Source organism: Pseudomonas sp. 910_23, assembly GCF_052850795.1.
Window position 1 is genome coordinate 114,451 of sequence record NZ_VXCZ01000002.1, and the last position, 115,343, is coordinate 229,793.

At 61.4% G+C, this 115,343-nt stretch carries 92 protein-coding genes and 3 pseudogenes (1 of these 95 running past the window's edge); 38 read left to right on the plus strand and 57 right to left on the minus strand.

Going from position 1 to position 115,343, the window contains the following annotated elements; genetic code table 11:
- Positions 1–283, plus strand: the end of a protein-coding gene (locus FW800_RS02700) for an amino acid ABC transporter ATP-binding protein (protein ID WP_032878328.1). Its footprint begins 452 nt before the window's first position; the window shows 283 of its 735 coding nt (coding positions 453–735); the start codon falls outside the window, past its left edge; the stop codon is at positions 281–283.
- A 4-nt stretch (positions 284–287) separates the two neighbouring features.
- Here the strand turns inward: FW800_RS02700 and FW800_RS02705 are convergent, their stop codons facing one another.
- From FW800_RS02705 to ubiE, 12 genes and pseudogenes are all read right to left on the minus strand, one after another.
- Positions 288–2,195, minus strand: coding sequence for a methyl-accepting chemotaxis protein (locus FW800_RS02705; RefSeq protein WP_103733947.1), 1,908 nt, complete (start codon positions 2,193–2,195; stop codon positions 288–290).
- A gap of 178 nt (positions 2,196–2,373) precedes the next feature.
- Complete coding sequence (locus FW800_RS02710; protein ID WP_372804085.1) at positions 2,374–3,246, minus strand: methyl-accepting chemotaxis protein; 873 nt, start codon at positions 3,244–3,246, stop codon at positions 2,374–2,376.
- A gap of 33 nt (positions 3,247–3,279) precedes the next feature.
- A pseudogene (locus tag FW800_RS02715) lies at positions 3,280–4,290 on the minus strand (methyl-accepting chemotaxis protein); the annotation flags it as partial.
- A gap of 204 nt (positions 4,291–4,494) precedes the next feature.
- The gene (locus FW800_RS02720) at positions 4,495–5,202 is read right to left on the minus strand and encodes a 16S rRNA (uracil(1498)-N(3))-methyltransferase (RefSeq protein WP_005783988.1); all 708 of its coding nucleotides are present in this window, start codon (positions 5,200–5,202) and stop codon (positions 4,495–4,497) included.
- Positions 5,199–5,990 carry a twin-arginine translocase subunit TatC gene (gene tatC / locus FW800_RS02725; protein WP_248128476.1) on the minus strand — a complete coding sequence of 264 codons (792 nt, stop codon included), beginning with the start codon at positions 5,988–5,990 and terminating at the stop codon, positions 5,199–5,201. The genes FW800_RS02720 and tatC overlap by 4 nt, the downstream gene beginning before the upstream one ends.
- Positions 5,987–6,385 (minus strand): Sec-independent protein translocase protein TatB, encoded by a 399-nt coding sequence (tatB, locus tag FW800_RS02730; protein ID WP_446436918.1) that lies wholly within the window; start codon positions 6,383–6,385, stop codon positions 5,987–5,989. Before tatB ends, tatC begins: the two co-directional genes overlap by 4 nt.
- A gap of 10 nt (positions 6,386–6,395) precedes the next feature.
- On the minus strand, positions 6,396–6,674 hold the full coding sequence (locus tag FW800_RS02735) for a twin-arginine translocase TatA/TatE family subunit (RefSeq protein WP_005783993.1): 279 nt from the start codon (positions 6,672–6,674) through the stop codon (positions 6,396–6,398).
- A 26-nt stretch (positions 6,675–6,700) separates the two neighbouring features.
- A complete protein-coding gene (locus FW800_RS02740; protein ID WP_003187881.1) occupies positions 6,701–7,033 on the minus strand; it encodes a phosphoribosyl-ATP diphosphatase in 333 nt (110 codons plus the stop codon).
- 2 nt (positions 7,034–7,035) lie between these two features.
- Positions 7,036–7,428, minus strand: a complete 393-nt coding sequence (gene hisI / locus FW800_RS02745; RefSeq protein ID WP_446436919.1) for a phosphoribosyl-AMP cyclohydrolase — start codon at positions 7,426–7,428, stop codon at positions 7,036–7,038.
- Positions 7,429–7,469: 41 nt separating this feature from the next.
- Positions 7,470–9,074 carry a ubiquinone biosynthesis regulatory protein kinase UbiB gene (gene ubiB / locus FW800_RS02750; protein WP_005783998.1) on the minus strand — a complete coding sequence of 535 codons (1,605 nt, stop codon included), beginning with the start codon at positions 9,072–9,074 and terminating at the stop codon, positions 7,470–7,472.
- A complete protein-coding gene (locus tag FW800_RS02755; RefSeq protein WP_005784000.1) occupies positions 9,071–9,694 on the minus strand; it encodes a ubiquinone biosynthesis accessory factor UbiJ in 624 nt (207 codons plus the stop codon). Before FW800_RS02755 ends, ubiB begins: the two co-directional genes overlap by 4 nt.
- A complete protein-coding gene (gene ubiE / locus FW800_RS02760) occupies positions 9,694–10,464 on the minus strand; it encodes a bifunctional demethylmenaquinone methyltransferase/2-methoxy-6-polyprenyl-1,4-benzoquinol methylase UbiE (protein WP_003171186.1) in 771 nt (256 codons plus the stop codon). Before ubiE ends, FW800_RS02755 begins: the two co-directional genes overlap by 1 nt.
- Positions 10,465–10,609: 145 nt before the next feature.
- Here ubiE and FW800_RS02765 point away from each other — a divergent pair, with 145 nt between their 5' ends.
- The 3 genes from FW800_RS02765 (at position 10,610) to FW800_RS02775 (ending at position 12,361) form a co-directional block, all read left to right on the plus strand.
- A complete protein-coding gene (locus FW800_RS02765; RefSeq protein WP_005784005.1) occupies positions 10,610–10,885 on the plus strand; it encodes a polyhydroxyalkanoic acid system family protein in 276 nt (91 codons plus the stop codon).
- Positions 10,886–10,978: 93 nt separating this feature from the next.
- Positions 10,979–11,401 carry a phasin family protein gene (locus FW800_RS02770; protein WP_122732485.1) on the plus strand — a complete coding sequence of 141 codons (423 nt, stop codon included), beginning with the start codon at positions 10,979–10,981 and terminating at the stop codon, positions 11,399–11,401.
- Positions 11,402–11,413: 12 nt separating this feature from the next.
- Complete coding sequence (locus tag FW800_RS02775; RefSeq protein ID WP_194439889.1) at positions 11,414–12,361, plus strand: phasin family protein; 948 nt, start codon at positions 11,414–11,416, stop codon at positions 12,359–12,361.
- Between the two features lie 173 nt (positions 12,362–12,534).
- Here the strand turns inward: FW800_RS02775 and FW800_RS02780 are convergent, their stop codons facing one another.
- The 10 genes from FW800_RS02780 to FW800_RS02825 form a co-directional block, all read right to left on the minus strand.
- Positions 12,535–13,155 (minus strand): TetR/AcrR family transcriptional regulator, encoded by a 621-nt coding sequence (locus tag FW800_RS02780; protein ID WP_005784011.1) that lies wholly within the window; start codon positions 13,153–13,155, stop codon positions 12,535–12,537.
- A 27-nt stretch (positions 13,156–13,182) separates the two neighbouring features.
- A complete protein-coding gene (gene phaC, locus FW800_RS02785) occupies positions 13,183–14,865 on the minus strand; it encodes a class II poly(R)-hydroxyalkanoic acid synthase (protein WP_446436920.1) in 1,683 nt (560 codons plus the stop codon).
- A gap of 90 nt (positions 14,866–14,955) precedes the next feature.
- Complete coding sequence (gene phaZ, locus FW800_RS02790; protein ID WP_005784015.1) at positions 14,956–15,801, minus strand: poly(3-hydroxyalkanoate) depolymerase; 846 nt, start codon at positions 15,799–15,801, stop codon at positions 14,956–14,958.
- Positions 15,802–15,966: 165 nt separating this feature from the next.
- Positions 15,967–17,646, minus strand: coding sequence for a class II poly(R)-hydroxyalkanoic acid synthase (phaC, locus tag FW800_RS02795; RefSeq protein ID WP_005784017.1), 1,680 nt, complete (start codon positions 17,644–17,646; stop codon positions 15,967–15,969).
- A 249-nt stretch (positions 17,647–17,895) separates the two neighbouring features.
- Positions 17,896–18,273 (minus strand): gamma-butyrobetaine hydroxylase-like domain-containing protein, encoded by a 378-nt coding sequence (locus tag FW800_RS02800; protein ID WP_078820086.1) that lies wholly within the window; start codon positions 18,271–18,273, stop codon positions 17,896–17,898.
- Between the two features lie 149 nt (positions 18,274–18,422).
- Positions 18,423–19,760 (minus strand): ATP-dependent protease ATPase subunit HslU, encoded by a 1,338-nt coding sequence (gene hslU / locus FW800_RS02805; RefSeq protein WP_003171208.1) that lies wholly within the window; start codon positions 19,758–19,760, stop codon positions 18,423–18,425.
- Positions 19,761–19,797: 37 nt separating this feature from the next.
- Entirely contained in the window at positions 19,798–20,328 is a 531-nt protein-coding gene (gene hslV, locus FW800_RS02810; protein ID WP_003171209.1) for an ATP-dependent protease subunit HslV, read from the minus strand.
- A 258-nt stretch (positions 20,329–20,586) separates the two neighbouring features.
- The gene (locus FW800_RS02815) at positions 20,587–21,288 is read right to left on the minus strand and encodes an SPOR domain-containing protein (RefSeq protein ID WP_005784023.1); all 702 of its coding nucleotides are present in this window, start codon (positions 21,286–21,288) and stop codon (positions 20,587–20,589) included.
- 1 nt (position 21,289) lies between these two features.
- Complete coding sequence (gene argS / locus FW800_RS02820; RefSeq protein ID WP_446436921.1) at positions 21,290–23,026, minus strand: arginine--tRNA ligase; 1,737 nt, start codon at positions 23,024–23,026, stop codon at positions 21,290–21,292.
- A gap of 187 nt (positions 23,027–23,213) precedes the next feature.
- On the minus strand, positions 23,214–25,433 hold the full coding sequence (locus FW800_RS02825; RefSeq protein ID WP_446436922.1) for a primosomal protein N': 2,220 nt from the start codon (positions 25,431–25,433) through the stop codon (positions 23,214–23,216).
- Positions 25,434–25,648: 215 nt separating this feature from the next.
- On the opposite strand from FW800_RS02825, the gene rpmE reads away from it, so the two are divergent.
- The 3 genes from rpmE to FW800_RS02840 all read left to right on the plus strand — a co-directional run bounded on the left by rpmE (position 25,649) and on the right by FW800_RS02840 (position 28,154).
- Entirely contained in the window at positions 25,649–25,882 is a 234-nt protein-coding gene (gene rpmE, locus FW800_RS02830; protein WP_005784030.1) for a 50S ribosomal protein L31, read from the plus strand.
- Between the two features lie 14 nt (positions 25,883–25,896).
- Positions 25,897–26,703 (plus strand): thermonuclease family protein, encoded by an 807-nt coding sequence (locus FW800_RS02835; protein ID WP_446436923.1) that lies wholly within the window; start codon positions 25,897–25,899, stop codon positions 26,701–26,703.
- 182 nt (positions 26,704–26,885) lie between these two features.
- Positions 26,886–28,154 (plus strand): malic enzyme-like NAD(P)-binding protein, encoded by a 1,269-nt coding sequence (locus tag FW800_RS02840; protein WP_005784034.1) that lies wholly within the window; start codon positions 26,886–26,888, stop codon positions 28,152–28,154.
- Between the two features lie 207 nt (positions 28,155–28,361).
- Here the strand turns inward: FW800_RS02840 and FW800_RS02845 are convergent, their stop codons facing one another.
- Positions 28,362–30,824: a penicillin-binding protein 1A gene (locus FW800_RS02845; RefSeq protein ID WP_446437009.1), complete on the minus strand. Its 2,463-nt coding sequence runs from the start codon at positions 30,822–30,824 to the stop codon at positions 28,362–28,364.
- 233 nt (positions 30,825–31,057) lie between these two features.
- On the opposite strand from FW800_RS02845, the gene pilM reads away from it, so the two are divergent.
- The 10 genes and pseudogenes from pilM (at position 31,058) to hemE (ending at position 45,531) form a co-directional block, all read left to right on the plus strand.
- Positions 31,058–31,714 (plus strand): type IV pilus assembly protein PilM, encoded by a 657-nt coding sequence (gene pilM, locus FW800_RS02850; protein WP_446436924.1) that lies wholly within the window; start codon positions 31,058–31,060, stop codon positions 31,712–31,714.
- Positions 31,711–32,265: a PilN domain-containing protein gene (locus tag FW800_RS02855; RefSeq protein WP_446436925.1), complete on the plus strand. Its 555-nt coding sequence runs from the start codon at positions 31,711–31,713 to the stop codon at positions 32,263–32,265. The genes pilM and FW800_RS02855 overlap by 4 nt, the downstream gene beginning before the upstream one ends.
- A complete protein-coding gene (locus FW800_RS02860) occupies positions 32,262–33,233 on the plus strand; it encodes a pilus assembly protein PilP (RefSeq protein WP_446436926.1) in 972 nt (323 codons plus the stop codon). Before FW800_RS02855 ends, FW800_RS02860 begins: the two co-directional genes overlap by 4 nt.
- 138 nt (positions 33,234–33,371) lie before the next feature.
- A pseudogene (locus FW800_RS02865) lies at positions 33,372–34,628 on the plus strand (type IV pilus secretin PilQ); the annotation flags it as partial.
- Positions 34,629–34,632: 4 nt separating this feature from the next.
- Complete coding sequence (gene aroK, locus FW800_RS02870) at positions 34,633–35,151, plus strand: shikimate kinase AroK (RefSeq protein WP_005784043.1); 519 nt, start codon at positions 34,633–34,635, stop codon at positions 35,149–35,151.
- Positions 35,152–35,276: 125 nt separating this feature from the next.
- Positions 35,277–36,377, plus strand: coding sequence for a 3-dehydroquinate synthase (gene aroB, locus FW800_RS02875; protein WP_446436927.1), 1,101 nt, complete (start codon positions 35,277–35,279; stop codon positions 36,375–36,377).
- Positions 36,378–36,387: 10 nt separating this feature from the next.
- Complete coding sequence (locus FW800_RS02880; RefSeq protein ID WP_005784047.1) at positions 36,388–37,959, plus strand: SPOR domain-containing protein; 1,572 nt, start codon at positions 36,388–36,390, stop codon at positions 37,957–37,959.
- Between the two features lie 355 nt (positions 37,960–38,314).
- Positions 38,315–42,760, plus strand: a complete 4,446-nt coding sequence (gltB, locus tag FW800_RS02885; RefSeq protein ID WP_032878304.1) for a glutamate synthase large subunit — start codon at positions 38,315–38,317, stop codon at positions 42,758–42,760.
- Positions 42,761–42,792: 32 nt separating this feature from the next.
- Positions 42,793–44,211 (plus strand): FAD-dependent oxidoreductase, encoded by a 1,419-nt coding sequence (locus FW800_RS02890; protein ID WP_446436928.1) that lies wholly within the window; start codon positions 42,793–42,795, stop codon positions 44,209–44,211.
- A 252-nt stretch (positions 44,212–44,463) separates the two neighbouring features.
- On the plus strand, positions 44,464–45,531 hold the full coding sequence (hemE, locus tag FW800_RS02895) for a uroporphyrinogen decarboxylase (RefSeq protein WP_046070564.1): 1,068 nt from the start codon (positions 44,464–44,466) through the stop codon (positions 45,529–45,531).
- 60 nt (positions 45,532–45,591) lie between these two features.
- Here the strand turns inward: hemE and FW800_RS02900 are convergent, their stop codons facing one another.
- Positions 45,592–46,803, minus strand: coding sequence for an MFS transporter (locus tag FW800_RS02900; protein ID WP_446437010.1), 1,212 nt, complete (start codon positions 46,801–46,803; stop codon positions 45,592–45,594).
- Between the two features lie 181 nt (positions 46,804–46,984).
- On the opposite strand from FW800_RS02900, the gene FW800_RS02905 reads away from it, so the two are divergent.
- Positions 46,985–47,878: a LysR family transcriptional regulator gene (locus tag FW800_RS02905; protein ID WP_216090630.1), complete on the plus strand. Its 894-nt coding sequence runs from the start codon at positions 46,985–46,987 to the stop codon at positions 47,876–47,878.
- Between the two features lie 122 nt (positions 47,879–48,000).
- On the opposite strand, the gene FW800_RS02910 is transcribed toward FW800_RS02905, so the two are convergent.
- From FW800_RS02910 to FW800_RS03005, 20 genes are read right to left on the minus strand one after another with little or no spacing between them, the layout of a single operon-like run.
- Complete coding sequence (locus FW800_RS02910) at positions 48,001–48,396, minus strand: hypothetical protein (RefSeq protein ID WP_078820097.1); 396 nt, start codon at positions 48,394–48,396, stop codon at positions 48,001–48,003.
- A 26-nt stretch (positions 48,397–48,422) separates the two neighbouring features.
- On the minus strand, positions 48,423–49,649 hold the full coding sequence (locus FW800_RS02915) for a beta-ketoacyl-ACP synthase (protein WP_446436929.1): 1,227 nt from the start codon (positions 49,647–49,649) through the stop codon (positions 48,423–48,425).
- Positions 49,649–50,377: a 3-oxoacyl-ACP reductase FabG gene (fabG, locus tag FW800_RS02920; protein WP_032878297.1), complete on the minus strand. Its 729-nt coding sequence runs from the start codon at positions 50,375–50,377 to the stop codon at positions 49,649–49,651. Before fabG ends, FW800_RS02915 begins: the two co-directional genes overlap by 1 nt.
- Positions 50,374–50,835 (minus strand): ApeP family dehydratase, encoded by a 462-nt coding sequence (locus tag FW800_RS02925; protein WP_446436930.1) that lies wholly within the window; start codon positions 50,833–50,835, stop codon positions 50,374–50,376. The genes fabG and FW800_RS02925 overlap by 4 nt, the downstream gene beginning before the upstream one ends.
- Entirely contained in the window at positions 50,832–51,998 is a 1,167-nt protein-coding gene (locus FW800_RS02930) for a beta-ketoacyl-[acyl-carrier-protein] synthase family protein (RefSeq protein ID WP_223017968.1), read from the minus strand. Before FW800_RS02930 ends, FW800_RS02925 begins: the two co-directional genes overlap by 4 nt.
- A complete protein-coding gene (locus tag FW800_RS02935; RefSeq protein WP_446436931.1) occupies positions 51,995–52,477 on the minus strand; it encodes a hypothetical protein in 483 nt (160 codons plus the stop codon). Before FW800_RS02935 ends, FW800_RS02930 begins: the two co-directional genes overlap by 4 nt.
- On the minus strand, positions 52,474–53,223 hold the full coding sequence (locus FW800_RS02940; RefSeq protein ID WP_078820101.1) for a class I SAM-dependent methyltransferase: 750 nt from the start codon (positions 53,221–53,223) through the stop codon (positions 52,474–52,476). The genes FW800_RS02935 and FW800_RS02940 overlap by 4 nt, the downstream gene beginning before the upstream one ends.
- Entirely contained in the window at positions 53,220–54,467 is a 1,248-nt protein-coding gene (locus tag FW800_RS02945; RefSeq protein WP_446436932.1) for an NAD(P)/FAD-dependent oxidoreductase, read from the minus strand. The genes FW800_RS02940 and FW800_RS02945 overlap by 4 nt, the downstream gene beginning before the upstream one ends.
- A gap of 33 nt (positions 54,468–54,500) precedes the next feature.
- Positions 54,501–56,831 (minus strand): MMPL family transporter, encoded by a 2,331-nt coding sequence (locus FW800_RS02950; RefSeq protein ID WP_248090461.1) that lies wholly within the window; start codon positions 56,829–56,831, stop codon positions 54,501–54,503.
- Positions 56,803–57,498 carry an outer membrane lipoprotein carrier protein LolA gene (locus FW800_RS02955; RefSeq protein WP_446436933.1) on the minus strand — a complete coding sequence of 232 codons (696 nt, stop codon included), beginning with the start codon at positions 57,496–57,498 and terminating at the stop codon, positions 56,803–56,805. Before FW800_RS02955 ends, FW800_RS02950 begins: the two co-directional genes overlap by 29 nt.
- The gene (locus FW800_RS02960) at positions 57,492–57,920 is read right to left on the minus strand and encodes an acyl-CoA thioesterase (protein ID WP_194439917.1); all 429 of its coding nucleotides are present in this window, start codon (positions 57,918–57,920) and stop codon (positions 57,492–57,494) included. Before FW800_RS02960 ends, FW800_RS02955 begins: the two co-directional genes overlap by 7 nt.
- On the minus strand, positions 57,913–59,454 hold the full coding sequence (locus FW800_RS02965) for an HAL/PAL/TAL family ammonia-lyase (RefSeq protein ID WP_446436934.1): 1,542 nt from the start codon (positions 59,452–59,454) through the stop codon (positions 57,913–57,915). Before FW800_RS02965 ends, FW800_RS02960 begins: the two co-directional genes overlap by 8 nt.
- On the minus strand, positions 59,438–60,373 hold the full coding sequence (locus FW800_RS02970; protein WP_446436935.1) for an LpxL/LpxP family acyltransferase: 936 nt from the start codon (positions 60,371–60,373) through the stop codon (positions 59,438–59,440). The genes FW800_RS02965 and FW800_RS02970 overlap by 17 nt, the downstream gene beginning before the upstream one ends.
- The gene (locus FW800_RS02975; RefSeq protein WP_122732447.1) at positions 60,370–61,104 is read right to left on the minus strand and encodes a glycosyltransferase family 2 protein; all 735 of its coding nucleotides are present in this window, start codon (positions 61,102–61,104) and stop codon (positions 60,370–60,372) included. Before FW800_RS02975 ends, FW800_RS02970 begins: the two co-directional genes overlap by 4 nt.
- Complete coding sequence (locus tag FW800_RS02980; protein WP_446436936.1) at positions 61,097–62,767, minus strand: ApeI family dehydratase; 1,671 nt, start codon at positions 62,765–62,767, stop codon at positions 61,097–61,099. Before FW800_RS02980 ends, FW800_RS02975 begins: the two co-directional genes overlap by 8 nt.
- Positions 62,764–63,309 carry a COG4648 family protein gene (locus FW800_RS02985; RefSeq protein ID WP_078820107.1) on the minus strand — a complete coding sequence of 182 codons (546 nt, stop codon included), beginning with the start codon at positions 63,307–63,309 and terminating at the stop codon, positions 62,764–62,766. The genes FW800_RS02980 and FW800_RS02985 overlap by 4 nt, the downstream gene beginning before the upstream one ends.
- Positions 63,306–63,560, minus strand: coding sequence for an acyl carrier protein (locus FW800_RS02990; protein ID WP_003187949.1), 255 nt, complete (start codon positions 63,558–63,560; stop codon positions 63,306–63,308). The genes FW800_RS02985 and FW800_RS02990 overlap by 4 nt, the downstream gene beginning before the upstream one ends.
- A 9-nt stretch (positions 63,561–63,569) precedes the next feature.
- Positions 63,570–63,839, minus strand: a complete 270-nt coding sequence (locus tag FW800_RS02995) for a phosphopantetheine-binding protein (RefSeq protein ID WP_005784090.1) — start codon at positions 63,837–63,839, stop codon at positions 63,570–63,572.
- Positions 63,817–64,629, minus strand: coding sequence for a lysophospholipid acyltransferase family protein (locus FW800_RS03000; RefSeq protein WP_446436937.1), 813 nt, complete (start codon positions 64,627–64,629; stop codon positions 63,817–63,819). The genes FW800_RS02995 and FW800_RS03000 overlap by 23 nt, the downstream gene beginning before the upstream one ends.
- Positions 64,605–65,327: a beta-ketoacyl synthase chain length factor gene (locus FW800_RS03005; RefSeq protein WP_078820110.1), complete on the minus strand. Its 723-nt coding sequence runs from the start codon at positions 65,325–65,327 to the stop codon at positions 64,605–64,607. The genes FW800_RS03000 and FW800_RS03005 overlap by 25 nt, the downstream gene beginning before the upstream one ends.
- 315 nt (positions 65,328–65,642) lie before the next feature.
- Here FW800_RS03005 and FW800_RS03010 point away from each other — a divergent pair, with 315 nt between their 5' ends.
- Together FW800_RS03010 and FW800_RS03015 are read left to right on the plus strand one after the other, a co-directional pair.
- Positions 65,643–66,413, plus strand: coding sequence for a ParA family protein (locus tag FW800_RS03010; protein ID WP_032878281.1), 771 nt, complete (start codon positions 65,643–65,645; stop codon positions 66,411–66,413).
- Between the two features lie 480 nt (positions 66,414–66,893).
- The gene (locus FW800_RS03015; RefSeq protein ID WP_216090636.1) at positions 66,894–67,118 is read left to right on the plus strand and encodes a DUF6124 family protein; all 225 of its coding nucleotides are present in this window, start codon (positions 66,894–66,896) and stop codon (positions 67,116–67,118) included.
- 130 nt (positions 67,119–67,248) lie between these two features.
- Here the strand turns inward: FW800_RS03015 and trxC are convergent, their stop codons facing one another.
- The 6 genes and pseudogenes from trxC to FW800_RS03045 all read right to left on the minus strand — a co-directional run.
- The gene (gene trxC / locus FW800_RS03020) at positions 67,249–67,683 is read right to left on the minus strand and encodes a thioredoxin TrxC (protein ID WP_032878279.1); all 435 of its coding nucleotides are present in this window, start codon (positions 67,681–67,683) and stop codon (positions 67,249–67,251) included.
- Between the two features lie 36 nt (positions 67,684–67,719).
- Entirely contained in the window at positions 67,720–69,183 is a 1,464-nt protein-coding gene (gene selO, locus FW800_RS03025) for a protein adenylyltransferase SelO (RefSeq protein ID WP_446436938.1), read from the minus strand.
- A 48-nt stretch (positions 69,184–69,231) separates the two neighbouring features.
- Positions 69,232–72,615, minus strand: a complete 3,384-nt coding sequence (gene mscK / locus FW800_RS03030; protein ID WP_103733925.1) for a mechanosensitive channel MscK — start codon at positions 72,613–72,615, stop codon at positions 69,232–69,234.
- A gap of 49 nt (positions 72,616–72,664) precedes the next feature.
- Positions 72,665–74,407, minus strand: coding sequence for a potassium/proton antiporter (locus tag FW800_RS03035; RefSeq protein WP_005784108.1), 1,743 nt, complete (start codon positions 74,405–74,407; stop codon positions 72,665–72,667).
- Between the two features lie 229 nt (positions 74,408–74,636).
- Positions 74,637–75,509 (minus strand): methyl-accepting chemotaxis protein, encoded by an 873-nt coding sequence (locus tag FW800_RS03040; protein WP_372804090.1) that lies wholly within the window; start codon positions 75,507–75,509, stop codon positions 74,637–74,639.
- Between the two features lie 30 nt (positions 75,510–75,539).
- Positions 75,540–76,262: pseudogene (locus FW800_RS03045) on the minus strand (MCP four helix bundle domain-containing protein); the annotation flags it as partial.
- A gap of 277 nt (positions 76,263–76,539) precedes the next feature.
- Between FW800_RS03045 and FW800_RS03050 the strand changes: the two are divergent.
- Both FW800_RS03050 and FW800_RS03055 read left to right on the plus strand, forming a co-directional pair.
- The gene (locus FW800_RS03050; RefSeq protein WP_003187970.1) at positions 76,540–76,770 is read left to right on the plus strand and encodes a hypothetical protein; all 231 of its coding nucleotides are present in this window, start codon (positions 76,540–76,542) and stop codon (positions 76,768–76,770) included.
- Complete coding sequence (locus tag FW800_RS03055; RefSeq protein WP_032878275.1) at positions 76,767–77,057, plus strand: cell division protein ZapA; 291 nt, start codon at positions 76,767–76,769, stop codon at positions 77,055–77,057. Before FW800_RS03050 ends, FW800_RS03055 begins: the two co-directional genes overlap by 4 nt.
- On the opposite strand, the gene FW800_RS03060 is transcribed toward FW800_RS03055, so the two are convergent.
- A complete protein-coding gene (locus FW800_RS03060) occupies positions 77,054–78,856 on the minus strand; it encodes an acyl-CoA dehydrogenase (protein ID WP_446436939.1) in 1,803 nt (600 codons plus the stop codon). The genes FW800_RS03055 and FW800_RS03060 overlap by 4 nt on opposite strands.
- A gap of 211 nt (positions 78,857–79,067) precedes the next feature.
- Complete coding sequence (gene putA / locus FW800_RS03065) at positions 79,068–83,021, minus strand: trifunctional transcriptional regulator/proline dehydrogenase/L-glutamate gamma-semialdehyde dehydrogenase (protein ID WP_032878273.1); 3,954 nt, start codon at positions 83,019–83,021, stop codon at positions 79,068–79,070.
- A 461-nt stretch (positions 83,022–83,482) separates the two neighbouring features.
- On the opposite strand from putA, the gene putP reads away from it, so the two are divergent.
- The 4 genes from putP (at position 83,483) to FW800_RS03085 (ending at position 88,862) form a co-directional block, all read left to right on the plus strand.
- Positions 83,483–84,967 (plus strand): sodium/proline symporter PutP, encoded by a 1,485-nt coding sequence (gene putP / locus FW800_RS03070; protein ID WP_446436940.1) that lies wholly within the window; start codon positions 83,483–83,485, stop codon positions 84,965–84,967.
- Between the two features lie 214 nt (positions 84,968–85,181).
- Entirely contained in the window at positions 85,182–87,203 is a 2,022-nt protein-coding gene (locus FW800_RS03075; protein ID WP_446436941.1) for a type VI secretion system Vgr family protein, read from the plus strand.
- Positions 87,203–87,928 carry a DUF4123 domain-containing protein gene (locus tag FW800_RS03080; protein WP_446436942.1) on the plus strand — a complete coding sequence of 242 codons (726 nt, stop codon included), beginning with the start codon at positions 87,203–87,205 and terminating at the stop codon, positions 87,926–87,928. Before FW800_RS03075 ends, FW800_RS03080 begins: the two co-directional genes overlap by 1 nt.
- Positions 87,929–88,025: 97 nt before the next feature.
- Positions 88,026–88,862, plus strand: a complete 837-nt coding sequence (locus tag FW800_RS03085) for a 23S rRNA (adenine(2030)-N(6))-methyltransferase RlmJ (protein WP_446436943.1) — start codon at positions 88,026–88,028, stop codon at positions 88,860–88,862.
- Positions 88,863–89,935: 1,073 nt separating this feature from the next.
- Here the strand turns inward: FW800_RS03085 and msrA are convergent.
- The 4 genes from msrA to aceE all read right to left on the minus strand — a co-directional run bounded on the left by msrA (position 89,936) and on the right by aceE (position 97,932).
- Complete coding sequence (msrA, locus tag FW800_RS03090) at positions 89,936–90,583, minus strand: peptide-methionine (S)-S-oxide reductase MsrA (RefSeq protein ID WP_446436944.1); 648 nt, start codon at positions 90,581–90,583, stop codon at positions 89,936–89,938.
- A gap of 72 nt (positions 90,584–90,655) precedes the next feature.
- The gene (locus FW800_RS03095) at positions 90,656–93,349 is read right to left on the minus strand and encodes a putative bifunctional diguanylate cyclase/phosphodiesterase (RefSeq protein WP_032878268.1); all 2,694 of its coding nucleotides are present in this window, start codon (positions 93,347–93,349) and stop codon (positions 90,656–90,658) included.
- A gap of 303 nt (positions 93,350–93,652) precedes the next feature.
- Positions 93,653–95,275: a dihydrolipoyllysine-residue acetyltransferase gene (gene aceF, locus FW800_RS03100; RefSeq protein WP_446436945.1), complete on the minus strand. Its 1,623-nt coding sequence runs from the start codon at positions 95,273–95,275 to the stop codon at positions 93,653–93,655.
- 11 nt (positions 95,276–95,286) lie between these two features.
- The gene (gene aceE / locus FW800_RS03105; protein ID WP_003187985.1) at positions 95,287–97,932 is read right to left on the minus strand and encodes a pyruvate dehydrogenase (acetyl-transferring), homodimeric type; all 2,646 of its coding nucleotides are present in this window, start codon (positions 97,930–97,932) and stop codon (positions 95,287–95,289) included.
- Positions 97,933–98,315: 383 nt separating this feature from the next.
- On the opposite strand from aceE, the gene glnE reads away from it, so the two are divergent.
- The 8 genes from glnE to FW800_RS03145 all read left to right on the plus strand — a co-directional run bounded on the left by glnE (position 98,316) and on the right by FW800_RS03145 (position 108,430).
- Positions 98,316–101,255: a bifunctional [glutamate--ammonia ligase]-adenylyl-L-tyrosine phosphorylase/[glutamate--ammonia-ligase] adenylyltransferase gene (glnE, locus tag FW800_RS03110; RefSeq protein WP_446436946.1), complete on the plus strand. Its 2,940-nt coding sequence runs from the start codon at positions 98,316–98,318 to the stop codon at positions 101,253–101,255.
- Positions 101,256–101,477: 222 nt separating this feature from the next.
- Positions 101,478–102,512: a lipopolysaccharide heptosyltransferase II gene (waaF, locus tag FW800_RS03115; RefSeq protein ID WP_032878265.1), complete on the plus strand. Its 1,035-nt coding sequence runs from the start codon at positions 101,478–101,480 to the stop codon at positions 102,510–102,512.
- Position 102,513: 1 nt separating this feature from the next.
- Positions 102,514–103,575 (plus strand): lipopolysaccharide heptosyltransferase I, encoded by a 1,062-nt coding sequence (gene waaC, locus FW800_RS03120; RefSeq protein WP_078820124.1) that lies wholly within the window; start codon positions 102,514–102,516, stop codon positions 103,573–103,575.
- Entirely contained in the window at positions 103,575–104,699 is a 1,125-nt protein-coding gene (locus tag FW800_RS03125) for a glycosyltransferase family 4 protein (RefSeq protein WP_005784135.1), read from the plus strand. The genes waaC and FW800_RS03125 overlap by 1 nt, the downstream gene beginning before the upstream one ends.
- Complete coding sequence (gene rfaP, locus FW800_RS03130) at positions 104,696–105,502, plus strand: lipopolysaccharide core heptose(I) kinase RfaP (protein WP_005784137.1); 807 nt, start codon at positions 104,696–104,698, stop codon at positions 105,500–105,502. The genes FW800_RS03125 and rfaP overlap by 4 nt, the downstream gene beginning before the upstream one ends.
- Positions 105,502–106,236 (plus strand): lipopolysaccharide kinase InaA family protein, encoded by a 735-nt coding sequence (locus tag FW800_RS03135; RefSeq protein WP_446436947.1) that lies wholly within the window; start codon positions 105,502–105,504, stop codon positions 106,234–106,236. Before rfaP ends, FW800_RS03135 begins: the two co-directional genes overlap by 1 nt.
- On the plus strand, positions 106,233–106,985 hold the full coding sequence (locus FW800_RS03140; protein WP_446436948.1) for a lipopolysaccharide kinase InaA family protein: 753 nt from the start codon (positions 106,233–106,235) through the stop codon (positions 106,983–106,985). The genes FW800_RS03135 and FW800_RS03140 overlap by 4 nt, the downstream gene beginning before the upstream one ends.
- A complete protein-coding gene (locus tag FW800_RS03145; protein ID WP_446436949.1) occupies positions 106,985–108,430 on the plus strand; it encodes a lipopolysaccharide kinase InaA family protein in 1,446 nt (481 codons plus the stop codon). Before FW800_RS03140 ends, FW800_RS03145 begins: the two co-directional genes overlap by 1 nt.
- Positions 108,431–108,478: 48 nt before the next feature.
- Here FW800_RS03145 and FW800_RS03150 read toward each other — a convergent pair whose 3' ends face one another.
- A complete protein-coding gene (locus FW800_RS03150; protein WP_446436950.1) occupies positions 108,479–110,557 on the minus strand; it encodes a TonB-dependent receptor family protein in 2,079 nt (692 codons plus the stop codon).
- A gap of 206 nt (positions 110,558–110,763) precedes the next feature.
- Between FW800_RS03150 and FW800_RS03155 the strand changes: the two genes are divergently transcribed.
- From FW800_RS03155 to FW800_RS03170, 4 genes are all read left to right on the plus strand, one after another.
- The gene (locus FW800_RS03155; RefSeq protein WP_032878260.1) at positions 110,764–111,099 is read left to right on the plus strand and encodes a YceK/YidQ family lipoprotein; all 336 of its coding nucleotides are present in this window, start codon (positions 110,764–110,766) and stop codon (positions 111,097–111,099) included.
- Between the two features lie 119 nt (positions 111,100–111,218).
- Entirely contained in the window at positions 111,219–112,976 is a 1,758-nt protein-coding gene (locus tag FW800_RS03160; RefSeq protein ID WP_003187998.1) for a carbamoyltransferase family protein, read from the plus strand.
- On the plus strand, positions 112,977–113,873 hold the full coding sequence (locus tag FW800_RS03165; RefSeq protein WP_078820129.1) for a GNAT family N-acetyltransferase: 897 nt from the start codon (positions 112,977–112,979) through the stop codon (positions 113,871–113,873).
- The gene (locus FW800_RS03170) at positions 113,870–115,276 is read left to right on the plus strand and encodes a PIG-L family deacetylase (RefSeq protein ID WP_446436951.1); all 1,407 of its coding nucleotides are present in this window, start codon (positions 113,870–113,872) and stop codon (positions 115,274–115,276) included. Before FW800_RS03165 ends, FW800_RS03170 begins: the two co-directional genes overlap by 4 nt.
- Positions 115,277–115,343: the final 67 nt, after the last annotated feature.

The window sequence follows — 115,343 nt, forward strand, 5'->3', positions numbered from 1 at the left end:
TGCCCGAGCGCTGGCCATGGAGCCCAAGGTGATGCTGTTTGACGAGCCCACCTCGGCGCTCGACCCGGAAATGGTTGGCGAAGTCCTCGACGTCATGAAGACCCTGGCCCTGGAAGGCATGACCATGGTCTGCGTGACCCACGAGATGGGCTTTGCCCGCGAAGTGGCGGACCGGGTGCTGTTCTTCGACCATGGCAAACTGCTCGAAGATGCCGCGCCCGCAGCCTTCTTTGCAGCCCCCCAGGACCCGCGGGCTCAAGCCTTCCTGCGCCAGGTGTTGTAACTGCTCAGACCTTGAACCGGCCTACCGAGCGCGCCAGGTCTGTGCCCAGGCGCGCCAGCTCGATGCTGGCCGCCGCCGTCTGCTCACTGGCGGTCGAGGTTTGTTCCGACGCATCCTTGACCTTCAGTACGCTGCGGTTGATCTCTTCGGCCACCGCGCTTTGCTCCTCGGCTGCTGCGGCAATCTGTGGGTTCATCTCCTGAATCACCGATACCGTACGGGTGATGTTGGCAAGGGCTGCGCCTGCGCGGCGCGTCAGCTCCACGCTGTTGTCGGTCAGGCTGAGACTGTTGTCCAGGATATCGGCGGTGTGTTGCGTGCCACGCTGCAAACCCTCGATCAACATCTCGATTTCCTCGGCTGATTGCTGGGTGCGCTGGGCCAGGGTGCGTACTTCGTCGGCCACTACAGCGAAACCGCGACCGGCTTCACCCGCGCGTGCCGCTTCGATAGCGGCGTTAAGGGCCAGCAGGTTGGTTTGCTCGGACACCGATTTGATCACCTCCAGCACGCTGCCGATCTTCTGGCTTTCCTGTTGCAAGCCTTGCATCGCCAGGCTCGAGCGGTTCATCTGCTCGGCCAGATGTTCGATATGGGTAATTGCTTCGGCCACCACCTGGTCGCCCACACCTGCTTGTTGATCAGCCTCAGTGGCGGCAATCGAGGCTTGCTCTGCATGACGAGCGACCTCTTGGGAGGTAGCGAGCATTTCGTTCATGGCGGTGGCGACTTGCTCGGTTTCCAGTTTCTGGCCATTGACCCCGGCGCGGGTTTGCTCGGTGACGGCGGACAGTTGCTCGGCGGCGCTTGCGATCTGGCGGGCGCTGTCGTTGATACCGCCGATCAGGGCGCGCAGGTTGAGCGTCATCTGGCCGATGCTGCGTTGCAATTGGCCCAGTTCGTCGCGCCGCGAGGTAGTGATATCGTGGCTCAGGTCGCCCTCGGCGATGCGGTTGGCTGTCAGCAGCGCCTGGCGCAACGGCCGCACGATCTGGCCGGCGATCAGCCAGGCAGCGAGGGCCCCGAGCAGCAGCGCTGCGCCTGTCACGTAGAGCAACATCAGGCGAGCCAAGTCTGCTTCTTTGTCGCGTTGCAGGGTCTGTTCCTCGCTCAGGCGGTCGCTTTGCGAGAGTAACTGGTCCAGCCACTGCTCCAGTTGATTCTGGGTGTTTTCAACAGTGACCTGCGCGTCCTTGACGCGGTTGAGTTGGGCGCGATAGTCGAGCAGGGCGCTGTTCAGAGCGGTGCTGTCGACCGGTAAAGCCGTCACGGCAGACTGAGCACCGTCGAGGGCCTTGAGCGCGTCGTCCACGCCTTGGGTGTAAATCTGCAGTGTGTCTGCGGCCCATGCCGGTGCCTTGGCGCGGTCTTCGGCTTTTTCCAAGGCCAGGCGCAGGTTTTCCACGCTATCCAAGGCTTTCTCATCGTTCTGGTCGGGCAAGTCACTGGAAAATTGTCCAAGGGTGTCGCTGGCCGCCACAGAACTGCTGGTGAGCCCCTTCTGCGCTTGCTCACGTTGTTGCATCAAGGTGGGTAGCCCGCCCAGTGCGGTCTTGAAGCGCGCGCTGAGGCGACTGGAGTCTTGGACTTGCTGCAGATGTGCCTGGATTTTCAGGCGATCCGCCAACTCGACCAGGTAACCGTCGATTTTTTCCATGTGCCGGCCGATCTTGTCGAAGTTCGTCGGTTCATTGAGGGTGCGGTACAAAATCCGTTCGGCGCGTAGTTCTTCACCGGTCACGGCCAATCGAGAAAGAGTGGTCAAGGTTTGTGCACGAAAGAGCGAGTCGTTCAGTGCCTGCCATCCCGTCAGGGCGACAGCAATGCACAGTGCCAGCACCAGGCCGAAGCCAAGGATAAGCTTGAGGGTGACGCTGGTATTGCCCAATACGCGGGTCAGTGGTCGAAACATGATGCACCTCCATCAGCAAAGAGAAAGCGTCTCGCAGTCCGACTGACGCAGGTCAGGAGGAGTGGGAACGCTAAATCTTTTCGGCAAGGGGCGCGTAAGAATTGACCTGAAAGACGTGTAGGAAATTTCACAAGTTGCAGGGAGGACCCCGCACGGGCCACTCCCTGGTGTGAGCGTGTCAGACCCTGAAGCGGCCGACCAATGCTTGCAGATGAATGCCCAGGCGCGCCAGTTCTGCACTCGACGCAGCGGTTTCTTCGCTGGCCGAGGATGTCTGTTCGGATACGTCACGCACATTCAACACGCTGCGGTTGATCTCTTCGGCTACGGCGCTCTGTTGCTCGGCGGCGGTGGCGATTTGTGAGTTCATCGCCTGGATGGTTGAAACCGTGCGGGTGATATTCGCCAATGCGCTGCCGGCGCGACGCGTCAGTTCAACGCTGCTGTCGGTCAGCCCGCGGCTGTTGTCCATGATGGAGGCCACCTGCTGGGTACCGTTTTGCAAGCCGACGATCAGCTCTTCAATCTCTTCGGTGGACTTCTGTGTGCGCTGGGCCAGGCTGCGCACTTCATCGGCCACCACCGCGAAGCCACGCCCGGCCTCCCCGGCACGCGCCGCTTCAATGGCCGCATTCAGCGCCAGCAGGTTGGTTTGCTGGGCGACGGATTTGATCACGTCAAGCACGCTGCCGATCTTGTCGCTTTCGCGCTTCAGGTCGCCCATGGCGAGGGTGGAGTTGCCGACTTCAGTCGCCAGGCGTTCGATCTGGGCGATGGCTTCGCCGACCACCTTGTCACCTTCACGGGCCTGTTGGTCTGCGGCTACAGCAGCTTCCGAGGCTTGCTCGGCATTGCGTGCAACTTCCTGCACGGTGGCGGCCATTTCGTTCATGGCGGTGGCGACCTGATCGGTCTCGACCTTTTGGCTGTTGACCCCCGCGCTGGTCTGTTCAGTCACGGCCGACAACTGCTCGGCCGCGCTGGCGATCTGGGTGACGCCGTCGCTGATACCACCGATCAACGCGCGCAGGCCCACGGTCATGCTCTGCATGGCGCGTTGCAACTGGCCCAGTTCGTCCTGGCGGCCAGAGTCCAGGTTGTGGCTCAGGTCGCCGGAGGCCACGCGCTCGGCGACCTTGAGGGTCTGGTTTAGCGGGATGACGATCTGGCGGGTGATGGCCCAGGCTGCGAACAGGCCGAAGACCATCGCCAGTACGGTGGCGAGCAGCAACAGATACTTGGCCTGGGCCACATCGTGGTCGCGCACTGCGGTTTGCGACGTGGTGAGTTTCTCGCTATGGCCCAACAGAATATCGCCCTGGGCGCTCATGATTTTAAGGGCGGCGGCACTGGCCACTTGGGAGTCGCGATATTGGCTGACGGCGGCGCGATAGGCTTGCAGTGAGACACCAGCCTCTTGCAGGTTGGCCTGGTAGGGCGCTGGCAGTTGGCTTTGCAGTTCGGTGATTTTTTTCAGGGCATTGTCGATGGCATCAAGGGCCGGTTGCTCGGCCTCGACTTTGCCGCTGTAGGTGTAACCGCGTACCTGGAAGCGCGCTTGCTGGATCAGCTTGCTCAGGTCAACCACGCTGTTGAACTGGGTGACGCTGTCGCCTTGCAGGAGGCTTTTTTCAATCTCGTTGGTTTTGGCCACGGCATTGTCGGCGGTGTCGCCGAGCTTGCTGCGCGCGCCCTCACGCTTGAGACCCGCCTGGACCATGGCCGCGAAGGCTTTTTTGTATTGGCTCAACGCTTCCTGTTGTTGTTCGACTAGGGCCTTGTCATTGGGCTGTTCGATTAACTGCGCGGCGGTTTCAAGGCCATTGTCCAACTGAGTAATCAGGCCGGTGACCGCGTCGGTGCCTTGTTCGCCGCGGCGCATATCAAAGTCCAGGCGCGCCAGGCGCAGGTCTTTGGTCAGGCCATTGAGGCTGGAGATAAAACCCAGCTTATCGCCGCGATTGATTACGTCGCCCAGGCCGGTCCAGCCGGTAAAGGTGATCAACAGCGTCAGGATCAACACCAGGCCAAAGCCGACGCTCAGCTTGCGGTTGACGCTTACATTCCCCAGTTTCTCGGCTAACCAACGATACATGCTGCGAACTCCCCTGGAACAAGGCTTGGACTTATTCAGAGGCTATCGGCATGGGCATAGGATTCTGTAGCGCCACAGATCCAATGTGAGAGGGGGCTTGCTCCCGATGGCGGCGGGCCAGCTAAAGGTAGGTTGACTGACATACCGCTATCGGGAGCAAGCCCCCTCCCACATTAGGACTGCGGTGATGTCGGAGTTTTGATATCAGAACAAGCGGGCGAGCAGGGCGGTGACCGCGGTCTCTACTCGCAGGATACGCGCACCCAGTTGCACCGGTTGCAAACCGGCCTTGGTCAGCAGCTCGACTTCATAGGGAATCCAGCCGCCTTCCGGGCCAATTGCCAGTGTTACCGGCTCATCCAGCCCACGGGGGCAGGCCGGGTAATCGCCGGGATGACCGATCAGGCCCAGGGTGCCGGCAGTCATGGCCGGCAGGCGATCTTCGACAAACGGTTTGAAGCGCTTTTCGATAATGATCTCGGGCAGCACCGTGTCCCGCGCCTGTTCCAGACCGAGGATCAGTTGCTCGCGAACCGCTTCAGGTTCCAGGAATGGGGTCTGCCAGAAGCTTTTTTCCACGCGGTAGCTGTTGACCAGCACGACCTTGGGCACGCCCATGGCCGCCACGGTTTGCAGCACCCGGCGCAGCATCTTCGGGCGGGGCAGGGCCAGCAGCAGTGTCAGGGGCAGCTTTGGCGGCGGCGGTTGGTCGAAGCTGACTTGCAGCTCGGCTTCGCCTGCGTCCAGGCGCAGCAGTTGGGCATTGCCCATCAGCCCACCAATGCGGCCCACACGCAGGTTGTCGCCTACGGCGGCGCGGTGGACTTCCTGCATATGCACCAGGCGCCGATCACGCAGCACCACGCGGTCGGCCGCGATGAAGTCGGCGTCTTCCAGCAGCAGCAGGTTCACGGCTGGGTCGCTGGCGGCTGGTCGTCGTCGGCAGCCTGGTCATCCGGGTGTTCGCCGCGCTTGCTGATCAAGCCGCTGAACAGGATGCCCACTTCGAACAGCATCCACATCGGCACGGCCAGCAAGGTCTGGGAGAAGATGTCCGGCGGCGTGAGGATCATGCCGACCACAAAGCAGCCGATGATCACGTACGGGCGGATCTTCTTCAGATATTTGACGTCGACCACTCCGATCCACACCAGCAACACCACCGCCACCGGGATTTCGAAGGCCACGCCAAAGGCGAAGAACAGCGTCATCACGAAGTCGAGGTAGCTGGTGATATCGGTCATCATCTCCACGCCGGCCGGGGTGGCGGCGGCGAAGAACTTGAAGATCAGCGGGAACACCAGGAAGTAGGCGAAGGCCATGCCGGTATAGAACAGCAGGATGCTCGACACCAGCAACGGCACGGCGATGCGCTTCTCGTGCTTGTACAGGCCCGGCGCAATAAAGCCCCAGATCTGATGCAGGATCACCGGGATCGCCAGAAACAGCGAAACCATCATGGTCAGCTTCAATGGCGTCAGGAACGGCGACGACACGTCGGTGGCAATCATCGTCGCACCGACAGGCAGGTACTGGCGCAACGGTGTGGAAACGAAGGTGTAGATCTGCTGGGTGAAGGCAAACAGCCCGGCAAAGATGATGAAGATGGCCGCTACGCAACGCAGCAGGCGGGTACGCAACTCGGTGAGGTGCGAGACCAGCGGCATGTGCTGGTCGTTTTCCGGTTTATCAGCGCTCATGGGGCTCGCGGCGGCAGTGTAGGGTCATGGGGCGCGGGCGACGCAACGGGCGTCGGCGCAGGCGTTATCGGGGCGGGAACGGCTTCGGCAGGGGACACCGGCGCGATGCTCCGCTCGGCCACCGGAGTGACCGGCTTGGCCGGCTCCTGCACAGGGGAAAGAATCTTGCGCGCCTCCTGCTCCAACGACAGGATATGTTCGTTGTGCAATTGCCGGCGGATCTCGTCGGCACCGATTTCACGTTCAACTTCCTGTTTGATCGCGTTGAAACTGCGTTTCAGGCGCCCGATCCACAGGCCGGCGGTGCGTGCGGCACCGGGCAGGCGTTCCGGCCCCAGTACCAGCAGGGCCACCAGGCCGACGAGTAGCAGTTCAGAGAAGCTGATACCAAACATTAGTCAGTGCTCACGAGTCTTTGCGGGTCGGCTCTTGGACTTTTTCAGCCTGCACGTCGAAGGTACGACGCTCGGTGATCGGCTGAGCGGCCTGCGGGTGCACAGGCTGTGCCGGTGGCACCGGGTTTGCGCTTGGCTCGGCGGGTTTCTCGTCGTCGTTCATGGCTTTACGAAAGCCCTTGATCGACTCGCCGACGTCGGTGCCGAGGTTTTTCAGTTTCTTGGTGCCGAACACCAGAACAACCACCACCAGAATGACGATCCAGTGTTTCCAGTCAAAAATGCCCATGCTGCAAATCCTCAAGTCTTGGTTAATCAGGCGGACGGGCGCGAGGCCTTTTCGGCGTGCCCGGACAAGCCGAAGCGACGGTCCAGTTCATCCAGCACGGCCTGTGGATGCTGCCCCAGTTGGGCAAGCATGACCAGGCTATGGAACCACAAGTCGGCGGTCTCATAGATTACATCGCTGTAATCACCGCTGATTTGCGCGTCCTTGGCCGCAATGATGGTCTCGACGGATTCTTCGCCGAGTTTTTCCAGAATCTTGTTCAGACCCTTGTGGTAAAGGCTAGCGACATAGGAGCTGTCGGCATCCGCGCCTTTGCGGTCTTCCAGCACCTGGGCCACACGGTTCAGGGTATCGCTCATGTTCAGTGTCCTGCCGAATAAATGGCGTGCGGGTCTTTAAGCACTGGGTCCACTGTTTTCCATTCGCCGTCTTCGAAGACGCGATAGAAACAGCTGTGGCGCCCGGTATGGCAGGCGATGTCGCCGATCTGGTCGACCATCAGGATCACCACGTCGGCGTCGCAGTCCAGGCGCATTTCATGCAGCACCTGCACGTGCCCGGATTCTTCGCCCTTGCGCCACAGTCTGCCACGCGAACGTGACCAGTAGATGGCGCGCTGCTCAGTGGCAGTAAGGCTCAGCGCTTCGTGGTTCATCCAGGCCATCATCAATACGCGCCCGGTCTTGTAGTCCTGGGCAATGGCCGGCACCAGGCCGTCACTGTCCCACTTGATCTCGTCCAGCCAGTTTTTCATGTTCGGCTCCGGCAATTTGCGACAGTGTATAACCGGATTGGCTATCGACGCACGATCAGATAAACACCCACCGCCACCATGATTCCGGCTGGCCAGTGACCGAGTTGATTCAGCGGCCCGCCGATCACCAGCATCACACCGCCCACCAGGTGCGCGGCGCCGAGCAGGCGCAGGAACCAGTCGTCCTTGCGCTTGCGCCAAGGCGGCTCGGGGTCTTTGGCGTGGGGCTGGGACATGCGCTCCAGTAGGTCGCGGGTCATGTTGGCCAGGTGCGGCAGTTGTTCGAACTGGCTGTGCAGGTTGCCCAACATGGTCTTCGGGCTCATCCGCTCACGCATCCAGCGCTCCAGGAACGGTTGCGCGGTGTTCCACAGATCGAGGTCCGGATACAACTGACGGCCCAGGCCTTCGATGTTGAGCAAGGTTTTTTGCAGCAGCACCAACTGCGGTTGTACTTCCATATTGAAGCGCCGCGCCGTCTGGAACAGGCGCATCAGCACCTGACCGAAGGAAATATCTTTTAACGGTTTTTCAAAGATCGGTTCGCATACGGTACGGATCGCCGCTTCGAATTCGTTGAGCTTGGTTTCCGCCGGCACCCAACCCGAATCGATGTGCAACTGCGCCACGCGGCGGTAGTCGCGCTTGAAGAAAGCAAACAGGTTGCGCGCCAGGTAGTCCTGGTCTTCCGGGGTCAGGCTGCCAACGATGCCACAGTCGATCGCGATGTACTGCGGGCTCCACGGATTGACGGTGCTGACGAAGATGTTGCCGGGGTGCATGTCGGCATGGAAGAAACTGTCGCGAAATACTTGGGTAAAGAAGATCTCCACCCCGCGTTCGGCGAGCATCTTCATGTCGGTGCGCTGGTCGGCGAGGGTGGCCAGGTCGGTGACCTGCACGCCGTAGATGCGCTCCATCACCAGCACTTTCGGCCGGCACCAGTCCCAATACACTTGTGGCACGTACAGCAGTTGCGAGCCTTCGAAGTTGCGTCGCAATTGGCTGGCGTTGGCTGCTTCGCGCAGCAGGTCGAGCTCGTCGTAGATGGTTTTTTCGTAGTCGGCGACCACATCCACCGGGTGCAGCAGGCGCGCGTCGGCAGAAAAACGTTCGGCCGCCCGAGCCAGGATAAACAGCCACGCCAGGTCCTGGCCGATGATTGGCTTGAGGCCCGGGCGAATGACTTTTACCACCACCTCTTCGCCGGTCTTGAGCTGTGCGGCGTGGACCTGCGCGACCGAGGCCGAGGCCAGGGGCTCGACATCGAAGCGGCTGAACACCTCGCTGATCTTCTGGCCCAGTTGTTCTTCGATCAGCGCCATCGACTGCTGCGAATCGAAAGGCGGCACACGGTCCTGCAACAGCATCAGTTCGTCGGCGATGTCTTCAGGCAGCAGGTCGCGGCGGGTGGAGAGGATCTGCCCGAACTTGATAAAGATCGGCCCCAGGTCCTGCAACGCCAGGCGCAGGCACGCGCCTCGGCTGAGCTCCAGCTGTTTGCGCGGGAACCAGCGCCACGGCAGCACATAACGCACCGCCAGCAGGAACCAGGGCAGGGGCAGGGCAAACAGCAGGTCATCGAGGCGGTAACGGATTACGACGCGCTGGATACGAAACAAACGGCGGACGGCGAGCAGCTTCATGCGTTATCGCTTGGATCAAGGGAGCGGCTCAGGCGTTCGAAGCGGGCCTCGAGGCGTTCCAGGTCGATTTTGGCCTTGTCGAGCTCACGAAAGCGCGCTTGCGCTTCCCGTTGCCCAACCAGGGTGCGCGATTCTTCGCTCAGGTATTCGGCGAGGTTCTGGTTCAGGCTGGCGAACCCTTGCTGGTACCAGCGCGAGCGGCTGCGCAGGTGCCCGCTGAGCAACTGGGTGGCGACCGGGCCGATCCAGCGCGAGAGTTCGTATTCCCAATCCAGCTCCAGGTCCTGCAGCACGGCGGCCAGGTCCATCAGCACCGCACTGTCGCCTTCCAGCTCCACCTCGGGGCTGTGCAGGATGGCGGTCTTGTTGCGGCTCAGGGCCAGGTGCAACAGGCTGGAGGCCGGTGCACGCAAGGTGCAGTCGGCGTCGGCGGCCCATTGAGTGGCGAGCAGCAAGCCTTCATCGCTGGGCAGGATAAACAGCTGCACAGCGGGGCTGCGGCAGTCGACGGCAATGACTTTGCCGTTCAAGTGCGCGAGCCGTGCCAGGGCGGTGCTGTCCAGGCGCAGAACACGGTTGAGGCCATGTTCGACGCTTGCGAGAAGGCCTGCGAGCAGCATCAGGGTTTGATACCTCGGTGCAAGGCAACGATGCCGGAGGTCATGTTGTGATAGGTCACGCGGTCGAAACCGGCCTCCACCATCATTGACTTCAGGGTTTCCTGGTCGGGGTGCATGCGGATGGATTCGGCCAGGTAGCGGTAGCTCTCGGCGTCATTGGTGATCAACTTGCCCATCAGCGGCATGAAGGCGAACGAGTAAGTGTCGTAGACCTTGGACATCAGCGCGTTGGTCGGTTTGGAGAATTCCAGCACCAGCAGGCGGCCACCCGGCTTGAGGACACGCAGCATCGAGCGGATCGCGTCCTCCTTGTGAGTGACGTTGCGCAGGCCGAAGGCGATGGTCACGCAGTCGAAATGGTTGTCGGGGAACGGCAGCTTCTCGGCGTCGGCCTGGACGAACTCGATATTGCCGGCCACACCTTTGTCGAGCAGGCGATCGCGGCCGACCTTGAGCATCGAACCGTTGATATCGGCCAAAACCACCTGACCGGTGGGGCCGACCAGTTTGGAGAACTTGGCGGCCAGGTCGCCCGTGCCGCCGGCGATATCCAGTACCCGGTTGCCGGTGCGTACGCCCGACAACTCGATAGTGAAGCGCTTCCACAGACGGTGCATGCCGCCGGAAAGCACGTCGTTCATCAGGTCGTACTTGGCCGCCACGGAGTGAAACACCTCAGCGACTTTTTCCGCCTTTTGGCTTTCCGGGACGTTCTTGAAGCCGAAGTGAGTGGTGGGTTCGGCATCGCTGCCTTTGCGCTGATCAGTCATATCGCTGTCACCAAAAGAGAATGCGGGACATGATAATCCCCAAGGCCTACTTTGTCTTGGCAAGGCTGCAGGTAAGATAGAGGCTCACCGAGGCCATTTGCCGCATGGCGGGTGTTCCGAGTCGTTATAAAGAGGAGTCATTGCAATGGCCCGTATTACCGTTGAGCGTGAACATACCCTGGGAAAAGAACAGGCGCGGGCCAAGGCTGAGCAATTGGCGCGCAAACTCGAGGATAAATATGGTGTGGAGTCTTCATGGGCCGGCGATACCCTGAAGCTGAAACGTTCCGGGGTTAAGGGCACGGTCGCGGTGGCCGATGACTCGCTGCGCATCGAGGTAGAACTCGGCCTGTTGATGTCGGCCATGAGTGGCACGATCAAGTCCGAAATCGAAAAAGCCTTGGATAAGGCGTTGGCCTGACTTAGGGTGCCGATTCTAATTTTAACCCCTACTTTGTGCCCAAGCCCTCAACTCCTGCGGGCCGTCCTCCACCCTTTTTGCGTGAGGTGCACCATGGCCAAAGTTATTTTGAAGAAAAAAATCGACGTTCAAACCACCCCCCTGAGTGAGGTTAAAAGCTATGCCCGCAAGATCTGGCTGGCGGGCCTTGGTGCCTATGCAAAGGTCGGCAACGAGGGCGGCGAATACTTCAAAGAGCTGGTCAAGAGCGGCCAACGCGTTGAAAGCAAAGGTAAAAAAGTTGTAGTTGAACAACTTGATGCCGCCAACAGTCAGATTGATCAAGTAAAGAGTAACGTCTCCGGCGTCAGGGGCTTGGTTGAAGTTCAGCTGGATAAAGTTGAAAAAGCTTTTGACACGCGTGTTGCAAGTGCCTTGAATCGAATCGGCATTGCGTCTAAACATGACGTGGAGACACTCTCTGCTAAGCTCGAAGAGCTGACGGCATTGCTCGAACGTGTCGCGCGTAAACACTAAGGAGACATCGGGATGGCTGTTAAAAAGACTACTCAGAAAGAAGGCAGCTCGTGGGTCGGGGAAGTTGAAAAATATTCCCGCAAAATCTGGCTTGCTGGTTTAGGCGTGTACTCGAAGGTTAGCAGTGACGGCGGTAAATACTTCGAGACTCTGGTCAAGGACGGCGAGAAGGCCGAGAAGTTGACCAAGAGCACAGTCGGTAAAAAAGTGGACGCGGCCAAGGCAACCGCCGGTTCCGCCAAGTCGAGCATTTCTGACACTTGGGGCAAGTTGGAAGAAACCTTCGACAAGCGCCTCAATAGTGCAATTTCGCGACTGGGCGTACCCAGCAAGGCTGAATTGAAGACGCTGCACAGCAAGGTCGATACCTTGACCAAGCAAATTGAAAAACTGACCGGCGCCAAAGCGGCTCCTGCCAAGACCGCCGCGGCCAAGCCTGCAGCAAAACCGGCTGCCAAACCTGCGGCTAAAACAGCCGCTGCAAAACCCGCCGCGAAAACTGCCGCCAAGCCTCTGGTTAAAGCCGCCGCCAAGCCGGCTGCAAAACCCGCTGCCAAGGCACCAGCCAAAGCCGCTGCGAAACCTGCGTCCAAGCCAGCGGCTAAAACCGCTGCCGCCAAACCGGCCACCAAGCCTGCCGCTAAGCCAGTGGCCGCTAAAGCCGCCGCGAAACCTGCGGCTAAACCGGCTGCCAAACCTGCGGCTAAAACCGCTGCTGCCAAACCTGCTGCCAAGCCCGCTGCTGCGAAACCAGCAGCCAAGCCTGCGGCCAAACCTGCAGCGGCCAAAAAGCCTGCGGTAGCGAAAAAACCGGCAGCAGCAAAGCCTGCCGCAGCGGCCAAGCCGGCAGCGGCGCCAGCACCGGCCGCTTCTACCGCCAACTCGGTGTCCGCACCGACGCATACGGCTGCTACCCCGACTGCAACGCCGGTCACCCCGACGCCATCCAGTCAGTCCTGATTTTTCCGGGACACAAAAAAACGCCCGGTCTGCGAAGACCGGGCGTTTTTTATGCAAGCCTAAAAAACGCTGCATTTCCAATGTGGGAGCGGGCTTGCCCGCGATGGCGGAGTGTCAGTCATATAGGCATTGGCTGATCCAACGCTATCGCGGGCAAGCCCGCTCCCACATGTTTAATCAGTGTCATCCAGATATTTCAAGGCGAACTTCTCAGTCGCCTTCCGCGCCGTCGGTAACAGATGGGGGGCCACCAGCATCATGATCTGGTACACCACCACTCGCACCTCACCCTCACGGTCTAGAATCCGTTGGTAATCCAGGGAAAACAGCAGGGTCAGGGTGATCTGTTCCACCAGCTGTCCCAGTGCCTGGGTGTCACTGACCAGTTGCCCCGCGGCTTTCAACCGCGCTAACAATGAGGCCAGGGTGCGCTTGAGCGCCGTGAGCAGGTTGCGAATGCCCTTGGCCAGCTTCGGCAGGCGCCCGGCCAGGTTCGACAGGTCCTGGAACAGGAAGCGGTAGTGGGCCATGCGCTCGACAATCAGGTGCAGGAACAGCCAGTAATCCTCGGCCTCCAGTTGCGCATTGGCGGGAGGATCGAGCAATGGTGCCAACTCGCATTGAAAGCGCTCGAACAGCCCCAGCACCAACGGCTCCTTGCCGTGGAAGTGGTAGTAGAGGTTGCCGGGGCTGATCCCCATTTCATTGGCCACCTCCATGGTCGAGACGTTCGGTTCGCCCTTGTGGTTGAACAACTGCAAGGCACATTCAAGGATACGGTCGCGGGTCTTCATCCAGTCTTCTTAATGTGATCGTTGAGCTCAACGCACCCGCACATAAGTGCCTGGCGCTGCTTCCATCGGTGGGTAGTTCTGGTTGCCCAGGGCGGTAAGCGTTTCGCGTTGTACCCCGGAGCGTTGTTGTATCCATTCCAGCCACTGCGGCCACCAGCTGCCTTCGACATGCCGGGCGTCGTAGTACCAGGCACGCGGGTCACTGCTCAGCTTGAGGTTCTCGACGTAGTTGGCCTTGGGGTTGCCCGGCGGGTTGAGGATGCTCTGGATATGCCCGCTGTTGGACAGCACAAAGCGCCGCTCGCCGCCCAGCAGTTGGGTGGAGCGATACACCGCGTCCCACGGTGTGATGTGGTCGTTGATCCCGGCCACGCTGAAGCTGTCCACCGTGACCTTGCGCAAGTCGATGGGCGTGCCGCACACCTCCAGGCCGCCAGGATGGCTCAGGGGGTTGTGCTTGAAGAAGTCCAGCAGGTCGCCGTGCAAGGCGGCGGGCAGGCGCGTGTTGTCGTTGTTCCAGTACAGGATGTCGAAGGCCGGCGGCTCCTTGCCCAGCAGGTAATTGTTGATCCAGTAGTTCCAGATCAGGTCGTTGGGGCGCATCCAGGCAAACACCTTGGCCATGTCACGGCCGTCCAGCACGCCCTGCTGGTAGGAGCGGCGCTTGGCGGCTTCCAGGGTTTGTTCGTCAGCGAACAAGGTTGCGGGGCTGTCGATCTGGCTGTCGAGCAGGCTCACCAGGTAACTGGCGCTGGAGATGCGCCGCAGCTGACGCTTGGCTTGCAGGTGGCCTTGCAGGGCGGCGATGGTCAGGCCACCGGCGCAGGCGCCCATCAGGTTGACCTCGCGGGCGCCGGTGATGGCCCGGCAGACATTCAGTGCCTCCTCCATCGCCGCCACGTAGGTGGACAGGCCCCATTCGCGATGGCGCACGTCCGGGTTGCGCCAACTGATCATGAAGGTTTGCAGGCCATTTTTAAGGGCATATTGCACAAAGCTGTTGGCCGGGCTGAGGTCGAAGATGTAGTACTTGTTGATTTGCGGCGGCACCACCAGCAGCGGCTTGGCGTACTGTTTTTCGCTCATGGGCTTGTACTGGATCAGCTCCAGCAGTTCGTTGCGAAACACTACCGAACCGGGCGTGGTCGCCACCGTCTTGCCGACTTCGAAGGCGTGTTTGCTGACCTGGCGGGGCAAACCGTTGTTGTGCAGCAGGTCTTCGAACAGGTTACTCACGCCGCGCACCACGCTGTTGCCGCCGGAGTTGAGCAACTCCTTGATCGCCAGCGGGTTGAGCAGGGTGTTGGAAGGGGAGACGGCGTCGTTGAGCAGGGCGAAGGCGAACTGCGCGCGCGCGCGATCATCGTCACTGAGGGTGCTGTCATCGATCCACTGCCGCGTCTGTTTCTGCCAGCTCAGATAGGCTTGCAAGCTGCGCCGGTACAGCGGGTTGAGCGTCCAGGTGGGGTCGCTGAAGCGATTGTCCCTTGGGTTGGGCTCGTGCACGGTCTCACCCAGCAGCACACGGCCCAGTTGGCCGCCCAGGGCCAGGGCGTGGCGGGCGGTGTGCACCGGGTTGCGCAGCCCGTGCGCGGCGACGGTGCGCAGGGTTGACAGCAGGTCGCGGCCGCGCAGGCCGGTGATCGCATTTTGTGCGTTGATGAACGCTGCGGGGGTGGGCGCCGGGTTCGTCACGGGTCTTTCTCGCATGAGCCAACACTCCTTCGTCAAGACATCAAGCAGGCACGCCAATCCAGAACCATAGTCGGTTCCTGGCAACTTGCGCGGTGGTGTGGTCCTTCACACCGCCGGTCGCGGATGTATCACTGCACGCAAGCGCTCCTCTTCGAGAAACTTCATGATGATCGGCGCCACCGCTTCAGCCCGGGTGATCAGGAACAGGTGGCCGTCATCGATGATGTGCAACTGCGCATTGGGGATGCGCCAGGCGAGCATGCGCATGTTGACCAGCGGGATCAGCGGGTCATCGTCCCCGGCCAGCACCAGGGTGGGCTGGCGAATCTTGTGCAGCCAATGAATGCTGGTCCAGCCCAGCCCGGCGAACAATTGCCAGTAGTAACCCAGCTTGCCAGCCGAGCGTACTTTGCTGGCATGTTCGGCGGCCAGGTTCGAATCGCGGCGGAACGAGCCGCCATAAATCATCGGCGCGATGCGCACCACATGGGAGGGTTGGATATAACGCCGGGGGCTGGCCATCAGCCACAGCACTTTGGGTTTGCCCGGCACCATAAAGGCCCCGGCAGCTGTGGCCGCCAGGATCAGCTTCTTGCAGCGTTCCGGGTAGTCATAGGCGAACTGCTGCGCCAGTGCCCCGCCCCAGGACACACCCACGGCGTTCACCTGGCCGTAGTCGAGGTAATCGAGCATACGCGCGGTGAGCCTGGCCAGGCCGGGGAAGCGATAGGGCCGCTTCGGCGTCGATGAGCCACCGACACCGGGCACATCGAACGCAATCACTTCCAGGTCCGGGTCCAGGGCCTGGACGAACGGGAACACCAGCTCAAGGTTGGCGCCGATGCCGTTGAAGATCAGCAGCGGGGTCAAGTGCGGCTTGCCCGGGCGTACCGCCGTGCGGATGGTCTGGCCATCCAGGTCGATGGTACGGAAGATGAACGGTTGCGCCATGCTCAAGCCCTGTGAAGTGGTGCTATTGGTCTGTAGGAACCCGGTCAGTGTGGGAGCTGGCTTGCCTGCGATGGCATTCTTTCAGGCAGCGATTAGTGAGCAGGCCCATCGCTATCGCAGGCAAGCCAGCTCCCACATCTGATCTCATTTCAATCACAAGAATGCCTAGCGTTCATGTACATAGGTACCTGGCGCCGCTTCGGCGGCGGCATAGGTTTTACTGCCTAATGTCGCCGGGGCTTTTTTCAACTTTCCCGCCCGTTCCGCCTGCCACACCTGCCAGTGCAGCCACCACGAATCGGTGTGCTTGGTGGCGTTCTCCTGCCACTGCAACGCACTGCCCGACAAGCCCTCGCTGGTCTGGTAGCGCGCCTTGGGGTTGCCCGGCGGGTTGAGGATGCTCTGGATGTGCCCACTGCTGGAGAGCACGAACTCGACCTTGCCGCCGAACAACTGCGCCGACTTGTAGCACGACTGCCACGGCGTGATGTGGTCGTTGGTGCCGGCCAGGGAGTAGATGTCGGCAGTGACCTGCTTGAGGTCAATGGGCGTGCCGCACACTTCCAGGGCGTTGGCGCGTACCAGTGGGTTGTTCTTGAACAGTTCGATCAGGTCGCCATGGAAAGCGGCCGGCAAGCGGGTGGTGTCGTTGTTCCAGAACAGGATGTCGAACACCGGCGGTTCGTTGCCCAGCAGGTAGTTATTGACCCAGTAGTTCCAGATCAGGTCGTTGGGGCGCATCCATGCAAACACCTTGGCCATGTCGCGGCCTTCCAGCACGCCGGCCTGATAGGAATGGCGCTTGGCTGCTTCCAGGGTTTGCTCGTCGACAAACAGCGCCACTTGGGTGTCCAGGGTGGTGTCCAGCACGCTCACCAACAGGGTCAGGGCGTTGACCTTCTTCTCGCCCAGCGCCGCGTAGTGGCCCAGCAGTGCGGTGCAGGTGATGCCACCGGAGCAGGCGCCGAGCATATTCACGTCCTTGCTGCCGGTAATTGCCGTGACCACATCGACCGCTTCCTTGAGCGCCTCGATATAAGTAGAGAGCCCCCACTCGCGCTGGGCCTTGGTGGGGTTGCGCCAACTGACGATAAAGGTCTGTTGCCCATTGCGCAGGCAGAAACGCGCCAGGCTTTTTTCCGGGCACAGGTCGAATACGTAGAATTTGTTGATCTGCGGCGGCACCACCAGCAGTGGGCGCTCGTGTACCTGCTCGGTGATGGGCTTGTACTGGATCAGCTCCAGCACATCGTTGCGAAACACCACCGCGCCTTCGCTGGTGCCCAGGGTCTTGCCGACCTCAAAAGCGCCCATGTTGACCTGGCTCGGCATACCGCCGTTGTGCACCATGTCCTTGGCCAGGTGGGACAAACCGTCGAGCAGGCTTTTGCCGCCGGTTTCAAAGAAGCGCTTGACCGCCGCCGGGTTGGCCGCACTGTTGGTGGGGGCCATGGCTTCGGTCATCAGGTTGATCACGAAGTGGCCACGGCTGATGTCTTGTGCCGGCAGGTTGCTGTCGTCGATCCAGTCGTGGAGTTCCTTGCGCCACGCCAGGTAAGTCTGCAAATAACGTTTGTAGAGCGGGTTCTGGCTCCAGGCCGGGTCGTTGAAGCGACGGTCATCGCCTTCAGGCACCAGTTGGGATTTGCCGAACATCACATTCTTCAACTCGACGCCAAAGTGGGCGACGTGCTTGACGCTGTGCAACGGCTGCTTGATGGCTTGGGTCAGCACCATCTTGGCCGAGGCCAATAAATCCTTTTTGCGTAACGCGATGATCGGGTTCAGCCCCAGGGTGTTTTCCGAGGCCTGGCGTTTCAAGTCATCGTTATTCTTGTTACTCATCTACGACGCTCCATTGTCCGAAAGACGAGTACCGGCGATTGCTGCGCACCCAATTTCGATACACGACACCAGCCTGGTACTGCGACCCGGGTGACCGTTGATACCGCATCGTCAAATGCAGGGAACTTGCCAGCTCCATTGGTTACCCGAGTTTATTTTTTTTCGCAAGCGGGCCGATCATTGGCCACGCGACAGGGCATTCAAGCAGATGAAATTAGAAAATGCGCTCTAAAGACCAAGATGCCTGTGCTAGAGCATCAGCCGCACGACCGACTCACTCGGGTCGCGGGTTTTTCCGGCCGCTTTGAGCTCGGCCAGGTAGTCGGCCCATAGCGCGTCCTGACGTACGGCCAACTGATAGAGGTAGTCCCAAGTGAACAGTCCGCTGTCATGGCCGTCATCGAAGGTCAATTTCAGTGCGTACTGGCCGGCCGGTTCGACCTGGGTCAACCTGACATTGAGCTTGCCGAATTGCAGGATGGGTTTGCCGTGGCCCTGGACCTCGGCCGAAGGCGAGTGAACCCGCAGGAACTCGGCGGGCAGTTGGTAGGTTTCATCCGGCCCGTAAGTCAGGCCAAGGGTATTGGAGGTTTTGTGCAGGTTTACTGCAGTAGGAAACTTGACCATATGGGATGCTCCTGAATAAACCGGCTTGAAAATGTGGGAGGGGGCTTGCTCCCGATGGTGGTGTGTCAGTCAGCTCATCTGATACTGATACACCGCCATCGGGAGCAAGCCCCCTCCCACATTTGAAGCAAAGCAGTTCTGTGTGAGGCTTACAGGATATAACGAGACAAGTCTTCGTTCTGCGCCAATTCGCCCAAGTGGCTGTTGACGTAGTCAGCATCGATCTTGATCGCTTCACCATTCTGCGCACCCGCCATGTCGCCGGCACTGAACGACACTTCCTCAAGCAAGCGCTCAAGCAAGGTATGCAGGCGTCGGGCACCGATGTTCTCGGTCTTCTCGTTGACCTGCCAGGCGATTTCCGCCAAACGCTTGATACCGTCCGCCTGGAACTCGATACCCAGGCCCTCGGTTTTCAGCAACTCACGGTACTGCTCGGTGAGCGAGGCGTGGGGTTCGCTGAGGATGCGCTCGAAGTCGCCAGGGGTCAGTGCCTTGAGTTCCACGCGAATCGGCAGGCGGCCTTGCAGCTCGGGTACCAGGTCGCTTGGCTTGCTCAGGTGGAACGCACCGGAAGCGATAAACAGAATGTGGTCAGTCTTGACCATGCCCAGCTTGGTGTTGACTGTGCAGCCTTCGATCAGCGGCAACAGGTCACGCTGCACACCTTCGCGGGATACATCGACGCCACCGGAGTTGCCACGCTTGGCCACTTTGTCGATCTCATCGATAAACACGATGCCGTGCTGCTCGACCGCTTCCAGGGCCTTGGCCTTGAGTTCTTCCTCATTGACCAGGCGGCCGGCTTCTTCGTCGCGCACCAGCTTCAGCGCTTCTTTCACCTTGAGCTTGCGGCTTTTCTTCTTGCCCTTGCCCATGTTGGCGAACAGGTTCTGCAACTGGCTGGTCATTTCTTCCATGCCAGGCGGGGCAGAAATATCCACGCCGGACACTTCAGCCACTTCGATCTCGATTTCCTTGTCATCCAGCTGGCCTTCACGCAGGCGCTTGCGGAACAGCTGGCGAGTATTGGAATCCGACGACGGTGCGGCGTCTTCGTTGAAACCCATGCGGGCCGGTGGCAGCAGGGCGTCGAGGATGCGCTCTTCCGCTGCGTCTTCGGCACGGTGGCTGACCTTGGTCACTTCCTGTTCGCGCAGCATCTTCAGGGCGGCATCGGCCAGGTCACGGATGATCGACTCGACATCACGGCCCACGTAGCCGACTTCGGTGAACTTGGTCGCTTCGACCTTGATGAACGGGGCGTTCGCCAATTTGGCCAGGCGCCGGGCGATTTCGGTTTTACCGACACCGGTCGGGCCGATCATCAGGATGTTCTTGGGCGTTACTTCAACACGCAGTTCTTCGGGCAGTTGCATCCGGCGCCAGCGGTTACGCAGCGCAATGGCAACGGCGCGCTTGGCATCGTCCTGGCCGATGATATGGCGATTGAGTTCATGGACGATTTCGCGGGGGGTCATGGACATAGTGTCTGGCGGCCTCAAGCGGGAATAAGCTTACGGCTTACTCGGCGAGGTCCTGCTCCTCAATGGTCTGGTTGTGGTTGGTGAACACGCAGATATCGCCGGCGATACCCAGAGCGGTCTCGACGATCTCACGGGCCGACAGGTCGGTTTTCTTCAGCAGCGCGCTGGCTGCCGCTTGGGCATAGCCACCGCCGGAACCCATGGCGATCAGGCCATGTTCGGGTTCAACCACGTCGCCGTTACCGGTGATGATCAGCGAAGCATCTTTGTTCGCGACAGCGAGCATGGCCTCCAGGCGGCTGAGGGAGCGGTCGGTGCGCCATTCTTTGGCAAGTTCGACAGCGGCGCGCACCAGGTGGCCCTGATGTTTCTCAAGCTGGCCTTCGAAGCGTTCGAAGAGGGTAAAGGCGTCGGCGGTAGCGCCTGCGAAACCGGCAAGTACCTGGCCGTGGTACAGGCGACGCACTTTTTTCGCGTTGCCTTTCATCACGGTGTTGCCCAGGGAAACCTGGCCGTCGCCGCCCATGACAACTTTGCCGTGGCGACGTACTGAAACGATGGTGGTCAAGGGGAGAGTCTCCACGCAGCGGGGCGAAAATGCCCTGATGAGAACACATATGGGGGTGGCGGGGGGGATTTCAACCGTAGGACGGGTGCGCGGACGAGTGGTGTTTATTGATCCGACACCTATTCAAGAACACCGCAAAACCAAATGTGGGAGGGGGCTTGCTCCCGATCGCGGTGTGTCAGTCGCTGAATATATTGACTGATATACCGCCATCGGGGGCAAGCCCCCTCCCACATTAGCCCTGCTATGTCTTCGAAATCAGCGGCTCTGGCGCTGTTGTAACAACAGATTGCTAAACCCGGCCCCGGCCAATTGTTTCTGCGCCACGGTCAGTTGCTCACGGTTGCTGAACGGCCCCACCAATACGCGATACCAGGTCGCGTCCTTCACCGTGCCGGACTCAACCGAGACCGATTGGCCCAACAGAATGATCTGTGCACGCACACGATCGGCATCCGCCTGTTTCGGGAACGAGCCGGCTTGCAGGAAGAACTTGGTCACAGGCGCGGCCTTGGTCGCTGCCACTGGCGGTGCTGGCGGCGGAGTGATGCCGGCCAGTGCAGCCTGGGCGCGAGCCGTATCGATTTTCGCCGCTTCCGCTGGGGTTACGGGCGTGGTCGGCACTTGCGGGGTCGGCAGGGTTTTCTCCGGCACGGCGTCGGGCGGCACGATCACTTCCGATTCCGGCAGCAGCGTGTAGAAGTCGTATTTCGGCTTCACCGGTGCGGTCGGGCTTGGCGCAGTCTTGTTGGCCTCGGCAATTTTCGTGGCCTTCTGCTGCTCCTGTTTGACGCGCTTGACGTCATCGCCCTGGCCAGGCTCCAGCTTCATCAGAAACACAACGAAGGCACCGACCGTCAGGCCGATGGCCATCCACAGCCAGCCCGGGATCGGCTGCTTCGCCGGGGCCTGATAACGGCTGGCGCCGCGTTTGGGTGCAGGTTTTTTCTTGGCAGCCAACTTACATACGCTCCAGAGTTTCCAGGCCCAAGAGTTCCAGGCCTTGCTTGAGGGTGCGTCCTGCCAGGGCGGCGAGGCGCAGGCGACTTTGTTTCTGGGCTTCGTCGTCGGCGGTGAGGATAGGGCAGTTCTCGTAGAAGCTGGAGAACAACCCGGCCACTTCATACAGGTAGGTGCACAGAATATGCGGCGTGCCTTTGTCGCCTACGCTGTTGAGCACTTCACCGAACTGCGCAAGCTTGGCCGCCAGTTCCTGTTCATGGGCGGCGTCCAGCACGATCTGGCCTTCGACTTCGCTGAAGTCCTTGCCCAGCTTGCGGAACACGCCGGCCACGCGGGTGTAGGCGTACAGCAGGTACGGCGCGGTGTTGCCTTCGAAGTTGAGCATCAGGTCGAAGTTGAAGCTGTAGTCGCTGGTGCGGTGCTTGGACAGGTCGGCGTATTTCACTGCGCCAATGCCCACCACGCGGGCGATATTGCGCAGGTCGGCCTCGGCCAGCTCCGGGTTCTTTTCCTTCACCAGGCTGTAGGCACGTTCCTGGGCTTCGGTCAGCAGGTCGATCAGCTTTACGGTACCGCCGTCGCGGGTCTTGAATGGGCGGCCATCGGCGCCGTTCATGGTGCCGAAACCCATGTGTTCCATGTGCATCGGGTGGGTGACGAAGCCGGCACGACGGGCCACTTCGAACACTTGCTGGAAGTGAAGGGCCTGGCGTTGGTCGACGAAGTACAGCGCCCGGTCGGCCTTGAGCACGCCGCTGCGATAGCGCACGGCAGCCAGGTCGGTGGTGGCGTAGAGATAGCCGCCATCGGCCTTGACGATGATCACCGGCAGCGGCTCGCCGTCGGCGGTCTTGAATTCTTCGAGGAACACGCACTGCGCGCCGTTGCTCTCGACCAGCAGGCCCTTGGCCTTGAGGTCGTTGACCACGTTGATCAGGTCGTCGTTGTAGGCGCTTTCGCCCATCACGTCGGCCATGGTCAGTTTCACGTTGAGCAGTTCGTAGATTTCCTGGCAGTGGGACAGGGAAATCTCACGGAAGCGGTTCCACAGCGCCAGGCATTCCTGGTCGCCGGCTTGCAGTTTGACCACCAGGCCACGGGCGCGGTCGGCAAACTCTTCGGATTCGTCGAAGCGCTTCTTGGCGGCGCGGTAGAAGTTTTCCAGGTCGGCCAGCTCGTTGCTGGTGATCGGGTTTTCCTGCAGGTAGGCCATCAACATGCCGAACTGGGTACCCCAGTCGCCGACGTGGTTCTGGCGGATCACGGTGTCGCCGAGGAACTCCAGCACCCGCGCCACACCGTCGCCGATGATGGTGGAGCGCAGGTGACCGACGTGCATCTCTTTGGCCAGGTTCGGCGCCGACAGGTCGATGACCACGCGTTGGGTGTCGCCAGCCTTGTGTGCGCCGATTTTGACATCGGCCAGGGCTGCGTCCAGGCGCGAAGCCAAGGCCTGGGTGTTCTGGAAGAAGTTGATAAAGCCCGGGCCTGCGATTTCGGCCTTGGTGACACTGGCGTCAGCCGGCAGTGCCGCGATGATTTTTTCCGCCAGGTCGCGCGGTTTCATGCCTGCCGGCTTGGACAGCATCATCGCGATGTTGCTGGCGAAGTCGCCGTGGGTCTTGTCGCGGGTGTTCTCCACCTGGATCGCCGGCGACAGGCCTTCAGGCAACACACCTTCGTTGACGAGTTGGGTGAGGGCTTGTTGGATCAGCTGGCGAATGGTGTCTTTCATGGTGTTCTCTTTCGACCGCAAGCGGCGGCGCGCGATGCGCAGGTGGAAAAACTGGGCATTATCCGTGGCGAGGGCGAGCTTGCCAACCGTTCAGACTAGATGGCGGACCTGCGGGCCTCATCCCGGGCAAGCCCCCTCCCACATTTGAAGGTGTTCACATTTCAAAATGTGGATGGTGGCTTGCCTGTCAATACAAATCTACCGGGTCCACATCCAGTGACCATCGCACTTGTCGGCCGCTGGGCATTTGCTCCAGCTCAAGCATCCAGCTACTTAGCAGGCGATGCAGCGGTGCGCGAGAGGTTGCCTGCAAGAGTAGCTGAGCCCGATAACGTCCGGCGCGACGCTCCATGGGCGCAGGCACCGGGCCGAGCAGTTCGATACCGGTCAGGCCCAACTCGCCCAGCAAGCGTTCAGCAACGCTGCAGGCTTGATCGAGGAAACCTTCGGCTTGGCCGGGTTTGTGGGCTTCGGCACGCAGCAACGCCAAGTGCGCAAAGGGTGGCAAGCCGGCAGCGCGGCGTTCACTCAAGGCCTGCTCGGCGAAGGCAAAATAGCCTTGTTCCGTCAGTTGAATCAGCAGCGGGTGGTCGGCCAGGTGCGTCTGGATAATCACCCTGCCCGGCTCTTCGGCCCGTCCGGCGCGCCCTGCCACCTGCACGATCAACTGCGCCATGCGTTCGCTGGCGCGGAAATCCCCGGAGAACAACCCGCCGTCGGCATCCAGGATCGACACCAGGGTCACCCGTGGGAAGTGGTGCCCTTTGGCGAGCATCTGCGTGCCGATCAGAATGCACGGTTGACCTTTCTGAATGGTGGCAAACAACTGGTTCATTGCATCTTTGCGCGATGTGCTGTCGCGGTCGACCCGTAGCACCGGGTAATCCGGGAACAGAATGCCCAGACGCTCTTCGGCGCGCTCGGTGCCGGCCCCTACCGGGCGCAGGTCGACCTTGCCGCACTGCGGGCAATGGCGTGGCACCCGCTCTACATGACCGCAGTGATGGCAACGCAATTCGCCGTGGCGCTGGTGCACGGTCATGCGCGCATCGCAGCGCTCGCACTCGGACATCCAGCCGCAGTCATGGCACAGCAGTGTCGGGGCAAAGCCGCGACGGTTGAGAAACACCAATACTTGCTGGCCCGCGGCGAGGGTCTGGCCGATGGCCTGTTGCATCGGACCGGAAATACCGCTGTCCAGCGGGCGGCTTTTCACGTCCAGGCGCAGGAAGCGCGGTTGTTTGGCGCCGCCGGCGCGCTCGTTCATGCGTAGCATGCCATAACGGCCGGTGTAGGCGTTATGCAGGCTTTCCAGGGACGGCGTGGCCGAACCCAGCACAATCGGGATGTCTTCCTGGCGTGCGCGTACCAGCGCCAGGTCGCGGGCGTGGTAACGCAGGCCTTCCTGCTGTTTATAGGAGCCGTCGTGCTCCTCGTCGATGATGATCAGCCCGGGGTTTTTCATCGGGGTGAACAGCGCCGAACGGGTGCCAATGATGATGTCTGCCTCGCCGTCCCGCGCTGCCAGCCACGACTCCAGGCGCTCACGGTCATTGACCGCCGAGTGCACCAGGGCGATGCGCGCGTTGAAGCGCTGCTCGAAACGCGCCAGGGTCTGTGGGCCCAGGTTGATCTCCGGGATCAGCACCAGTGCCTGCTTGCCGGCCTGCAGGGTTTCGCGGATCAGTTGCAAATACACTTCGGTCTTGCCGCTGCCGGTGACGCCAGCCAGAAGGAAGGCGTGGAAGCTGTCGAAACCGGCGCGAATCGCCTCATAGGCAGCGCGTTGCTCGGGGTTCAGCGGTAGCTCCGGCTGGGCCAGCCAATGTTCGTGGCGTGGGTCTGGGGCGTGCTTGCGGATTTCCACCTGCACCAGTCCCTTGGCCAGCAGCAGGTCGAGGCTGTCCTTGCTCAGCATCAGCTTGCTCAACAACTGGTGGGCCACGCCATGGGGGTGCTGGGCCAATGTGGCCAGGGCTTCGCGCTGGCGCGGGGCACGGGCGATGCGCGGGTCGTCGAGGCGCGCGCCGGGCACCATCGACCAGAAACGCTCCTGGCGCGCTTCGGCCAGTTCGCCCTGGCGCAGCAGCACCGGCAGCGCCCAGCTCAAGGTATCGCCCAAGCTGTGCTGGTAATACTGCGCAGTCCACAGGCACAGCTTGAACAGTGCCGGCGGCAGTGGCGGTGTGGCGTCGAGGATGGCCAGGGCCGGCTTGAGCTTTTCCGCCGGGACCTCGCTGTGGTCCGTGACCTCCACCAGGATGCCGATCATTTCCCTGCGCCCAAACGGCACACGCACGCGCATCCCCGGCTGCAACTGCGTCCGCAGCACTCCAGCCGGGGCCCGGTAATCGAACAGGCGGCGCAGGGGGGAGGGCAGGGCTAGGCGCAAAATGGCGTCGGGCACGCGGGGCATCTCATATAAAGGCAGGCAGTGGTGCAGGGGCGCGAGCCTAGCAGAGCGGGGAGGGCTTGGGTATGCCATGGTTTTCTGATGAAAGGAGGTTTTTGGTCAGCAGCGCCGCTTGCGCGTTTAAAAAGGTCTGGTAGAATCCGCGGCCTAATTACGTGCGGTATTCGACAATAGTGTCGAGTGGCGGCACGCTAGCCCGAGGAAGTGCCATGAAAGCCGATATCCATCCAGCGTACGAAACCATCGAAGTTACCTGCAGCTGCGGCAACAAGTTCGAAACTCGTTCGAACCTGTGCAAGCCACTGGGTACTGACGTATGCAACGAGTGCCACCCGTTCTACACCGGTAAGCAGAAAACTCTGGACACCGGCGGCCGTGTACAGCGCTTCGCAGATCGCTTTGGTGCTTTCGGCAAGAAGCCTGCTGCTACTCCAGCAGAGTAAGGCTCAAAAGCCTTATGGGCTTTTGCCAGCTGTTGAAAAAGGCGTCCCTTGTGGGCGCCTTTTTTGTGTCCGGGATTTGGCTGGCAACCGCCCAGGCCGCGGTATTCTGCCCCGCACCAGCTTCCATGGCGCGGGTAGAAGTGCAGCGCGTGGTGGACGGCGACACCGTGCGCCTCAAGGATGGCCGCAGCGTGCGGATGATCGGCCTCAATGCGCCGGAAACCGGCAAGAAGGGTCGTACTGACGAGCCGTTTGCCGTCGCCGCCCGCCAGCGTCTACAAGCGTTGGTGCAGGCCAGTGATGGGCGTGTCGGTTTGGTGCCTGGCCGCGAGGGCAAGGATCATTACGGCCGCACCCTGGCCCACCTCTACGGCGCCAATGGCGAGAACCTGGAAGCGCAATTGCTCGCCGAGGGCTTGGGCTTCCAGGTGGGGGTGGCGCCGAATGTAGACCTCGCCACCTGCCAGCAGGCGGCGGAAAACAGCGCCCGCCAGGCGCGCCTGGGGCTGTGGCGCCAATCGCCGGTGCAAACGGTGGCACAACTCAAGCGCTCCGGGTTTGCGCTGGTAACTGGCCGGGTCAGCAAGATCGAGCGCAATCGCGGTGGCATCTGGATTGAAATCCAGGGTTCACTGGTATTACGTATTGCCCCCGAACTGATCAGTCAGTTCGATCCGGCCATGCTCAATGGTCTGCAAGGTCGCACTATTGAAGCGCGCGGCTGGGTGCAGGATCGCTCCCGCCGTGGTGGTTTGAAAAGAGGTCAATCACGCTGGCTCCTGCCAATAACCGATCCCGGCATGCTGAAATCGACGCTTTGAATAAAAAATTGTAGACATTTTTAATTCCGATTGTGAACAGTTGAGCCCTTGTATCCCGTGGCTCTTGGCCAAAAGTCGTAGCCCAGGGCCCTTGACACCTGTGACTGCCCAGTCTTGTAGGGACTTTGCGACACGCGTATCCTCGGCGGTCCGTCGACCAACAGTAAAAGCGGAATGCCGATATGTCTGATTTGAAAACTGCCGCTCTCGAATACCATGCCCATCCTCGTCCAGGAAAGCTGAGTGTAGAGCTCACCAAAGCCACTGCCACTGCTCGCGACCTGTCGCTGGCCTACAGCCCTGGTGTTGCCGAGCCCGTACGTGAAATCGCCCGTGACCCAGAACTGGCGTACAAGTACACCGGCAAGGGCAACCTGGTTGCAGTGATTTCCGATGGCACCGCGATCCTTGGCCTGGGTAACCTCGGCCCATTGGCTTCCAAGCCAGTCATGGAAGGTAAAGGCGTGCTGTTCAAGCGCTTTGCCGGCATCGACGTTTTCGACATCGAAGTCGATTCCGAGAGCCCGCAGGCTTTCATCGACACGGTCAAGCGCATTTCCATCACCTTCGGTGGCATCAACCTGGAAGACATCAAGGCACCTGAGTGCTTCGAGATCGAAAAGGCCCTGATCGAACAGTGCGACATCCCGGTATTCCACGATGACCAGCACGGCACCGCGATCGTTACCGCGGCCGGCATGATCAACGCCCTGGAAATCGCTGGCAAAACCCTGGGTGAGGCGAAGATCGTCTGCCTGGGCGCCGGTGCTGCGGCCATTTCCTGCATGAAGCTGATCATCAGCATGGGCGCCAAGCTGGAAAACATCTACATGGTCGACAGCAAGGGCGTGATCCAGTCCGAGCGTACCGACCTGAACCAGTACAAGGCGATGTTCGCCCACCCGTCCTCCAAGCGCACCCTGGCTGACGCCCTCGACGGTGCCGACGTGTTCGTCGGCCTGTCCGGCCCGAACCTGCTGAGCGCCGAAGGCCTGAAATCCATGGCGCCGAACCCGATCGTGTTCGCCTGCTCCAACCCGGATCCGGAAATCTCGCCTGAGCTGGCTCACGCCACCCGTAGCGACGTGATCATGGCTACCGGCCGTTCGGACTACCCGAACCAGGTCAACAACGTACTGGGCTTCCCGTTCATCTTCCGTGGTGCCCTGGACGTTCGCGCCAAGCGCATCAACGAAGAAATGAAAGTAGCAGCTGCCAACGCCCTGCGTGAACTGGCCAAGCTGCCGGTGCCTCAGGATGTGTGCGACGCCTACGGTGGTGCCAAGCTGGAATTCGGTCGTGAGTACATCATTCCAAAACCAATGGATAAGCGCCTGATCACCCTGATCTCCGATGCCGTGGCCAAGGCCGCGATCGAGACCGGTGTAGCAACCCTGCCGTATCCAAAGAACTACCCGCTGCAAAGCGTGGATGATGTGTTCAACGGCTAAGCCGTTATAGCGCACCAACAAAAAGCCCCGGCTCGAATGAGTCGGGGCTTTTTTTATGGCAATTCTCTTGAAGCCTATAGAGGTCAAATGTGGGAGGGGGCTTGCTCCCGATGGCGGTGTATCAGTCGCCATATTCATTGACTGACAGTCCGCCATCGGGAGCAAGCCCCCTCCCACATTTGGATCTATGTTGCGTCTTGGATCGGGTCAGAACAAATCGATCGGCGCGCCTTCATCCGCCGGTAGCGGGCTGCCCGGCACCACGCCATTGCCCAACTCGTTAACTGACGGCGGCGTGTCTTCGCTCTTGAACAGCTCGAAGTACGCATTCGGCGTGCTCGGCGACGCGGCGCGGCCACTCACCGGGTCGATGCGCAGGCTCAGGATGCCTTCCGGTTCAGGCTGGGTGTGCAGCGGCTTGTCCTTGAGCGCGGCGCCCATGTAGCTCATCCAGATCGGCAGTGCGACGGTACCGCCAAACTCACGGCGGCCCAGGCTTTCCGGCTGGTCGTAGCCAGTCCACACCGTGGTCACGTAGTCGCCGTTGTAGCCGGAGAACCAGGCATCCTTGGACTCGTTGGTGGTACCGGTTTTACCCGCGATATCCGCACGGCCCAGGGCCAGTGCGCGGCGTCCGGTGCCCTTCTTGATCACGTCCTGCAGGATGCTGTTGAGGATATAGGTGGTGCGGCCATCCACGATGCGCTCGGCAACCGCTGGCGCTTGCGGCTCGGTCGTTGCGGGAGCGTTTGCGGCCGGCGCTGTGCCTGGCGTGGGCTCGATGGTAATGCCGCCGTTACCCGGTGCTGCGAGACCATCGGTTGCCGCCACACCATTGACCACATCACCGGGCACCCGTGGTGGGTTGGCGGTGAACAGGGTGTCGCCATTGCGGCTTTCGATCTTGTCGATCAGGTACGGCGCGATCTTGTAGCCGCCGTTGGCAAAGGTGCTCCAGCCGGTGGCGATTTCCATCGGCGTAAGGGTTGCGGTACCCAGCGCCAGGGACAGGTTGGGCGGCAAGTCCGACTTGGCGAAGCCGAAGCGCGTCATGTAGTCGATGGTCTTGCCCACGCCCATGGCCTGCAGCAGGCGGATCGACACCAGGTTGCGAGACTTGTACAACGCCTCGCGAATGCGGATCGGGCCGAGGAAGGTGTTGGTGTCGTTCTTCGGCCGCCAGACCTTGTCCAGGTATTCATCGACAAACACGATCGGTGCGTCGTTGACCAGGCTGGCGGCGGTGTAGCCGTTGTCCAGTGCGGCGCTGTAGACGAATGGCTTGAAACTTGAACCCGGCTGGCGCTTGGCCTGTATCGCACGGTTGTAGTTGCTCTGCTCAAAGGCGAAACCGCCGACCAGTGCGCGGATTGCGCCGTTCTGCGGATCGAGGGATACCAGGGCGCCTTGGGCGACCGGCACCTGGCTGAACTTGAGGCTGTCATCCTTCTGGCGTTGCACGCGGATCAAATCACCCACCTTGGCCACGTCGGACGGCTGCTTGGGCATCGGCCCCATGCTGTTGGTGTTCAGGAACGGGCGCGCCCATTTCATGCTGTCCCACGCCACGTGGGCTTCACCGGCGCGGGTCAGCACTTGAATGCCGTCTTTGGTCACCTCGGTGACGATGGCCGGCTCCAGGCCGCTGATCGAGCGCTGTTTGCCCAGTTCGGTGGTCCAGGCACTCAGGGTCTTGCCCGGCAGGCGCGACTCGGGGCCGCGGTAGCCGTGACGTTGATCATAGGTGATCAAGCCTTCGTGTACGGAGTGGTTGGCGATTTCCTGCAAGTTGCTCGGAACCGTCGTGGTCACGCGAAAGCCTTCGGTGTAGGCATCGCTGCCATAACGGCCAACCATTTCGGCGCGGGCCATTTCGGCGATGTACGGTGCATTCACTTCCGGCGTCGGCACGTGATAGCTGGCGTTCAGCGGCTCGGCCACGGCGCTTTCATAAGCGGCCTGATCGATCTTGCCCAGCTTGTACATGCGCCCCAGGATCCAGTCGCGACGTTCTTTACTGCGCGCCGGGTTGGCCAGCGGGTTGAAGCGCGACGGCGCCTTGGGCAGGCCGGCGATCATGGCCATCTGCGCCAGGCTGGCGTCACGAATCGATTTGCCATAGTAGACCTGGGAGGCGGCCTCAATGCCGTAGGCGCGGTTGCCCAGGTAGATCTTGTTGACGTACAGCTCGAGGATTTCGTCCTTGGTCAGTTGGCGTTCAATCTGTAGCGCCAGCAGGATCTCGGTGGCTTTACGCGAAAAGCTGCGCTCGCTGGTGAGGAAGAAGTTCTTCGCCACCTGCATGGTGATGGTGCTGCCGCCGGATTGAATGTGTCCGCTCTTTACCAACTGCGTGGCCGCACGCACCAGGCTGCTGGGGTCGACGCCGTAGTGGTTGGCAAAATTGTCGTCTTCTGCCGACAGCAATGCACTGATGAAATTGGGCGGAATGTCGGCGAAACGGATCGGTGTGCGGCGCATTTCGCCGAACTCCGCGATCAGTTTTTCGTCGCTGCTGTAGACCCGCAAAGGAATCTGCAACTGGATACTTCTGAGGGCCTCTACGGAGGGCAAACCCGGACTAAGGTAGAGGTAGGCCCCGCTGAGTACGAGCAGCAGCCCGCAGACGATCGCGACAATGGAGTACCCGAAAAACTTCAGCAGACGAATCAAGGCTTTTGGATTTCCAGAGAAAAGAATGAGTTACGCGTCGGGGATGCATGGCAAACGATGGATCGACCCGGGCAGCAGATAAAAAAGCGGGAAAAAACGCTGGGCATTAAAGCATTTTTCAGCTTGGGGCGTCATTCGCGTGCCTCGAACAAGCCGACCGAATGCAGGGTGCCTGGCAGCAATCAAGCGAGATGACAGCCGGTATGACAGGGAAAGTTTTGGGGAGTTTTATGGGAAAGGGATTTTTCAGGCGAAAAGCCGACATCGTCTTGGGTGTCGACATCAATGACAGCGGTATCAAGCTGATCGAGCTGGGCCGTTCATCGGGTGGTTTCAGTGTCCAGGGCTATGCCACCCAGGCGCTGCCCGCCCATGCGGTCGTCGATGGCGCCTTGCTGGACGTCGAGGGCGTGGGGCGAGCCTTGCAACAAGCGTTATCCTGCCTGCGCACTTCGGCTCGACACGCCGCTGTGGCAGTGGCGGGCCCTTCGGTAATCACGCGGTTGATCGAGATGGATGCGGGCCTGCGCGACGAAGAAATGGCCTGGAAGATCCAGATGGAAGCCGACCAGTTCATTCCTTATCCATTGGATGAGGTGGCGATCGACTTTCAGGTCCAGGGTCCATCGGCCCAAGGGCCGCAGTGGGTTGACGTCATGTTGGCGGCCTGTCTGCGCGAGCAGGTCCAGGCGCGAGTGGCGGTTTTAGCCCTGGCGGGGCTGGTGCCGCGGGTGGTCGATGTCGAAGGGTTTGCATTGGAGCGCGCTTGCCGTCAGGATTTTGCCAGCTTCACGCCGGGTCATCGAGTCGATGGTGCACAATGGGCCGTGGATGCCCAAGGGATGGGAGTGGCTTGCGGGTTGGCCCTGAGGAGTTTCGCTGGATGACACGAATCAATCTTTTGCCTTGGCGTCAGGCGCTGGCAGAGCGCAAGCGCAGGTATTTCATGGTGCTATTGCTGGCATTTGCCTGCCTGGCGCTGGCGACCGTGTGGCTGGCTGACCAGGTGATCGACCAGGCGATAGATCGGCAAGTGAGCCGCAATAGCCGCTTGGGTGAGGAGGTGGCTACCCAGGATTCGCGGATCAGGACCATCGACGATCTGCAGGAGCGAAGCCAGCAACTGGCCGAACGCATGAAGGTGGTGCAGGACCTGCACGACGCCCGCTCTTCCGGCGCCCGACTGTTCGAGCAATTGGCTCGTGCAATGCCTGAAGGTGTCCATCTGCATGAGGTGGTCGCAAACGGTGACACCATCAGCATTCGCGGCACGGCTGAAAGCAACCAGGACATTGCCCGGTTGATGCAGCAGCTCAAGCAGTCATCCCAGGGCTCCAGCTCGACTCGTCTGCAGCGCGTGCAGGCTGATGGAGCGCGCGGCGAAAGTGAGTTTCAACTGATGGTGCGCCAAGGGGAATCCAGCGAGGCGCAACCATGAGCCTGCCCAGGCTCGATTTTTCCACGCTCTTCTACAACGCTGCTAAATGGCCCTTGCCTGGCAAGGTCCTGCTTGGCTGTGGGCTGGCCGGTCTGGTGCTGCTGATAGGAGAGGCTGCGTACCTGAGCTCGTCACGTGAGCGATTGCACGGGTTTGAGGCGCGGGAGCAAACGCTACAGCAGCAGTTGGCGGAAAAAGCTGAACTGGCCTCCAGCCTTGAGGCGCGCACCGATCAGTTCAGGGCAATGGAGGACAAGGTCACAGGCCTTCTACGTCAATTGCCCGGCCAGTCAGAGGTGCCGGCCTTGCTTGAAGACATCGCCCGATTGGCGATTGCCAATGGAGTATGGGTCGAGGGCATCACGGTGTTGGATGAAGAGCCTCGTCAGCTCTATATCGAGCAACCCATGCAAATCGGCGTCACCGGGGGCTACCACGACTTGGCAGCATTCGTCGGCGCCCTGGGTGGGTTACCGCGCGTCGTCACCGTGCAGGATGTTGCACTGGGGCATGACGGCGCCTTGCTGCGTCTGAACATGCTGGCAAAGACCTATCGGCGTACCACGCAAAGCGCCAAGGCCCGCGAAGCGTTCGACCCGGCCCAGCCATTGGTCTACACCCCATCGTTTGTGCGCGACCCGTTTCAGCCGCCCGGTTTGCAAGTAACTCGCGTGCCGGGGCGACCGGCCCTTGCGCCGGATCTCGCTCGGCCACGGGGGCTGCTGGAAGGCATGAACATCGATCAGTTCAAAATGGTCGGCACGCTGTCGTTGGGGGCGCAGGCTTTTGCCCTGCTGCGTGCCGGATCCAGGGTGCACCGGCTGACGATTGGTGATTACCTGGGGCCGGATCATGGCCAGGTCACGGCCATTCAAGAGGGGTCTATCCACTTGGTCGAACGGTTTCCCGATGAACAGGGCGGCTGGCTCGAACGCCCGCGAACCCTTGTGTTGAACGTCAACTCATAACGGAATCAAACAATGAAAAGGACTTTCTCGTCCTTCGGTGTGGCGCTATGGATAGCGTTCACGGCACCGATGGCTGCTGCTGTGCCCAATCGCCTGGACCTGATCCACCTGCCGCCGCCCGACAGTGCAGCGTCGGTCAGCTATACAGGCACCCGGCTGAACCTGAATTTCCAGGACATCGACCTGCGGGCGGTCTTGCAGCAAATCGCCGATGTCGCCGGGCTCAACCTGGTGACCAGTGATGAAGTGCAGGGCTCAATTACCCTGCGGCTCAAGGATGTGCCTTGGGATCAGGCGCTGGATCTGGTGCTGCAAACCAAAGGTCTGGATAAGCGCGTGAAAGCCGGTGTGTTGCTGGTGGCACCTGCGGATGAGTTGGCCGCTCGCGAACTGCTGGCGCTGGAGTCGCGCAAGCAGATGGCGGAACTGGCACCGCTGCGTCGGGAGCTGCTGCAGGTCAACTATGCCAAGGCGGCGGACCTGGCCAAGCTGTTTCAGTCGGTCACAGGTTTTGAAGGCGCCACGGATGAGCGCGGCTCGGTGGCGGTGGATGATCGCACCAACAACATCATCGCCTACCAGACCGGCGAACGGCTCGAAGAGCTGAGGCGTATCGTGGCGCAACTGGATATTCCCGTCCGCCAAGTGATGATCGAGGCGCGAATTGTCGAGGCCAATGTCGACTACGACAAAAGCCTGGGCGTGCGCTGGGGTGGGCGGCTCAGTCATGGCAGGGGAAGTGTCGGAGGTATTTCCAAGCCCGTGGCAGACGGCGCCGAACCGCCGCAAAACCCGCCCAGCTCCCCGTTTGTCGACTTGGGTTCGCTGACCGGCACCTCGGGTCTGGGCGTGGCCTACATCACCGACAATCTACTGCTGGACCTTGAGCTGACAGCCATGGAGAAAACCGGCAACGGCGAAATCGTCTCGCAGCCCAAGGTGGTCACGTCCGACAAGGAGACGGCACGCATCCTCAAGGGCACCGAAATTCCCTATCAAGAGTCCACCTCCCAGGGCGCTACCTCGGTGTCGTTCAAGGAGGCTTCGCTTTCGCTGGAGGTCACGCCGCAAATCACCCCCGACGACCACGTGATCATGGCGGTCAAGGTCACCAAGGATGAGCCCGATTACTTGAACAGGCTCAATGATGTACCGCCGATCAAGAAAAACGAGGTCAACGCCAAGGTGCTGGTCAGGGATGGCGAGACCATCGTCATCGGTGGGGTTTTCTCCAATACCCAAAGCAAAGTGGTAGATAAAGTGCCATTTTTGGGCGATGTGCCGTATCTTGGCCGCCTTTTCCGGCGCGATGTGCTGGCGGAGAAAAAATCCGAGCTGCTGGTATTCCTGACTCCGCGTATCATGAATAACCAGGCGATTGCTGTGAGTCGTTGATTCTGTGCGAAATTTGATTCTTGTAGGGCCGATGGGGGCTGGAAAGAGCACCATCGGCCGTTTGCTGGCCAAAGAGCTGCGCCTGCCGTTCAAAGATTCCGACAAGGAAATTGAATTGCGCACGGGTGCCAATATCCCATGGATCTTCGATAAAGAAGGCGAGCTGGGCTTTCGTGACCGCGAGCAGGCGATGATTGCCGAGCTGTGTGGCTGCGATGGCGTGGTATTGGCGACCGGCGGTGGCGCCGTCATGCGCGACGAAAACCGTCGAGCGCTGTATGCCGGTGGTCGGGTAGTGTATTTGCATGCCTCGGTCGAGCAGCAGGTGGGCCGCACCGCCCGCGATCGCAATCGCCCGTTGCTGCGCACGGCGAACCCGGAAAAAACCCTGCGGGACCTGCTGGCGCTGCGCGATCCGCTGTATCGGGAAATCGCCGATCTGGTGGTGGAAACCGATGAGCGACCCCCTCGGATGGTGGTGCTCGATATTCTGGAGCGCCTGCAGCGGTTGCCACCCCGTTAAAGCCTGGCCCGAAATGCGCTATTCTCGGCGGCGCGCCATAACCTTGTGAGGTTTGGCGTAGAGCCATCAGGTGATGTCGGATTGCGACATTGCCGGTCGTCAATACATCTTCAACGCGGGGAAACATGCAGACACTTAAGGTCGATCTAGGCGAGCGCAGCTACCCGATCCACATTGGCGAAGGTCTGTTGGACCAGCCCGAACTGCTCGCGCCGCATATTGCCGGTCGGCAGGTGGCGATCATCTCCAACGAAACGGTTGCGCCCCTGTATCTTGAGCGTTTGAGCCGCAGCCTTGCGGCGTATTCGGTGATTTCCGTGGTGTTGCCCGACGGCGAAGCCCACAAGAACTGGGAAACCCTGCAACTGATCTTTGATGGCCTGCTGACTGCGCGCCATGACCGTCGAACCACCGTGGTTGCCCTGGGCGGCGGTGTGATCGGCGACATGGCCGGTTTTGCTGCAGCCTGCTACCAGCGTGGCGTGGACTTTATCCAGGTGCCGACCACCCTGTTGTCCCAGGTCGATTCTTCGGTGGGCGGCAAAACCGGTATCAATCACCCGCTGGGCAAGAACATGGTCGGTGCGTTCTACCAGCCACAGGCCGTGCTGATCGACACCGCTACCCTCAACACACTGCCACCTCGCGAGTTGTCGGCGGGCCTGGCGGAAGTCATCAAGTACGGGCTGATCTGTGACGAGCCCTTCCTGAGCTGGCTTGAAGAACATGTAGATGCCCTGCGCGCACTCGACCAGGTGGCCTTGACCGAAGCGATTTCCCGCTCCTGCGCCGCCAAGGCGCTGGTGGTCAATGCCGACGAACGGGAGTCCGGCGTGCGCGCTACCCTGAACCTGGGCCACACCTTCGGCCATGCGATCGAAACGCACATGGGCTATGGTGTGTGGCTGCATGGGGAAGCCGTAGCGGCTGGCACGGTGATGGCGTTGGAGATGTCGCAACGCCTGGGCTGGATCAGCCCCCAGGAGCGTGATCGCGGTATCCGCCTGTTCCAGCGCGCCGGCTTACCGGTCATCCCTCCCACAGAGATGACCGAGGCAGATTTTCTCGAACATATGGCAATAGACAAGAAAGTGATCGACGGTCGACTGCGACTGGTACTGCTGCGCCACATGGGCGAGGCGGTGGTGACCGACGATTATCCGAAAGAGATTTTACAGGCCACGCTGGGAGCGGATTACCGCGCCCTGGCCCAGCTTAAAGGTTAATAAGATCCCGATGACTAGTTTGCATGCCGACGAGGCGTTCCTCGGCCATTATCACTTGAGCCATGACCCTTTTGCTCCACGGGTACCTGGTTTCAAATTCTTCCCTGCGCAGCGCAAGCCGGTATTGGGGCAACTGCATCATCTGGCGCGCTACAGCCAGTTGCTGCTGGTGGTCACGGGACCGTTGGGCAGTGGCAAGACCTTGCTGCGCCAGGCGCTGGTCGCCAGCACCAACAAGCAATCGGTGCAGAGCGTGGTGGTATCGGCCCGTGGCGCCGGTGACGCAGCGGGTGTACTGCGCCAGGTTGCGCAGGCCCTGGACGTATCCAACGCCGAGCCGAACGCGATTCTCAAACAGGTGGTGCAACTGGGCCTGACCGGCCAGGAAGTCTACCTGCTGGTCGACGACGCCGAGCAGCTTGACGAATCCGCGCTGGAAGCGCTGTTGGCGCTGGCCGCGGGCACGCCGGAAGGCCGCCCGCATGTGTTCCTGTTTGGCGAGTCGTCGTTGATCGCCGATCTGGAGCAGATCAGCGGTGAGCAAGAGCTGTTCCACGTCATCGAATTGCAGCCGTACGAAGAGGAAGAAACCCGCGAATACCTGGCTCAGCGCCTCGAGGGTGCAGGGGCCGGTATCGAACTTTTCTCCGCTGCGCAGATCTCTGATATTCACGAAAGCTCCGATGGCTGGCCTGGAAACATCAACCAGGTTGCCCGCGATGCAATGATCGAAGCCATGATTGCCAGCCGCTCTGCGGTCAAGCGTCCAAAGATGGGGTTCACTATGCCTAAGAAGCACGTATTGGCTATTTCCGCCGTTGTCGTGGTCGCTGTAGCCGCCGCCTGGTTGATCCCGGGTCGCAACAAGGCACCGACAACAACCGGCGCGCCAACTGAGCAGGCGCAGTTGCCACTGGGCAAGCCCACGCCAAATGTCGAATTCGCCAACTCCGGCCAACCAACCAATCTGCCTATGGTCGGCCAGCCTGTAATGCGCGGCCCGCTGGCTGAAGAAGCCGGTGGCATCTCCGAAGGCGACGACGGCGTGCCGGTGGAAGGCTCCAGCGCCACGCCGCCGACCGTGACCACCACCGCGCCACCAGCGGGCGTACCGGCCGGCACGCCAGCAACCCCAGTAGCGCCTGCCGCACCGGTTGCGCCAGTTGCCAAGCCGACCCCGGCGCCGACAGTAGCGACAGCCAAGCCCGCAGCACCAGTTGCCAAGCCGGCACCGGCACCCGCGGCCAAGCCTGCTGAAAAACCTGCCGCTACCGTGGCCAAGGCCGGCGCCGCTGGCAGCAGCTGGTACAGCAGCCAGCCTACCGGCAATTTCGTGGTGCAGATCCTCGGCACCAGCTCTGAGGCCAATGCCCAGGCGTTCGTCAAGGAGCAGGGCGGCCAGTACCGTTATTTCAAGAAAGTGCTCAACGGCAAGCCTCTCTACGTGATCACCTACGGCAGCTTCCCAAGCCGCGCCGCAGCCGATTCTGCCATCAAGGCCTTGCCAGCGAAGGTTCAGGCTGGTAAACCTTGGCCTCGCACTGTTGCCAGCGTTCAACAAGAACTGGCAGCAACTCGCTGAAGATCCGGCGGCCTTACCCAGGCCGCCCTCCCGGCACCTCAAAAAACAATCGCAAGGCGTGCAGTCCCCCGCAAGGACCGCGCGCTTTGTGGTGTCTGCGCCACAGTAGCTTTTGAGTCGTAGCGGTCAGAATTAAAAAAGTTTTGACTAGCACAGCATATCGCTTTAAACCTTTCATAAATGCGACATAGATTTGCGACATTTCGTCGCTAAATTTGTGAGCGTCTGTGTCGGTGTGTACAATGACCTCCCTTTTGCCCCCGCTAAGCCGGCGTACGTTCGGCGTGGAAGGTAACCGGTTGAATTGAAAAGAAATTTGCCTCGATATAAGAGGCAGCCTGGTGAGAAAGTGTCTATGAAAGCAGGTCTGTACCAACCCGATGAATTCAAGGATAACTGCGGTTTCGGCCTGATAGCCCACATGCAGGGCGAGCCCAGTCATACCCTTTTGCAAACGGCCATCGAGGCCCTGACCTGCATGACCCACCGCGGTGGGATCAACGCCGACGGCAAGACCGGTGACGGTTGCGGCTTGCTGATTCAAAAGCCCGACCAGTTCCTGCGCGCTGTCGCCAAAGAGCATTTTGCGGCCGACCTGCCCAAGCAGTACGCCGTGGGCATGGTGTTTTTCAACCAGGACCCGGTAAAAGCCGAAGCCGCTCGCGAGAACATGAACCGCGAGATCGTTGCTGCCGGCCTGCAACTGGTCGGCTGGCGCAAAGTGCCAATCGACACCAGCGTACTCGGCCGCCTGGCCCTGGAGCGCCTGCCGCAGATCGAACAAGTGTTCATCGCGGGTGACGGCCTGAGCGACCAGGACATGGCGATCAAGCTGTTCACGTCCCGTCGTCGTTCGTCGGTGCTCAACGCCGCCGACACTGACCATTACATCTGCAGCTTTTCCCACAAGACCATCATTTATAAAGGCCTGATGATGCCGGCGGATCTCACCGCCTTTTATCCAGACCTGAGCGACGAGCGCCTGCAAACCGCGATCTGCGTGTTCCACCAGCGCTTCTCCACCAACACCCTGCCGAAATGGCCGCTGGCCCAGCCATTCCGCTTCCTCGCCCACAACGGCGAGATCAATACCATCACCGGCAACCGCAACTGGGCCGTGGCCCGTCGCACCAAGTTCGCCAACGATTTGATGGACCTCGAAGAGCTCGGCCCGCTGGTCAACCGCGTGGGTTCCGACTCCTCTAGCATGGACAACATGCTTGAGCTGATGGTCACCGGTGGCATCGACCTGTTCCGTGGCGTGCGCATGATCATTCCGCCTGCGTGGCAGAACGTCGAGACCATGGACCCGGACCTGCGGGCGTTCTACGAATACAACTCGATGCACATGGAACCGTGGGACGGCCCGGCCGGCGTGGTCATGACCGACGGCCGCTACGCGGTGTGCCTGCTCGACCGTAACGGCTTGCGCCCGGCGCGCTGGGTCACCACCACCAACGGCTTTATCACCCTGGCGTCGGAAATCGGCGTGTGGGACTACAAGCCTGAAGACGTGATCGCCAAAGGCCGTGTCGGTCCTGGCCAGATCCTGGCCGTGGACACCGAAACCGGGCAGATCCTCGACACCGACGCCATCGACAACCGTCTGAAGTCGCGTCACCCGTACAAGCAATGGCTGCGCAAAAACGCCCTGCGCATCCAGGCGACCATGGAAGACAATGACCACGGTTCGGCTTTCTACGACATCGACCAGCTCAAGCAATACATGAAGATGTATCAGGTCACGTTCGAAGAACGTGATCAGGTGCTGCGCCCGCTCGGCGAGCAAGGCTACGAAGCCGTAGGCTCCATGGGCGACGATACGCCGATGGCTGTGCTGTCCCAGCGTGTGCGCACGCCGTACGACTACTTCCGCCAGCAGTTCGCCCAGGTGACCAACCCACCGATCGACCCGCTGCGCGAAGCCATCGTGATGTCCCTGGAAGTGTGCCTCGGTGCCGAGCGCAATATCTTCCAGGAATCGCCTGAGCACGCCTCCCGTGTGATCCTCAGCTCGCCGGTCGTTTCCCCGGCCAAGTGGCGCTCGCTGATGACCCTGGAGCGTCCAGGCTTCGACCGCCAGATCATCGACCTGAACTACGACGAGAGCCTCGGCCTTGAAGCCGCTGTGCGCAACGTCGCCGACCAGGCTGAAGAAGCTGTGCGCGCCGGCCGCACTCAGATCGTACTGACCGACCGCCATATCGCGCCGGGCAAGTTGCCGATCCACGCGTCCCTGGCGACCGGCGCGGTGCACCACCGCCTGACCGAAAAAGGCCTGCGCTGCGACTCCAACATTCTGGTGGAAACCGCCACTGCCCGTGACCCGCACCACTTCGCGGTGCTGATCGGCTTCGGCGCCTCGGCGGTGTACCCGTTCCTGGCGTATGAAGTACTCGGCGACCTGATCCGTACCGGTGAAGTGTTGGGCGACCTCTACGAGGTGTTCAAGAACTACCGCAAGGGCATCACCAAGGGCCTGCTGAAGATCCTGTCGAAGATGGGCATCTCAACCGTCACCTCCTACCGTGGCGCGCAATTGTTCGAAGCCATCGGCCTGTCCGAAGAAGTCTGCGAGCTGAGCTTCCGTGGTGTGCCGAGCCGTATCAAGGGCGCGCGTTTCGTCGATATCGAAGCCGAGCAGAAAGCCCTGGCTGCCGAAGCCTGGAGCGCGCGCAAGCCGATCCAGCAAGGCGGCCTGCTCAAGTTCGTGCACGGTGGCGAATACCACGCCTACAACCCGGACGTGGTCAGTACCCTGCAAGCCGCCGTGCAGCAGGGCGACTACGCCAAGTTCAAGGAATACACGAGCCTGGTGGATAACCGCCCGGTGTCGATGATCCGCGATCTGTTCAAGGTGAAGACCCTGGACACGCCGATGGATATCGCCGAAGTCGAGCCACTGGAATCGATCCTCAAGCGCTTCGACTCCGCCGGTATTTCCCTGGGCGCCTTGTCACCTGAGGCTCACGAAGCCCTGGCCGAAGCCATGAACCGCCTGGGTGCGCGCTCCAACTCCGGCGAAGGCGGCGAAGACCCGGCGCGTTATGGCACGCTCAAAAGCTCGAAAATCAAGCAGGTGGCAACCGGCCGTTTCGGTGTGACCCCGGAGTACCTGGTCAACGCCGAAGTGCTGCAGATCAAGGTTGCCCAAGGCGCCAAGCCGGGTGAGGGCGGGCAATTGCCAGGCGGCAAGGTCAACGGCCTGATCGCCAAGCTGCGTTATGCAGTGCCGGGCGTGACCCTGATCTCGCCGCCGCCGCACCACGACATCTACTCGATTGAAGATTTGTCGCAGCTGATTTTCGACCTCAAACAAGTCAACCCGCAGGCCCTGGTCTCGGTAAAACTGGTCGCAGAAGCGGGCGTCGGCACCATCGCCGCTGGCGTCGCCAAGGCCTATGCCGACCTGATCACCATCTCCGGCTACGACGGCGGCACCGGCGCTTCGCCGCTGACCTCGATCAAGTACGCAGGTGCGCCGTGGGAGCTCGGCCTGGCCGAAACCCACCAGACCCTGCGCGGCAACGACCTGCGCGGCAAGGTGCGGGTACAGACCGACGGTGGCCTGAAAACCGGCCTCGACGTGATCAAGGCTGCGATCCTTGGCGCCGAGAGTTTCGGCTTCGGCACCGCGCCCATGATCGCGCTGGGCTGCAAATACCTGCGTATCTGCCACCTGAACAACTGCGCTACTGGCGTGGCGACTCAGAACGAAAAACTGCGCAAGGACCACTACATCGGCACCGTCGACATGGTGGTGAATTTCTTCACCTACGTCGCCGAAGAAACCCGTGAGTGGCTGGCCAAGCTGGGCGTGCGTTCGCTGGAAGAGCTGATTGGTCGCACCGATCTGTTGGACATCCTCGAAGGCCAGACCGCCAAGCAACAGCATTTGGACCTGACACCGCTGTTGGGCAGCGATCACATCCCCGCAGACAAGCCACAATTCTGCCAAGTGGACCGCAACCCGCCGTTCGACAAAGGCCTGCTGGCCGAGAAAATGGTCGAAATGGCCGGCTCCTCGATCAGCGATGCCAGCGGTGGCGAATTCGCCCTGGATATCTGCAACTGCGACCGTTCCATCGGTGCTCGCATCTCCGGTGAAATCGCGCGCAAGCACGGCAACCAGGGCATGGCGAAAGCGCCGATCACCTTCCGCTTCAAGGGCACTGCGGGCCAGAGTTTCGGTGTGTGGAACGCCGGTGGCCTGCACATGTATCTGGAAGGCGATGCCAACGACTACGTGGGCAAAGGCATGACCGGCGGCAAGCTGGTTATCGTCCCGCCAGCCGGTAGCGTGTACAAGACCCAGGACAGTGCCATCATCGGCAACACCTGCTTGTACGGCGCCACGGGTGGCAAGCTGTTTGCCGCGGGTACTGCCGGTGAGCGCTTCGCCGTGCGTAACTCCGGTGCCCACACCGTGGTGGAAGGCACTGGCGATCACTGCTGCGAGTACATGACCGGGGGCTTTGTCGCGGTACTGGGCAAGACCGGTTACAACTTCGGTTCGGGCATGACCGGCGGTTTCGCCTACGTGCTCGACCAGGACAACACCTTCGTCGACAAGGTCAACCACGAGTTGGTCGAGATCCAGCGGATCAGCGGTGAAGCCATGGAATCCTACCGGAACCACTTGCAGCACGTGCTGGACGAGTATGTCGAGGAGACCGGCAGTGAATGGGGTCGCAACCTCGCCGAAAACCTCGATGATTACCTGCGTCGTTTCTGGCTGGTCAAGCCCAAGGCTGCCAACCTGAAATCGTTGCTTTCCAGCATCCGTGCCAACCCGCAGTGATATGCGCCTGAACAGTTTGATGAGGTTTTAACATGGCTGAACGTCTGAATAACGACTTCCAGTTCATCGATGTCGGGCGCAAAGATCCGAAGAAGAAACTGTTGCGTCAACGCAAGAAAGAGTTCGTGGAAATCTACGAACCCTTCAAGCCCCAGCACTCGGCCGATCAGGCCCACCGCTGCCTGGGGTGCGGTAACCCGTATTGCGAATGGAAGTGCCCGGTGCACAACTTCATTCCCAACTGGCTCAAACTGGTGGCCGAGGGCAACATTCTCGCCGCCGCCGAGCTGTCGCACCAGACCAACACCCTGCCGGAAGTCTGCGGCCGGGTGTGCCCGCAAGACCGTCTATGTGAAGGTGCCTGCACCCTCAACGACGGCTTCGGCGCAGTGACCATCGGTTCGGTGGAGAAGTACATCACCGACACCGCGTTCGCCATGGGCTGGCGCCCGGATATGTCCAAGGTCAAACCGACCGGCAAGCGCGTCGCGATCATCGGCGCGGGCCCGGCGGGCCTGGGGTGTGCCGACGTGTTGGTGCGTGGTGGCGTGACCCCGGTGGTGTTCGACAAGAACCCGGAGATCGGTGGTCTGCTGACTTTCGGTATTCCCGAGTTCAAGCTGGAAAAAACCGTACTGAGTCACCGTCGTGAAGTGTTCACCGGCATGGGTATCGAGTTCCGCCTCAATACCGAGATCGGCAAAGACATCACCATGGAGCAACTGCTCGCCGAATACGATGCGGTGTTCATGGGCATGGGCACCTACACCTATATGAAGGGCGGCTTTGCCGGTGAGGACTTGCCGGGCGTGTATGACGCGCTCGACTTCCTGATCGCCAACGTCAACCGCAACCTGGGCTTTGAAAAGTCGCCGGAAGATTTCGTCGACATGAAAGGCAAGAAGGTCGTGGTGCTGGGCGGTGGCGACACCGCGATGGACTGCAACCGTACCTCGATCCGCCATGGCGCCAAGTCGGTCACCTGTGCGTATCGTCGCGACGAAGCCAACATGCCCGGCTCGCGCAAAGAGGTGAAGAACGCCAAGGAAGAAGGCGTGAAATTCCTCTACAACCGCCAGCCGATTGCGATCGTCGGTGAAGACCGCGTCGAAGGCGTGAAGGTGGTCGAGACCCGTCTCGGCGAACCGGATGCCCGAGGCCGTCGCAGCCCCGAGCCGATCCCGGGTTCCGAAGAAATCATCCCGGCTGACGCCGTGGTCATCGCTTTCGGTTTCCGTCCAAGCCCGGCGCCCTGGTTCGAGCAGTTCGAAATCCAGACCGACAGCCAGGGCCGCGTGGTAGCCCCGGAACAAGGCCAGTACAAGCACCAGACCAGCAACCCGAAAATCTTCGCCGGTGGCGATATGGTGCGCGGCTCTGACCTGGTAGTGACGGCGATCTTCGAAGGCCGCAATGCCGCCGAAGGGATCCTGGACTACCTGCAGGTCTGATCAAATTTCAGTCTGAAATGCGATCAAATGTGGGAGCTGGCTTGCCTGCGATGCAGGCAACTCGGTCTGTCAGCCAGACCCAGTTGATGCTATCGCAGGCAAGCCAGCTCCCACACAAACCTCATTTCACATTGAGGTTTGTGTTGCCAGTCATTGCGACAAATTGACCCGATAGACAAAAGGCTCTGCTCTTGCCGTGCCTTTTGCGTCGCGCTCTGAGAAAATGCCCGCACTTTTTTTGCGGATGCCGACATGACTGCCCTCAAGAACGACCGTTTCCTTCGTGCCCTGCTCAAGCAACCTGTAGACGTCACCCCCGTGTGGATGATGCGTCAAGCCGGTCGCTACCTGCCGGAATACCGCGCCAGTCGCGCCCACGCCGGCGACTTCATGAGCCTGTGCATGAATCCTGCGTTCGCCTGCGAAGTCACGATGCAGCCGCTGGACCGCTACCCACAACTGGATGCGGCCATTCTCTTCTCCGATATCCTTACCATCCCCGACGCCATGGGCCAGGGCCTGTACTTCGAGACCGGCGAAGGCCCGCGTTTCAGGAAGGTCGTCAGCACCCTGGCCGATATCGAAGCCCTGCCGATTCCTGATCCGCACAAAGACCTCGGCTATGTGATGGACGCGGTCAGCACCATCCGCCGCGAGCTCAACGGTCGCGTGCCGCTGATTGGCTTCTCTGGCAGCCCGTGGACGCTGGCCACCTATATGGTCGAAGGCGGTTCGTCGAAAGACTTCCGCAAGACCAAGGCCATGCTCTACGACAACCCGCAAGCCATGCACCTGTTGCTGGACAAGCTGGCACAGTCGGTGACCTCCTACCTCAACGGCCAGATCATGGCCGGTGCGCAAGCGGTGCAGATCTTCGATACCTGGGGCGGCAACCTGTCGGCGGCGGCGTACCAGGAATTCTCCCTGGCCTACATGCGCAAGATCGTCAGCGGCCTGATCCGCGAACACGAAGGTCGCAAGGTTCCGGTCATCCTGTTCACCAAAGGCGGCGGCCTGTGGCTGGAAAGTATCGCCGATGCTGGCGCCGATGCATTGGGCCTGGACTGGACCTGCGATATCGGCGAAGCCCGCCGTCGCGTTGGAAACCAGGTTGCGCTGCAAGGCAACATGGACCCCACTGTGCTGTACGCCAAGCCGGAAGCGATCCGCACGGAAGTCGGGCGCATCCTCGCCAGCTATGGCAAGGGCACCGGCCATGTGTTCAACCTCGGCCATGGCATCACGCCGGAAGTGAATCCGGAACATGCGGGTGCGTTCCTGCGTGCGGTGCATGAACTGTCGGCGCAGTACCACGAATAAAGCACAGAGCAAAAATGTGGGAGGGGGCTTGCCCCCTCCCACATTAAAAGCCAGAAACCTTCAGACCTGCCCCAACGGCGGCAACTTCGCCAGCTTCAACGCCACCAGCAACGCGCCAATCAGCAGCGCCACGATAAACCCGCCAATCCCGTTCCATCCGGCAAAGTGCCAGAAGAACCCGCCCGCCGTCCCGGCAATACTCGATCCCACGTAATAGCAGAACAGGTAAAGCGACGACGCCTGCCCCTTGGCTTTCACCGCACGGCGGCCGATCCAGCTGCTGGCCACCGAGTGGGCGCCGAAGAAGCCGAAAGTGAAGATCAACATGCCCGGCACCACCAGCCACAGCGAGGTGAACAGCGTCAGGGCCATGCCGGCGAGCATCAGCACGATGGTGGCCCACAGCACGCGGCGGCGGCCAAGGCGGTCGGCCAGAGAGCCGATCTTGGCCGAGCTGTAGATGCCCGAGAGGTACACCAGCGACAGCAGGCCGACCACGGCCTGGCTCAGTTCATAGGGTGAGGCCAGCAGGCGATAACCGATGTAGTTGAACATCGTTACGAACGCGCCCATCAGCAGGAAGGCTTCCAGGAACAGCCACGGCAAGCCCGCATCCTTGAAATGCATGACGAAGCCATCCACCAGGCTGCGCGGCTTGAGGCTGCTGGCGCGGAAGTTGCGCGATTCGGGGAGGATCTTCCAGAACACTGTGGCGGCGATCAACGCCAGAGCGCCGATGATCAACATTGCGGTGTGCCAGCTGACGAAGTCGATCAACACGCCGATGATCAGGCGCCCGCTCATGCCGCCAATCGCATTGCCGCCGATGTACAGGCCCATGGCCAGGCCGATGTGCTGCGGGTGGATCTCTTCGCTGAGGTAGGTCATCGCCACGGCAGCCAGGCCGCTCAGGGACAGGCCCACCAGCGCCCGCATCAGCAGAATCCCCTCCCAGGTCGGCATCAGACCGCTGGCGATGGTGGCCAGCGCCGCACAGAACAACGCGGCGACCATCACCGGCTTGCGCCCCAGCCGGTCGGAAATCGGCCCGGTGATTAGCAGGCCGCAGGCAAGCATCGCGGTCGCGACCGAAAGAATCAGGCTGCTTTGCGCCGCATTGATGGAAAATTCATGGGACAGCGCCGGCATCATCGGCTGTACGCAATACAACAGGGCAAAGGTGGCAAACCCGCCGGAAAATAGCGCCAACACCGTGCGCATGAACATCGGCGTGCCTTTTTCGATGTACTCGTCATTGAGCTGCGCCACCACGTCATCAAGGGCTGAGGGCGGGGTGTGTTGGGCAAGTGGAGCAACAGCAGGATTCACGGGGGACCTCGGGGAGGAAAGTCTGCCAGGACTGACAATACGAAAAAGAATATAGCTGGCTAATGATTCTTTCCAATATATTGTTCGACCTGTTTGATAGGTTCTACGACCTAATGAGGTGTGCATGGAATTACGTCACCTGCGGTACTTCATCGCCGTCGCTGAAGAACTGCACTTTGGCCGCGCCGCGCAGGTGCTGGGCATATCGCAACCGCCCTTGAGCCAGCAGATCCAGGCACTGGAGCAAGAGGTGGGGGCGCGGTTATTTGAGCGTACCAATCGTCGGGTCGAGCTGAGCGAGGCCGGGCGCCTGTTCCTGCAAGAGGCGCGGCTGGTGCTGGCCCAGGTCGACAAGGCGGCAGACGTGGCGCGCAGAGCGCAATTAGGAGAGCTCGGGGAGTTGAAGATCGGCTTCACATCTTCCGCGCCGTTCAATTCCAGTATTCCCCAGGCGATCTTTGCGTTTCGCCAGGCTTTCCCGGCAGTGCACCTCAATCTGCAGGAGATGAGCAGCACGGAGGTGGCCGAGTCATTGGTGGATGAGTCGATCCAGGTCGGGCTGATGCGGCCTTTGCCGTTGCCTGATTCGCTGAGCGTGGTCGAGTTGATGCGCGAGCCCCTGGTTGCCGTATTGAGCGCCGGCCATCCGTTGGTGGAAGGCAGCGAGCGCGGCCTGCACCTGGCGCAGTTGGCGCAGGAACCCTTTGTATTTTTCCCACGCACCTACGGCAGCGGCCTGTATGCCCAACTGCTCAACCTGGCCCGCGACGCCGGGTTCAGCCCGCATTTTGCCCAGGAAGCGGGGGAGGCGATGACCATCATCGGTCTGGTGGCGGCGGGGTTGGGCGTGTCGGTGTTGCCGGCGTCTTACCAGCGTATCCGCATTGATGGGGTGGTCTATCGCACCTTGCTGGACCCGGAGGCGATGACAGCGGTGTGGCTGGTGCAGCGCAAGGGCGTGCAAACGCCAATGGCTAAGGGGTTTGTGGAGTTGTTGACGCACAGGGCATCTGAATAACGCCCTTGAGAACATGGCATATCTCATGTGGGAGGGGGCTTGCTCCCGATAGCGGTGGTTCAGTTAGAGAGACTGAGACTGACACACTGCTATCGGGAGCAAGCCCCCTCCCACATTTGGCCTTACTGCATCCCGGCCGAGCGTATCCCCGCCAGAATATCCCGGTCCAGCATGCTCACCCAACGGTTGTAATTGCGATGGATCTTGCCGTCCTTGTAGCCCAGGTCGCGGCTGTCGCGGTAGGTGATGGCATAGCTGTTGCGGGTGTAGCGGATATCGATTGCTGCATAGAACTGGCCGCGCACGGTGATCTCGGCCTGCACCAGTTGCGGGCTCAGGCGTTGTACTGTCCACTCACGTTTTTGCAGGGCGGCGACGATCACCTGTTTCATTTTTTCTTCGCTGACCTGGGTCGTGGCCGGCAGTTCGTGCTGGGTGTTGAGCACTGGTTTGCTGGTGCAGCCGGCAGTGGTCAACAGGGCCAGGGTGATCAGGGTAGCGCGTAGCAGGGAAGACATTCCGTTTTCTCCAATCGATTAAAAAGTCAGGCCCAGCGGCGGAAGATCAGCGAGGTGTTGACGCCGCCGAAGGCAAAATTGTTGTTCATCACGTAGTCGTTGTGCATCTGGCGAAAGCCCCCTTGCAGGTAATCGAGCTCGCCGCATTGCGGGTCGACCGAATCCAGGTTGAAGGTGTGCACGTAGTGGTCGCGGTTCATCATCTCGATGCTGAACCACGACTCCAGCGCGCCGCAGGCACCCAGGGTGTGGCCGAGGAAACTCTTCTGCGAGCTGATCGGCATACGGCTGCCGAACAGGCTGCTGGTGGCCAGGGTTTCAGCGATGTCGCCCTGGTCGGTGGCGGTGCCGTGGCCGTTCACATAGCCGATGGCAGAAGGCGCAAGCCCAGCGTCTTCCAGTGCCAGTTCCATGGCACGGCGCATGGTTTTCTGTTCCGGGCGGGTGGTGTGCTGGCCGTCGGCATTGCTGCCAAAGCCAACCAGCTCAGCGTGAATATGCGCGCCCCGCGCCAACGCGTGTTCCAACTCTTCCAGTACCAGGATGCCGGCGCCTTCACCAATCACCAGGCCATCACGGCCGCTGTCGTAGGGGCGCGGACTGGTTTGCGGCGCATCGTTTTTCAGGCTGGTGGCGTAGAGTGCATCGAACACCATGGCTTCGGTGGGGCACAGTTCTTCGGCGCCACCGGCGAGCATCAAGGGCAGGCGCCCGAACTTGATCGCTTCATAGGCATAGCCGATGCCCTGGCTACCGCTGGTGCAGGCGCTGGACGTGGGGATCAAGCGCCCGGTGAGGCCAAAGAAAATGCTGATATTCGCCGCGGTGGTGTGCGGCATCATCCGCACATAGGAGTTGGCGTTTAGCCCCTCGGCCACGGAATTGAGCAGCATATTGCCGAACGCCTTGATCTCATCGGTGCTGCCGGTGGACGAGCCACAGGCCACGCCCATGCGCCCGTCCTTGATCGACGGGTTACCGAGCAAGCCGGCATCCTGCAGTGCCTGCTCCGCTGCCCACACCGCCAGGCGCGAGACGCGCCCCATGCTGCGCAATTGCTTGCGGGTCCAGTGCGCAGGCACCACAAAATCATCAATCGGCCCGGCCAGGCGCGTGTTCAATTCGGTAAAGCGGTCCCATTCATCCATGCGCCGGATACCGCTGCGGTTGGCGCGAAAGTTGGCGGCGATGGTTTCCCAATCGCTGCCCAGGGACGTCACGCCGGCCATGCCGGTGACAACGACGCGCTTCATCAGCACAAGCCTCCGTTCACGGCCAGCACCTGGCGTGTGATATAGCCGGCTTCGGCCGACATCAGGAAATTCACCGCGCCGGCGACTTCTTCCGGGGTGCCCATGCGTTGCGCGGGGATCATTTTCATCAGCTCTTCGACGGGGACGTTTTCATCCAGCATCGCCGTGTCGATCAACCCCGGCGCCACGCAGTTGACGGTGATCTTGCGTTTGCCCAGTTCGATCGCCAGCGCCTTGGCTGCGCCGATCAGGCCGGCTTTTGAAGCACTGTAGTTGACCTGGCCGCGGTTGCCGATCAACCCGGACACCGAGGTGATGCACACGATACGCCCAGCGGCGCGACGTCGAATCATCGGCATCATCACTGGGTGCAGCACGTTGTAGAAACCATCGAGATTGGTGCGCATCACCACGTCCCAGTCGTCTTCCGACAGGGCAGGGAAGGCGCCGTCGCGGGTCAGGCCGGCATTGAGCACCACGCCGTAGTAGGCGCCATGTTGCTCCACGTCGGCTTCAAGGATGGCCTTGCAACTGGCGCGGTCGGACACGTCGAATTGCAGCACCCGCGCCTTGCGACCCAGGGCCTCGATCTCGACCTGCACGGTGTCGGCTTCGGCGCGGCCACTGCGGCAATGCAGCACGATGTCATGGCCGGCCTGGGCCAGGCGCAGGGCAATGGCGCGGCCGATGCCACGGCTGGAGCCGGTGACCAGTACGGATTCAGTCATGACGTTGGGTCCTTCGATTCATCTAAATAGTTGGCCGCCTGGGGCGGTCGAAATACGTTCAGGCGCGCACTGGCCTGGATACCCTTACCGGTGAGGTGGCATTCGAACACACCCATGCCGTTGTCGTCTTCCAGGGAGCGCAGGCCGTGGATATTCAGCTCGGCGCCTGCCGGGAAGTACTCGACATTGCACCCGAACTTGCGTGTACCCAACAGGAAGCCCAGTTCCACCGCGCGGCCTTGCTGGCGTGCATGGCAGCCGGCATAAGCGGCGACGCTTTGCGCCATCAATTCCAGGCCGACCCAGGCCGGCAGGCTACCGTCAGGGCGGTTGAACAGGCCGTCGGGCTTGACGGTGACGCGGGTGCGGATCTGCTCATCATCGAACGACAGCACCTGGTCGATCAGGATCATGTCGCCCGCGTGGGGTAGCAGCTCGGCAAGTGGCCAATCGATCATGGGGCCTCTGCGATTATCAGGCTGACGTTATTACCGCCGAAGGCAAACGAGTTGCTCATCAGGCAGGTTTTTTTCAAGGTGTCGCCGCTGTGCGTCCATTGCAAGGGCGGCAGCGCCGGGTCGGCGTGGCCATCCCACACGTGAGGCGGCAGCTGGGCGTGAGCCAGGCTCAGCCAGCAGAACGCCGCTTCCAGCGCTCCGGCGGCGCCAAGGGTGTGGCCGGTCATGGGCTTGGTCGACGAACAGGCCACACCGCCGGGGAACAGGCTGGCGACCGCCAGGCTTTCCATGGCGTCGTTGTGTTGAGTGGCGGTGCCGTGCAGGTTCAGGTAGCCGATCTGCTCGGGAGCCAGCTTTGCGTTGGCCAGGGCCTTGCGCATCGCTTGCAACGCGCCCTTGCCGCTGGGCTCGGGCGCGGAGATATGGTGAGCGTCGCAACTGGCACCGCTGCCCAGCAAGGCGATCGGTGCCGGCTCGCGGCTCATCAGGAACAGTACCGCCGCCTCACCGATATTGATGCCGTTGCGGTTCACCGAGAACGGGTTACAGCGCTCGCTGGATACCGCCTCCAGCGAGGTAAATCCGTTCAGGGTCAGCTTGCACAGGCTGTCCACGCCGCCACAGATCACCGCATCGCATACCCCCAGGTTCAGCAGGCGCTGGGCGCTCATCAAGGCACGGGCGCTGGAGGTGCAGGCGGTGGAAATCACGTAGGCCGGGCCGCTCAATTGCAGCCAGTCGGCGAGGAAGTTTGCCGGGGCGCTGAGTTCCTGTTGCTGGTAGTCGTAGTCGGCAGGGAACTGCTTGTCGCGCAGGTAATGAGCAATGCCACGGCTGGCTTCGTCGATGCCCGAGGTGCTGGTGCCAAGCACCACGCCGACTCGCCCTGGGCCATAGGTTTGAATGGCCTGACGGATCTCATCTTCAATCTGCAACGCCGCTTCCAGCAACAACTGGTTATTGCGGCTGCTTTGTTGAGCCAGTTCCACCGGCAGAGGCACCAGTTCGCCCTGGACGGCAGCCACCGGCACCACGCGCTCCGGCACCCAGCCGCTTTCGGCGCGCATCCCTGAGCAGTCACCGGCAAACAGGTTGCGGCTGACTTCGGCCTGGCCGCGGCCAAGGGCGCAGATCACACCGAGGGCATTGAGGTAAGCGGTCATCGGCTGATACCCAGCGGGGTGATGCGATAACTCAACGGCTGGCCGGCCATGTTCACGCTGAACACCTCGGAAGACTGATAGATGATTTGCCAATGGCCCGGCAGCGTGCGCGTCAGGTCCATCGCCTCGGCGCGTGGATACAACGCCGGCACATCACCGCCTGGGGTCAAAGCAAACAGCAGCGCGGCAAACAGCTCCCGCGCCTGGGGATTGGGTGGCAGCAAGCCGTCGGCCTGCCACTGCCCATCGAGCAGTTTTTGCCGGGCCAGGGGAATGCCCAAGGGGTCCATCATCGACCAGCGAATCGCGTGGCCTTCGCGCTGGATCACCAGCAGCCAGTCCTGGCGCTGCCCGTCCGTCAGGCGCTGCACATGCAGTTGCATCGGCAAGGCCAGGGCCGGGATTTTTTCCGGCAGCGGTGCCTGGCTGGCGCAGGCACTGAGCAGCAACAGGCAACCCATTAACAGCAGGCGCATCATGAGGCGGCGTTCTCCAAAGGTTTGCGCGCTACGCAGTTGACCAGGGTTTCCTCGCGCTGGCCCACCGGCGGCGCCTTGCGCAGGCCCCAGCGCTCCAGCAGGCCGAAGTCGCTGGAGCGGCTCCACCACAGGTAGGGGTACGAGACATTCTGCGAGTCGAATTCAAAGCCTTGCTCGCGCAGCATCTCCAAGTACTCTTCGGCGCTTTTTTGCACATGCATCGGGTGGCGGAACAACCAGCGAATCACCCAGGTGTCGATATAGGCTTCGGTGGACTCGGCAAACAGCAGATAGCCGCCCGGTTTGAGTACCCGGTAGAACTCCTTGAGCGCGCGATGTTGCTCGACCAAATGGTGAAAGGTCTGGTGGCAAAACACGATATCGACGCTGGCGTCCGGTACATCGAGGGTGGCGCAGTCACTGCCGATCAGCTCGACAGCCAGGCCCTGGCGCGCAGCCTCTTCACGGCTCAGCTCCAGACTGTGGGGGTCGGCATCCAAGCCGATCAGGCGTGAAGGCGCAAACACCTGCTGCAGCAACCGGAAGGACTTACCCTGGCCACAACCGGCGTCCAGCAACACCGGGGCCACCGGCAGCGGCTCGCTGAACAGGCTGCGCAGGTCGTTGATCGCCACGCGCAATACGTGATGCTGCCAGGTGTGGCTGCGCAGGAACCAGAAGCCGAACCTGGTTTCCTCGACATAATTTTTGCTCAGGTAGTTTTTTTCAACGGCAGGACTGCTCATACCGCTTCACTCGCACAAATATCCGACAACATCCGCAATCGCCGTTTAGGCTCGCTGACAAACGGGTTGCGCTCATCCCAGGCGTAACCGGCCAGGATCGAACTGATCATGCGGCGAATCTCCGGCGAGCTGCCAGGATGGAAAATCACATCCTGGAACGTACCGGCATACCAGCCTTCGACGTAGCAGCGGAAGGTATCGACACCGCGCTTCAAGGGTTCGGCGAATTCGCTTTGCCAGTCCACGGTCTCGCCGTTGAGCTGACGGTGCAGCACAGCGGCGGCCATGCTGGCCGACCGCATGGCGATGGTCACGCCGGACGAGAACACCGGGTCGAGAAATTCCGCTGCATTGCCCAGCAGCGCAAAGCCTGGGCCGTGCAGGCTTTTGACGTTGGCCGAATAGCCGCCGATGCTGCGCGCCGGGGTGTCCCATACGGCATTGCTGAGCACGGCGGCCAGGCTTGGCGTGTCATCGACAAAGCTGCGCAGGCAGGCATCAAGGTCGCTGTCGCGGCCATCGAAATGCTCTTTGGCCGCGACCACGCCCACCGAGCAACGGCCGTTGCTGAACGGGATGGTCCAGAACCAGATGTCGCGCTGGGTCGGGTGGGTGGTGACCAGAATTTTGCTGCGATCAAAGCCTGGGTGTTCGATGCGGTCTTCGATGTGAGTGAACACGGCCTGGCGCAGCGGGAAGTTCGAGGGCGCCTCAAGGTCCAGCAGGCGCGGCAGCACGCGGCCATAGCCGCTGGCGTCGAGCACGAACTTGGCCTTGATGTGGTACTCGCTGCCGTTCTGTCGGCGCACATGCAGGTAGCGGCACTCGCCGGAGAAATCCACACCGACAATGCTTTGGCCATAGCGGATTTCCACACCTTGCAGCGCCGCCTGATCGGCCAGCAACTTGTCGAACTCGCCGCGCTGCACCTGGAAGGTGGTGGGCTTGCCGTTGCTGAAGGTGTCGCCAAAGTCAAACGCACTGTAGCGCTCGCCCCAGGCGAACGCGGCGCCGGTTTTTACCTGGAAGCCCGCCGCTTGCACAGCGTCCAGCATCCCGGCTTCTTCGATGAAGTCGATGCAGTGCGACAGCAGGCTTTCGCCAATCGAGAAGCGTGGGAAATGCTCGCGCTCGATGATCAATACATCATGCCCTTTGCGCTTTAGCAGCGCGGCCGCGATGGCACCGGAAGGCCCGGCACCGATCACCACCACCTGGCGACGTTCCATTTCAACTGTGGGCACGAGGGCTCCTTGCCGCATGGGCGATAATCGCATTCATAAGGTGTGTTTCTGCTGGGCTGCCCAGGGCGCCAGCATAAAGCTGAATGCCAGGCCCAGGCTGACCGATAAACCGAAATTACTCACGGCCGGTGTGCTCGACACCGCCAGCAGGCCGAACGACAACCAGGTTGTCAACGCCGCCAGCAGTGTTCCCAAGAGGCTGACGGCCGGGCCGCCGATCTGCTCGCGCATCAAGATCGCGTAGTCAACGCTGATGGCTGTGACCAGCAACAGGCCAAACAGGCTGAACAAGGTCAGCGGCTGGCCCAGCCAGCCGAGGCTGGCCAGGCTGCACAGCGCGGCCAGCAGGGGCAGGGCGACGATACGCAAGGCGCCGCCAAAACCGAAGGGCGCAATCAGCAACAGCACGATCAGTACGCACGACAGCAACTTCAATTCGGCTGCGCTGATTTGCGTGTCGGCAAACACGCGGTTCAAGTCGCCCAGGCGATCGACTAGTTGCACGCCGGGCAAATCCAGCGCCTGCACCCGCAGCAACGCCGGGTTGTTCAAGCCTTGCAAGCTGACCATGGCCGCCACGCCGCCGTCGACCGGGCCGAGCCAGAGCGTGCGCCAGGGTTCGGCCAGCGGGCCTTGCAGCGCTGCGTCAATGTCTTGAGTGGGCAGCGCCTGCAACTGCGCGACTTCAGCCTGCAGGGCACTGACGGGCACGCCGAGGTCCAGCAGCGGTTGCCAGTGTTGCGCCAGAGTGTTCAGCGCATCGCGCAGTTGTTGCTGCTCCTCGGGCAGGTTCACCAGTTGACTGAGCGCCAGGTAACCCTGGAGCTTGTCCATGTTCACCAACTGATCCAGGCGTTTGCCCAAGGCGGCCTGGCGTTCCAGCAACTGCTGCTGATTATCTGCGCGCACCAGGAAAAACTGGCTGGTGGGCTGGAACCCGGTGATGCGCGCTACGGCCTGTGCTTCCTGGAGCAATTGCGGCGGCGCGCCGATCCATTGGCGAATATCGTTCTTGCTGTTGAGCTGCCACAGGCCGGCGGCGCAGAACACCAGCACCGCCACCAGCAGCACTGAACCGGGCACGCGTTTGATCAAGGCGGTACGCAGTTGCCATAGGGCCTGGGCGACACGCAGCGGCCATTGCGCCGGGCGCAGCTCCACACCCTTGAGCAGCGCAGGCAGCAGGCACACCGCACACAAATAAGCCCCCACCAGCCCGGCGGCGGAGAACACCGCGATTTGCGTCAGCGCCGGGAAGGGTGTCCAGGCCAGCGCCAGGTAGCCGATGCAACTGGTGGCCAGGCTCAGGCTCAGCCCCGGCAGGGTCAGGCGCAACGCCGGCCAACTGCGCCAGGGTTGCAGGCTCCAGCTTTTGGACAGGTAGTGCAGTGGGTAATCCACCGCCACGCCGATCAGGCTGGAGCCCAGCACCAGGGTCATCACATGCATATGCCCAAACAGTGCCACACAAGCGACTGCGCCAAACAGCATGCCCACCAGCACCGGCACAAATGCCAGCAACACCCTCCAGCGTCGGAAAGCCAGCAACAGCAACAACAGGATGCCGATGGTTGCGCCACCGCCGACCCAGGTGATTTCCCGCGTGGCTTGCTGCTGCCCATTGGCCGCGTAGAGCAAGCCGCTGGCGGCGAGCAATTGCGCGCCGTGCTCACCAGCCTGCTCGCGGCTGGCCTGGAGTAAATCCGCCACTTGCAACGGCAATTTCATATCGAAGGCATTGCCGTTGGTGCGTGCCCGCACCAGCACCCAGCTTTGGCCGTCGGCTTCGGCGATCAAGGCGCCGCTGCCGATGTCCAGCTGAACCGCGCCGTGTTGTGGCTGGCTGTTCTGGATACGCCCGGTCAGGCCGAGCCAGTCGTCCTGGCTCGGCACCAGGCTGAAGCCGGTGAACGGGTCGAACAGCGCTTGCACCCGTTGCTGGATAAAGGCGTCGGGGCGTTCGATCAGTTGCTCACGGTCGTTGGCCGAGAGCATCGACAAACGCCCTCGCAGCAGTTGCTCGCGCAACGCCGGCAAGTCGGCTTGCAGGTTCCATTGCACCTGTTCAAACAGACCGCTGGCCTGCCAACGCTCGCCCATTTGCTGCGCCGCGGCCAGTGCTTGCTGGCGGTCGGCATGGCCCACCAGTACCAGCATCTCGCGGTTCAGCGGTTCTTGCATACGCTGTTCGGCCTGCTGTTCCAGGGCGTCCGGCGTACTGCCCGGCACCAGTTCCATCAGGTTGGCCGACAACGGCGCGCCATCGCGCCACTGCCAGCCGGCCAGGGCCAGCACGGCCACCAGCAGGATCAGGAACAGGCGCGGCAGCAGGCGCTCACTGGGCAAAGTCGTGTTGCTCCGCATCGCTCAAGGGTTGGTCGGCCGTGCTGTCCTGCATACGCAATACAGTGCTGTCGCCCTGGGTTTCCAGCAGCTCGATGGTTTGCACCAGTTCGCCGCCGTCGATATTGATCCGGGTGAACACTTGCTTGAGCAGCAATGAGCGCGGGGTCAGCGTGAGCTTCCAGTTGTGGGCCTGGCCTTGCAGTTGCAGTTCGAAGTCACGCTGCAAGCCGCTGCTGTCGCCCTGCAGCACCGCGAGAAACAGGCGATTCTGTTCGGCCCCGGCGCTCTTGTTCGGCAGCGGTTGCCAGCCGTTGGCGTCACGCCGGGCGATGCCTTGGCCTGTGATGCGGTAGTCCTGTTGCAGCGGGGTCTTGAGCAGCCATAACAGGCCGTGGTCCTTGGCGAGCACGAAGGTGCCTTTGCTGACCAGCGGCTGGGGCAGGGCGCGCAGGTGTTTTTCCTGAGTGAAGCTGCCGTGGATGACAGAGGGTTTTGCAAGCTGATCGCTCAACTGCTGCAAGTCGAACGCCTGGGCCAAGCCTGGAACGCCCAACAGCAGGATAAGCACAATCCCTGTGGGAGCGGGCTTGCCCGCGAAGAACCTGAGGACGCTGCGTAGTGTCAGGCGTCGTGCGTTATCGTTAACGACCATCGCGGGCAAGCCCGCTCCCACAGGGGTCAGCATTTCAGGGCCCTTTCTACGGCATCGGTGAATATCGTGGGCGAGGCAAGTTGCATCTCGCGGTTGGCGATTTGCACCGCCACCTGCACGGTGCTGGCGCGGGTCAAACGCTCGCCGCTCGCCAGGTCAGTGATCAGGTAGTTGACCTTCAAACGGTTCTCCCACTCCACCAGGCTGGCACGCACATTGAGCGTCTGGCCGAAGGTCGCGCCACGTACATAGCGTAGCTGCATGTCGATCACCGGCCAGGCGTAGCCGGACTCCAGCATGGCCGTGTAGTTATGGCCGATCTTGTCCAGCAACGCACAGCGCGCCACTTCCAGGTACTTCACGTAATGCCCGTGCCACACCACGTTCATGGTGTCGATATCGAAAAACGGCACGAGGATTTGCGTGTCGCAGTGCAATACGCCGGGGCTACGCATGCAGCCTCCAGTGTTGCGCGGCGATGCGTTGCAGGCACAGGCGCAGTTCGCCTTCCAGGGCACGGTCTTCGATGACTGGCGGGAAGTCCAGGGCCAATTCTGCGTGCATTGCGGCCAGTGCCGGTGGCAGCGCTCGGGCATCTTCTGCTTGGGCTCGCAGCCACACGCCCTGGTTGGCGGCGAGCAGGGCGGCGGCGGCTACTTGTTCGGTCAGCTCCAGTACGCGGATTGCATCGCGGGCAGCGATGGTGCCCATGCTCACCTTGTCCTGGTTGTGGCACTCGGTGGAGCGTGAGAACACACTGGCCGGCATGGTGTTCTTCAATGCTTCGGCGGTCCAGGCGCTGGTGCCGATCTGCACGGCCTTGAAACCGTGATTGATCATCGCGCGGTCGGCGGGGGCGCCCGAGAGGTTGCTTGGCAGGCCATGGTTGTAACGCACGTCCACCAGCAGCGCGAGCTGGCGGTCGAGCAGGTCGGCGACGTTGGCCACCAGGGTCTTGAGGCTGTCCATGGCGAAGGCGATATGCCCGCCGTAGAAGTGCCCGCCGTGCAGTACGCGTTCTTCTTCAGCGTCGATGATCGGATTGTCGTTGGCGCTGTTGAGTTCGATCTCGATGAACGAGCGCAACCAGCTCAGGCTGTCGGCCAACACGCCGAGCACATGGGGGGCGCAGCGCAGCGAGTAGCGATCCTGCAAGCGATGCAGCGGCGCGGTCGGTGCATCGATCGCCAGGTCGTTGCGCAGCCATGCGGCCACTTGCATCTGCCCTGGGTGCGGCTTGGCGGCGAACAGGCGCTCGTCGAAGTGTTCCTGGTTGCCTTGCAGCGCCACCACATTGAGCGCGGTGATGCGTGTGGCCAGGTGCAGCAGGTAGTCGGCGCGGGCGAAAGCCAGGCAGGCCAGGCCAGTCATCACGGCGGTGCCGTTCATCAAGGCCAGGGCTTCCTTGGGGCGCAGCACCAAAGGCTCCCAGCCCAGTTCGCGGTGCACGTCGGCCGCCGGGCGGCGTTCGCCACGAAACAGCACTTCACGTTCGCCGGACAAGGTCGCGGCCACATAGGACAGCGGCGTCAGATCACCGCTGGCGCCCACCGAGCCTTCTTCCGGGATCAGTGGCAGCACATCGTGTTCAAGGAAGGCGTGCAGACGTTCCAGTAGCTCCACGCGTACGCCCGACACGCCATGGCACAGCGACTGCAAACGCGCCGCCAACACGGCGCGGGTGGCTTGGGCGTCGAGCAACTTGCCCAGGCCGCAACCGTGAAAGGTGTACAGGTGACGCGGCAAGGCTTCGACGTGTTCCAGCGGCACCGCCACCACGCAGGAGTCGCCGTAGCCGGTGGTCACGCCGTAGATCACACCTTCCTTGTCCAGCAGCGAGTCGAGAAACTGCGCGCCCTTGGCGATGCGCTGACGATAGGCAGCATCACCCTGCAATTGCGTGGGCGCCTGACGGTTGGCCAGGGCCAGCACGTCTTCGATGCGCAAGGGGCGTTCGCCAAAGGTTACCGGCTCAAGATGCGTCGTCATCGGTCTTCCAGAAAGGGTAAAAGTTGAACCATTGTTGGGGCGCTTGCAGGCAGAAATCGCCCAGGCGTGCGGCGTAGCGGGCGGTCCACTCGGCAATCACTTGCTCACGGGTGCTGCGCTTCCATTCGAGCAATTGCGCAAAGGGTTCGATGCTCAGGCGATAGCGGCCTTCATGCTTGAGGCACATCAGCAGGTTGACCGGGCATTTGAGCAGCCCGGCCAGCAGCCACGGGCCTTGGGGGAACGCAGCCGGGTGGCCGAGGAAATCCACGCGCACCGTGCGCCCACCGTGCAGCGGTATGCGGTCACCGGCAATCGCCAGCCATTCGCCGTCGTCCAGGCGCTGGCTGAGCAGCAGCATGGTGGCCGGGTCCAGCTCGCTGACCTGGATCAGGCGCAAATGGCTGGCCCCGGCTTCGCCCAACAGGCGGTTGAAACGCTCGGCGTGCTTGGTGTGCACCAACACGTTCATGGTGACCTGTTCACCGATCTCCGCCAGTGCACGGCACACTTCCAGGTTGCCCAGGTGCGCGCCTACCAGCATCTGCCCGCGTGCGCCACGCAGTTGCCCGCGCAATTGCGCCGGGTCGTTGATTTCGATCTGTTCCAGGCCCAGCTTGCCGTTCCATACGTCGAGCTTGTCGAGCAGGGAATCGGCGAAGGCCATGAACTGGCCGAAGACTTTCCGGTGGCTGGGCAGCAGTTCATCGCGCCCGCTCCATTGGGCCAGGCGCTGTTGATATTGCCAGGCGCTGTGGCGCGCCGTGCGGCCAAATAGAAAGAAGTAGAAAACGATGCTGTAGAGCAAAGGGCTCAACAGGCGACGCCCCAGGATTTTTGCGGCGAGCGCCGTGAGCTTCATCAGCCAGAAGCTGCCGCGTTCCTCGCGGTCGGCCCAGTGCTTGGTGCTGTCGCTCATGCCTGCCACCGTCGCCACAGGATCATCGGCGCACGCACCAACATGCCGAAAAACAGCCGCGTGTGCATGGCGCTGATGCGAACGTTGTCGCGGAACAAGCGAAAGTGCGACAAACCGTCGGCCGGGTAGTGCACCTGGGTCGGCAGCCAGCGCATCGGTTGGTTGCGCCAGGCCAGGCGCACCAGGATGTCCGAGTCGAAATCCATGTGCGTGCCGATGTAGGCCGAGTCCATCAATGCCAGGGTTGGCGCCAGCGGGTACACGCGAAAGCCGCACATCGAGTCGCGAATCTGCAACGACAGGGTGTTGATCCACACCCATACGTGGGTCAGGTAACGCGCATACAAACGGCCTTTGGGCACGCTGTCGTCGTATTCGGGGTAGCCGCAGATGACGGCGTCAGGGTGCCGGCGCGAAGTGTCGATAAAGGTCTCGACTTCACGCAGGTCGTGCTGGCCGTCGGCGTCCACTTGCAGGGCGTGGGTGTAGCCCCGGCGCGCCGCTTCGCGAAAGCCGGCCATCACTGCGCCGCCCTTGCCCTGGTTGCTGGGCAGGGTCAACAGGGTGACGTTGTCGAGGGTGGCCAATTGCGCCAACACCGCTGCGCAGGCCGGGCTGCTGCCGTCGTCGACCAGCAGGCACGGCAAGCCGCTGCCCAGCAGGCTGCGGACCACGGCGGGTACGGCAGTTTCGTGGTTGTACACCGGAATCAGGGCGCAGGGGTTATGCATTCGCAGTCACCAACTGTATGCGACCGCTGGAACAGGCGGCAACGCCGTTGCGGTAGGTGAAATAAAGCTTGCTGCGTTCCCGGTCAAAGCGCAGGTGCAGTTCAATCTGATCGCCCGGGCGCACCAGTTGCTGGAACTTGAGTACTTCCATACCGGCGAAGGTGCTCGGCAAGTCGAGCAGTTGCTGGCCCAGGTTGAACGCCCATTCCACTTGCACCACGCCCGGCAGCACGGGCGTTACCGGGAAGTGTCCGCTGAAATAGGCCAGGTCCGGCGGAACGCTCAGTTGCACGGTCCATTCGCCATCGGCTTCGACCTGCTCCAGCACTTCGGGGGCTTTTGGCCGGGGAGCCAGCAGAAGTGCTTCGATATCGGCCTGGGGCAGCTTGCCCTGGCTGTTGAGCGGCAATTGGCGCAGCAACCGCCAGCGACGGGGCAGGGCCAGGGCTTCGCAATGTTGGCCCAGGTGCTGGCGCAGGGTTTGGGTGAGCGTGCGCCGGCCCTGGTTGCGCAGGGCATGCAGGCCATCGCTGCTGAGCACCACCAGCGCGCCAAGGGAGGCGCGGTTTTCCTGCACTACACCCAAGCGGGTTTCAGCGACCCAGGGATGGGTCATCAATGCCTGTTCGAGCATCGGCAGGGAGATGCGTTTTTCTTCCAGCTTGACGATACGGTCCAGGCGGCCCAGCAATTCGAAGCGGCCATCGGCATGGATGCGTGCAGCGTCGGCGGTCTGTTCGATGTGCCCTTCGGGGAGGTATTTTGATGCGATGCGCAGCGCGCCGTCGGCATCCTGGCTCAGTTGCACATCGGCAAACGGCTGCCAGGGTTGCGCGCCCTGGCGCCAGGCGATGCCGCCGGTTTCCGAGCTGCCGAGAATTTCCGTCGGCCATTGCTGCAAGCGGTCATACAGACTGCCAGCGGCTTCAACGGGCAGCGCGCCACCGGAGGAAAACACCCGCGCAACCTGGCTCAGTGCCGACCAGTCGAGGTTGTCGCCCATGCGTTTGAGCAGCGCCGGGCTGGCGACCCAGGCAAATTGTGGGTGCTCGCGGCTGGCGCGCTGCATGTCTTCGGGGAGCGCCAGTTGCTTGCGCACAAAGGTGCGACCTGCGTACAGCGGCCACAGCACGCGAAACAGCAAGCCGTAGATGTGCTGGGTGGCGACGCTGCCGATGATGCAGGCGTCTTTGAGGTCCGCCCCCCACAGGGCTTCCAGCGCCTCGACTTCATTGGCCAGTTGGCGCAGGGACTTGTCGATGCGCTTGGGCTCGCCGCTGGAACCGGAGGTGCACAGGCTCAGTTGGCAGGTGTCCAGGTCGAGAACCGCAGGGCTCAGTGGCGCCTGGTACAGCGCCTCGAGATCAGCGGCTTCGATCAACCAGGCGTCGACGGCAGGATCCCAGCGATGGCGGGTCTGGGGCTGCAGGTCGGCCGGCAGCAGTACGCTGGCACCGGCGCGCCAGGCGCCCAGCAAGGCAATCGCCAGGACGCCCGCGTCTTCCAGGTACACGGCCAGGCGCTGGATGCCTCGCGCCTGCAAGCCGGCCGCCAGGCGCAGGGATGCTTCCCACAGCTGGGCGTGATTCATGTCAGGCTCGGTGGTGACCCAGCGCTGTTGCAGCGGCTCAAGCAACAAGTGCTCAAGTTTCAACCCATTCATACGCGGCCTCGAACCCTTTGTCGTACCAGCCATTCCACGGCAAACAACAGCGCCATCAGCCCGTAGGCGATCAAGCCGTTGTACAACGTCCACCAGCTCAGCGGCGCCCACAGCGTGAGCGCGGCGGCGAGCAAGCCGTTACACAGAAAAAATGCACTCCACACCACGGTGACCTGGCGGGTATACACGATTGCCTTCGGCGGCAGTTGCGGGTCAGTCATGCGTGCCAGGCGCTCGACCATCGGCGGGCCGTATTTCAGGCTCAGGCCGAACAGCGCCAACATGAACGCGCTGACCAGGCTGGGGTACCAACGCAGCCACTGCGGGTTATCGAACCAGGCCAGCAGCACGCAGAACACGATCACCGTCACCGCCATCCAGCGGCTGCCCGGGCGCCGCCCAGCGGTCAGGGCGCGCAACAGCCACAGGCTGCCCAGCAACAGGCCGAATTGCCACGGTGCAAAATGCTCGGTGCCGTAATACACCGCAAAGGGGTACAGCAGCCCCGCCAACAACAGGCCAAGGCCGATCAGCCGGCTCATGCGGCGGGCTGGACCAGACGGTATACCGCCTCAACCACGTCGTTCACGGTGCGCACCGCCTTGAATTCTTCGGCGGCGATCTTCTTACCGGTCTGGCGCTTGATGTGGTCGATCAGGTCCACGGCGTCGATGCTGTCGATTTCCAGGTCTTGATACAGGTTGGCGTCGAGGGTGACGCGCTCCGGGGGCAGTTCAAACAGTTCCACCAAGGCATCGCGCAGGGTGTTGAAAATATCGTCACGAGTTTGCATGGTACGGTCTCAAGCTGCCTGTCGGGCCGTGACGAACGCCGCAAGGCTGGCCACGTTGGTGAAATGATTGCGGGTGTCCTTGGCGTCGGCATCGATCTTGATGCCGTAGGTTTTCTGGATCGCCAGGCCCAATTCCAGGGCATCGACCGAGTCCAGGCCCAGGCCTTCGCCAAACAGAGTCTGTTCGCTGCCAATGTCGTCGGCGCTGATGTCTTCCAGGCCCAGGGCCTCGATGATCAGCTCTTTTATCTCGTGCTCAAGGCTTTTTTGGTCGCTCATCTTCGGCGAGCTCCTTAATGAAATAGTGATGCAGGTAATCGTTGAGCTTGCGTGAAGCCTGGGGCGCGGCGCCGAGCGCGGCAAACGCTTGTGGCTCTATATCGGCCCCCACGCGCAAACTGAAGTGAAATCGACGTTTGGGGATGCGATACCAGGGTTCGGCCTTGGTCAGGGTGGTGGGGCTGACCTTGATCACCACCGGGGTGATGATTGTCGCACCCCGCAGGGCAATGGCCGCGCCGCCGCGATGAAAGGCGGGGGCCGCGCCGGGTGTGGTGCGGGTGCCTTCGGGAAAGATGATCAGGGTCTGGCCGGCGCGCAGGGCATAGGCAGCCGCATCGAGCATGTCGGCGCTGCCGTCGTTGCTGATGTAGCCGGCATCACGCACCGGCCCGCGGGTGAAGGGGTTCTGGAACAGGCTCTGCTTGACCACGCAGTTGGTCTGGCGCATCAGGCCGATCAGGAACACCACATCGATCAGCGACGGGTGGTTGGCAACGATCATCTGCCCTGGGCGCCCGAGCTTCTCGGCGCCTTCCACGCTGTAGGTCAGCACGCCGACACGCTGCATCAACCGCACAAAGAACCAGAACAGCCGGCTGATGGTGTGACGTGCACGGCGCTGGTGCTGTTCGGCACTGCCCGGCAAGCAACTGAGCAATGGAAACACCAGCAAACGCAGGCACAACCCGCCCACGCCGAACAGGAAAAAGCTCGCGGCGGTAGCGAGCAGGCGCCAGTAATAGGCGTCCCGAGGCTTGTCGGTCAGGGCTTGCGTTGCCAGTTCCATACTCGGTTCTTCCAGGCATGTTGGCAGGCGCCCTGTTCGGTCAGCAGGGTGCGCAGCAGGTTCAGGGCGTGGGGCCACTGGGCGATGGTGGAGGGTTGGACAGTGCCGGTGGTAAGTTCCAGCTGCCACTCGTCGCCCGGTGTGAGCAACAGGCCGAGGGCATAGGGGAACGGTACGTCATGGATCCAGCCGGCGTAGGCTTCGGGCGGCTGTTCTTCAGTGATCACCAGCAGCACCGCCGGGGCGCCTTCGTTGAGCAGTGCGGCGGCTTCGAGGAGGCCGTGCTCCAGGCCATCGCCAACGGCGGCGAGGGCAGTCATCTCGGCGGTTTCATTGCGCAGGATCGACCACAGGCCGATCACCGCGTTGTGCACCGACAGGCTGAACTGGGTGGGCGACAGCGGCTGCTCGTTGGCCAAATCGCTGAGGATATCCAGGGTGCGCGGGGTTTCGCCGTGGCGGGAAATGAACACCAGCGGCAGCTCTGCAAGGCCCTCGGCCAGCGGCCAGCCGACGCTGAATGCCATGCGCGCCAGCCGGCTCAAGCGGCGGCGCTGCATAGCTGGCAGAAATGACACATCCGGGCAGGCTTCGCTGACGGGCAGCAACACCGGGTCCCGGCACCAGGCGTGCCAGTCGTGCGCACTCTCAAGGCCAGGAGCCCAGGCGCGCCATTGGGCGATGTTGAAGTTGATCACTGAGAAGTTATCCCGCCCCTGCGGGCTTCCATGTGCGGCCAATGGCCCCGGATTCCGGGACAGAGAGCAATAGCCGAATGGCGCGCATTATCCCGGTGCCGCGGGGTTCTAGCAAATAGTGGTGAAAATTTGTTCACTATTGATCACAAATAAGTTGGAAGAATTTACAGATTGTCGGCGATCACAGGCCAGGCTGGGTCGTCGGAGATTTCCCATTCATTTGTGAGCCAGGCACAGCGTATGGATGAACGAGGTAGCTAACTGGCGCTTTTGCGCTCTACACTCGGTCATTCATTGATACACGGAGGTTTTTCCATGCGGCGCGTGGTGTTCAATCAAAAAGGCGGCGTGGGCAAGTCCAGCATCGCCTGCAACCTGGCGGCGGTCAGCGCCAGCGAAGGTTATCGAACCCTGTTGGTGGACCTCGATGCGCAAGCCAACTCGACCCAGTACCTCACCGGGTTGACGGGCGAAGACATCCCCATGGGGATCGCGGATTTTTTCAAGCAAACGTTGTCTTCCGGGCCGTTTTCGAAGAAGAACAAGGTTGATATCTACGAAACGCCGTTCGACAACCTGCACGTCATCACCGCCACCGCCGAGCTGGCAGACCTGCAGCCCAAGCTCGAAGCCAAGCACAAGATCAACAAGCTGCGAAAGCTGCTGGATGAGTTGAGCGAGGATTACGACCGGATTTACCTCGATACTCCACCCGCGTTGAACTTCTATGCGGTTTCTGCGCTGATTGCGGCTGATCGTGTGCTGATCCCCTTCGATTGCGACAGCTTTTCGCGCCAGGCCCTGTATGGCCTGCTGGCGGAAATCGAAGAACTGAAGGAAGACCATAATGAAGGCCTGGAAGTGGAAGGTATTGTGGTTAACCAGTTTCAGGCCCGGGCCAGCCTGCCGCAGCAGATTCTGGATGAACTGATTGCCGAAGGGCTGCCGGTGCTGCCGGTGTACCTGGCCAGCTCGGTGCGAATGCGCGAGTCGCACCAGGAGAGCAAGCCGCTGATCCACCTCGACCCACGGCACAAGCTGACTCAGCAGTTTGTGGAGTTGCATAACCTGCTGGAAAACGCCTGACCCCACAGGCAGCGCAGAACACTGTGGGAGCTGGCTTGCCTGCGATGGCATCACCTCGGTGTACCAGGCAGACCGAGTCGCCTGCATCGCAGGCAAGCCAGCTCCCACAGTTTGGATTGCATTTCGGCAGGTGGGTTGGATTTGTCCCACAGGGTCTGTAGGAAGGGTCTGGCAATTGGGCTTGTGCCTTGTAACCTTGCCTACAGCTACGCCAGAATCCGCCGGCTTGTGCGTCTGGATGGGCGTCTCTAAGGTTTGCCGGTCGCTGAATGTTCAGTGATCGGGTTTAGTAGCCCGACCGACCAAAGCATGTGCACCTGCTCCAAAAGCATGGCGTTATCGCCTATCTGATGGTGGCTGTGCGCAGGGCACCTTCGGGTGCGCCGGTCTTTGCTTTGTTCCCCGGTCTACTAACCTGCGTACAGCTGCCACCCTTCGTTTAGTAGCGAAACGGTAGTGGCCCTATCAGGGAACAAATGCATGTCTATCCGTCTTTTCAATGTTTCACCCAACCTCCCCACCGAAGCCCTCGTGCTCAACAGCTACGAAATCTTCTCCTCCGTGCGCACGCTATTACTCAACTTGTCCAACGACCTCACAGGCGAACATCGCGATGTGGCTCTGGCGATTCACCAATTAAGCGAACTGGGCGTCATGCTGGTCGGCCAGATGATGGACCGCGAAGCCCCACTCCCCCAAGGCTGAAATGCGGTCAAAATGTGGGAGGGGGCTTGCTCCCGATGGCGGTGTGTTAGTCCCCTGATAAGTTGACTGGCTTACTGCTATCGGGAGCAAGCCCCCTCCCACACTGTCCAGCGGTGTTCTGAAGGGGTGGTTACACCCCCTGGCTACGCAACCAGCTCATCAGCTGCGGCAACGGAAACGCCCCGCTCTGGCGCGCCACTTCGCGACCGTTCTTGAACAGAATCAAACTGGGAATAGAACGAATCCCCAACTGCGCCGACAGCTGCTGATTAGCCTCACTGTCCAGCTTCGCCAGCCGGCACTTACCCTCCAGCTGCCCGGCTGCCTGTTCGAATACCGGCGCAAACGACTTGCACGGCCCGCACCATTCGGCCCACACATCGACCAGGAGCGGCAGGTCGCCCTTGATCTGGCTGGCATAGTCGCCCTGTTTCAAATCAAAGGGTTTGCTCAGCAACACCGACTGCTTGCAACGCCCGCACTTGGGCGCATCACCCAGGCGTTCGCCGGGGATGCGGTTGAGGCCGTTGCAATGTGGGCAGGGGATGACAAGAGATTCGGACATCGGGGGCTCCTTGGGGGTGGCTATGGGTTTCAGGACTTACGACGAACAACTAATCTCCAAATGCTTACCCCAATCCGGCGGCCGTTGCGCGTACTGCTCCATCCCCGCTTGCTCTTCAAACGGCCTGGTTAGCACTTCATGCAGCCGTCGCACTTCGCTGTAGTCGCCTGATTCGGCGGCGGCGATGGCGTTTTGGGCCAGGTAGTTACGCAGGATGTAGAGCGGGTTCACCGCATGCATCCGCTCACGGCGCTGTTCCTGGGTGAAATCCCCGTCCCGCGCAACGCGGGCCTTGTACCGCTCGGCCCAGGTATCAAACCCGGCCAGGTCGACAAAGTCGTCACGTAGCCGCGTCACGGCCAGCGCCGCGGATTCATCGCCCAGGCGTCGGAAGAACAGTGTGTAGTCCACGCCGCTGTTCTGCATCAGCTTGAGCAAGTCTTCCACCAGTTTCTGGTCATCCTCTTCAGCGCTCGTGAGCCCCAGCCGGCGGCGCATCAGGTCCAGGTAGTGGGCCTGGTAGAACGGCAGGTACAGGCCAAGTGCCTCCTTCAAGGCATCAACGCTGATGAACGGCGTAAGCGCCTGGGCCAAGGCGCTGAGGTTCCACTGCCCGATAGGCACCTGGTTGCTGAAGGAGTAGCGCCCTTCATGGTCGGAGTGGTTGCAGATGAAGTGCGCGTCAAAATCATCGAGAAACGCGAAGGGCCCGAAGTCGAAGGTGATGCCCAGAATCGACATGTTGTCGGTGTTCATCACCCCGTGGCAAAAGCCATAGGCCTGCCACTTGGCGATCATTTCGGCATTGCGCTCGACGATTTCGCGGAACATCGCCAGGTACGGCTCAGGCTGCTCGCGGCACTCGGGGTAATGCAGATTCAACACGTGTTCGGCCAGCTCGGCCTGCTGTTCGGGCTTTTTGGTGTAGTAGAAGTATTCGAAATGCCCGAAGCGGATATGGCTATGGGCCAGGCGCAACACCATGGCGCCACGTTCCTGTTTCTCACGCCAGACCGGGGTGCTGGAGCCGATCACGCATAGAGCGCGGCTGCTGGGGATGCCCAGCGCGTGTAGCGCTTCGGAGGCGAGGAATTCGCGGATCGAAGAGCGCAACACCGCACGCCCGTCGCCCATGCGCGAGTAAGGCGTCATCCCCGCGCCCTTGAGGTGCAAATCCCAATGCTCGCCGGCGTCGTTGTAGACCTCGCCCAGCAACAACCCGCGGCCATCGCCCAATTGCGGGGTGTAGCCGCCAAACTGATGCCCCGAATAGACCATCGCCCTTGGTTCGGCTTCGGCCCACAGCTTGTGGCCGCCAAACAGTTCGGCAAACACGGGCGTTTCAGCCACGGCCGGGTCGAGGTCGAGCAGCGTCATGGCGGCCTTGCTGGCCACCACCAGGCGCGGTTCGTCCAGGGGCTCTGGCAATACGTGGGTTGAGAACGCGTCGCCCAGGCGTGCGAAGCGGTTGTCGAAGGTCAGTTCGTCGAGGGCTTTCACCGGCCATCTCCAGCAGAATGTCCGAGCATTCTGCTGGGGATAGGGCGTTTAGTCGAGTTTGCTCGGTGGCGGCTCGGGCGCATCCACCACTTTGCCGGCGGGTGGCTCTGGTGCGTCGGGCTTGTCGACGGGCTCGACGATGGTCTTGCGCTCATCCTCGGCCGGCACCAGCTTGTATTCCTGGCCGTGGAGGTTTTTCAGGTAGATCTCCATCTGCCTGAACGAGATGTTGATGTGCTGTTTCTTGAACTCACGGTTGATAAAGCGGTTGACCTCGTCGAGCACCGGGTTGCGGTCGCCCAGGTCGCGTACATGCATGCGCAACTCGTGGTCCAGGGTGCTTTCGCCGAAGTTGAGGAAGTACACGTGGGGTTCGGGTTCTTTCAGTACCCGCGGGTTTTCCCGTGCGGCCTTCAGTAACAATTCCTTCACCAGGTCCAGGTCCGAGCCGTAGTCCACCCCGAGTTTGAGGGTCACGCGAGTGATGGTGTCGGTCAGCGACCAGTTGATCAGTTGCCCGGTAATAAAGGTCTTGTTCGGGACAATGATGTCCTTGTTGTCGAAGTCGGTGATGGTGGTGGCGCGAATGCGGATCTTGCTCACCGTACCCGACAGGTTGCCGATGGTGATGGTGTCGCCAATGCGCACCGGGCGTTCGAACAGGATCATGATGCCGGAGATGAAGTTGGCGAAGATCTCCTGCATACCGAAGCCCAGGCCCACCGACAGCGCCGCAACCAGCCATTGCAGCTTGTCCCAGCTCACGCCGAGGGTGGACAGGGTGGTGACAAACCCTACGCCGGCAATGATGTAGGACAGCAAGGTGGTGGTGGCATAGGCGCTGCCTTGGGCCAGGTCCAGCTTGGACAGCACCAGCACTTCCAGCAGGCCGGGCAGGTTGCGCGCCAGGGCGAAGGTGATGCCGATGATGATCGACGCGCCGAGCAGGTCGCCGATACTGATGGGCACCATGCTGATATTGGTACCCGTACCGCTGGTGTATTCGTACAGGGTGACGTTATCCAGGTACGAAAACACCGAGATCAGGTCCGACCACACCCAGTACAGCGCCGCGATAAAGCCGCCGAGCAAGGCCAGGCGGATCAGGCGCATGGACTGTTCGTTGACCTGTTCGATGTCCAGGGTCGGCTCCTCGATCACCGTTTCGCCATCACCGGCTTCCTTGGCGGCCTGGCGTTTGGCCAGGGCGCGGGCATAGGCCAGGCGCCGGGCGGCAACGCCGAGGCCGCGCACGAAGGTGGCTTCGATCACCAGCCAGAACATCAGCAGGTACAGGGTGTTGATCAGCCGGTCGCTGAGTTTCAAGGCGGTGTAGTAGTAGCCAAAGCACACGGCGATGAACAGCGCGATCGGCAGGGCGGTGAACACCAGCCCGATGGCCTTGCGAAACAGCGAGGCCTTTTCATGGGTGGGGCTGTTGAGCAGCAGGCGACTCAGCAGCCACGCCATCAAGCCATAACAGGTGAGCACCACGGCGATGCCCAGCACGTCTTCGGCCAGTGCCGCCGGTTGGTGTTCGGCAATCGCCACCACTGCCACCAGGGCCAGTACCACCAGCCCGAGCTTGCGTATCCAGCCCTGGAGGAACTGGACCTGAGGTTTCTCCCAGCGAAAGTGCAGTTCGGCCACGCCGCCCGGCGCAAGGATGCGGTAGGCGGTGTAGAACACCAGCCACGCCTGGGCGATCTGCAGCAGGGCCGAGCCCAGGTTGGCGTTTTGCCCGCGGGCGTCGATCTGCAATGCATAGCCGCACAGCGCCAGGCCCAGAGACACCGGCATTGCCAGCAGGATATTGATCAGGATCGCCTGCGGCGTATGCCACTGGCTGTCGCGCTTGAAGTGACCGATGTCCAGGTGGACCTTGTTCAGGCGCTGGTACAACGCCTTGCGCCGCCACAACAGCGCGCCGAGCAACAGCAGCAGCGGCAGGAACAGCAACGGGCGCTGGGTCAGGCCGTCATACAGTTCGCTGACACTGGACGCCCAGGGCAGCGTGGCGACTTGCTTGCTCAGGTGCGCCGGCACGGTTTCCAGCCATTCGGTGTCCAGCGGCTTGTTGCTCGGGATCCAGAACATCTGCTCATCAAGCGTCGCGCGCAGTGTAGTGGCGGTGCTCAGCAGTTGCTTCTGGTTCAGTTGCAGGGTGATCGATTCGTTCAGTAGCGCACTCAGCTCGCGGCTCAGGCGCTCCAGCAGGTCGCTGCGGGTGATCGCCAGTTCCAGCAAGGTGCGACGCAGTTGCGGCGTGACTTCGTCCGGTGGCTGGTTGGCCAGCAGGTTATCCACATAGGCGCTGGGGGAACTGATCAGCTCACGCTGCTGGTTGACCTCGAACTGGTACAGGCGAATGTTGGCGATATCGTCGGCCAGGTCGCGGTCGACGGTAAGGCGCGGCAGGGCCTGTTTTTGCTTATACAGAATCTTGGAAAGCAGCAGGCTGCCCTTGAGCACGTTGATCTGCTCGTCCAGGGCCGAATCGCTCTGGTTGACCGTGTCCAGTTGCTGCTTGGTCTGCAGGTTCTTCTGGGTCAGGTCATTGAGACGGTCAGTGCTCTTGAGCAGGTAGTCGGACAGCTTCAGGTTGTCGGCGCTTTCCTTGGCAAGGATGCTGCTGCCCCCGGCTTTCTGAGCTTCGATGGACTGTTGCGTCACCGTCTGCTGGGACTGGGCCAGGCGTTTCTGGTTGATCAGGGTTTGCAGGTCCTGGATTTCCTGCTCCAGGCGCGCGGTTTTTTCCTGGATCAGGTCGTGCTGGCTGTTGCCCAGGTCTTGCAACTGGCTGTTGCCGGCCAACTCCTGGCGACGCAGCGGGATCAGCGCATTCAGGGCCGCCAGTTCAGCGTTCAACTGGTTGCGCTGGTCGCCGCTGAGGGCTTTGCCGTTGTCTTTGCCCAGCTTGAGCGTGGCGTTGATCTGCTGGATGCGCGTCTGGCTGCTGCTGATTTCGGTCTGGGCGCGCTCGGGGCGGGTCTGAGCGGCGATGGTCAAGCTGTTGGCGTCGGCCAGCTCTTTTTGCAGGTCGCCTTGCTGGGTGCTGCGTTGCACCAGCAATTGCTCAAGCTGCGGCACGGGCAGCGAGGCGTAGCGTTGGGCTACGGGGATGATTTTGGTGGCCTTGAGCCGGGCCAGCTCGCGCTGGTTGTCGGCGGTCTGGCGTGGGGCCTCTTCCAGCTGGCGCTTGAGATCGGCCAGGCGCTGCTCGTAATCCTGCTGGTTCGCCAGGTACGTCAGGGTCTGCTGCAGGATGCCCTGCAACGCCTTCATGTCAGCGTCGGGCAGCTTGCGGTCGGGCAGTTTATCCAGGGTTTGCTGGATGGCGTCGGCGCTGGGCGGGTCGGCAGCGTGAACGGCGCCGACGCAAAGGGTCAGGCCCAGCAGGGCAGTGGCGATAAAAGTGCGCAGGGTTGGCATAGAGACCGGTCTTGCAAGGTGAAGAATCGGGGCGTTGTTGCCCCGCAGTTTAGAGGAAGAGTCCGGGGCCCGGGCGACTTCCTTCGGGGAATCTGACGCCGACTTTGCCAATCTTGTTCCCGTCCATGACCGCGACAGTCCAGATGGTGTTGTTCCATTCCACCTGGTCGCCCACCACCGGTGCACCGCCGACCTTCTGGGTGATGAAGCGACTCAGCGGCATGTCCGGGTCGATACCCTCGAGCTTGAGCCCGTACAAGGCCGAAACCGCGCCCAGCTGGGCGTCGCCTTCGAGCACGAAGTCGCCGAAGAAGCGCAAATCGAGGCCCCGTTGCGGTGCCTGGCTGAACAGTTTGCCCAGGGCCGGCAGGTTGTGTTCATGGCCGATCACACAGAGCAAATCATCGACTTCCAGCACGGTACTACCCGACGGATGGAGCAGTTGCTGGCCCCGGAACAGCGCGGCGATGCGCGTGCCTTCGGGCATTTTCAGCTCGCGCAGGGCCGCGCCGATGCACCATTTCTCGGCGCCGAGGCGGTAGACGAACAGCTCCCACTCGCTGGTGACGTGCACTTCCAGGGCTGCGCGGGAAATCGGTGCCGGGTCCGGCGGCACGGTGACTTTGAGCAACTTGGCCACCCACGGCAGGCTTGTGCCCTGCACCAGCAGCGACACCAGCACGATAAAGAACGCCAGGTTGAAGTACAGCTGCGCATGGGGCAGGCCGGCCATCAGCGGGAACACCGCGAGGATGATCGGCACCGCGCCGCGCAGGCCGACCCAGGCGATAAAGGCTTTTTCGCGCCCGTGGAAGGCCTTGAACGGCAGCAGGCCGACCATTACCGAAAGAGGCCGCGCAAACAGGATCATCCACAGCGCCAGGCCCAGCGCGGGCAAGGCGATGGGCAGCAGGTCATGGGGCGTGACCAACAGGCCCAGCACCAGGAACATGCCGATCTGCGCCAGCCAGGCCATGCCGTCGAGCATATGCAGGATGCCATGGCGGCTGCGCACCGGGCGGTTGCCGATGACCAGACCGCACAGGTACACGGCGAGGAAGCCGCTACCGTGCAGGGCGTTGGTCAGGGCGAAGACGAATAGGCCGCCGGCGATCACCAGAATCGGGTACAGGCCGTTGGCCAGGTTGATGCGGTTGACCAGCTGCAGCATCAGCCAGCCGCCGCCCAGGCCCACCAGGCCACCGATGCCGAATTCGCGAATCAGATGAGTCAACAGGCTCCAGTGCAGGCCGGTCTGGCCGCTGGCGAGCATGTCGATCAGGGTGACGGTAAGGAACACCGCCATCGGGTCGTTGCTGCCGGATTCGATTTCCAGGCTGGCGCTGACCCGTTCGTTGAGGCCCTTGCCGCCCAGCAGCGAGAACACCGCTGCAGCGTCCGTGGAGCCGACGATGGCGCCGATCAGCAAGCCCTGGATGATATTGAGGTCGAACAGCCAGGCCGCCGCCATGCCGGTGAGGCCGGTGGTAATCAACACCCCCACCGTGGCCAGGGACAAGGCCGGCCACAGCGCCACGCGGAAACTCGCCACCCGTGTGCGCAAGCCGCCGTCGAGCAGGATCACGGCCAGGGCGAGGTTGCCCACCAGGTAGGCAGTGGGGTAGTTATCGAAAATGATGCCGCCGCCATCGACACCGGCGGTCATGCCCACGGCCAGGATGATCACCAGGATCGGGATGCCCAGGCGGGACGAAAGGGAACTCACCAGAATGCTCGCACTTACCAGCAACGCGCCGATCAAGAACAGGCTGTTGATGGTCGTCGCATTCAAAGGCAGTACTCCAGAGCAGGGAAGGCGGGGCGCAAACTGACCATGCAGTCTGCGTGCCAGCGATTCTAACCTGTTGAATTGCTGCGCTGTCAAAAAGCTTTTTCTGATTTGCGCAAAAGCAAATGTGGGAGGGGGCTTGCCCCCGATAGCGGTGGGTCAGCCACAGATAAGTTGACTGATATACCTATATCGGGAGCAAGCCCCCTCCCACATTTTCAAGTGCCGTCAGTTAGAGACGGAAGCGGCCTACCATCCCATTCAGATCCACTGCCAGGCGCGACAATTCGCTGCTCGCGGCGCTGGTCTGGCTGGCGCCCGTAGCGGATTGCACTGACAGGTCGCGAATATTCACCAGATTACGGTCCACTTCCCGCGCCACCTGGGCCTGTTCTTCCGCCGCGCTGGCGATCACCAGGTTGCGCTCGTTGATCTCGACAATTGCGGTGTTGATGGTGTCCAGCGACATGCCCGCGCCCTTGGCGATGTTCAGCGTCGATTCGGCCCGCTCGGTGCTGTTTCGCATCGAATCCACTGCGTGCTCAGTACCCGTCTGGATACTGCCGATCATGCGCTCGATCTCGCTGGTGGATTGCTGGGTGCGATGGGCCAGCGCTCGCACCTCGTCGGCCACTACGGCGAAACCACGTCCGGCTTCCCCGGCGCGTGCGGCTTCAATCGCCGCGTTCAGGGCCAGCAGGTTGGTCTGGTCGGCCAGGCCGCGAATCACGTCCAGCACTTTGCCGATATCCCGCGATTCATTGGCCAGGTCGCCAATCAGGGAGGCGGTGGCCTGCACGTCAGCGCTCATGCGTTCGATGGCGCTGACGGTTTCCTGCACCAGGTCACGACCATCACCGGCAGAGGTGGTGGCGTTGCGCGAAGCTTCGGAAGTGCTCACGGCATTGCGTGCGACTTCTTCGACGGCGCTGGTCATCTCGTTGACTGCGGTGGCGGCTTGTTCGATTTCATTGTTTTGCTGGGTCAGGCCACGGGCGCTTTCGTCGGTGACGGCGTTCAGCTCTTCGGCGGCAGACGCCAACTGAGTGGCGGAGCCGGCGATGCGTTGCAGGGTGTCGCGCAGCTTGTTTTGCATCTTGGCCATGGCGGCGAGCAGGCGCCCGGCCTCATCGTTGCCGTCCACGGTGATTGGGCGTGTGAGGTTGCCTTCGGCCACTTCTTCCGCGGCTTCAAGGGCACGGGCGATGGGCAGGGTGATGCTGCGGGTCAGCAACCAGGCGAACAACACGGTCAGCGCCGTGGCAACCACCAGCAGGCCCACCACCAGGTCGAAGGCCATGTCGTATTGGTCTTTGGCTTGCTGGTTGGTGGCGTTGGCGTCGTCGTTATTGATATCCAGCAAGCGACTCAATACCGCGTTGACCTGCTCGGAGTTATTCAGCAGTTCGGTGTTCAGCAAGTTGCGCAGCTCGTCGACCTGATTGGCGCGTGACAGGCTCTTCATGCGCTCTTCAATCTGGTGGTACTGGCCCAGCAGGCGCACGTATTCGTCGTAGGCGTTGCGTTCCTGGGTACTGGTGATGAGTTTTTCGTAGACGCCCTGGGCCGTGCGAATCTGCTGATTGCGCAACTCGAAGGCTTCCAGAGTCTTTTGCTGTACATCCGGCTCGCGGTTGGTCAGCAAGCGGTACGACAGCACGCGCAGGCGCAGGGTCAGTTGGGTGAATTCGTCGAGGGCACGAATGCTTGGCACGCTGGCTGAGGTGATGTCTTCGGTGGCTGCGCGAATCTTGCTCATCTGGTTCAGGGCGAACACACCCAGCAACAACATCAGGGCGCCAATAAACGCGAAGCCGAGGAAGGCCCTCGGGGCGATATTCATATTACGAAGAGACATGCTGGAATCCTGGGGGGAAGCGCGATCCGGGCGGCCATGAGACGAGGTGTGCCTGCGTTATCGGCCCTGCGACTAAAGTCTTAAGGGGCTGCGCGCTTTTGTCGCATCTGACCAAGGGTTGGGGGCATGGGAGGAACCAGATCGGGTAATTGCAGTCACTAAGGCTCGAAAGTGCGGCCCGGCCCCGATAAATCGGGCTGCACGCCGGGGATATCCCTGGCATCCGAGGTGAATTTTCTTTATCGTCACCGCCCTTTTAAAAGCCCGGGAAATCAAAATGTTAGAAGCATCTCTCAGCCAATTGGAACAACTGGTCAGCGACCTGGTACAGCAGAATCAAGAGCTGCTGGGCAGCAACGAATCCCTCAAGGCCGAACTGGCTCGCGCCAAGGATGAAAACGACAGCCTGCAACTGAACCTGATGGAGCAGGAAGAAAAGCACGGCGCCACCGCCGCCCGCATCCAGGCCCTGGTTGAGCGTGTGAGTGCAGGGCCTGTCAGCGCATGAATGAGGGGATAAAGGTCGTTTCGATTCTCGGAGAGGATTACTCGATCAAGGCACCGGCCGGCGAAGATCAGACCCTGATGCATGCCGTGACCATGCTCAAGGCTTCCCTGGCGGTTACCAAGAAAAAGTACCCGACCCTGATCGGTGACAAATTATTGGTACTGGCCGCGCTGAACCTGTGCGCCGAGCAGATCGAAATGCAACAGGCTCACCAGCAGGAACTCGACCGTTACCAAGAGCAAGTCAGCGCCACGGTCGAGGTGATTGCCAAGGCGATCCAGCCTTAGAACCACTCATCCTGCATCCCCAGGCACGTATCGTCGCGTGCCTCAAGAATTGCCAGTTCGTGATGGCAGCTCGGTACTTCCCAGGTCAGGAAGTACCGGGCGGCCTGGAGCTTGCCCTTGTAGAAGGCCGCATCGGCCGCGTCACCCTTGGCCAGCCCTTCTTCAGCGCGGATCGCCTGTTCCAGCCAGCGCCAGCCGATCACCGTATGCCCGAATACTTTCAAGTACAGCGCCGAGTTCGCCAGGCTGCTGTTGACCTTGCCCTGGGCGAGATCGGTCAGCAGGCCAATCGTGACGCCTTGCAGTCGATTGACCAGTTGCTCCAACGGCTCTCGCAGTGCCGTAAGTGACGGGTACTTCTGCGCACGGGCTCCGGTTTCGGTGATCAGGCGAATCAATTGCTTCAAGCCGGCACCGCCGTTCTGCGCCAATTTGCGCCCAAGCAAGTCCAGGGACTGGATGCCGTGGGTGCCTTCATGGATCGGGTTCAAGCGGTTGTCGCGGTAGTACTGCTCCACCGGGTATTCGCGGGTGTAGCCGTGGCCGCCGAGAATCTGGATCGCCAGTTCGTTGGCCTTGAGGCAAAACTCCGACGGCCAGGATTTGACGATGGGGGTGAGCAGGTCCAGCAGTTCGTGGGCGTGCTTGCGCTCGGTGTCGGTTGCCAGGGTGGTGGTGTCGTCAAACAGTCGGGCTGCGTAAAGGCCCAGGTCAAAGGCGCCTTCCACATAGGCTTTCTGGGTCAGCAACATGCGCTTGATGTCGGCGTGCTGAATGATCGCCACTGGTGCGGTGCCTGGGTCTTTGCTATCGGGCAGGCGACCCTGGGGCCGTTCGCGGGCGTAGCCCAGCGAGTAGAGGTAGCCGGCGTAACCAAGCATCACCGCGCCCATGCCCACGCCAATGCGTGCTTCATTCATCATCTGGAACATGCAGCTCAGGCCCTGGTGCGGTTTGCCCACCAAGTAGCCGACGCAGTTGCCGTTATCGCCGAAGTTGAGCGCCGTGGACGTGGTGCCGCGCCAGCCCATCTTGTGAAACAGCCCGGCCAGCAGCACATCGTTGCGTTCGCCCAGGCTGCCGTCATCGTTGACCAGGAACTTGGGCACGATAAACAGCGAAATGCCCTTCACGCCCGCGGGTGCGTCCGGCAATTTGGCCAGCACCATATGCACGATGTTTTCCGACAGCGAGTGGTCGCCACCGGAGATGAAGATCTTGTTGCCTTTGAGGCGATAACTGCCGTCAGCCGCCGGTTCTGCGCGGGTACGAATATCTGACAGCGAGGAGCCGGCGTGGGGCTCGGTCAGGGCCATTGTGCCGAAGAAGCGCCCGTCGATCATCGGTTGCAGGAAGCGCTGTTTCTGCTCCTCGGTGCCGAAGCTTTCGATCAGATTGGCGGCGCCCATGGTCAGGAACGGGTAGGAGGTCGATGCGGCGTTGGCCGCTTGAAAGTGGGCGAAGCAGGCTTGGGACAGCAAGGTCGGCAGTTGCATGCCGCCTGCTTCGAAACTGCGGGCTGCGTTGAGGAAACCGGCCTCCAGGAAGGCGTCTACGGCGGGTTTGACTTCCGGGATCAGGATCGCTTGGCCGTTCTCATAACGCGGTTCGTTTTCGTCGTTCTTGCGGTTGTGGGGGGCGAAGTACTTTTCGGCGATGCTGCGCGCCGTGCTGATCGCAGCGTCGAAGGTTTCGCGGTTGTGTTCGGCAAACCGCTCACGCTGGGTCAGGCCCTCGGCATCGAGGACTTCGTACAGCTCGAAAGCCAGATTGCGGGAACTGAGCAGCGTCTCGGACATGGCGGATTACCTTTGAAGGAATTGGCCTGAGTCTAAGCGCGTGAATAGAGGCTGGATAGCAAGATTGATCTAAGTGATAGAAGGGCAAAACGCAGGCAGGGAATTGAAATGCAGTCAATGTGGGAGGGGGCTTGCTCCCGATAGCAGTGTGTCAGTGTCCAATGTGCTGACTGACACTCCGCTATCGGGAGCAAGCCCCCTCCCACAGGTTTTAACCGATGGTCATCAGGCTGGCGTTACCACCTGCCGCAGCGGTATTAACACTCAACGCCCGCTCAATCACCAGGCGCTCCAGGGCAATGGCCGTCTCACCCTGAGACATCCCATGCACCCCGACAATCGCCCCACCGCGCTGCGCCACTTGCTGGCACACCGCACGCAATTGGTCGGAATCACCGTGATGCAGCACGGCGTCAAACACTACGTCGTCCTTGGTCCAGTCGGCCACGCGCTTGATCTTCGCCTGAATGTCTCGCGGCAGGCGTGGGAACAGAGCCTTGGTCAGCTCGGTTTCCGGCCATACCGCCGAACCGCCGACGGCCAGCACTGCCGCCAGTTGGGTCAGCAGATCGCCTTCCACTTCAGCCAGGCACAGCACGTGTTCACGTGGCAGGATTGCGTAGCTGTTGCGCTCACCGGTCGGGCCGGCCAGTTGCCGGGTGACACCGCTTTGCGACTGCGCCGCGAATTGCGTGCACAGCGCGCTCAGCTCACTGAACTTATGGCTGTCGGCCCAGGTTTTCAGGGCGGTCAGCGGTTGGCTCATGGCGTCGCGCAGGCGTACGTCCGGTGCAGTCAATGCGTCGCCACGTACGAAGGATTGCTCGATCGCATCGGTAGGGCGAGTCGACAGCAGGCGGTACAGGTACAGCGGGCCGCCGGCTTTCGGGCCAGTGCCCGACAGGCCTTCGCCGCCGAACGGCTGCACGCCGACCACGGCACCCACGATGTTGCGGTTGACGTAGACGTTACCGGCGTTGACGTTGTCGATCACCTTGGCGATGGTCTCGTCGATGCGGGTATGCACGCCCAGGGTCAGGCCATAGCCCGACGCATTGATCTGGCCGATCAACTGGTCGATCTCTTTGCGCTTGTAGCGCACCACGTGCAGTACCGGGCCGAAAATCTCACGTTGCAATTCGTCGAAGCTTTCCAGCTCGATCAGGGTTGGCATCACAAAGGTGCCGCGCTTGATCTCTTCGCCATCGGCAATTGCAACCTGATAAACGTTGCGGCCTTTGTCGCGCATGGCCTGGATGTGTTTCTCGATGCCGGCCTTGGCTTCGGCGTCGATCACTGGGCCGATATCCACCGACAGGCGCTCCGGGTTGCCCAGACGGCATTCAGCCATGGCGCCCTTGAGCATTTCGATGACGCGGTCTGCCGAATCTTCCTGCAGGCACAGTACACGCAAGGCCGAGCAACGTTGGCCGGCGCTGTCGAAAGCCGACGACACCACGTCGATCACCACCTGTTCGGTGAGCGCCGACGAATCAACGATCATCGCGTTCTGGCCACCGGTTTCGGCGATCAGCGGGATCGGGCGACCCTGGGCATCCAGGCGCCCTGCGACATTGCGTTGCAACAAGCGAGCAACTTCGGTGGAACCGGTGAACATCACGCCTTTGACGCGATCATCACCCACCAGGCGGGCGCCGACGCTTTCGCCTTGGCCCGGTAGCAGCTGCAGCACGCCCTCGGGAATGCCGGCTTCGAGCAGGATGCGCACGGCTTGGGCGGCGACCAGCGGGGTTTGTTCGGCAGGCTTGGCCAGCACCGGGTTACCGGCAGCCAGGGCAGCCGCGACTTGGCCGCTGAAGATCGCCAGCGGGAAGTTCCACGGGCTGATGCAGACCACCGGGCCCAGTGGGCGATGGGCATCGTTGGTGAAATCGTTGCGCGCCTGCACCGCGTAGTAACGCAGGAAGTCCACGGCTTCACGCACTTCGGCGATGGCGTTGGCGAAGGTCTTGCCGGCTTCACGGGCCAGCAGGCCCATCAGCGGCTGGATCTCGCCTTCCATCAGGTCGGCGGCGCGTTCCAGGATCGCGGCGCGTTCGGCGGGCGGGGTGGCCTGCCAGATCGGTGCGGCGCTGATCGCGCACTGGATCGCGTTGTCAACGTCTTCGACGGTAGCTTCCTGTACGTGGCCGACCACATCACGCAGGTCGGACGGGTTCAGCACCGGCTGTGCCGCTTCCTGGCTGGAGGCGCAACCGAGCATCGGCGCGGCTTTCCAATTGTTGTGGGCGGTAGCCAGCAAGGCGCAGGACAACGACGCCAGACGGTGTTCGTTGGCCAGGTCGATACCGGCCGAGTTGGCGCGGTCGCTGCCATACAGGTCACGCGGCAGTGGAATACGCGGGTGCGGCAAGCCGAAGCCGCCTTCCAGCGTGGCCATCTGCTCGATGCTGGCCACTGGATCGGCCACCAGCTCCTGGATCGAGATGGATTGGTCGGCGATGCGGTTGACGAACGAGGTGTTGGCGCCGTTTTCCAACAGGCGGCGTACCAGGTAGGCCAGCAGCGTTTCGTGGGTGCCGACCGGCGCGTACACACGGCACGGACGGTTCAGCTTGCCTTCGGAAACCTTGCCCACCACTTGTTCGTACAGCGGTTCACCCATGCCGTGCAGGCATTGGAACTCGTACTGGCCGGGGTAATAGTTCTGACCGGCGATATGGTAGATGGCCGACAAGGTGTGGGCGTTGTGCGTGGCGAACTGCGGGTAGATGGCTTCCGGCACCGACAGCAGTTTGCGTGCGCAGGCAATGTAGGAAACGTCGGTGTACACCTTGCGGGTGTACACCGGGTAGCCTTCCAGGCCCTCGACCTGGGCGCGTTTGATTTCGCTGTCCCAGTACGCGCCTTTTACCAGGCGGATCATCAGGCGATGGCGGCTGCGGCGGGCCAGGTCGATGACGTAGTCGATCACATACGGGCAACGCTTCTGGTAAGCCTGGATCACAAAACCGATACCGTTCCAGCCGGTCAGTTGCGGCTCGAAACACAGACGCTCCAGCAGGTCCAGGGACAGTTCCAGGCGGTCGGCTTCTTCGGCGTCGATGTTCAGGCCGATGTCGTATTGCTTGGCCAGCAAGGTCAGCGACAGCAGGCGCGGGTACAGTTCGTCCATCACGCGCTCGTACTGCGCACGGCTGTAGCGCGGGTGCAGGGCGGAGAGCTTGATGGAGATGCCAGGGCCTTCATAGATCCCACGGCCATGGGAGGCTTTGCCGATGGAGTGAATGGCTTGTTCATACGATGCCAGGTACTTCTGGGCATCGTGTTCGGTGAGGGCGGCCTCACCGAGCATGTCGTAGGAGTAGCGGAAGCCCTTGGCTTCGAACTTGCTCGCATTGGCCAGGGCTTCGGCGATGGTTTCGCCGGTGACGAACTGTTCGCCCATCAGACGCATGGCCATGTCGACGCCCTTGCGGATCATCGGCTCGCCGCTTTTGCCGATGATGCGGCTCAGGGAGGAGGTCAGGCCCGCTTCGTTGTGGGTGGCGACCAGTTTGCCGGTCAACAACAGGCCCCAAGTGGCGGCGTTAACGAACAGCGACGGGCTGTTGCCCAGGTGCGGCTGCCAGTTGCCGGTGCTGATCTTGTCGCGGATCAGCGCGTCACGGGTGCCTTTGTCCGGGATGCGCAGCAGCGCTTCGGCCAGGCACATCAGCGCCACGCCTTCCTGGGACGACAGGGAGAATTCCTGCAGCAAGCCCTGGACGATACCGGCACGGCCGCCGGCGCTCTTCTGGTTGCGCAGTTTTTCGGCAATGGTGGCGGCCAGCTTGTTGGTGGCTTCGGCCATGTCTGCCGGCAGGCGCGCCTGCTCGATCAGCATCGGTACCACTTCCGGTTCCGGACGGCGGTAAGCGGCGGTGATCGAAGCGCGCAGTACCGATTGCGGCAGGATGCTTTCAGCGAACTCAAGGAAGCACTGGTGGGCGTGGTCAGCCTGAATCTCGCCCGCGTCTTCGGCGTCCTTGCTGCTCAAGCCATTGAGCTCGGACAGGGTTGCACCACCCTCGAGTTTCTCCAGGTAATTGAAAATTGCCTGCTTGATCAGCCAGTGCGGCGTGCGATCAATGGAGGTCGCGGCGGCTTTCAGGCGCTCGCGGGTCGGGTCGTCGAGTTTGACCCCAAGGGTGGTCGTTGCCATTTTCTTATCCTCATGGGTGCCACTACCGAGTGGCATCTGCTGGCGGCAAGATTAGCTTTGCCCATGCAGAGGTGCAACCGGGTGCAACCCTTTTGTTCAGGAAATTTTCGACGGTTGATCGGAAAAAAACTGGCCTTCGACAAAATTCGCCTGGCATTGGTGCATTTGCTTCTGAGATCGGCTGTTCTTGCTCCGAAAAGGAGCAAAAACACGGCGTTTGTCCTAAATCGCGCCTGGGTGCAACTTATTCGCAAGAAACTGGTTGCACCTTATTTGCTTTGTTGAATAGCATTCGCGCACCAAGGTGCAACCACCTCTAAGGTTTGGTTCATCGGCTGGCGGCTTTCCTGGGGAAACGCCAGTCATAAATGCGCGGCTAGCAGGCTCGTCTACTCGGTTATCCACCAGTGGCGATCTGACAGACCGTCGCTACATAAAAACAAAGCCAGGGCGTCACTCATATGAGCGTTAGCAATCCAACCCTGATCACGTTCGTGATCTACATCGCAGCAATGGTGCTGATCGGCTTGATGGCCTATCGCTCCACCAACAACCTTTCCGATTACATCCTCGGCGGTCGCAGCCTTGGTAGCGTGGTGACAGCTTTGTCGGCCGGTGCTTCCGACATGAGCGGCTGGTTGTTGATGGGCCTGCCGGGCGCCATCTACATGTCCGGCCTGTCGGAAAGCTGGATTGCCATCGGCCTGATCGCCGGTGCTTACCTCAACTGGTTGTTCGTGGCTGGCCGCCTGCGGGTGCAGACCGAACACAACGGCGACGCCCTGACCCTGCCGGATTACTTCTCCAGCCGCTTCGAAGATAAAAGCGGCCTGCTGCGGATCATCTCGGCAGTGGTGATCCTGGTGTTCTTCACCATCTATTGCGCCTCCGGCATTGTCGCCGGTGCCCGCCTGTTCGAAAGCACCTTCGGCATGTCCTACGAGACCGCGCTGTGGGCCGGTGCTGCGGCAACGATTGCCTACACCTTTATCGGTGGTTTCCTGGCGGTCAGCTGGACCGACACCGTACAAGCCACGCTGATGATCTTCGCGCTGATCCTGACGCCGATCATCGTGCTGCTGGCCACCGGCGGTGTGGACACCACGTTCCTGGCCATCGAAGCCAAAGACCCGACCAACTTCGACATGCTGAAAAACACCACCTTCATCGGCATCATCTCGCTGATGGGCTGGGGCCTGGGCTACTTCGGCCAGCCGCACATCCTGGCGCGTTTCATGGCGGCCGACTCGGTGAAGTCGATTGCCAAGGCGCGTCGCATCTCCATGACCTGGATGATCCTGTGCCTGGGCGGCACCGTGGCAGTGGGCTTCTTCGGTATCGCCTACTTCTCGGCGCATCCGGAAGTGGCAGGCCCGGTGACCGAAAACCCTGAGCGTGTGTTTATCGAACTGGCCAAAATCCTGTTCAACCCATGGGTTGCCGGTGTGTTGCTGTCGGCCATTCTGGCGGCTGTGATGAGTACCCTGAGCTGCCAACTGCTGGTGTGCTCCAGCGCCCTGACTGAAGACTTCTACAAAGCGTTCCTGCGCAAAGGCGCTTCCCAGCTTGAGCTGGTATGGGTTGGCCGAATCATGGTGCTGGTAGTGGCCTTGATCGCCATCGCCATGGCCGCCAACCCGGAAAACCGCGTCCTGGGCCTGGTCAGCTACGCCTGGGCCGGTTTCGGCGCTGCGTTCGGCCCTGTGGTGCTGATCTCGGTGATCTGGAAAAACATGACCCGCAACGGCGCACTGGCCGGCATCCTGGTCGGCGCGATCACCGTGATCGTGTGGAAGCACTTTGAACTGCTGGGTCTGTACGAAATCATCCCAGGCTTCATCTTCGCCAGCCTGGCGATCTACTTCGTGAGCAAGATGGGCGCACCGACGGTTGGTATGGTCGAGCGTTTTGATGCTGCGGAAAAAGACTACAACCTCAACAAATAACTGCGCCGGGCATTGAGCGCCTGTCCAGTTGAAACAAAAACGGCCCGCGTCCTTTGGATGGCGGGCCGTTTTTGTTTCGGCCAGTTCGCCTGGTTGCCTTCGAGGGTGGCTGGATGAAGGCACAGGTAGGACCTTACTTATTTGGCTGCGATACGCCCGGCCGGGCAAAAAGCTGGTGCAGAATCGGCTGCCACCCTTCGCAGAGAAACACCGGATGTTCGCTCCTGCCAACCAAAGTGCATTTACCCTGGCCCTGGATGGGGCGCCCAGTGACCTCAAGGTGTATGAGTTCAGTGGCTCCGAGGCCATCAGCCAGCCTTACCGTTTCGAACTTGAGCTGGTCAGCGAGCAGCCGGATATCGACCTGGAGAGCTTGCTGCATCGTCAGGTATACCTGGGTTTCGATGACCGCGGCCATGGTGTGCATGGCCTGGTGTACCGGGTCGCCCAGGGCGATTCCGGACGGCGCCTGACACGCTACCAGCTCAGCCTGGCGCCGCACCTGGCGTATCTGGCGCACAGCAGTCATCAGCGGATTTTCCAGCATCAGACGGTGCCGCAGATCGTTGCGCAGGTGTTGGCGGGGCAGGGCATCCACAGTGACAGCTTTGAGTTCCGGCTGAGCGGTCAATACCCTGAGCGTGAGTATTGCGTGCAATTCGGTGAGACGGATCTGGCGTTCATCCAACGCCTGTGTGCCGAAGTCGGCATTCACTATCACTTTCAGCATTGCCCCGATGCTCATTTGCTGGTGTTTGGCGATGACCAGACGGTATTTGCCCAGGTCGATCAGCCCACACCGTACCGGCCTGGGTCGGGCATGGTTGCCCAGGCGCCGGCGATCAAGCGTTTCACACTGCAATTGGCAACCCGCACCACGGCGGTCAATCTGCGCGATTACGACTTTTGCAAACCGCACCTCGAGCTGCAAAGCACGGCGGCCGACGCGCAGTTGCCCAAGCTTGAGGCGCAGCAGTTCCCCGGCTATTTTTCCGACCGGGCCCATGGCAAATACCTCGCCCAGCGTAGCCTGGAGCGGCACCGCAGCGACTACCGCATCGCCCAGGGGCAAAGCGACGAGCCGGCCTTGGCCGGCGGCAGGTTCCTGCAATTGAGGGAGCACCCGCGCGAGGAGTGGAATGACTTATGGTTGGTCACCCAAGTCACCCACGAAGGCAAACAGCCCCAGGTGCTGGAGGAAGCGGTCACCGAGGTGGTTGGCGGGGCGTTTCGTCAGGGGTATGGCAACACCTTTGTTGCCACGCCGTGGGATGCAATCTTTCGCCCGCCCTTGCCTGAGCAGCCGCGCCCGACGATATCGGGTTACCAAAGCGCAGTGGTCACTGGCCCGGTTGGCAGTGAGATCCATTGCGACGAATACGGACGGGTAAAGGTGCAGATGGCGTGGGATCGCATCGGCGAGCACAACGATCATTCCAGTTGCTGGCTGCGGGTGGCCAGCGGCTGGGCCCATGACCGCTATGGTGTGGTGCTGATCCCCAGGGTCGGCATGGAGGTGCTGGTGGGCTTCGTCAATGGTGATTTGGATATGCCGCTGGTGGTGGGGTGCCTGCCTAATGCCGCCACGCCGATGCCCCTCGACCTGCCGGCGGACAAGACCCGCAGTATCCTGCGTAGCCAGAGCAGCCCGGGCGGTGGAGGCTACAACGAACTGCGCATCGAAGACCGTAAGGGGGCCGAGGAAATCTACCTGCGCGCCCAGCGGGACTGGACCCAGCATGTGCTCAATGACCAACAGGTGCAGGTCGATAACCAGCGTCGTGTGCGGGTGGGCGGCGAGTCGCACCATGAGTTGCAGGGTGAAGAGCGGCGCATCACCCATGGCAACCGCCTCACTGAACTCAAGCAGGATGATCATCTGGCGGTCGGCGGTTCGCAGTACATGCGTGCCGGGCAGACCATTCAATTGGGCGCTGGGCAAAGCATCGTCATTGATGCGGGGGCCAGCGTGACGATTCAAGCGGGCGGGCAGTCGATCACGCTGTCGGCGGACGGGATATTCAGCAGTGTGCCAATCCAGCCAGGCGGCGCGCCTGTTCCGGCGGCGCCGCCGTTAATGCCGGGAGTGAAGGAAACATTGTTGGCCGTTATTCCCGCGCCGCTAAGCCCTGCGCAAGTGGCCAGCCTCAAGCGCAGTGCGCCGTTTTGCGAAGAGTGTGAGCGCTGCAAAAACGGGCAGTGCGATATCAGCGCCCACGCACGGAGTTTCCCCTGATGGCCTCACCCTTGACGCCCCGCGCCTGGCTGGCCCAAAAACCGTTGCAGCCTGATGAGCAGCTATACGTCGTCATGGGCAACACCAGCGAGTCCAAGCCGTTTGCAGCCTGGCAAACCATGGCGGTCGCACCACCGCCGCAACCGGTGTGGGCGGGCACGCCCTATGCCGATTGGAATGAGGTGATGCCTTATGTTGGCGTTGTCGAGCCTGGCAGTGCTTTTCTCGACTGGGTAGCCACCACCCAGGCCGTGGACTGGGGCTGGCTGGCGGTGTCTTCGTGCCCGTTGGAGGTTGTGATCGATCACTTGAAGGGTTTGACCCAGGTGTACCTGCCTGAAGACCAGCCGGTATTTTTGCGCTTCTGGGATGGCGCGCAGTTTTTGCCGATGTTGCAGCAGTTGGGTGACGATGCCGCAACTGTGCTGTCGGTATTCCAGCGTTACTTAATCAATGGACAGTCGTTGGCAGTCTCGCCCCGCCAGGTGGCTGCGGCCAAACCCAGCCCTTGGTGGCGAGTGCCGGCGCCATTGTTGGCAAGCCTGGCGCAACACTCGCCCCAGGTGCTGATCGACAACCTGTTGCAATGGCTTCAGGAGCAGCGTCCCGACTTATACACTGCGTTTACACCCACGATCCTGCAGCACAAGGTCGCCTACTTCGCACGCAGGCCGGATATCAGCCATGCCGAGGTGGCGGACTACCTTGGCGTACAACTGAGTTAAACCCATGAGGCTCGCGTGATATCCGTACCGCCCGCCATGCGGCCCTGCACCTTTGCACCGGTAGAAGGTAAACTTCGCCCCCTGCGCAGGAGCAACCATGAATTATCGTCACGCCTTTCACGCCGGCAACCATGCCGATGTCTTCAAACACCTGACCTTGACCCGCCTCATCGCCCTGATGTCGCGCAAGGAGCAGCCGTTCGCCTACCTCGACACCCATGCCGGCATTGGCCTGTACGACTTGCAGGGCGACCAGGCCAACCGCACCGGTGAATACCTGGAAGGCATCGCTCGCCTGTGGGGCGCAAGCGACCTGCCGCCGCTCACCGCGGACTACATGCGCGTGCTGCACGAGATGAACCCGGACGGCCAGTTGCGCTACTACCCGGGCTCGCCGGAGCTGGCGCGACGCCTCACGCGTCCCCAGGACCGTGTGCTGCTCAACGAGAAGCACCCCGAAGATGGCGTGCTGCTCAAGGACAATATGAAGAGTGATCGCCGGGTCAAAGTGCATCTGGGCGAAGGCTGGCATGTGCCGCGTGCCTTGTTGCCGGTGCCGGAAAAACGCGCGTTGATGCTGATCGATCCGCCGTTCGAGAAGCTCGACGAAATGCAGCGTTGTGCGGCGTCCCTCAAGGAAGCCGTCAGCCGCATGCGCCAGACGGTCGCGGCGATCTGGTACCCGGTGAAGGACCAGCGCATGTTGCGCCGCTTCTACCAGGACTTGGCCGGTACCGGTGCGCCGAAGTTGCTGCGGGTGGAACTGCTGGTGCATCCACTGGACACGCCCAACACCCTGACCGGCTCGGGCCTGGCGATTGCCAACCCGCCGTGGGGCCTGGAAGAGGAGTTGCGTGAGCTGCTGCCGTGGCTGTCCAAGAAACTTGGGCAGACCCAGGGTGGGTGGCAGATGGATTGGCTTATCGCTGAGTAACTGATTCTCAAGCTAAGCGCAGGACCCAATGTGGGAGTTCCCACCACATCTTCGATGTGACGCTGTCGCGCAGCAATCTTGGCGTGGCCCTGAACCTGTGGTGAGGGAGCTTGCTCCCGTGACGGCCTGACAGCTGGCCAGGATGTTGGGTTTTTGACCGAGTACATATCCGTTATTTAGGTAACGGCCACTTAGGGTTCCGCTCTTACAGCGGGTCACTTTTGGAAGGACCGGAATGCCGGCCCAGCCAAAAGTAACCAAAAGGGCTCTTGCCCCACCACTCGGCACCTCGCTGTGGCTCGGTGTGCCCGAACGAAGGCTTGAATCCGTGGGCCGCCGCAATGGGCCATCCATGGCCCAGTGCGGCTAACCCGGCGTCCTGCCGGGTTACCCACGGATTCAAGCCTGCGTTCGGCCAGCGTGGTTTAACGGGGCGCCTGAGATCAAAAGCAAGATCACGAGCGGCTCGCTTCGCATCGTGGTTACGCTGACGGCGCTGCTGCTTTTCTGTGGGGGCGGGTCAGTTAAGTGAACGAAATGCTCAATGTAGCGAAGATCAAATGTGGGAGCGGGCTTGCTCGCGAAGGCGTCGGCCCAGCAAACAACGGGGTTGACTGACCCACCGCTTTCGCGAGCAAGCCCGCTCCCACAGGGGTACGCGCACGCTTCAACGATCAGGTCGGCTATAAGGCCGCCTCGCTGTGCTTTTGATTTTGATCTCAGGCGCCCCGTTAAACCACGCTGGCCGGAATTCGACATGGATTTGGGGGGTAAACCGGCAGGGATGCCGGTTTAGCCGCCCCGCGCCATGGATGGCGCGTGGCGGCGGCCCCCCAAATCAATGTCGGATTACGGGCACACCGAGCCTAGGCGAGGTGCCGAGTGGTGGGGCAAGAGCCCTTTTGGTTACTTTTGGGGCTCTTTTCCAAAAGTGACCCGCTGTAAGAGCGGAACCCTAAGTGGCCGTTACCTAAATAACGGATATGTACTCGGCCCAACCACCCAACCACCCGGTCACATCGTCAACGTGGCGCCGAGCAAGCCCGCTCCCACATTTTGATCTGTATCGTCCTTTAGATCGGACAGGTCACGCCCGTACCGCCGATCCCGCAGTAACCCTGCGGGTTCTTCGCCAGGTACTGCTGGTGATACGCCTCGGCAAAGTACACCGTCGGTGCTTCTTCGATTTCCGTGGTGATCTCACCCAGGCCGGCCTTGTTCAGCTCTTGCTGATAAGCCTCGGCACTGGTTTTGGCCGCCGCCAATTGTTCAGGCGTGGTGGCATAAATCACCGAGCGGTACTGGCTGCCAATATCGTTGCCCTGGCGCATGCCCTGGGTCGGGTTGTGCAATTCCCAGAACATCTTCAGCAAGTCTTCGTACTTGACCTTGGCCTGGTCATACACCACCAGTACCACTTCGCTATGGCCGGTCAGGCCTGAGCAGACTTCTTCGTAGGTCGGGTTCGGCGTGTAGCCGCCGGCGTAGCCGACCACCGTGCTGACCACGCCGTCGCGTTCCCAGAATTTACGTTCAGCGCCCCAGAAACAACCCAGGCCGAAGATCGCAAAACCGACGTCATCAATAAACGGACCCAGCAGCGGGTTGCCGTTGACGAAGTGCGTTTCCGGCAACTTCATCGGGGTTTCACGGCCAGGCAAAGCTTGTTCTTGAGTAGGCAGCACGTTTTTGTTCACCAGAATTTCCGAGCGCAAGACCATGATCAGTCCTCTCGTCAGGTTGAGTAACAGTAAATTGTCAGACAGTCAGTGTGCCCGAGTGTTACAGCGCTGTCAGGCGATTGGCCCGCGCGGGTAGCGTTTAAGCATTGTCAGCAGCTCTGCACCGGGGATCGGTCGGTCGAACAGGTAGCCCTGGCCGACATCGCAGCGGTGTCTGCGCAGGAACGCCAACTGTTCGGCTGTCTCGATGCCTTCGGCCACCACCTTGAGCTTGAGGTTGTGAGCCATGGCGATCACTGCCGAGGTGATTTCCATGTCGTCCTGGTTATCCGGGATCTCGTGGATAAAGCTGCGATCAATCTTAATGATGTCGATGGGGAATTTTTTCAAGTAGCTCAGCGACGAGTAACCGGTGCCGAAATCGTCCATGGCCAGGGTCAGGCCAAAGCTTTTCAACTGGTCCAGTTGCAGGCGCGTGTCTTCGGTGGCTTCCAGCAGCAAACCCTCGGTCAGCTCCAGCTCCAGCAGATTGGCCGGTAGCTGTTCTTCCTTGAGGATGGTGGCAATCGAGGTCACCAGGTCCGGATCGGAAAATTGCTTGGGCGACAGGTTGATCGCCACCTGCAAATTGCCCATGCCGGCGGCGCTCAACTGCCTGCTCATGCGGCACGCCTGGCGGGCGATCCATTTGCCGATCGGAATGATCAACCCGGTCTCTTCGGCCACGCTGATGAACTGGTCGGGGCGGATCATGCCCTTTTCCGGGTGGTTCCAGCGCAACAGCGCTTCCATGCCCAGCAGACGGCCGCTGCGCAGGCACAGTTTGGGCTGGTAGAACACGTCCAGCTCGTTCTGGGTCAGGGCGCGACGCAGGTTGTTTTCCACGAACAGCTTGTAGCTGGCTTCGGCATTCAACGCTTCGGTAAACACTTGCACCTGGTGTTTGCCGTTGGCCTTGGCCTTGTGCAGTGCCAGCCCTGCGTTACGCATCAGGGTCTGCGGGTCGCGGCCATGCAGCGGCGCGCAGGCCAGGCCCACGGAGCCGGTGACGCTGATCAACTGGTTGTCGACGAACATCGGCTTGTCGAGCGTGGCCAGCAACTGGCTGGCGACCTGCTGGCCGGTCTCCAGGTCGGAATCATCCAACAGCACTGCGAACTCGTTACTGGCAAAGCGTGCCAGGCTGCCGCCGCTGCTCAAGCTATTGCGCAAACGGCGGGCCAGGCTGATCAGCAACTTGTCGCCGGTCTGGTGGCCGAGGCTGTCGTTGATGCGCTTGAAGTTGTCGATGTCCACCAGCAGCAGGCTGATCGGGCTGTCGCTGTCGCGGGCAAAGCGTTCGTCGAGGTTACGGATGAACGCCGGTCGGTTGCCCAGGTTGGTCAGGTTGTCGGTGTAGGCCAGACGCTCGATGCGCTGTTGCGCCAGCTTGGTCTGGGTGATGTCTTCGTAGATGCCGATGTAGTGGGTCAACTCGCGGTTATCGCCATACACCTTGGAAATCGACAACTGGCCCCAGTAGGGCTCCAGGTTCTTGCGCCGGCTTTTGAACTCGCCTTGCCAGCTGTTGCTTTTGGCCAGGGCCGACGGTGCGTCGAACAGCAACTCACTGAGATTTTCCAGGGCCGGCAGTTGCGCCAGGCGATGGCCGTGGACTTCTTCCGCGCTGTATTGGGTAATTGCGGTGAAGCTGGGGTTGACGTACTCCACCACGCCGTCGCAATTGACCAGCAGAAAGGCGTTGGCGCTTTGTTCCACAGCACGCTGGAACAGGTGCAGGGCGCTGGTGGCGGTACGGCGGTTGTGGTTGTTGATGACTTGCGCGAACTGGTCTGCCAGCTCGCCGGCAAACGCGATTTCATCGGACTGCCAGGCACGTGAACTGCCGCTTTGTTCCAGGCACAGCACGCCGACGACCTGGCCGTCGACACGAATACTGGCGTCGAGCATCGCGTGGATATCGTTGGCGCGCAGGCTTTCGGCCATTTCCCGGGTGCGCGGGTCACGTTGGGCATGAGTGGCGTCGATGGCGCGGCTGGAGTGCAGGGCTTCCAGATAATCCGGAAAACCGCTGGCGTCGATGGCTTGGGGCAGGCGGTGCTGTTGGTCGGCGCGGTGGTACGCCGAGATAGGCACCAGATGTTGGCCTTCGAGGTGCCAGATGCTGGCGCAGTCGATCTGGTAAATGTCGCACGCGCTACGGGTGATCAGCTCAGCGGCTTCTTGCAGCGAATTGGGCGTGGTGTAGCGCTGTCGGGCCAGCAGCAGGATCAGCTCCTGCTGGGCGCGCACCCGTTCCAGGTGTTGCAACTGTTCCTGCTGCGCACGCTGGTTGAGTTCCAGGGCGATCTGCAGGCGGCTGTTCTGGTTTTCCAGGTCAGCGGTCGGGGCGGGCGCGGTGGTATCGCTGAACAGCCCGTCGACCACCATCAGGTAGCCGCGCAGCAGATGGCGGTTGTGTTGTTTGTAGGCCTCGCCCATTTCCAGCAGGCTCATCGGGCCGTCATGGGTGTGCAGGGTATAGCGCACCAGGTAATGGGGGCTGTGGGTCAGTTGCTGCTGGATTGCGTCGTGCAGCTGATAGCGGGCCTGGGGCTCCATCAGGCTGGCGTAGGGCGTGCCGATCAGCGCGCAGAGTTCCACAGCTGGCAGGCCGAACTGGCGCTCGCAATTGGGATCGAGGTACAGCAGGGCCCAGCTTGCCTCATTAAGCCGCTCGAAACGCAGCATACCGAGGCGCGAAGGCACCGGTAATTGCGTCACTACCTCGGCCGCCATACGGGCGACATCGGGTTGGCTTTTCATGGGGAAACTCGCTTGGGAAAATGCGCGTGGCGCCCGGCTCACGCCCTCTTTACTGTCGCCTGCGGCAAGGTTGCATCATGCGGCACGCACTGACAAGAGAGGATGAAGGCTAAGTGCTATAAGGCAGTTATCGGCCGTGCGGGGGATTTCTGCAATCGAAGTGACAGAAGGTGTACAAACCTGTTCTGTGCGTACACCGAGCGCACAAAAAAAGCCCCGCCAAGTGGCGGGGTTGAGGTACGAGCGTGGCGCTCGGAAATCGGTGCGGCAAGGGCCTTCCCCGTAAAGGGAAGGCTCTGCGGCTTACAGCAGGATGGTGCGGATGTCGTTCAGCAACTGGCTCAGGCGCTGGGTGAAGCGTGCAGCGGCGGCGCCGTTGATCACACGGTGATCGTAGGACAGCGACAGTGGCAGCATCAGCTTGGGCTGGAACGCTTTACCGTCCCACACAGGCTGGATGGTGGCCTTGGAAACACCCAGGATCGCCACTTCCGGCGCGTTGACGATTGGCGTGAAGCCAGTGCCGCCAATGTGCCCGAGGCTGGAGATAGTGAAGCAGGCGCCCTGCATGTCATCCGGGGTGAGCTTCTTGTCGCGGGCCTTGGCAGCCAGCGCAGCCGCTTCGCCAGCGAGTTGCAGCAGACTCTTCTGGTCGACGTTCTTGATGACCGGTACCAGCAGGCCATCCGGAGTGTCGACGGCAAAGCCGATGTTGACGTATTTCTTGCGAATGATCGCCTTGCCGCTTGGCGCCAGCGAGCTGTTGAAGTCTGGCAGTTCCTTGAGCAGGTGCGCGCAGGCCTTGAGCAGCAGTGGCAGCACGGTCAGCTTCACGCCGGCCTTCTCGGCCACGGCTTTCTGCGCAACGCGGAAAGCTTCCAGGTCGGTGATGTCGGCCTGGTCGAACTGAGTCACGTGCGGGATGTTCAGCCAGCTGGCGTGCAGGCCGGCCGCGCCGATTTGCATCAGGCGGGTCATCGGCACTTCTTCGGTTTCGCCGAAGCGGCTGAAATCCACGGTACGGATCGGCGGAATGCCCGAGCCGCCCGTCGCGCCGGCAGCCGGTGCTTCCTTGGCCTTTTGCATCATGGCTTTGACGTAAGCCTGCACGTCTTCCTTCAGTACACGACCGTGTGGGCCGCTGGCCGAGACGGCGCTCAGCTCGACGCCGAACTCGCGGGCCAACTGACGCACGGCAGGGCCGGCGTGCACCTTGGCACCGCTTGGCGCAGGTGCGGCAGCAGCAGGGGCCGGTGTGGCCTCGGCTTTTGCAGCAGGTGCCGGGGCAGCAGCGGCCGGAGCGGCTTCAGCCTTGGCAGCCGGAGCAGCCGCCGGTGCAGCGCCTTGTACTTTCAGCTTGAGGATGAAGTCACCGGTGCCGACTTCGTCTTCCAGCTTGACCGCGATGCTTTCCACTACGCCGGCAGCCGGCGAAGGGATTTCCATGGAGGCCTTGTCGGACTCCAGGGTGATCAGCGACTGATCGGCTTCGACGGTGTCGCCGACCTTGACCAGCAGCTCGATGATCTTGGCCTTGCCCGACGAGCCGATGTCCGGGACGTGAATGTCCTGGACGGTGGCGGCGGCAGGTGCAGCAGCCGGGGTCGCTGGGGCCTCGGCAGCAGGTTTTTCAGCGGCAGGCGCAGGTTCAGCAGCGGCAGCCGGAGCCGCCGCAGGGGCTGCATCAGCGGCGCCTTCGATTTCCAGTTCCAGCAGTTCGTCGCCTTCTTTCAGGCGGTCGCCCAGCTTGACCTTCAGGCTCTTGACCACGCCGGCCTTGGGAGCAGGAATTTCCATGCTCGCCTTGTCCGACTCCAGGGTCAGGATGCTCTGGTCGGCTTCGACGGTGTCGCCGACCTTCACAAACAGCTCGATTACTTCACCTTCACCGCTGCCGATGTCAGGTACGCGAATGAGTTCGCTCACAAAAAATCTCCTCAGCAGTCCAGTGGGTTGCGTTTTTCCGGGTTGATCCCGAACTTGACGATGGCGTCAGCCACCACCTTGGGTTCGATCTCACCACGGTCAGCCAAGGCTTCCAGGGCTGCCAACACCACGAAGTGACGGTCGACTTCGAAGAAGTGACGCAGCTTCTTGCGGCTGTCACTGCGGCCGAAACCATCGGTGCCCAGGACTTTGAATTCCTTGGACGGGACCCACTGGCGAATTTGTTCAGCAAACAGTTTCATGTAGTCGGTAGAGGCAATGACTGGACCCTTACGGCCGGCCAGGCACTCTTCGACGTAGCTCTTGGCTGGCTTCTGGCCAGGGTGCAGACGGTTGCTGCGCTCTACGGCCAGGCCGTCGCGACGCAGTTCGTTGAAGCTGGTCACGCTCCACACGTCGGCGCCGACGTTGAATTCGTCACGCAGGATCTTCGCCGCTTCACGCACTTCGCGCAGGATGGTGCCGGAGCCCATCAGCTGTACGTGGTGCGCCGCTTCCTTGGTGTCTTCTTCGAGCAGGTACATGCCCTTGATGATGCCTTCTTCCACACCGGCCGGCATGGCTGGCTGCTGGTAGGACTCGTTCATCACGGTGATGTAGTAGAAAACGTCCTGCTGCTCTTCGGTCATCTTCTTCATGCCGTCCTGGATGATCACCGCCAGCTCATAGCCGTAGGTTGGATCAAAGGTGCGGCAGTTCGGGATGGTGGCAGCCAGGATATGGCTGTGACCGTCTTCGTGTTGCAGGCCTTCGCCGTTCAGCGTGGTGCGCCCGGCGGTACCGCCGATCAGGAAGCCACGGGTACGGCTGTCGCCTGCTGCCCAAGCCAGGTCGCCAATACGCTGGAAGCCGAACATCGAATAGAAGATGTAGAACGGCAGCATCGGCTGGTTGTGGCTGGAGTACGAAGTACCGGCAGCGATGAAGGAGCTCATGGCGCCCGCTTCGTTGATGCCTTCTTCGAGGATCTGGCCCTTCTTGTCTTCCTTGTAGAACATCACCTGGTCTTTATCGACTGGCTCGTAGAGCTGGCCGACGGAGGAGTAGATGCCCAACTGGCGGAACATGCCTTCCATACCAAAGGTACGGGCTTCGTCCGGGATGATCGGGACGATGCGCGGGCCGATGTCCTTGTCCTTGACCAATTGCGCGAGGATGCGCACGAAGGCCATGGTGGTGGAGATTTCACGGTCGCCCGAGCCGTCAAGGATGGCCTTGAGGGTGCTCAGGTCCGGCGTCGGTACGCTGAAGCTGTTGGCGCGGCGCTGTGGCACGAAGCCACCCAGTGCGCTGCGGCGCTCGCTCAGGTAGCGGGCCTCGGCGCTGTTTGGCTCAGGCTTGAAGAACGGCAGGTTCTCCAGCTCTTCGTCCTTGACCGGAATGTCGAAGCGGTCGCGGAACAACTTCAGGCTGTCGACATCGACTTTCTTGGTGTTGTGCGCGGTGTTCTTCGCTTCGCCGGCACCGGTGCCATAACCCTTGATGGTCTTGGCCAGGATGACGGTTGGTTGTTCTTTGTGGTTGACCGCTTCGTGGTACGCCGCGTAGACCTTGTACGGGTCGTGGCCGCCACGGTTGAGCTTCCAGATTTCGTCGTCGGACAGGTCGGCAACCATCGCCTTGAGTTCAGGCGTGTTGAAGAAGTGTTCGCGAACGAACGCGCCGTCTTTGGCCTTGTAGTTCTGGTACTCGCCGTCGATGACTTCGTCCATGCGACGTTGCAGGATGCCGTCGACGTCCTTGGCCAGCAGCGGGTCCCAGAAACGGCCCCAGATGACCTTGGTCACATTCCACTGAGCACCACGGAACACGCCTTCGAGTTCCTGGATGATCTTGCCGTTGCCGCGAACCGGGCCGTCGAGGCGCTGCAGGTTGCAGTTGATGACGAAGATCAGGTTGTCGAGCTTCTCGCGGCCGGCCAGGGAAATGGCCCCCAGGGATTCCGGCTCGTCGCACTCGCCGTCACCCAGGAAGCACCAGACTTTCTGCTTGCCTTCCGGGATGAAGCCACGGGCTTCCAGGTACTTCATGAAGCGTGCCTGGTAGATCGCCTGGATCGGGCCCAGACCCATGGAAACGGTCGGGAACTGCCAGAAATCAGGCATCAGCCAAGGGTGCGGGTAGGACGACAGGCCCTGACCGTCGACTTCCTGGCGGAAGTTGTTCATTTGCTCTTCGCTGATGCGACCTTCCATGAACGCACGGGCGTAGACGCCTGGCGAGGTGTGGCCCTGGAAGTAGATCAGGTCGCCGCCGTGTTCGTCGGTCGGGGCCTGGAAGAAGTAGTTGAAGCCGATGTCATACAGGGTGGCGCTGGAAGCGAAGCTGGAAATGTGACCGCCCAGGTCCGAATCTTTCAAGTTCGTGCGCATTACCATCGCCATGGCGTTCCAACGTACCAGCGAGCGAATGCGGCGTTCCATGAACAGGTCGCCAGGCATGCGTGCTTCGTGGGTAACGGGGATGGTGTTGCGGTATGGCGTAGTGATGGCGTACGGCAGTTGCGAGCCGCTGCGGGTCGCGAGTTCGCCCATACGGGTCATCAGGTAGTGAGCACGGTCTTCGCCTTCTTTGTCGAGAACCGATTCCAGGGCGTCCAGCCATTCCTGGGTTTCGACGGGATCGAGGTCTTGCATGGCTTGCTCCAGGGCGGAAAGGCTACCAGAATCGGTTGCCTGAAGTTTGCGACTGGCCTTGTGGGCAGACGACATAAATTCTTGGATGGCCGAAGGTTGCTTCGGCGTCCTGTAGTTTTACTACAAATCGTCGGCCATTTCAGCCTTTCGAATGTATATACGAGTAGTAAAACTACACAAGACTGAGCGTATGGCTCGGTCTTGCTGGTGAGCATAATCGTTATTGTTGGTCTATTGCGAACAAGAAAAGGTGAAAGTTTGATGTTGCCTGCCAAGATTAATTTAATTTCAGCTATTTCTAACTTTTGTTCGACAGTCCTTCATCGAGCATGGCTCTTGCGTTCACAACTACACGCCAATTACACGCCGATCAAGGATAGACCATGAGCCTTCCAACGCTGGCCGAACTGCCGGCCATTCTCTTGCCTTATGCCCAGCGGGCCGAGCAGTCATTTCGTGACGCGGTGGCCGCGCTGGACGACGATCATGGCCTTTCTGCGTGGACGCCGCAACGGTGGGCCGACTTCGCCCGCGTGTGCGCTGCCAGTGATTTTGTCATTGAACAGAGTGTTCGTGACCCTTTGATGTTGCTCGAACTGGTGGCCTGGGGCGAGCTGGACCGCAGCTTTGCGCCCGGTGAGCTGTGCAGCCAGATTGCCGGCGCCGTGCAACAGGCCGAAACAGAAGATGAGTTGGGCCGCGTGCTGCGCCGCCAGCGCACGCGCCAGCAGGTGCGCATCATCTGGCGCGACCTGACGCGCCAGGCGGACCTGGTGCAAACCTGTCGCGACCTTTCCGACATGGCCGACGCCAGCATCGACCAGGCTTACCAATGGCTGTACCAGCGCCACTGCGCGCAGTTCGGCACGCCGACCGGGCGGCGCAGCGGTGAGGCGCAGCATATGGTCATCCTCGGCATGGGCAAGCTCGGTGCGGTGGAGCTGAATCTCTCGTCGGATATCGACCTGATTTTTGCCTACCCCGAAGGCGGCGAGACGGTGGGGGTAAAGCGCTCCCTGGACAATCAGGAATTCTTTATTCGTCTTGGTCAAAAATTGATCAAGGCCCTGGATCCTATGACGGTCGACGGTTTTGTCTTCCGTGTGGATATGCGCCTGCGTCCCTACGGCTCGGCCGGTGCGCTGGTGCTCAGCTTCAACGCGTTGGAGCAGTACTACCAGGATCAGGGCCGGGATTGGGAACGCTACGCCATGATCAAGGCGCGCGTAGTGGCCGGTGATCAAGTGGCCGGCGCGCAGTTGCTAGATATGCTGCGCCCGTTCGTCTACCGCCGCTACCTGGACTTTTCCGCCATCGAAGCGCTGCGCACCATGAAGCAGTTGATCCAGCAGGAAGTACGGCGCAAGGGCATGGCCGAGAACATCAAACTGGGATCAGGCGGCATTCGGGAGGTGGAGTTTATCGCCCAGGCGTTCCAGCTGATCCACGGCGGTCGCGACCTCAGCCTGCAACAACGCCCACTGCTGAACGTGCTGGGTACGCTTGAGGGGCAGGGTTACCTGCCGGCTGCGGTGATCACCGAACTGCGCAATGGCTACGAATTCCTGCGCTACACCGAGCACGCCATCCAGGCGATTGCCGACCGCCAGACCCAAATGCTGCCGCACAATCCCGAAGATCAGGCGCGTATCGCCTTCATGCTGGGCTTCAGCGACTGGGCTGCGTTCCACGAACGCCTGATGTACTGGCGTGGCCGCGTGGACTGGCACTTTCGTCAAGTGATTGCCGACCCTGATGAAGAAGAAGGCGAAGAAAGTGAATTGGTCGTCGGTGGTGAGTGGTTGCCGCTGTGGGAGGAATCCCAGGATGACGACGCCGCATGCCGTCAATTGGCCGAGGGCGGTTTCACCGATGCACCCAAAGCCCTCAAGGCCTTGGCCGGCCTGCGTGGCAGCCCGCAGTTGCGTGCCATGCAGCGGCTGGGGCGCGAGCGCCTGGATGCATTCATTCCGCGCCTGCTGGCCCAGGCGGTCGAGCACGCCAACCCGGACCTGGTGCTGGAGCGCGTGTTGCCGTTGGTGGAGGCCGTCGCCCGGCGTTCGGCCTATCTGGTGTTGCTCACCGAGAACCCGGATGCGCTGCGTCGCCTGCTGACCCTGTGCGCCGCCAGCCCGTGGATCGCCGAACAGATCACCCGTTTCCCGTTGTTGCTCGATGAGCTGCTCAACGAGGGCCGCCTGTTCAAGCCGCCGCTGGCGCCGGAGCTGGCTGCCGAGCTGCGCGAGCGCCTCACCCGCATTCCCGAGGACGACCTTGAACAGCAAATGGAGGCCCTGCGTCACTTTAAATTGGCGCACCGCCTGCGAGTCGCGGCCTCGGAAATTGCTGGCAGCCTGCCGCTGATGAAAGTCAGCGACTACCTCACCTGGCTGGCCGAAGCCATTCTTGAGCAAGTGCTGGCCCTGGCCTGGCGCCAGACTGTCGCCCGCCACGGCGCGCCGCAGCGCCTGGACGGTACCCTGTGCGATCCTGGGTTCATCATTGTCGGTTATGGGAAAGTCGGCGGCATCGAACTGGGGCATGGTTCGGATCTGGATCTGGTGTTTATCCACGATGGCGACCCCCAGGCCGAGACCGATGGCGCCAAGCCGATTGACGGCGCGCAGTTCTTCACGCGTCTGGGCCAGCGCATCATTCACCTGCTGACCACCCAGACCAACTCCGGCCAGCTGTATGAAGTGGACATGCGCCTGCGACCTTCCGGCGCATCCGGCTTGCTGGTGAGCTCCCTGGGCGCCTTCGATCGCTATCAACAAAATGAAGCCTGGACCTGGGAACATCAGGCGCTCATCCGCGCACGGGTGCTGGTGGGCAGCCAGGATGTGGGCCATGCATTCGAGCAGGTACGTGCCAACGTATTGGGGCGTGAACGGGACTTGGCGAAGCTGCGCCAGGAGGTCAGCGAGATGCGCACCAAGATGCGCGATAACCTGGGTACCAAGGCCACGGCGGCCGGCAGGGGCGCCAATGCCTTCGAGGTCACGGCGGTGTTCGACCTCAAGCAGGACGCCGGAGGTATCGTCGATATTGAATTTATGGTGCAATACGCGGCTTTGGCGTGGTCTGCGCAACATCCATCGTTGCTGCGCTACACCGACAATATTCGCATTCTGGAGGGCCTTGAGCAGGTCGGGCTGATGCCCGCCGCCGATGCCCATTTGCTGCGTGAGGTATATAAGGCCTACCGCTCCGCCGCCCACCGCCAGGCCTTGCAGAACGAGGCCGGCACGGTCGCCGGGGACCAGTTTGCCGACGAACGGCGACAGGTGATGCGAATCTGGCAAGCGCTGGGCTTAAATTGAAACTCGACTGATTGGGCGACGCCAATTTTTATATGGGATGCGGATTAATGTGGGAGCCGGGCTTGCCCGCGATGCAGGCGCCTCGGTTTATCAGTGATACCGAGGTGATGCAATCGCAGGCAAGCCAGCTCCCACATAAAGATGCTCCCTGGCGCGCCGCGATCTACAGTCATTATCGAGGCGGGGAGGCATAAGCCTCCCCGCATCGTTTGTGGAAACTACATGAATATTCTGATCGTTGGGCCCAGTTGGGTCGGTGACATGGTGATGGCACAGACACTGTTCCAGTGCCTGCGCCAGCGCTATCCAGACTGCCAGATCGACGTGCTCGCCCCTGAGTGGAGCCGGCCGATCCTGGAGCGCATGCCCGAGGTGCGCAAGGCCTTGAGCTTTCCGCTCGGCCACGGTGCCCTGGAACTGGCGACCCGCCGACGCATCGGCAAATCCATGGCCGGCCAGTACGACCAGGCGATCCTGTTGCCCAACTCGCTCAAGTCGGCGCTGGTGCCTTTTTTTGCCGGCATCCCCAAGCGCACCGGCTGGCGCGGTGAGTTTCGCTATGTGCTGCTCAATGACGTACGCACCCTGGATAAAGCCCGCTACCCGCTGATGATCGAGCGCTTCATGGCCCTGGCCTACGAGCCCGGCACGCAATTGCCCACGCCGTACCCGCGGCCCAGCTTGCAGATCGACCCGGTGACCCGCGATGCGGCGCTGGCCAAGTTCGGCCTTACCCTTGATCGGCCGGTTCTGGCCTTGTGCCCTGGCGCCGAGTTTGGCGAGTCCAAGCGCTGGCCGTCGGAGCATTACGCCAAGGTCGCCGAGACCAAGATCCGCGAAGGCTGGCAGGTGTGGCTGTTCGGTTCGAAGAACGATCATTCGGTAGGTGAAGATATTCGTCAGCGCCTGATTCCCGGCCTGCGCGAAGAGGCGGTGAACCTCAGTGGCGACACGTCCCTGGCCGAGGCTATCGACTTGTTGTCCTGCGCCGACTCGGTGGTGTCCAACGACTCCGGCCTGATGCATGTGGCGGCGGCGCTGAACCGCCCGCTGGTAGCGGTGTACGGCTCCACGTCCCCAGGCTTCACCCCGCCCTTGGCCGACAAGGTCGAAGTGGTGCGCCTGGGCCTGGATTGCAGCCCGTGTTTTGATCGCACCTGCCGCTTCGGCCACTACAACTGCCTGCGCCAATTGCTGCCGCAGCCGGTAACCGATGCCTTGCAGCGGTTGCAGGGCGATGTGGTCGAGGTTCACTGAGTTGCGGGTACTGGTAGTCAAGACCTCATCCCTGGGCGATGTGATCCATGCCTTGCCGGCGTTGACCGATGCAGCACGGGCGATTCCCGGCATTCGCTTTGATTGGGTGGTGGAAGAAGGCTTTGCCGAAATCCCGACCTGGCACCCGGCGGTGGACAAGGTGATCCCGGTGGCGATTCGCCGCTGGCGCAAAAACCTTTGGCAAACCATCAAGAGTGGCGAGTGGCGGCGTTTCAAGCAGACCGTGCAGTCGACCAAGTATGACCTGGTGATCGACGCCCAGGGCCTGCTGAAAAGCGCCTGGCTGACCCGCTATGTGCGTGCTCCAGTGGCCGGCTTTGATAAAAACTCGGCCCGTGAGCCGATCGCTGCGCGTTTTTATTCACGACGCCTGGCCGTGGCCCGCGGGCAACACGCGGTAGAGCGCTTGCGCCAACTGTTCGCCGTGGCCCTGGGCTACGACCTGCCCAAAGGCTTGGGCGACTATGGCCTGAGCGTTGAAAAACTGCTGGGCCTGCCGCCGAAAAAACCCTTTGTGTTGCTGCTGCACGGCACTACCTGGGACACCAAGCACTGGCCCGAAGCCTATTGGCGTGAGCTGGCCGAACGCATGGGGCGCCTGGGCGTGGACGTGAAATTGCCGTGGGGTAACGCCGCCGAAAAAGCTCGGGCCGAGCGCCTGGCCCAGGGCCTTCCCAACGCCGAAGTGCTGCCCAAACTCAACCTGGCGGGCGTAGCTGGCGTGTTGGCGGGCGCCCGTGCCTGTGTGGCGGTGGACACCGGCCTCGGTCACCTGGCGGCAGCGCTGGATGTGCCGACCATTTCCCTGTTCGGCCCCACCAATCCGGGCCTTACTGGCGCTTACGGCAAGGGCCAGATCCATTTGGCCAGCGACTGGCCGTGTGCGCCGTGCCTGCAAAAGCAGTGTACCTATCAACCTACCGCCGACGACCTGCGGCGGTTCGACATCAAGCGTGAGTCGCCCCTGTGCTTCACGCGCTTGAATCCTGAGCGTGTAGCAAGCCGGCTGAGCACGTTGTTACTGGCTGAGGAGCAGCACTGATGCAACTGGCTTTTGTTCTGTACAAGTACTTTCCCTTCGGTGGCTTGCAGCGCGACTTCATGCGCATCGCCCTGGAGTGCCAGCAGCGCGGCCACAAGATTCGTGTCTATACGCTGATCTGGGAAGGCGACATCCCACCCGGCTTCGAAGTACTGGTGGCGCCGGTCAAGGCGCTGGTCAATCACCGTCGCAATGAAAAGCTGTATGCCTGGATCCAGGCCGACCTGGCCAAGCGGCCGGTGGATCGCGTGGTGGGCTTCAACAAGATGCCGGGGCTGGATGTGTATTTTGCCGCCGACGGGGTGTTCGAAGACAAGGCTCAAAACCTGCGCAATCCCATGTACCGCTGGTTCGGGCGCTATCGGCACTTCGCCGAATACGAGCGCGCGGTGTTCGATAAGGACGCCAAGACCCAAATCATGGTGCTGTCCGAACATCAGCAGAAGTTGTTCACCCAGTATTACGGCACCCAGGCCGAGCGTTTCCACTTGCTGCCGCCGGGCATTGCCCGCGACCGGCGCGCTCCGCCTGACGCGGCCGAAATCCGCGCTGAGTTTCGTCGTGAGTTCGGCCTGGCCGAGGACGACCTGTTGCTGGTGCAGATCGGTTCGGGCTTCAAGACCAAGGGCGTCGACCGCAGCCTCAAGGCCGTGGCCGCCTTGCCTTCCAAGCTGAAGAAGCGCACCCGACTGTTCGTAATCGGCCAGGACGACCCCAAGGTATTCCAATTGCAGAGTGCGGCATTGGGCCTGGGCGATCAGGTGCAGTTCTTCAAGGGCCGCAGTGATATCCCGCGTTTCCTGCTGGGCGCCGACCTGCTGATTCACCCTGCGTACAACGAGGCGGCCGGTATGGTGCTGGTCGAAGCGGTGGTCGCCGGCCTCCCGGTACTGGTGAGCCGGGTGTGTGGCTACGCGTTCTACATCGACAAGGCCCAGAGCGGCCGGGTGTTGGATGAGCCGTTCGAGCAAGCCCAGCTCAACCAGTACCTGGTGGATATGCTCGACGATCCACACGCACGCGCGACCTGGAGTCGCAATGGTCTGGCCTTCGCCGAGACGGCCGACCTCTATAGCATGCCGCAGTACGCTGCGGACCTGATTCTGGCGGAGCCAAACCGATGAAGTTGATTCTAGCCGAACCCTTCAAGACCCTCTGGGCCGGACGCGATGCGTTCGCCGAGGTCGAGAAGCTGCAAGGCCAGGTGTTCCGCGAGCTGGCCGCTCGCCGTACGTTGCGTACGGTGGTCGAAGGCCAGCCTTACTTTGTGAAGATTCACCGTGGCATTGGCTGGGGCGAAATCCTCAAGAACCTGGTCACGGCCAAGTTGCCGGTACTGGGCGCAGGCCTGGAGTGGCTGGCGATCCAGCGCCTGCAAGCGCTGGGCGTGCCGACCATGACCGCCGTGGCCTTTGGCGAAAAAGGCAGCAACCCGGCCGACCAGCATTCGTTCATCATTACCCAGGAACTGACGCCGATTATCAGCCTGGAAGACTTGACCCTCGATTGGGTCAAGCAACCGCCCGTGCCGGCCATCAAACACGCCTTGACCCGTGAGCTGGCGCGCACCGTCGGCGCGATGCACCGCGGTGGCGTGAACCATCGCGACTGCTACCTCTGCCATTTCCTGTTGCACACGGACCAGCCCATTACCGTCGACAATCTGAAATTGTCGGTGATCGACCTGCACCGTGCGCAGGTGCGTCCGACGATTCCACTGCGCTGGCGTAACAAGGACCTGGCCGGCCTGTATTACTCCGCATTGGAGATCGGCCTGACCCAGCGCGACAAGCTGCGCTTTCTCAAGGCGTACTTCCAGCAGCCGTTGCGCCAGATCCTGGCGGAGCAAGCTGCGCTGCTGTCTGAGCTTGAGCGCATGGCCGCCAAGCTTTACGCGCGCAAGCAACGATACGGGGATGCGCTCTGATGGCGGGTTGGAACCTGGAACCTGCCTATGCCGCCCTGGCGGATGACTTTGGAAGCCTGGAGGCGGTATTTGCCTTGCAAGGCGAGCGATTGACCCGCGACCCGCTGTCGGAAGTGATCCGGGTCGAGCGCGGCGGGGTCAATTATTACGTCAAGCGCTACGTGGGCGCCGGCAAAGGCTTGCGCCGTTACCTGGGCAGGCCGCGGGTGAAATCCGAATGGCAGAACCTCAAGCGTTTCGCCAAGTGGGGCATCCCGACGGCTGATGTCGTCGCCTGGGGCCTGGACCGCAAGGGCCTGGCTTATAACCGGGGCGCGATGATTACCCGCGAGCTGCCCAAGACGGAAGACTTGTCAGTGCTGGCCGAGCGCAATGACGAACGCCTGAAAGACCCCCGGTGGGTCGATGGCATCAGCCGCCAGCTCGCCGAATACACGCGCACCATGCATGAGCACTGCTTCACTCATAACGACTTGAAGTGGCGCAACCTGCTGGTGGACGACCAACGAACCCTGTACCTGATCGATTGCCCCAACGGTGATTTCTGGCGTGGTTTCTGGCTCAAGTACCGCATCACCAAGGACTTGGCTTGCCTGGACAAGGTCGCCAAATATCACCTGTCGGCCACCCAGCGCCTGCGTTTCTACCTGCAATACCGCCAGCGCACGCACTTGTCGGCGTCGGACAAACGGCGAATTCGTCACGTGGTGAAGTTTTTTGAGGGACGCGAATGAGTGACTTCCTGGCGGCCGAAGACCGAGCCTTGCTTGAGCGCAACGGTCTGGCGACGTTTGACGCCCTGTGGGCCAAGCAACTGGACGCAGTGGACGAGCCCAATACCAGTCACGGCGGCTGGAGCAGTGTGTATCGCCTGGAGCTTGAAGGGCAGGGCTATTACCTCAAGCGCCAGAGCAACTACCTGACGCGCACCTTGCACCGGCCGTTTGGCGAGCCGAGTTTTGCGCGCGAGTTCCGTAATATCAGCCTGTATCGAAAGCTCGGAATCCCTGCTCTGCAGGCGGCGTTCTTCGGTGAGCGCAAGGTTGAGGGCGAGCGCCGGGCAATGCTGCTTACCCGTGCTCTGGATGGTTGGAACGACCTGGATTCGTTGCTGGAGCAGTGGCCGCAATTGAGCGTCGCCCAGCACAGTGCGATCCTGTCGGCGTGCGGCAAGCTGGCGCGTCATCTGCACAGCGTCGGGCAGGTGCATGGCTGTTTTTACCCCAAGCATATTTTCCTGCAGGCCACCGCTGAGGGTTATGCCGCGCAGCTGATCGACCTGGAAAAAACCCGTCCGTTGCTGTTTGGCTGGCGTGACCGGGTCAAGGACCTGGAACCGCTGCTGCGTCGCGCGCCCCAATGGTCGGACGCGCAGGTGCGCCAACTGCTGGCGGCGTATCTTGAGCAGCCCGAGGACAGCGACCTGGTCTCCACTTGGCACCAGCGCCTGACCGCACGCCGCAGCCACAAGGAGAACCGCTGATGCGTTTATCCGAGCTGAAAAATGCCGGCCGTAGCCCCAGCCTGCCGTTGACCATCGATCTGGCGGATGCGGCAGGCCCGGGGCAGTTGCAACTGCTGAGCCTGCTGCGGGTGTTGCCCGGGCAGCGCTACGTGGGCGCGGCAGTGTGGCGTGGTCGCCCGGTATTGGCCAAATTGTTGGTTGGCAGCAAGGCGGCGCGGCATTTTCAGCGTGAACTCAAGGGTGTGCGTTTGTTGGCTGAGCAAGGCCTGACCACACCGTTGTTGTTGGCCGATGGCTTGCAGGACGGCCAGGGCGGCTGGCTGCTGTTTGAGTTTATCGAGGGCGCCCAAAGCCTGGCCGATGCGTGGCACGCCGTCGAACATCTGCCGCCGTTGGCGGACGAACAAACCGCCGTGCTCGCCGAAGCATTGGGCGCGATTGCGCAAATGCATGCCAAAGGCCTGTGGCAGGAAGACCTGCACCTGGACAACCTGCTGCGCCAGGACGGCAAGCTGTACTTGATCGATGGCGCAGGCATTTGTGTCGAGGAGGCGGGTAAGCCGTTGTCGCGCAATCGCGTGCTGGAAAACCTCGGCGTGTTTTTCGCCCAGCTGCCGAAAAACCTTGAGCCGTTTACCGAAGAATTATTGGTGTACTACCTGCTGGGTAATGGTGAGCACGCCTTGCCGCTGCAAGCCCTGGAAAAGCAGGTGCGCAAAGTCAGCGCCTGGCGCTTGAAGGACTTTCTGGACAAGACTGGCCGCGAATGCACGCTGTTCAGCGTGGTGCGTGGCGCCTTTGGCTTGCGTGCGATTCGTCGCGAAGAAGAAACGGCCATGTTACCGGTGCTGGAACAGGCAGACGCCTTGCTTGACCAGGGCCACCTGTACAAGACCGGCGGCGCGGCCAGTGTGGCCAAGGTCGAAGTGGCTGGTCGGCCGTTGGTGATCAAGCGCTACAACATCAAAGGCTTTGCCCACTGGCTCAAGCGCTTCTGGCGCCCGAGCCGAGCCTGGCATTCCTGGCGCGAGGGTAACCGCCTGGCGTTTCTCGGCTTTGCTACGCCCAAGCCACTGGCGGTGCTGGAGAAGCGCTTTTTATGGCTGCGCAGCCGTGCGTATCTGGTCACCGAGTTTCTGCCGGGGCCGGACATCATCGAGCGCTTTGCGCCGTATGTTGAAAACGGCGATGCGCCTGAGAGCGAGCTGCTCGCACTGGAGCAGTTGTTTACCCAGTTGATTGGCGAGCGCATCAGTCATGGCGATTTCAAAGGCCATAACCTGTTCTGGAATGACGGGCGTTGGGCGATGATTGATCTGGATGCCATGTGTCAGCACGGCTCTGTTGCCAGTTTTGCGCCGGCATACGCTAAAGACCGGGCGCGGTTTATGCGCAATTGGCCGCAGGGCAGTGCGTTGTATCAGTTGATCGATCAGCGGTTGCCTAAGACCATCGTGGTTTAAGCGGGCGCCTGATATCCAAATGTGGAAGGGGGCAAGCCCCCTCCCACATCAGAATTGATATTCGGCCCCAGCGCCTGCATACCACGAGCGCCCCGGTGCTGCTTCGTAGTAGCGCCCGTTGCCGTCACCCACAATCACCGACCCCACATATTGACGATCCAGCAGGTTATCCAGGCGCAAGGTCTGGTGAAAGGTCCAGTGCTCCACCTTCTGCTCAAACCGTGCCCGCCAGTTGAAGACGCTGTAGCCCGGTGCAGCGTGTTGGCTATTGGTGTCTTCGACATAGACTTTGCTGCGGTACATACCTTCGATGGCCGTGCTGACCCAGTCCCGTGGCTTCCAGTTCAGTTCGGCGAACAGGGTGGTTTGGGGGACGCCGGGGAGGTAGTTGCCCTTGTCGATGGTGTTGGCGCCGCTGGCGAAGTCGCTGTCGTAGGTGGCTTGGAGGCGGGTATAGGCGAGGCTGGTGCTCCAGTGCTCGTTCAGTTGGCTTTCAACACCCAGTTCGAAGCCGCGACGTAGTGTGCGACCGGCGTTCTGGTAGCTGGTACGGCCACCGATGGATTGCTGCACCACCAGTTCGTCCTCGGTAGTGATTTGAAAAACGGCGGCGTTGATCCGCGTGTTGTTCAGTTGCGCCTTCACACCTATTTCATACTGAGTGCTTTCAGACGGCTTCAAGCCGAAGTTGAAGCCCTCGACGTTGCCCGGGGCATAGGCCAGCTCGGCCTGGGTCGGGGTTTCAAAGCCCTTGCCTGCACTGATATAGCCGTGCAGGTCGGGCGTGAATGCATACATCACGCTCATCGAAGGCGTGTTTTTCTGGTAGGTCTTGTTACCACTGGCATCGCCATTGCTCAGGAATTGATCATCGACGTCCATCTGCATGGTGCTGTGCCGGACACCGGCTTGCAGGGTCCAGCGGTCGAGGGCCCAGTTGGCCTGGATATACGGATCGAGGCTACGAGCCGTGTCGATTTCGTCGCGGCGTAGTTGGCCTTTCACGCCGAGGGTGTTGCCGCTGTAGTTCTGATAACCGTGGCGGCTGTCTTCGCTTTGGTCGAAGTCCAGGCCAGTGATGATCATCAAGTCGCCGGGCGCACTGTCGATGGGCTGCATCCAGCGCACGCTGCCACCGTAGAACTTGCGGTCGAATTGCACCACGCCGCCGCCACGTTCGTTGGCGGGTGTGCCTTTTGGGATCGACAGGTACTGAATCACACTGCGGCGCCCGGTATACGCATTGACCTGCAACGTCGCATTGCCGATGTAGCGCTCGTAGTTCATTCCCAATTGCTGGTGATCGATGCTTTTACGCGTGTTATAGGTCAGCGCGTTGGCGCTTACCGAACGCGGATCGGCCTTGTACGCTGTCCAGGTCTGCCCCAGCGGATCCTGCGTACCGTTCTGCTCCAGGCTGCTGTAGATCAATGCCAGCTTGCTGTCGTCATCCGGCTGGAAGTTGAGCTTGGCGAAGGTCTGGTCGCGCCGGGCGCTGCTGTGGTCGCGGTAGCCGTTGGTGTCCATGCGTGAGGCATCGAGCACGAACCCGGCACCATTGGCCGCGCCTTCCGCGCTAAGGTGGTTCTTGTTCAGCCCGTCGCTGCCCACCAGCGTTTCTGCGCCGATGCGCGGTGGGCCTTCGCCGTCGCGGGAGAACATTTGGATCACACCGCCGGCGTTACTGCCATACAGAGTCGCCGCCGGGCCGCGCAGCACTTCGATGCGCTCGGCAGTGTCGAGGTTGAACGTTGCGGCCTGGCCCTGGCCGTCGGGGGTGCTGGCGGGGATGCCATCGGCGATCAGCTTGATGCCGCGTACGCCAAACGCCGAACGGGCGCCGAAGCCGCGGGACGAGATCTGCAAGTCCTGTGCATAGTTCTGGCGGTTCTGCACCACCAGGCCGGGCACGCGGGACAGGGCTTCGGAGGCGTTGATGCCCAGTTGGCCGTTGCTGATTTGTTCACGATTAATGCCGTCTACCGAATACGGCAGGTCGAACGTCGGGCTGGCGCTGCGCGAGCCGGTGACCACGCTGGGATCCAGGATCAGGGGCGCATTGTCGGCTTGGGCGGTGTTGCACAGGCCCAGCAGTAAGGCAAGGCAGGTTGGAGCAAAAGGAGTCATGAAAAGGCCGAGTGGGTAGCGCACGCAAGTAAGGGGTGTAAGTGCAAATGTGACAAGTTTAACGACTCGTCCTCTGATTTGCCGAACTCCTTACCGCCTGGCGCATTGGGACGCTTCCTACGCTTAGCGTCGACTGCGCAAGCCTGAAGTCTTGGTTTTGTGGTGCTAGGTTTTCGATCTTTATCAAACGAAAAGAAGAATCAACTATGTGGACTCCTATCCTGCGCCTGCTGATGTTGCTGGGAATGTCGTTGATCGTTGCAGGCTGCGGCACGGCGACCACCGTGCTGCGTGGCGATGACGTTACTGTTCGTGACCTCAAGGGCAAGAAAACCTACTGTCAGTCCGTTTCGCGAATCTACAGTGGCGTAGCTTATGACCTCTGCGTCTTGCATGGGCCTCCCAACTCTGCGGGTGGGCTGTCGTTGAACGGGATTCCATGGGTCATTCTGGATGCGCCGGTTTCCGCGGTGCTGGACACGCTCGTCTTGCCCTACACCATCTACCGCCAAAGCGCCGACGGTAGCATCGAGCTGCGCTAACAGCTTCCTACTGCTTTTAAGCTATAATCCCGCCCTTTAGCTGTTTCCCGCCCGGGCGGGAAGCACACTTTTTTCAGGCGCGATGCGCCTGCATGCAGACTAAAAGAGGCTAGACCCCAGTGGCATTGACGATTCTTGGCCTGTCCGGCGCCCTTAGCCATGATCCTTCCGCAGCCCTGTATATCGACGGCAAGCTGATTGCGGCCGCCGAAGAAGAGCGCTTCGTACGCGACAAACATGCAAAGAACCGCATGCCCTACGAGTCGGCGAAGTTCTGCCTGGAACAGGCTGGCATCAAGCCTTCGGACGTTGACGTGGTGGCGATCCCATTCGCCCCGATCAGCCTGTTCGGCGAGGCACGCTGGCACTACGCCAAGCGCTACTGGTACGCCCCGGACCGCGCCCTCGACGCGATCCTGATGGGTAACCGTCGCTACAAGCGCTATCGCAACAAGATTGTCTGGTGCCTGGAACAACTGGGCTTCGATCCGAAGAAAATCAAGATCGAACCGGTTGAACACCACCTGGCCCACGCTTCCAGCGCCTACCACTGCTCGGGTTTCCAGGAAAAAACCGCGATCCTGGGCATCGACGGCAAAGGTGAGTACGCCACCACGTTCTTCGGCTATGGCGAAAACGGCAAGATCCACAAGATCAAGGAATTCTACGACCCGGATTCTCTCGGCGGCCTGTACGGTGCGATCACCGAGTTCCTCGGTTTCGAGATGCTCGACGGTGAGTTCAAGGTCATGGGCATGGCGCCGTACGGTGATGCCAGCAAGTACGATTTCTCGCGTTTGGCGTCCTTTGAAAACGGCGAGCTGGTGATCAACACCGACTACGCCAACGTCATCGGCCTGCGTCGCTACAAAGAGAAGGGCAAGGGTTTCTACTTCTCGCCAAAACTGATCGAGTGGCTGGGCCCCAAGCGCGAAGGCGACATTGCCGACGAGCCGTACATCCACTACGCCGCCAGTATGCAGGCGTTGTTCGAGAAGCTGGCCTTGCAGATGATCGACCATTACCTGGGCGACATCCTCAAGGACACCGGCAAGCTGGCCTTCGCCGGCGGCTGTGCGCTGAACGTCAAGCTGAACCAGAAGATCATTGCCCGCGATGACGTCAAAGAGTTGTTCGTGCAGCCGGCGTCCGGTGATGCCGGCACGGCTGTCGGCGCGGCCGCCTATGTATCCCACGCTCGTGGTGTACCGGTGGAGAAGATGGAGCACGTGTACCTCGGCCCGTCCTACAGCAACGAAGACGTGATCGCCGCTTGCGCCAAGCACGAGAGCAAGCCGAACTGGCGCAAGATCGAAAACATGCCCAAGCGCATCGCCAAGATCATGGTCGACGGTAACCCGGTGGCCTGGTTTCAGGGCCGCATGGAGTTTGGCCCGCGTGCCTTGGGTGGGCGTTCGATTATTGGCTGCCCAAGCGCCACCGGCGTGGCTGACCGCATCAACCACCAGATCAAGTTCCGCGAGCGCTGGAGGCCTTTCTGCCCGTCGATGCTCGACACCGTGGCCCCGCAGATGATCAAGGTCGATCACCCGGCGCCGTTCATGACCTTCACCTTTGAAGTGTCGGAAGAGTGGAAGACCCGCGTGCCGGAAGTGGTGCATGAAGATGGCACGTCCCGCGCTCAGGTACTCAAGCGCGAATACAACCCGCGCTACTACGACATGATGAAAGAGCTGGAAGTGCTGACCGGCAACGGCGTGTCCCTGAACACCTCGCTCAACCGTCGTGGCGAAGCGATGATCTGCTCGCCGACCGACGCGCTGAACATGTTCTTCGGCTCGGACCTGCAGTACCTGATCATGGAAGACATCCTGGTCGTGAAAGACGGCGTGGACCCTTATGACGCCGTGGTTTAAATGCTGAACCGCTTCCAGGGCTGGCGTGAACGTGGCTGGGCGCCTGTCGAGGCCGAGGTTTACGCCCAGGCCTGGCAGCGTTACGGCGGCAGCGTGGCGACCCACCCTCAGGTTATCGAGCGGTTGGCTGGCCTGGCGCAGATTCCGGTACGCTACCTGGGCTGGGAACAAGGTGGCGAACTCAAGGGGGCGATAGCCACCTGGGGGCGCGATCTGGCTCTCTCCAAGGACGTGCTCAAGCGCACCGGCAAAAAAGGCCTGTTTGACCTGGGCAATGCCGAGGTCATCCTGCCCATTGCCGCCGATGCTCAGTTGCCGCTGCGCCACCGGGCGCGCTACCTGTCGGCCCTTAACGAAGGGCGCGTCAGTACCCTCAAGCCCCAGGCCGAGCAATTGGCCATGGCGCGCACGCCCGAAGAGCTGTCGAAGAAGTTTCGCTACAACCAGCGCCGTGAATTGCGTTTGCTGGAAGAAGCGGGCGGCGTAGCACGGGCGGTCAGTGAGTTCTCCAGCGTGGAGCTGGCGGCGATTTATTGCGATCTGTTCCAGCGTCGCTGGGGGTTCCCGGCGGCTGGTGCGGCGCGTTTGGCCGAGGTGCTGGAGCTGCTCAAGGAGTTTCTGTTCGGCTCGGTGCTGTTTCTCAATGACGCCGCGATTGCGGTGCAATTGGTGTATCAGGTGCAGTCCAATGAATGGTTCAGCGCCGAGTACGTCAACGGCGGCGTCGACCCGCAAACCCGTGCGTTCAGCCCTGGCAGCGTGTTGAGTTTCCTCAATACCCAAAGCGCCTGGGAGCAGGCGCGGGCGGCGAACAAGTCGCTGCGCTTTTCCTTCGGTCGTTCCGACCGTGAGTATAAGGAGCGCTGGTGCAACCCGGTGCCGGTGTTCAGCGTATGAGTCGCAAACAGCAACTGCTCAAGCGCCATCGGCGCAACAAGCGCATCGCGCTGTTGATCGGCTTGGCGGTGCTGGTTGCCACCGGTGTAATGGTGGCCTGGTGGTTGCCGCCGATGTTGGCGGTGTTGCTATGGGCGGCCCATGAAGCGTGGTTTGCCGATCACCTGTTCTACTCGCCCAGCGACCACTATGAGTACGCATTCCCAGCCGGCAGCGAGCAGCCCGGTTTGCGTCTGGAGTCGGGGCGGCTGTTGCTGGATGCGCCGCTGGCGAACGATGAAACCCTGATTATTGGCGTTGAGTTGAAAAGTTCGTGGCTGGGGCGCTTCCTAGACCCGGCGGTGGACCTGTTGGGCCTTGACTCAGCGGACCGCCAAACCTTTGAACGTGGCGTCAACGGGCGTCGCTATCTCAACCTGACCGGCGCTGCACAAGCACTGGCGGCGGGCAACATCAGCTTGCGCGGGCGCTTTTGCCGGATCAAGGGGCAGCCGATTCTGTGGCGTTTCCACCAACCGGACTATCGCCAGCAACGTGTGATGGTGATCGCTCCTCACGCCGACGATGCCGAGCTGGCCGCGTTCAGCCTTTACAGTCAAGCGGCTGAAAGCTGGATCGTGACCCTGACTGCCGGGGAAATCGAAGCCGAGTACTATCAGCAGATGGGTTTGCCCGAGGCCCAAGCATCACGCCTCAAGGGCCGCTTGCGCGCCTGGGACAGCGTTGCCGTGCCGCGTTGGGCCGGGGTGCCCGAAGCACAATGCGTGCAGTTGGGTTACTTCTGCATGCAATTGCAGGCCATGCAGGCTGCGCCGGACCAGCCTCAGGCGTCGCGCGAAGCGGATTTGGCCGACACGCGGCTATTTCGCCAGTTCAACGGCTTTGCCCTGCCGGGAGATGCAGATGGCGCACCGACCTGGCACAACCTGATCGCCGACCTGCGCGCACTGCTGCTCAAGGCGCGCCCTCAGGTGATCGTGTTGCCCACGCCATTGCTGGACCCCCACGCTGACCACATCTGCGCCCATGCGGCGGTGCTTGAAGCTCTGCAGGGCCTGGAGTGGCAGCCCGACACGTTGCTCGGTTATGCCAACCACCTGCATGATAATGACCGCTGGCCCATGGGTGACTCCGGTGCTGGGATGGCGCTGCCGCCACGTTTCGATTCATCGCCCGAGATGGTGCCGTGCAGCTTTGCACTCACCTTGAGCCAGCAGCAGGACAAGGCCATGGCCCTGGGCATGATGCACGACTTGCAGCCGCGCGCGCCGCTCAAGCGCCGGATGCGCAAGTGGTTGCAGCAAGTGCTGGCCGGACGTAGTCCATCGCCTTACGGCGAGAACGAATTCTTTCGCAAAGCCGTGCGTCGTCACGAGCTGCTGTGGGTCCTCAAGCAGGACTGAGAACCTCTCGAAGGCAGGCCAGCGTGGGTCTGCCGCCCATTTTTACCGGGCCTTGCGCCCGTAGCCA

What these genes read in the sequence shown, in the direction of transcription:
- FW800_RS02705 (WP_103733947.1), bottom strand. Translation starts at nt 2,195, where the DNA reads ATGTTTCGACCACTGACCCGCGTATTGGGCAATACCAGCGTCACCCTC.
- FW800_RS02710 (WP_372804085.1), bottom strand. Translation starts at nt 3,246, where the DNA reads ATGCAGAGCATGACCGTGGGCCTGCGCGCGTTGATCGGTGGTATCAGC.
- tatC (WP_248128476.1), bottom strand. Translation starts at nt 5,990, where the DNA reads ATGAGCGCTGATAAACCGGAAAACGACCAGCACATGCCGCTGGTCTCG.
- tatB (WP_446436918.1), bottom strand. Translation starts at nt 6,385, where the DNA reads ATGTTTGGTATCAGCTTCTCTGAACTGCTACTCGTCGGCCTGGTGGCC.
- FW800_RS02735 (WP_005783993.1), bottom strand. Translation starts at nt 6,674, where the DNA reads ATGGGCATTTTTGACTGGAAACACTGGATCGTCATTCTGGTGGTGGTT.
- FW800_RS02740 (WP_003187881.1), bottom strand. Translation starts at nt 7,033, where the DNA reads ATGAGCGATACCCTGAACCGTGTGGCCCAGGTGCTGGAAGACCGCAAA.
- hisI (WP_446436919.1), bottom strand. Translation starts at nt 7,428, where the DNA reads ATGAAAAACTGGCTGGACGAGATCAAGTGGGACAGTGACGGCCTGGTG.
- ubiB (WP_005783998.1), bottom strand. Translation starts at nt 9,074, where the DNA reads ATGAAGCTGCTCGCCGTCCGCCGTTTGTTTCGTATCCAGCGCGTCGTA.
- FW800_RS02755 (WP_005784000.1), bottom strand. Translation starts at nt 9,694, where the DNA reads ATGCTGCTCGCAGGCCTTCTCGCAAGCGTCGAACATGGCCTCAACCGT.
- ubiE (WP_003171186.1), bottom strand. Translation starts at nt 10,464, where the DNA reads ATGACTGATCAGCGCAAAGGCAGCGATGCCGAACCCACCACTCACTTC.
- FW800_RS02765 (WP_005784005.1), top strand. Translation starts at nt 10,610, where the DNA reads ATGGCCCGTATTACCGTTGAGCGTGAACATACCCTGGGAAAAGAACAG.
- FW800_RS02770 (WP_122732485.1), top strand. Translation starts at nt 10,979, where the DNA reads ATGGCCAAAGTTATTTTGAAGAAAAAAATCGACGTTCAAACCACCCCC.
- FW800_RS02775 (WP_194439889.1), top strand. Translation starts at nt 11,414, where the DNA reads ATGGCTGTTAAAAAGACTACTCAGAAAGAAGGCAGCTCGTGGGTCGGG.
- FW800_RS02780 (WP_005784011.1), bottom strand. Translation starts at nt 13,155, where the DNA reads ATGAAGACCCGCGACCGTATCCTTGAATGTGCCTTGCAGTTGTTCAAC.
- phaC (WP_446436920.1), bottom strand. Translation starts at nt 14,865, where the DNA reads ATGCGAGAAAGACCCGTGACGAACCCGGCGCCCACCCCCGCAGCGTTC.
- phaZ (WP_005784015.1), bottom strand. Translation starts at nt 15,801, where the DNA reads ATGGCGCAACCGTTCATCTTCCGTACCATCGACCTGGATGGCCAGACC.
- phaC (WP_005784017.1), bottom strand. Translation starts at nt 17,646, where the DNA reads ATGAGTAACAAGAATAACGATGACTTGAAACGCCAGGCCTCGGAAAAC.
- FW800_RS02800 (WP_078820086.1), bottom strand. Translation starts at nt 18,273, where the DNA reads ATGGTCAAGTTTCCTACTGCAGTAAACCTGCACAAAACCTCCAATACC.
- hslU (WP_003171208.1), bottom strand. Translation starts at nt 19,760, where the DNA reads ATGTCCATGACCCCCCGCGAAATCGTCCATGAACTCAATCGCCATATC.
- argS (WP_446436921.1), bottom strand. Translation starts at nt 23,026, where the DNA reads ATGAAAGACACCATTCGCCAGCTGATCCAACAAGCCCTCACCCAACTC.
- rpmE (WP_005784030.1), top strand. Translation starts at nt 25,649, where the DNA reads ATGAAAGCCGATATCCATCCAGCGTACGAAACCATCGAAGTTACCTGC.
- FW800_RS02835 (WP_446436923.1), top strand. Translation starts at nt 25,897, where the DNA reads ATGGGCTTTTGCCAGCTGTTGAAAAAGGCGTCCCTTGTGGGCGCCTTT.
- FW800_RS02840 (WP_005784034.1), top strand. Translation starts at nt 26,886, where the DNA reads ATGTCTGATTTGAAAACTGCCGCTCTCGAATACCATGCCCATCCTCGT.
- pilM (WP_446436924.1), top strand. Translation starts at nt 31,058, where the DNA reads ATGGGAAAGGGATTTTTCAGGCGAAAAGCCGACATCGTCTTGGGTGTC.
- FW800_RS02855 (WP_446436925.1), top strand. Translation starts at nt 31,711, where the DNA reads ATGACACGAATCAATCTTTTGCCTTGGCGTCAGGCGCTGGCAGAGCGC.
- FW800_RS02860 (WP_446436926.1), top strand. Translation starts at nt 32,262, where the DNA reads ATGAGCCTGCCCAGGCTCGATTTTTCCACGCTCTTCTACAACGCTGCT.
- aroB (WP_446436927.1), top strand. Translation starts at nt 35,277, where the DNA reads ATGCAGACACTTAAGGTCGATCTAGGCGAGCGCAGCTACCCGATCCAC.
- FW800_RS02880 (WP_005784047.1), top strand. Translation starts at nt 36,388, where the DNA reads ATGACTAGTTTGCATGCCGACGAGGCGTTCCTCGGCCATTATCACTTG.
- gltB (WP_032878304.1), top strand. Translation starts at nt 38,315, where the DNA reads ATGAAAGCAGGTCTGTACCAACCCGATGAATTCAAGGATAACTGCGGT.
- FW800_RS02890 (WP_446436928.1), top strand. Translation starts at nt 42,793, where the DNA reads ATGGCTGAACGTCTGAATAACGACTTCCAGTTCATCGATGTCGGGCGC.
- hemE (WP_046070564.1), top strand. Translation starts at nt 44,464, where the DNA reads ATGACTGCCCTCAAGAACGACCGTTTCCTTCGTGCCCTGCTCAAGCAA.
- FW800_RS02905 (WP_216090630.1), top strand. Translation starts at nt 46,985, where the DNA reads ATGGAATTACGTCACCTGCGGTACTTCATCGCCGTCGCTGAAGAACTG.
- FW800_RS02910 (WP_078820097.1), bottom strand. Translation starts at nt 48,396, where the DNA reads ATGTCTTCCCTGCTACGCGCTACCCTGATCACCCTGGCCCTGTTGACC.
- FW800_RS02915 (WP_446436929.1), bottom strand. Translation starts at nt 49,649, where the DNA reads ATGAAGCGCGTCGTTGTCACCGGCATGGCCGGCGTGACGTCCCTGGGC.
- fabG (WP_032878297.1), bottom strand. Translation starts at nt 50,377, where the DNA reads ATGACTGAATCCGTACTGGTCACCGGCTCCAGCCGTGGCATCGGCCGC.
- FW800_RS02925 (WP_446436930.1), bottom strand. Translation starts at nt 50,835, where the DNA reads ATGATCGATTGGCCACTTGCCGAGCTGCTACCCCACGCGGGCGACATG.
- FW800_RS02930 (WP_223017968.1), bottom strand. Translation starts at nt 51,998, where the DNA reads ATGACCGCTTACCTCAATGCCCTCGGTGTGATCTGCGCCCTTGGCCGC.
- FW800_RS02935 (WP_446436931.1), bottom strand. Translation starts at nt 52,477, where the DNA reads ATGATGCGCCTGCTGTTAATGGGTTGCCTGTTGCTGCTCAGTGCCTGC.
- FW800_RS02940 (WP_078820101.1), bottom strand. Translation starts at nt 53,223, where the DNA reads ATGAGCAGTCCTGCCGTTGAAAAAAACTACCTGAGCAAAAATTATGTC.
- FW800_RS02950 (WP_248090461.1), bottom strand. Translation starts at nt 56,831, where the DNA reads ATGCGGAGCAACACGACTTTGCCCAGTGAGCGCCTGCTGCCGCGCCTG.
- FW800_RS02955 (WP_446436933.1), bottom strand. Translation starts at nt 57,498, where the DNA reads ATGCTGACCCCTGTGGGAGCGGGCTTGCCCGCGATGGTCGTTAACGAT.
- FW800_RS02960 (WP_194439917.1), bottom strand. Translation starts at nt 57,920, where the DNA reads ATGCGTAGCCCCGGCGTATTGCACTGCGACACGCAAATCCTCGTGCCG.
- FW800_RS02965 (WP_446436934.1), bottom strand. Translation starts at nt 59,454, where the DNA reads ATGACGACGCATCTTGAGCCGGTAACCTTTGGCGAACGCCCCTTGCGC.
- FW800_RS02970 (WP_446436935.1), bottom strand. Translation starts at nt 60,373, where the DNA reads ATGAGCGACAGCACCAAGCACTGGGCCGACCGCGAGGAACGCGGCAGC.
- FW800_RS02975 (WP_122732447.1), bottom strand. Translation starts at nt 61,104, where the DNA reads ATGCATAACCCCTGCGCCCTGATTCCGGTGTACAACCACGAAACTGCC.
- FW800_RS02980 (WP_446436936.1), bottom strand. Translation starts at nt 62,767, where the DNA reads ATGAATGGGTTGAAACTTGAGCACTTGTTGCTTGAGCCGCTGCAACAG.
- FW800_RS02985 (WP_078820107.1), bottom strand. Translation starts at nt 63,309, where the DNA reads ATGAGCCGGCTGATCGGCCTTGGCCTGTTGTTGGCGGGGCTGCTGTAC.
- FW800_RS02990 (WP_003187949.1), bottom strand. Translation starts at nt 63,560, where the DNA reads ATGCAAACTCGTGACGATATTTTCAACACCCTGCGCGATGCCTTGGTG.
- FW800_RS02995 (WP_005784090.1), bottom strand. Translation starts at nt 63,839, where the DNA reads ATGAGCGACCAAAAAAGCCTTGAGCACGAGATAAAAGAGCTGATCATC.
- FW800_RS03000 (WP_446436937.1), bottom strand. Translation starts at nt 64,629, where the DNA reads ATGGAACTGGCAACGCAAGCCCTGACCGACAAGCCTCGGGACGCCTAT.
- FW800_RS03010 (WP_032878281.1), top strand. Translation starts at nt 65,643, where the DNA reads ATGCGGCGCGTGGTGTTCAATCAAAAAGGCGGCGTGGGCAAGTCCAGC.
- FW800_RS03015 (WP_216090636.1), top strand. Translation starts at nt 66,894, where the DNA reads ATGTCTATCCGTCTTTTCAATGTTTCACCCAACCTCCCCACCGAAGCC.
- trxC (WP_032878279.1), bottom strand. Translation starts at nt 67,683, where the DNA reads ATGTCCGAATCTCTTGTCATCCCCTGCCCACATTGCAACGGCCTCAAC.
- mscK (WP_103733925.1), bottom strand. Translation starts at nt 72,615, where the DNA reads ATGCCAACCCTGCGCACTTTTATCGCCACTGCCCTGCTGGGCCTGACC.
- FW800_RS03040 (WP_372804090.1), bottom strand. Translation starts at nt 75,509, where the DNA reads ATGGCCAAGATGCAAAACAAGCTGCGCGACACCCTGCAACGCATCGCC.
- FW800_RS03050 (WP_003187970.1), top strand. Translation starts at nt 76,540, where the DNA reads ATGTTAGAAGCATCTCTCAGCCAATTGGAACAACTGGTCAGCGACCTG.
- FW800_RS03055 (WP_032878275.1), top strand. Translation starts at nt 76,767, where the DNA reads ATGAATGAGGGGATAAAGGTCGTTTCGATTCTCGGAGAGGATTACTCG.
- FW800_RS03060 (WP_446436939.1), bottom strand. Translation starts at nt 78,856, where the DNA reads ATGTCCGAGACGCTGCTCAGTTCCCGCAATCTGGCTTTCGAGCTGTAC.
- putA (WP_032878273.1), bottom strand. Translation starts at nt 83,021, where the DNA reads ATGGCAACGACCACCCTTGGGGTCAAACTCGACGACCCGACCCGCGAG.
- putP (WP_446436940.1), top strand. Translation starts at nt 83,483, where the DNA reads ATGAGCGTTAGCAATCCAACCCTGATCACGTTCGTGATCTACATCGCA.
- FW800_RS03075 (WP_446436941.1), top strand. Translation starts at nt 85,182, where the DNA reads ATGTTCGCTCCTGCCAACCAAAGTGCATTTACCCTGGCCCTGGATGGG.
- FW800_RS03080 (WP_446436942.1), top strand. Translation starts at nt 87,203, where the DNA reads ATGGCCTCACCCTTGACGCCCCGCGCCTGGCTGGCCCAAAAACCGTTG.
- FW800_RS03085 (WP_446436943.1), top strand. Translation starts at nt 88,026, where the DNA reads ATGAATTATCGTCACGCCTTTCACGCCGGCAACCATGCCGATGTCTTC.
- msrA (WP_446436944.1), bottom strand. Translation starts at nt 90,583, where the DNA reads ATGGTCTTGCGCTCGGAAATTCTGGTGAACAAAAACGTGCTGCCTACT.
- FW800_RS03095 (WP_032878268.1), bottom strand. Translation starts at nt 93,349, where the DNA reads ATGAAAAGCCAACCCGATGTCGCCCGTATGGCGGCCGAGGTAGTGACG.
- aceE (WP_003187985.1), bottom strand. Translation starts at nt 97,932, where the DNA reads ATGCAAGACCTCGATCCCGTCGAAACCCAGGAATGGCTGGACGCCCTG.
- glnE (WP_446436946.1), top strand. Translation starts at nt 98,316, where the DNA reads ATGAGCCTTCCAACGCTGGCCGAACTGCCGGCCATTCTCTTGCCTTAT.
- waaF (WP_032878265.1), top strand. Translation starts at nt 101,478, where the DNA reads ATGAATATTCTGATCGTTGGGCCCAGTTGGGTCGGTGACATGGTGATG.
- FW800_RS03125 (WP_005784135.1), top strand. Translation starts at nt 103,575, where the DNA reads ATGCAACTGGCTTTTGTTCTGTACAAGTACTTTCCCTTCGGTGGCTTG.
- rfaP (WP_005784137.1), top strand. Translation starts at nt 104,696, where the DNA reads ATGAAGTTGATTCTAGCCGAACCCTTCAAGACCCTCTGGGCCGGACGC.
- FW800_RS03135 (WP_446436947.1), top strand. Translation starts at nt 105,502, where the DNA reads ATGGCGGGTTGGAACCTGGAACCTGCCTATGCCGCCCTGGCGGATGAC.
- FW800_RS03140 (WP_446436948.1), top strand. Translation starts at nt 106,233, where the DNA reads ATGAGTGACTTCCTGGCGGCCGAAGACCGAGCCTTGCTTGAGCGCAAC.
- FW800_RS03145 (WP_446436949.1), top strand. Translation starts at nt 106,985, where the DNA reads ATGCGTTTATCCGAGCTGAAAAATGCCGGCCGTAGCCCCAGCCTGCCG.
- FW800_RS03150 (WP_446436950.1), bottom strand. Translation starts at nt 110,557, where the DNA reads ATGACTCCTTTTGCTCCAACCTGCCTTGCCTTACTGCTGGGCCTGTGC.
- FW800_RS03155 (WP_032878260.1), top strand. Translation starts at nt 110,764, where the DNA reads ATGTGGACTCCTATCCTGCGCCTGCTGATGTTGCTGGGAATGTCGTTG.
- FW800_RS03165 (WP_078820129.1), top strand. Translation starts at nt 112,977, where the DNA reads ATGCTGAACCGCTTCCAGGGCTGGCGTGAACGTGGCTGGGCGCCTGTC.
- FW800_RS03170 (WP_446436951.1), top strand. Translation starts at nt 113,870, where the DNA reads ATGAGTCGCAAACAGCAACTGCTCAAGCGCCATCGGCGCAACAAGCGC.